General features: G+C 55.1%; 95 protein-coding genes, 2 tRNA genes, 1 pseudogene and 1 riboswitch (1 of these 99 running past the window's edge). Of the genes and pseudogenes, 42 read left to right on the top strand and 56 right to left on the bottom strand.

Annotation, left to right across the window (positions count from 1 at the left end; all coding sequences use genetic code 11):
• Nucleotides 1-254 (top strand): annotated as a pseudogene (locus tag BUE18_RS04765) (IS1634 family transposase); the annotation flags it as partial.
• Between the two features lie 193 nt (nt 255-447).
• Nucleotides 448-696: a Nif11-like leader peptide family natural product precursor gene (locus BUE18_RS04770; RefSeq protein ID WP_073473475.1), complete on the top strand. Its 249-nt coding sequence runs from the start codon at nt 448-450 to the stop codon at nt 694-696.
• A 27-nt stretch (nt 697-723) separates the two neighbouring features.
• Here the strand turns inward: BUE18_RS04770 and BUE18_RS04775 are convergent, their stop codons facing one another.
• Nucleotides 724-1,071, bottom strand: coding sequence for a winged helix-turn-helix transcriptional regulator (locus BUE18_RS04775; protein ID WP_073473477.1), 348 nt, complete (start codon nt 1,069-1,071; stop codon nt 724-726).
• Nucleotides 1,072-1,160: 89 nt separating this feature from the next.
• On the opposite strand from BUE18_RS04775, the gene BUE18_RS04780 reads away from it, so the two are divergent.
• On the top strand, nt 1,161-1,715 hold the full coding sequence (locus BUE18_RS04780) for a carboxymuconolactone decarboxylase family protein (protein WP_073473479.1): 555 nt from the start codon (nt 1,161-1,163) through the stop codon (nt 1,713-1,715).
• A 120-nt stretch (nt 1,716-1,835) separates the two neighbouring features.
• Here the strand turns inward: BUE18_RS04780 and BUE18_RS04785 are convergent, their stop codons facing one another.
• The 6 genes from BUE18_RS04785 to BUE18_RS04810 all read right to left on the bottom strand — a co-directional run bounded on the left by BUE18_RS04785 (nt 1,836) and on the right by BUE18_RS04810 (nt 7,261).
• Complete coding sequence (locus BUE18_RS04785; protein WP_073473481.1) at nt 1,836-2,000, bottom strand: YqaE/Pmp3 family membrane protein; 165 nt, start codon at nt 1,998-2,000, stop codon at nt 1,836-1,838.
• Between the two features lie 209 nt (nt 2,001-2,209).
• Nucleotides 2,210-2,923, bottom strand: a complete 714-nt coding sequence (locus tag BUE18_RS04790) for an ABC transporter ATP-binding protein (RefSeq protein ID WP_073473483.1) — start codon at nt 2,921-2,923, stop codon at nt 2,210-2,212.
• Nucleotides 2,923-3,693 carry an ABC transporter ATP-binding protein gene (locus tag BUE18_RS04795; protein ID WP_073473485.1) on the bottom strand — a complete coding sequence of 257 codons (771 nt, stop codon included), beginning with the start codon at nt 3,691-3,693 and terminating at the stop codon, nt 2,923-2,925. The genes BUE18_RS04790 and BUE18_RS04795 overlap by 1 nt, the downstream gene beginning before the upstream one ends.
• Nucleotides 3,694-3,733: 40 nt before the next feature.
• Complete coding sequence (locus BUE18_RS04800) at nt 3,734-5,038, bottom strand: branched-chain amino acid ABC transporter permease (protein WP_073473487.1); 1,305 nt, start codon at nt 5,036-5,038, stop codon at nt 3,734-3,736.
• A 15-nt stretch (nt 5,039-5,053) separates the two neighbouring features.
• Entirely contained in the window at nt 5,054-5,977 is a 924-nt protein-coding gene (locus BUE18_RS04805; protein WP_073473489.1) for a branched-chain amino acid ABC transporter permease, read from the bottom strand.
• Nucleotides 5,978-6,088: 111 nt separating this feature from the next.
• Entirely contained in the window at nt 6,089-7,261 is a 1,173-nt protein-coding gene (locus tag BUE18_RS04810; protein ID WP_073473491.1) for an ABC transporter substrate-binding protein, read from the bottom strand.
• Nucleotides 7,262-7,885: 624 nt separating this feature from the next.
• Here BUE18_RS04810 and BUE18_RS04815 point away from each other — a divergent pair.
• Nucleotides 7,886-8,515, top strand: coding sequence for a GNAT family N-acetyltransferase (locus BUE18_RS04815; protein ID WP_073473493.1), 630 nt, complete (start codon nt 7,886-7,888; stop codon nt 8,513-8,515).
• 602 nt (nt 8,516-9,117) lie between these two features.
• Here BUE18_RS04815 and BUE18_RS04825 read toward each other — a convergent pair.
• From BUE18_RS04825 to BUE18_RS04840, 4 genes are all read right to left on the bottom strand, one after another.
• On the bottom strand, nt 9,118-10,305 hold the full coding sequence (locus tag BUE18_RS04825; protein WP_073473497.1) for an anaerobic sulfatase maturase: 1,188 nt from the start codon (nt 10,303-10,305) through the stop codon (nt 9,118-9,120).
• Between the two features lie 21 nt (nt 10,306-10,326).
• Nucleotides 10,327-10,884, bottom strand: a complete 558-nt coding sequence (locus BUE18_RS04830; protein WP_073473499.1) for a hypothetical protein — start codon at nt 10,882-10,884, stop codon at nt 10,327-10,329.
• Nucleotides 10,881-12,254 (bottom strand): sulfatase-like hydrolase/transferase, encoded by a 1,374-nt coding sequence (locus BUE18_RS04835; protein WP_073473501.1) that lies wholly within the window; start codon nt 12,252-12,254, stop codon nt 10,881-10,883. Before BUE18_RS04835 ends, BUE18_RS04830 begins: the two co-directional genes overlap by 4 nt.
• 702 nt (nt 12,255-12,956) lie before the next feature.
• Nucleotides 12,957-13,754: an SDR family NAD(P)-dependent oxidoreductase gene (locus tag BUE18_RS04840; RefSeq protein ID WP_073473503.1), complete on the bottom strand. Its 798-nt coding sequence runs from the start codon at nt 13,752-13,754 to the stop codon at nt 12,957-12,959.
• Nucleotides 13,755-14,007: 253 nt separating this feature from the next.
• Here BUE18_RS04840 and BUE18_RS04845 point away from each other — a divergent pair, with 253 nt between their 5' ends.
• The 5 genes from BUE18_RS04845 (at nt 14,008) to BUE18_RS04865 (ending at nt 20,498) form a co-directional block, all read left to right on the top strand.
• Nucleotides 14,008-14,901, top strand: coding sequence for an alpha/beta fold hydrolase (locus BUE18_RS04845; protein WP_073473505.1), 894 nt, complete (start codon nt 14,008-14,010; stop codon nt 14,899-14,901).
• Nucleotides 14,902-15,075: 174 nt separating this feature from the next.
• Complete coding sequence (locus BUE18_RS04850) at nt 15,076-16,824, top strand: serine/threonine protein kinase (RefSeq protein ID WP_073473507.1); 1,749 nt, start codon at nt 15,076-15,078, stop codon at nt 16,822-16,824.
• Nucleotides 16,825-16,994: 170 nt separating this feature from the next.
• Nucleotides 16,995-17,996 carry an HDOD domain-containing protein gene (locus BUE18_RS04855; protein WP_073473509.1) on the top strand — a complete coding sequence of 334 codons (1,002 nt, stop codon included), beginning with the start codon at nt 16,995-16,997 and terminating at the stop codon, nt 17,994-17,996.
• 268 nt (nt 17,997-18,264) lie between these two features.
• Nucleotides 18,265-19,380: a glycosyltransferase family 4 protein gene (locus BUE18_RS04860; RefSeq protein ID WP_073473511.1), complete on the top strand. Its 1,116-nt coding sequence runs from the start codon at nt 18,265-18,267 to the stop codon at nt 19,378-19,380.
• Nucleotides 19,377-20,498: a glycosyltransferase gene (locus BUE18_RS04865; RefSeq protein ID WP_073473513.1), complete on the top strand. Its 1,122-nt coding sequence runs from the start codon at nt 19,377-19,379 to the stop codon at nt 20,496-20,498. Before BUE18_RS04860 ends, BUE18_RS04865 begins: the two co-directional genes overlap by 4 nt.
• A gap of 236 nt (nt 20,499-20,734) precedes the next feature.
• On the opposite strand, the gene BUE18_RS04870 is transcribed toward BUE18_RS04865, so the two are convergent.
• The 4 genes from BUE18_RS04870 to radA all read right to left on the bottom strand — a co-directional run bounded on the left by BUE18_RS04870 (nt 20,735) and on the right by radA (nt 24,216).
• Nucleotides 20,735-21,247, bottom strand: coding sequence for a hypothetical protein (locus BUE18_RS04870; protein ID WP_073473515.1), 513 nt, complete (start codon nt 21,245-21,247; stop codon nt 20,735-20,737).
• A 114-nt stretch (nt 21,248-21,361) separates the two neighbouring features.
• Nucleotides 21,362-22,105 carry a YebC/PmpR family DNA-binding transcriptional regulator gene (locus tag BUE18_RS04875; protein WP_073473517.1) on the bottom strand — a complete coding sequence of 248 codons (744 nt, stop codon included), beginning with the start codon at nt 22,103-22,105 and terminating at the stop codon, nt 21,362-21,364.
• Entirely contained in the window at nt 22,092-22,715 is a 624-nt protein-coding gene (locus BUE18_RS04880) for an RlmE family RNA methyltransferase (protein ID WP_073473519.1), read from the bottom strand. Before BUE18_RS04880 ends, BUE18_RS04875 begins: the two co-directional genes overlap by 14 nt.
• A gap of 130 nt (nt 22,716-22,845) precedes the next feature.
• Nucleotides 22,846-24,216, bottom strand: coding sequence for a DNA repair protein RadA (gene radA, locus BUE18_RS04885; RefSeq protein ID WP_073473521.1), 1,371 nt, complete (start codon nt 24,214-24,216; stop codon nt 22,846-22,848).
• Nucleotides 24,217-24,433: 217 nt separating this feature from the next.
• Here radA and BUE18_RS04890 point away from each other — a divergent pair, with 217 nt between their 5' ends.
• From BUE18_RS04890 to BUE18_RS27425, 9 genes are all read left to right on the top strand, one after another.
• Nucleotides 24,434-25,234, top strand: coding sequence for a histidinol-phosphatase (locus tag BUE18_RS04890; RefSeq protein WP_073473523.1), 801 nt, complete (start codon nt 24,434-24,436; stop codon nt 25,232-25,234).
• Nucleotides 25,235-25,314: 80 nt separating this feature from the next.
• Entirely contained in the window at nt 25,315-26,184 is an 870-nt protein-coding gene (locus BUE18_RS04895) for a lytic murein transglycosylase (RefSeq protein ID WP_083610779.1), read from the top strand.
• Nucleotides 26,181-26,420 carry a PLD nuclease N-terminal domain-containing protein gene (locus BUE18_RS04900; protein WP_073473527.1) on the top strand — a complete coding sequence of 80 codons (240 nt, stop codon included), beginning with the start codon at nt 26,181-26,183 and terminating at the stop codon, nt 26,418-26,420. Before BUE18_RS04895 ends, BUE18_RS04900 begins: the two co-directional genes overlap by 4 nt.
• 72 nt (nt 26,421-26,492) lie before the next feature.
• A tRNA-Glu gene (locus BUE18_RS04905) sits at nt 26,493-26,568 on the top strand.
• A gap of 101 nt (nt 26,569-26,669) precedes the next feature.
• Nucleotides 26,670-28,154, top strand: coding sequence for a PAS domain-containing sensor histidine kinase (locus BUE18_RS04910; protein WP_073473529.1), 1,485 nt, complete (start codon nt 26,670-26,672; stop codon nt 28,152-28,154).
• Nucleotides 28,151-28,516 carry a response regulator gene (locus BUE18_RS04915; protein WP_073473531.1) on the top strand — a complete coding sequence of 122 codons (366 nt, stop codon included), beginning with the start codon at nt 28,151-28,153 and terminating at the stop codon, nt 28,514-28,516. Before BUE18_RS04910 ends, BUE18_RS04915 begins: the two co-directional genes overlap by 4 nt.
• Nucleotides 28,517-28,556: 40 nt before the next feature.
• Nucleotides 28,557-29,918 carry a sigma-54-dependent transcriptional regulator gene (locus BUE18_RS04920; protein WP_073473532.1) on the top strand — a complete coding sequence of 454 codons (1,362 nt, stop codon included), beginning with the start codon at nt 28,557-28,559 and terminating at the stop codon, nt 29,916-29,918.
• 161 nt (nt 29,919-30,079) lie between these two features.
• Nucleotides 30,080-32,209, top strand: a complete 2,130-nt coding sequence (locus BUE18_RS04925) for a hypothetical protein (protein WP_073473534.1) — start codon at nt 30,080-30,082, stop codon at nt 32,207-32,209.
• Between the two features lie 128 nt (nt 32,210-32,337).
• The gene (locus tag BUE18_RS27425) at nt 32,338-32,556 is read left to right on the top strand and encodes a hypothetical protein (RefSeq protein WP_139264612.1); all 219 of its coding nucleotides are present in this window, start codon (nt 32,338-32,340) and stop codon (nt 32,554-32,556) included.
• Between the two features lie 35 nt (nt 32,557-32,591).
• Here the strand turns inward: BUE18_RS27425 and BUE18_RS04935 are convergent, their stop codons facing one another.
• Complete coding sequence (locus BUE18_RS04935) at nt 32,592-33,248, bottom strand: OmpW/AlkL family protein (protein ID WP_073473538.1); 657 nt, start codon at nt 33,246-33,248, stop codon at nt 32,592-32,594.
• Nucleotides 33,249-33,501: 253 nt separating this feature from the next.
• Here BUE18_RS04935 and BUE18_RS04940 point away from each other — a divergent pair, with 253 nt between their 5' ends.
• The 7 genes from BUE18_RS04940 to BUE18_RS04970 all read left to right on the top strand — a co-directional run bounded on the left by BUE18_RS04940 (nt 33,502) and on the right by BUE18_RS04970 (nt 43,095).
• Nucleotides 33,502-33,969: a phosphatidylglycerophosphatase A family protein gene (locus tag BUE18_RS04940; protein ID WP_073473540.1), complete on the top strand. Its 468-nt coding sequence runs from the start codon at nt 33,502-33,504 to the stop codon at nt 33,967-33,969.
• Between the two features lie 12 nt (nt 33,970-33,981).
• Nucleotides 33,982-34,575 carry an RNA 2',3'-cyclic phosphodiesterase gene (thpR, locus tag BUE18_RS04945; protein ID WP_139264613.1) on the top strand — a complete coding sequence of 198 codons (594 nt, stop codon included), beginning with the start codon at nt 33,982-33,984 and terminating at the stop codon, nt 34,573-34,575.
• 85 nt (nt 34,576-34,660) lie between these two features.
• Nucleotides 34,661-35,722: a recombinase RecA gene (gene recA / locus BUE18_RS04950; protein WP_073473543.1), complete on the top strand. Its 1,062-nt coding sequence runs from the start codon at nt 34,661-34,663 to the stop codon at nt 35,720-35,722.
• 134 nt (nt 35,723-35,856) lie between these two features.
• Nucleotides 35,857-38,484, top strand: a complete 2,628-nt coding sequence (alaS, locus tag BUE18_RS04955; RefSeq protein WP_073473545.1) for an alanine--tRNA ligase — start codon at nt 35,857-35,859, stop codon at nt 38,482-38,484.
• Between the two features lie 25 nt (nt 38,485-38,509).
• A complete protein-coding gene (locus BUE18_RS04960) occupies nt 38,510-39,484 on the top strand; it encodes an ArsA family ATPase (protein ID WP_073473547.1) in 975 nt (324 codons plus the stop codon).
• Nucleotides 39,484-40,629: an ArsA family ATPase gene (locus BUE18_RS04965; RefSeq protein ID WP_073473549.1), complete on the top strand. Its 1,146-nt coding sequence runs from the start codon at nt 39,484-39,486 to the stop codon at nt 40,627-40,629. The genes BUE18_RS04960 and BUE18_RS04965 overlap by 1 nt, the downstream gene beginning before the upstream one ends.
• 39 nt (nt 40,630-40,668) lie before the next feature.
• A complete protein-coding gene (locus tag BUE18_RS04970; protein WP_073473551.1) occupies nt 40,669-43,095 on the top strand; it encodes a PAS domain-containing sensor histidine kinase in 2,427 nt (808 codons plus the stop codon).
• Between the two features lie 247 nt (nt 43,096-43,342).
• Here BUE18_RS04970 and BUE18_RS04975 read toward each other — a convergent pair whose 3' ends face one another.
• Nucleotides 43,343-44,998 carry a two-component system sensor histidine kinase NtrB gene (locus BUE18_RS04975; protein ID WP_073473553.1) on the bottom strand — a complete coding sequence of 552 codons (1,656 nt, stop codon included), beginning with the start codon at nt 44,996-44,998 and terminating at the stop codon, nt 43,343-43,345.
• 225 nt (nt 44,999-45,223) lie between these two features.
• On the opposite strand from BUE18_RS04975, the gene BUE18_RS04980 reads away from it, so the two are divergent.
• Nucleotides 45,224-45,796, top strand: a complete 573-nt coding sequence (locus tag BUE18_RS04980; RefSeq protein WP_073473869.1) for a plasmid pRiA4b ORF-3 family protein — start codon at nt 45,224-45,226, stop codon at nt 45,794-45,796.
• A gap of 54 nt (nt 45,797-45,850) precedes the next feature.
• On the opposite strand, the gene BUE18_RS04985 is transcribed toward BUE18_RS04980, so the two are convergent.
• The 8 genes from BUE18_RS04985 to BUE18_RS05020 all read right to left on the bottom strand — a co-directional run bounded on the left by BUE18_RS04985 (nt 45,851) and on the right by BUE18_RS05020 (nt 57,291).
• On the bottom strand, nt 45,851-47,512 hold the full coding sequence (locus BUE18_RS04985; protein ID WP_073473555.1) for a choice-of-anchor U domain-containing protein: 1,662 nt from the start codon (nt 47,510-47,512) through the stop codon (nt 45,851-45,853).
• A gap of 74 nt (nt 47,513-47,586) precedes the next feature.
• Nucleotides 47,587-49,695, bottom strand: coding sequence for a TonB-dependent receptor (locus BUE18_RS04990; RefSeq protein WP_073473557.1), 2,109 nt, complete (start codon nt 49,693-49,695; stop codon nt 47,587-47,589).
• 127 nt (nt 49,696-49,822) lie between these two features.
• Nucleotides 49,823-50,005, bottom strand: a riboswitch (cobalamin riboswitch).
• Nucleotides 50,006-50,213: 208 nt separating this feature from the next.
• The gene (locus BUE18_RS04995) at nt 50,214-50,645 is read right to left on the bottom strand and encodes a response regulator (protein ID WP_015947695.1); all 432 of its coding nucleotides are present in this window, start codon (nt 50,643-50,645) and stop codon (nt 50,214-50,216) included.
• A gap of 30 nt (nt 50,646-50,675) precedes the next feature.
• Nucleotides 50,676-51,326 (bottom strand): sensor histidine kinase, encoded by a 651-nt coding sequence (locus BUE18_RS05000; RefSeq protein ID WP_073473559.1) that lies wholly within the window; start codon nt 51,324-51,326, stop codon nt 50,676-50,678.
• 11 nt (nt 51,327-51,337) lie between these two features.
• Nucleotides 51,338-51,712 carry a response regulator transcription factor gene (locus BUE18_RS05005; RefSeq protein WP_073473561.1) on the bottom strand — a complete coding sequence of 125 codons (375 nt, stop codon included), beginning with the start codon at nt 51,710-51,712 and terminating at the stop codon, nt 51,338-51,340.
• A 43-nt stretch (nt 51,713-51,755) separates the two neighbouring features.
• On the bottom strand, nt 51,756-53,471 hold the full coding sequence (locus tag BUE18_RS05010) for an ATP-binding protein (RefSeq protein WP_073473563.1): 1,716 nt from the start codon (nt 53,469-53,471) through the stop codon (nt 51,756-51,758).
• A gap of 54 nt (nt 53,472-53,525) precedes the next feature.
• On the bottom strand, nt 53,526-54,737 hold the full coding sequence (locus tag BUE18_RS05015; RefSeq protein WP_073473565.1) for a response regulator: 1,212 nt from the start codon (nt 54,735-54,737) through the stop codon (nt 53,526-53,528).
• Between the two features lie 13 nt (nt 54,738-54,750).
• A complete protein-coding gene (locus BUE18_RS05020) occupies nt 54,751-57,291 on the bottom strand; it encodes a SulP family inorganic anion transporter (protein WP_073473567.1) in 2,541 nt (846 codons plus the stop codon).
• Between the two features lie 286 nt (nt 57,292-57,577).
• Between BUE18_RS05020 and BUE18_RS05025 the strand changes: the two genes are divergently transcribed.
• Nucleotides 57,578-59,170 (top strand): HD domain-containing phosphohydrolase, encoded by a 1,593-nt coding sequence (locus BUE18_RS05025; protein WP_073473569.1) that lies wholly within the window; start codon nt 57,578-57,580, stop codon nt 59,168-59,170.
• A gap of 98 nt (nt 59,171-59,268) precedes the next feature.
• Here BUE18_RS05025 and BUE18_RS05030 read toward each other — a convergent pair whose 3' ends face one another.
• Nucleotides 59,269-60,516, bottom strand: a complete 1,248-nt coding sequence (locus BUE18_RS05030) for a glycosyltransferase (protein ID WP_073473571.1) — start codon at nt 60,514-60,516, stop codon at nt 59,269-59,271.
• A gap of 16 nt (nt 60,517-60,532) precedes the next feature.
• Entirely contained in the window at nt 60,533-61,984 is a 1,452-nt protein-coding gene (gene glgA, locus BUE18_RS05035) for a glycogen synthase GlgA (protein WP_073473573.1), read from the bottom strand.
• 343 nt (nt 61,985-62,327) lie between these two features.
• Between glgA and BUE18_RS05040 the strand changes: the two genes are divergently transcribed.
• The gene (locus BUE18_RS05040; protein ID WP_073473575.1) at nt 62,328-62,951 is read left to right on the top strand and encodes a cytidylate kinase-like family protein; all 624 of its coding nucleotides are present in this window, start codon (nt 62,328-62,330) and stop codon (nt 62,949-62,951) included.
• A 109-nt stretch (nt 62,952-63,060) separates the two neighbouring features.
• Here BUE18_RS05040 and BUE18_RS05045 read toward each other — a convergent pair whose 3' ends face one another.
• The 6 genes from BUE18_RS05045 to BUE18_RS05070 all read right to left on the bottom strand — a co-directional run bounded on the left by BUE18_RS05045 (nt 63,061) and on the right by BUE18_RS05070 (nt 68,748).
• Complete coding sequence (locus tag BUE18_RS05045) at nt 63,061-65,778, bottom strand: cation-transporting P-type ATPase (protein ID WP_073473577.1); 2,718 nt, start codon at nt 65,776-65,778, stop codon at nt 63,061-63,063.
• A gap of 134 nt (nt 65,779-65,912) precedes the next feature.
• The gene (locus BUE18_RS05050) at nt 65,913-66,254 is read right to left on the bottom strand and encodes a hypothetical protein (RefSeq protein WP_139264614.1); all 342 of its coding nucleotides are present in this window, start codon (nt 66,252-66,254) and stop codon (nt 65,913-65,915) included.
• Between the two features lie 6 nt (nt 66,255-66,260).
• Complete coding sequence (locus tag BUE18_RS05055; RefSeq protein ID WP_015947683.1) at nt 66,261-66,578, bottom strand: ferredoxin-thioredoxin reductase catalytic domain-containing protein; 318 nt, start codon at nt 66,576-66,578, stop codon at nt 66,261-66,263.
• On the bottom strand, nt 66,575-66,823 hold the full coding sequence (locus tag BUE18_RS05060; RefSeq protein ID WP_073473581.1) for a glutaredoxin family protein: 249 nt from the start codon (nt 66,821-66,823) through the stop codon (nt 66,575-66,577). The genes BUE18_RS05055 and BUE18_RS05060 overlap by 4 nt, the downstream gene beginning before the upstream one ends.
• An 88-nt stretch (nt 66,824-66,911) precedes the next feature.
• A complete protein-coding gene (locus BUE18_RS05065) occupies nt 66,912-68,330 on the bottom strand; it encodes a CCA tRNA nucleotidyltransferase (RefSeq protein WP_073473583.1) in 1,419 nt (472 codons plus the stop codon).
• Nucleotides 68,331-68,334: 4 nt separating this feature from the next.
• Complete coding sequence (locus tag BUE18_RS05070) at nt 68,335-68,748, bottom strand: ATP-binding protein (RefSeq protein WP_073473585.1); 414 nt, start codon at nt 68,746-68,748, stop codon at nt 68,335-68,337.
• Nucleotides 68,749-69,129: 381 nt separating this feature from the next.
• Between BUE18_RS05070 and BUE18_RS05075 the strand changes: the two genes are divergently transcribed.
• The 6 genes from BUE18_RS05075 (at nt 69,130) to BUE18_RS05100 (ending at nt 75,498) form a co-directional block, all read left to right on the top strand.
• Nucleotides 69,130-70,767, top strand: coding sequence for a uroporphyrinogen decarboxylase family protein (locus BUE18_RS05075; RefSeq protein ID WP_073473587.1), 1,638 nt, complete (start codon nt 69,130-69,132; stop codon nt 70,765-70,767).
• Nucleotides 70,768-70,858: 91 nt separating this feature from the next.
• The gene (locus BUE18_RS05080) at nt 70,859-72,076 is read left to right on the top strand and encodes an ABC transporter substrate-binding protein (RefSeq protein ID WP_073473588.1); all 1,218 of its coding nucleotides are present in this window, start codon (nt 70,859-70,861) and stop codon (nt 72,074-72,076) included.
• A gap of 132 nt (nt 72,077-72,208) precedes the next feature.
• Nucleotides 72,209-73,060, top strand: a complete 852-nt coding sequence (locus BUE18_RS05085) for a branched-chain amino acid ABC transporter permease (protein ID WP_083610784.1) — start codon at nt 72,209-72,211, stop codon at nt 73,058-73,060.
• A gap of 7 nt (nt 73,061-73,067) precedes the next feature.
• Nucleotides 73,068-74,045 (top strand): branched-chain amino acid ABC transporter permease, encoded by a 978-nt coding sequence (locus tag BUE18_RS05090; protein ID WP_073473590.1) that lies wholly within the window; start codon nt 73,068-73,070, stop codon nt 74,043-74,045.
• Complete coding sequence (locus BUE18_RS05095) at nt 74,042-74,794, top strand: ABC transporter ATP-binding protein (protein WP_073473591.1); 753 nt, start codon at nt 74,042-74,044, stop codon at nt 74,792-74,794. Before BUE18_RS05090 ends, BUE18_RS05095 begins: the two co-directional genes overlap by 4 nt.
• Entirely contained in the window at nt 74,788-75,498 is a 711-nt protein-coding gene (locus BUE18_RS05100; RefSeq protein WP_073473592.1) for an ABC transporter ATP-binding protein, read from the top strand. Before BUE18_RS05095 ends, BUE18_RS05100 begins: the two co-directional genes overlap by 7 nt.
• 280 nt (nt 75,499-75,778) lie before the next feature.
• On the opposite strand, the gene BUE18_RS05105 is transcribed toward BUE18_RS05100, so the two are convergent.
• The 14 genes from BUE18_RS05105 to BUE18_RS05170 all read right to left on the bottom strand — a co-directional run bounded on the left by BUE18_RS05105 (nt 75,779) and on the right by BUE18_RS05170 (nt 88,575).
• Nucleotides 75,779-76,450, bottom strand: coding sequence for a nucleoside 2-deoxyribosyltransferase (locus BUE18_RS05105; RefSeq protein ID WP_073473593.1), 672 nt, complete (start codon nt 76,448-76,450; stop codon nt 75,779-75,781).
• Nucleotides 76,451-76,478: 28 nt separating this feature from the next.
• Complete coding sequence (locus tag BUE18_RS05110; protein ID WP_073473594.1) at nt 76,479-77,258, bottom strand: EcsC family protein; 780 nt, start codon at nt 77,256-77,258, stop codon at nt 76,479-76,481.
• Between the two features lie 16 nt (nt 77,259-77,274).
• Nucleotides 77,275-79,143, bottom strand: a complete 1,869-nt coding sequence (locus BUE18_RS05115; protein WP_073473596.1) for a tetratricopeptide repeat protein — start codon at nt 79,141-79,143, stop codon at nt 77,275-77,277.
• A 291-nt stretch (nt 79,144-79,434) separates the two neighbouring features.
• Entirely contained in the window at nt 79,435-79,824 is a 390-nt protein-coding gene (locus BUE18_RS05120; protein ID WP_139264615.1) for a hypothetical protein, read from the bottom strand.
• A gap of 180 nt (nt 79,825-80,004) precedes the next feature.
• On the bottom strand, nt 80,005-80,646 hold the full coding sequence (locus BUE18_RS05125) for a cyclase family protein (RefSeq protein ID WP_073473600.1): 642 nt from the start codon (nt 80,644-80,646) through the stop codon (nt 80,005-80,007).
• 4 nt (nt 80,647-80,650) lie between these two features.
• A complete protein-coding gene (locus BUE18_RS05130) occupies nt 80,651-81,049 on the bottom strand; it encodes a PDZ domain-containing protein (protein ID WP_073473602.1) in 399 nt (132 codons plus the stop codon).
• Nucleotides 81,050-81,068: 19 nt separating this feature from the next.
• Nucleotides 81,069-81,716, bottom strand: coding sequence for a hypothetical protein (locus BUE18_RS05135; protein WP_073473604.1), 648 nt, complete (start codon nt 81,714-81,716; stop codon nt 81,069-81,071).
• 187 nt (nt 81,717-81,903) lie between these two features.
• Nucleotides 81,904-82,353: an SRPBCC domain-containing protein gene (locus BUE18_RS05140; RefSeq protein WP_073473606.1), complete on the bottom strand. Its 450-nt coding sequence runs from the start codon at nt 82,351-82,353 to the stop codon at nt 81,904-81,906.
• Nucleotides 82,354-82,466: 113 nt separating this feature from the next.
• Nucleotides 82,467-82,856 (bottom strand): response regulator, encoded by a 390-nt coding sequence (locus BUE18_RS05145; RefSeq protein WP_073473608.1) that lies wholly within the window; start codon nt 82,854-82,856, stop codon nt 82,467-82,469.
• Between the two features lie 54 nt (nt 82,857-82,910).
• A complete protein-coding gene (locus tag BUE18_RS05150; protein WP_073473610.1) occupies nt 82,911-84,368 on the bottom strand; it encodes a sensor histidine kinase in 1,458 nt (485 codons plus the stop codon).
• A gap of 206 nt (nt 84,369-84,574) precedes the next feature.
• Entirely contained in the window at nt 84,575-85,681 is a 1,107-nt protein-coding gene (locus BUE18_RS05155; protein WP_073473612.1) for an HD domain-containing phosphohydrolase, read from the bottom strand.
• A gap of 93 nt (nt 85,682-85,774) precedes the next feature.
• Complete coding sequence (locus BUE18_RS05160) at nt 85,775-86,317, bottom strand: nitroreductase family protein (protein ID WP_073473614.1); 543 nt, start codon at nt 86,315-86,317, stop codon at nt 85,775-85,777.
• Between the two features lie 128 nt (nt 86,318-86,445).
• Nucleotides 86,446-87,378 (bottom strand): 50S ribosomal protein L11 methyltransferase, encoded by a 933-nt coding sequence (prmA, locus tag BUE18_RS05165; protein ID WP_073473616.1) that lies wholly within the window; start codon nt 87,376-87,378, stop codon nt 86,446-86,448.
• Between the two features lie 6 nt (nt 87,379-87,384).
• The gene (locus tag BUE18_RS05170; protein WP_073473618.1) at nt 87,385-88,575 is read right to left on the bottom strand and encodes a DNA polymerase IV; all 1,191 of its coding nucleotides are present in this window, start codon (nt 88,573-88,575) and stop codon (nt 87,385-87,387) included.
• Nucleotides 88,576-88,715: 140 nt separating this feature from the next.
• Between BUE18_RS05170 and BUE18_RS05175 the strand changes: the two genes are divergently transcribed.
• The 3 genes from BUE18_RS05175 to BUE18_RS05190 all read left to right on the top strand — a co-directional run bounded on the left by BUE18_RS05175 (nt 88,716) and on the right by BUE18_RS05190 (nt 90,445).
• Nucleotides 88,716-89,267 (top strand): pyruvate kinase alpha/beta domain-containing protein, encoded by a 552-nt coding sequence (locus BUE18_RS05175; protein WP_073473620.1) that lies wholly within the window; start codon nt 88,716-88,718, stop codon nt 89,265-89,267.
• Between the two features lie 507 nt (nt 89,268-89,774).
• Nucleotides 89,775-90,236 (top strand): hypothetical protein, encoded by a 462-nt coding sequence (locus BUE18_RS05185; RefSeq protein ID WP_139264616.1) that lies wholly within the window; start codon nt 89,775-89,777, stop codon nt 90,234-90,236.
• A 135-nt stretch (nt 90,237-90,371) separates the two neighbouring features.
• Nucleotides 90,372-90,445, top strand: a tRNA-Lys gene (locus BUE18_RS05190).
• Nucleotides 90,446-90,644: 199 nt separating this feature from the next.
• Here BUE18_RS05190 and BUE18_RS05195 read toward each other — a convergent pair.
• On the bottom strand, nt 90,645-97,037 hold the full coding sequence (locus BUE18_RS05195) for an RCC1 domain-containing protein (RefSeq protein WP_073473625.1): 6,393 nt from the start codon (nt 97,035-97,037) through the stop codon (nt 90,645-90,647).
• Between the two features lie 407 nt (nt 97,038-97,444).
• Here BUE18_RS05195 and BUE18_RS05200 point away from each other — a divergent pair, with 407 nt between their 5' ends.
• Nucleotides 97,445-98,245 carry an EFR1 family ferrodoxin gene (locus BUE18_RS05200; protein WP_073473627.1) on the top strand — a complete coding sequence of 267 codons (801 nt, stop codon included), beginning with the start codon at nt 97,445-97,447 and terminating at the stop codon, nt 98,243-98,245.
• A 104-nt stretch (nt 98,246-98,349) separates the two neighbouring features.
• On the opposite strand, the gene BUE18_RS05205 is transcribed toward BUE18_RS05200, so the two are convergent.
• The gene (locus BUE18_RS05205; RefSeq protein WP_073473629.1) at nt 98,350-100,350 is read right to left on the bottom strand and encodes an oxidoreductase; all 2,001 of its coding nucleotides are present in this window, start codon (nt 100,348-100,350) and stop codon (nt 98,350-98,352) included.
• 529 nt (nt 100,351-100,879) lie between these two features.
• On the opposite strand from BUE18_RS05205, the gene BUE18_RS05210 reads away from it, so the two are divergent.
• Nucleotides 100,880-102,988 (top strand): GAF domain-containing hybrid sensor histidine kinase/response regulator, encoded by a 2,109-nt coding sequence (locus BUE18_RS05210; RefSeq protein ID WP_073473631.1) that lies wholly within the window; start codon nt 100,880-100,882, stop codon nt 102,986-102,988.
• Nucleotides 102,989-103,109: 121 nt separating this feature from the next.
• Nucleotides 103,110-103,925 carry a YkgJ family cysteine cluster protein gene (locus BUE18_RS05215; protein ID WP_073473632.1) on the top strand — a complete coding sequence of 272 codons (816 nt, stop codon included), beginning with the start codon at nt 103,110-103,112 and terminating at the stop codon, nt 103,923-103,925.
• 143 nt (nt 103,926-104,068) lie between these two features.
• On the opposite strand, the gene BUE18_RS05220 is transcribed toward BUE18_RS05215, so the two are convergent.
• The 7 genes from BUE18_RS05220 to BUE18_RS05250 all read right to left on the bottom strand — a co-directional run bounded on the left by BUE18_RS05220 (nt 104,069) and on the right by BUE18_RS05250 (nt 111,164).
• A complete protein-coding gene (locus BUE18_RS05220) occupies nt 104,069-104,536 on the bottom strand; it encodes an Lcl domain-containing protein (RefSeq protein ID WP_073473633.1) in 468 nt (155 codons plus the stop codon).
• A gap of 35 nt (nt 104,537-104,571) precedes the next feature.
• On the bottom strand, nt 104,572-105,150 hold the full coding sequence (locus BUE18_RS05225; protein ID WP_139264617.1) for a hypothetical protein: 579 nt from the start codon (nt 105,148-105,150) through the stop codon (nt 104,572-104,574).
• Between the two features lie 170 nt (nt 105,151-105,320).
• Nucleotides 105,321-105,590: an HU family DNA-binding protein gene (locus BUE18_RS05230; protein WP_073473637.1), complete on the bottom strand. Its 270-nt coding sequence runs from the start codon at nt 105,588-105,590 to the stop codon at nt 105,321-105,323.
• 403 nt (nt 105,591-105,993) lie between these two features.
• The gene (locus BUE18_RS05235) at nt 105,994-107,688 is read right to left on the bottom strand and encodes a putative ABC transporter permease subunit (RefSeq protein ID WP_073473639.1); all 1,695 of its coding nucleotides are present in this window, start codon (nt 107,686-107,688) and stop codon (nt 105,994-105,996) included.
• A 1-nt stretch (nt 107,689) separates the two neighbouring features.
• Complete coding sequence (locus tag BUE18_RS05240; protein WP_073473641.1) at nt 107,690-108,418, bottom strand: ABC transporter ATP-binding protein; 729 nt, start codon at nt 108,416-108,418, stop codon at nt 107,690-107,692.
• Complete coding sequence (locus tag BUE18_RS05245; RefSeq protein WP_073473643.1) at nt 108,415-109,881, bottom strand: transglutaminase-like domain-containing protein; 1,467 nt, start codon at nt 109,879-109,881, stop codon at nt 108,415-108,417. The genes BUE18_RS05240 and BUE18_RS05245 overlap by 4 nt, the downstream gene beginning before the upstream one ends.
• 110 nt (nt 109,882-109,991) lie before the next feature.
• Nucleotides 109,992-111,164, bottom strand: coding sequence for an MFS transporter (locus tag BUE18_RS05250; RefSeq protein WP_073473645.1), 1,173 nt, complete (start codon nt 111,162-111,164; stop codon nt 109,992-109,994).
• A 247-nt stretch (nt 111,165-111,411) separates the two neighbouring features.
• Between BUE18_RS05250 and BUE18_RS05255 the strand changes: the two genes are divergently transcribed.
• On the top strand, nt 111,412-111,924 hold the full coding sequence (locus BUE18_RS05255; RefSeq protein ID WP_073473647.1) for an NUDIX hydrolase: 513 nt from the start codon (nt 111,412-111,414) through the stop codon (nt 111,922-111,924).
• 1,172 nt (nt 111,925-113,096) lie between these two features.
• A protein-coding gene (locus BUE18_RS05265; RefSeq protein ID WP_073473651.1) for a PAS domain S-box protein crosses the window boundary here: on the top strand, nt 113,097-115,343 show its 5' portion. 876 nt of this gene lie beyond the right edge of the window; the window shows 2,247 of its 3,123 coding nt (coding positions 1-2,247); it begins with the start codon at nt 113,097-113,099; its stop codon lies off the right edge, out of view.

A 115,343-nucleotide genomic window follows, 5' to 3' on the forward strand; every position in this document is an offset into this window, starting at 1 on the left:
ACAGCAAGATCCGCTGCCATCTCCTGACCTGCCTTTTGGCGCTCACCTGCCTGCGGCTTTTGGAAATCAAGGTGAAAGGGAAGTACAGCGGCGGAACCATCATGGAAGAAATGCAGAACCTGAACTGCGTCCTCACCTGGAATAAGGGGGAAAAGTCCCCCAAGGTGCGGATTGAAGATCCCAACCCCATCCAGGAGGAGGTCCTGAAGGCCCTGGGATACGCCATCAAAGACGGTTGGGTTCTACAGATATAGCTGAAATATCGTCCATTATATCAAATCATTAGGATGCATATAGGCCATTAACTCTGAAAGTCCTGTCCAAGACGAGAGATTCATTTTAGGAGTTAATGTTACCGCTTTTGTGCAAGCCGCCAAACAAGGACTTATGTTACAATTATGCAGGAATGAAGGCGGCTTGTTTGGATAAAAAAAAGGGAGAAAAATAATGACCGTGGCAAATGCGCAAAAATTCATAAAACGGGGGCTGACAGACAGCGAACTCAGGGCCCGCTTGAACAGGGCGGCGGATCCGGGTGAGATTCAACAAATTTTGGAGGAGGAAGACCTGGGCTTCACTCCCGGCGAGTTCGATGAAGCCTATCATCATGCCCTCACAGAGTGCCAGACAAACGACGCCGCAAACCAAATCAAGGAATTCGAAGGCTGGTGGGATCTTTTGTTCCGGACATTTTAAGTTTGGGGCGCCTTACACGCCTCAAATTCACTTTGCGTCACTATTCGATGTTCTTAGCGCCCACTTTTCCGCCCAGTCATTCAATGGCGCCAGCATAACGAACAACTCCTCTCCGTCCTGGGTCAGCCGGTAGCCTTCCTCGGTCAATTCCACGGCCCCCGCCTCCCTGAGCTCCCTCAAACGTTGATTTAAAAGCGTGGGCGACAAGCCCCCGCTGGCCTCCTGCAAGCCCCGAAACCGAAAAGGGCCGTCCCTCAGCTCCCATATGATCCTCAACGCCCAACGGCGTCCCAGCAGATCCAGCAAGGCCATGATCGGACGGCCCGACTCGGAGCTGCGCACCTTTTTTCCCGGTTTTGGAAGGGATTTTGCCATAATTTTTCACTTTTTCCTGGCGCTATTAAAAACGTAGCACTATAGTGCTATTTAATTTGTAGCACCTCAACCCAAAGGAGGCAAGAAAAATGACCCAACAACGCATAGCCATGGTAAATCCGCCCTATGAACAGGAAACAAAGGAAGAGCTGGAAAAGATAATGCCCCCGGGCATAGAGCCTTTGAAGCTGTTTAAAACCCTCGCCCAAAATCCGAGGGTGTTGAAAAAGTTTCGCCGCGGGAATCTGTTGGACAGGGGCTCCCTGGAGCGCCGCGACCGGGAAATCGTGATCCTGCGCACCTGCGCCCGATGTGGATCGGAATATGAATGGGGCGTGCACACGGCCTATTTCGCCGAACGATTCGGCATTTTCCAAGAGCAGATCGCCGCTACGGTGCATGGCGACGGCCAAAGCCCATGCTGGGGGGATAAGGATCGCCTGTTAATCCGCATGGTGGACGAGTTGCACGATTCAGCCCAAATTTCCGACGGCCTTTGGGATGGGCTCGCCGCCGCCTGGAATCCTGACCAGTTGGTGGAGTTGATTGTTCTGACGGGTTTTTACCACACGGTCTCATTTGTTACGAACGGGGCGAAAGTGGAGTTGGAGGCGTTCGCCGCCCGATTTCCCGACGAGGCATGATTAAAAAAGGCCGGACAGCCCCAAAACGGACGTCCGGCCTTTCTGCTTTGTGAACGTATTGTTACGCCTAAAGAGCAGGCTTTCCGGCGAGCGCCTGAAAGAACCGTCCCGCCGGCGACCTTACTTGAAGCTAACCCACAAGGCGTGGACAATGCCCGGCACATAAAAGAAAATGCACAGGATGATGTTTATGATCAACGGCGTTCCCACGCCGCTTTTCAAAAATACAGCCACCGGGGGAAGAAGCAAGCAAAGAATGAGCATGATAATTGTGTTGTCTTTCATCGCGTAAAAAGCCTCCTCGTGCAATATTAGCATCCTAACAAGTCCCGGATAAACTTCATGTTTGAACACTGTACAAAAAGCCGCCTGCTATTGTCCATAAAAAAGCCGCCGGAAGAGAGGCTCCGGCGGCTTTGATTTGTCAAATTTATGCGGCGGGTTAACCGATTAGCTGGATTTTGGAAGCGGAAAACTTCTTAGCGCCCCGGTCCTTAACCTCCCAGGTAGGCTTTTTTGACTTCCGGGTCTTCCAGGAGCTTTTTGGAATCCCCTTCCATGACCAGAGATCCGGTTTCAAGCACATAGGCCCTGCTGGCGAACTGGAGGGCCAGGCGGGCGTTTTGCTCCACCAACAGAATGGCGGCGCCTTCCTTGTTGATCTCCTTCAAAGCCTTGAACACGTTCTGCATGAGCAGGGGCGCCAGGCCCATGGAAGGCTCGTCCAGGAGCATGATTTTCCGGCCGCTGATGAAGGCCCTGCCGATGGCCAGCATTTGCTGCTCGCCGCCGCTCAGGGTGCCGGATTTTTGCGTATAGCGCTCTTTCAGACGGGGGAAGATGTCGAACACCCGGGAGATGTCCTTTTTCACTTCCGCCGCGTCTTTGCGCGCAAAAGCGGAAAGGTGCAGGTTCTCCTTGACCGTCAGGTTGCCGAAGATGCCGCGGCCTTCCGGCACATGGGTGATGCCAAGCTGGCTGACCACCTTGTCCGGAGGGTATTTTAGCAGGTCTTTATCCATGAAGGTCATTTTGGATCCGGGCTCCACTTTCACCATCCTGGAGATAGCCCGCAGCGTGGTGCTTTTGCCTGCGCCGTTGGCTCCGATGATGCTGACGATTTCTCCTTCGTCAATATGAAAGTCCAAACCAGTCAGCGCCGGTATCCTTCCGTAAGAAACACTCAGGTTTTCTACTTTCAGCAACATCAGTATTCAATCTCCTTGCCCAGGTACGCCTCGATCACCTGGGGGTGGTTTCGGATTTCCTCGGGCTCGCCTTCCGCGATCACTTCGCCGAAAACCAAAGCCTGGATTCTTTCGCACAATTCCATGACGAACTTCAATCGGTGCTCAATCAACAGAATGGCCATTTTATATTCCCCGTGGACCAGGCGGATGATTTCCATAATCTGGTCCAGTTCCTCGGGGTTCATGCCGGCCGTGGGCTCGTCCAGCAACAGAATCTTGGGGTCCGTGGCCAGCGCCCGGGCGATTTCCATCCTGCGTTGGGCGCCGTAAGGCAAATTGCCCACAAGCTGGTCCGCAAACTGATCCAATTTCACCAGGGCCAGCAGGTCCATGGCCTTGTTGGTCATCTGGGTTTCTTCTCTTTTCCTGCGGGCGCCGCCGAAAAAAGCCCCGAACAGGCCGTAGGTTATTTTGGAGTAACACGCCATTTTAACGTGTTCCAAAACCGTCATATGGCGCCACAGGCAAAGGTTCTGAAAGGTGCGCCCGATGCCCCTGGCCGCAATCTGGTAGGGCTGAAACCCTTCGATGCTCCAGTTGTTCAGCAAAACCTGGCCTTCCGTGGGCGTCAGGATGCCGGTCATCATGTTGAACACGGTGGTCTTGCCCGCGCCGTTGGGACCGATCAACCCCCGGATGTCCCCGGGATTCATGGTGAGATTGTAATTTTTTACCGCCTGAAGCCCTCCGAATCGAATGCTCAGGTCTTTAATTTCCAATAAAGGCATAATATCCTCGCCGGTTGCTTGGCCTTTTCAATATCAAGGCTTAATTTCTCGGCCTGACCAGTTGCTTGACGTTAAACTCCTTGAATGCAATCAGCCCCGTGGGCCTGAAAATCATGACAAGGATGAGCAGCAGAGGAATAATGATCCACTTGAACAGCTCCAGGGGGCGCAAGGCCTCGCCCAGAAGGCTGATGCTCACTGCGCCCACAATGGACCCGTGCACGGAATTGAGGCCGCCGAAATAAACCATGGCCAGAATTTCGGCCAGCCTTTGGAGCCCGAAAGAAGCCGGGTTTACGTAGCGCAGGATGTGGGCGAAAAGCCCGCCCGCCGCTCCGGCCCAAAAAGCCCCGAATAAAAATCCCACCATTTTGGTGCGCCTGGTGTTGACCGTCATGGCGTCCGCAGCGGACTCATCGTCTCGGACTGCGTTCAACGCCTTGCCCAAGGTGGACCGGACGAAATTGTTAATGACCCAGATGCACAGGACCGTCCAGCCGAAGACCATGGGAAGGCTGGCGTAGTTGGGCTGACTTCCCAAGCCTCTGGGGCCGCCGACCACTTCCAGGTTTTCGATCAGGCTTTTGACGATGAACATGAAGGCCAGGGATATGATGGCCAAATAGTCGCCCCTGGTCCTGAATGACGGTATGGCTATAACCAAGGCTCCTAAAGCGGCGGCGAAGCCTCCAAGAATAATGGCCACGGGAAAAAAGTAGACGCCCATGCTGGGGGAAAGCAACGCCTCGCCGAAAAAACGGTCGTTGGTGAACAGGACCAGGGTGAACACCGAAGCTGCATAGGCCCCAAGAGCCATGAATCCGGGATGGGAGCAGGAAAACTCCCCCATGTATCCGTTGATTACATTTAGGCTTAACGTCAGCATGACAGCCACCAGCGTGAATTTGAGCGTCATCAACCGGTATGCGCTGAGGTCCGCCCACAAATGCAGCGCCAGGTACAACAAGGCCAAATGCAAAACCACGGAAAACATGGGCGAAATCTTGTAGATCATTCCTGCAAGCCCGTTGAATACCGGGGCCAGGGCCCTTCCAACAAGAAGGATCGGAATGAAATATACGCCTACAAGAAAAGCCAGGGCGCTGGGAATCAGGCTAAAGTCCTTGAGCATGATCATGCAGCCGAACAAAACGGGGATCTTGGGAAGCCCGAGCAATTCGGAAATCTGATCCCCCAAAAAACGTTCAAACAGGACCGCCGCAATTATTCCTGCAAGCCAACCCAACATAGGGACGCAGGAAAAGTAGCTCCTGAAAGCCTTAAAATAGCCTTTTCCGCCTTTGGACGGGCCGTTGCTTTGAATTTCTGGTTGCTGGTTAGTCATTGATAACACCCTGTCCTATAATCTAAGCCTTGCACTGTGGGGTTCGCCGAAAAAGCCGTGAGGCCTGAAGGTGAGAATGAGCAAAATAATGGAGTAGGCGATAAAATCGCGCATGGTGGACGGGAATATAAGGGCCACGAAGATTTCGATGAACCCTAACAAAAAGCCCGCCAGGGTGGCGCCTAAGATGGAGCCGCGCCCTCCAAGAATTGCAGCCACAAAGGCTTTCCAGCCGAACACAATGCCCATGTACGGATCAAGCACCGGATAGGCGACCCCGAACAGGCACCCGGCCGAAGCGGCCAGCCCCGAGCCGATGGCGAAGGTCAGCGCCGCAATGACATTGGCGGGCACCCCCATCAACGGAACCACAGTGTAGTCAAAAGCCATGGCCCGCATGGCCATGCCCCACTTGGTCTTTTTTACGAACTGATCCAAGGCCAGCATCAGGACGATGGAAACCAGCACGATCATGATTTTTTTGTTCGTAATAAAGACTCCGCCCACGTCATAGGTGACGGATTGGATCAGAGAGGGAAACTTGGCCCGCTGCGCGCCCATGATGGCCAGCACGCCGGTTTCCAGTATAATGCCTATCATGAGGCCGGTGATGGCGGCCGAAGCGCGGGGGGCTTCCCTTAAAGGCCGATAGCCCACGCGTTCGATGATGATCCCCACAATGGCGTTCAGCATCATGGCGCATACAATGGTCAACAACAGGACGACCCAGCCGGGAATGGCGATGGTTCCGGCGGCGGCAAGGGCGGTCAGGGCGGTGGCGACGATGAAGCTGATGTATGCTCCCACCATGAACACGTCCCCGTGGGCGAAATTAAAAAGCATTAACACGCCGTACACCATGGAGTATCCCAAGGCGATCAGCGCGTAAAAACTCCCCCATTGCAAGGCGTTTACCAGGCTTTGAAAAAAGACGGTCATAAGATTGCTTCCTGGCTTGCGTAAGAATGCGGACCCGGCGGTTAAAACCTCCGGGCCCGCATACTGTCGGTTGGCAAGGTTCCGGCCTGGAATCAGCCGGGAATGATTTTATTACGGACAAACGGACTTATAGAACTCGAATTCCCCTTTGTCGTTAATCTTGACGATGACGGCGCACTTGATGGGATCGCCGTCTTCCGTAAAGGTCATTTTACCGGTGATGCCTTCAAAATCCTTGACCTTGGCCAAGGCGTTGCGCACTGCGGTGCGGTCCTTCTCAATGTTGCCGGTCATTTTGCCCATGGATTCGATGGCCTTTTGGACGATTCCCAAAGAGTCCCAGGTCAGCGCGGCGACGTCGTCAGGCACGTAGCCGTATTTTTTCTCGTATCTGTCGATGAAAGCCTTGGTGCTGCCAGTGGCGCCGGCGGCTGCGTAGTGAGAGCTGAAGAACAGGCCGTAGCAGTCAGGGCCGCACAGGTTGACGGTTTCGGCGGACCCCCAGGAATCGCTTCCTACGATGGGCTTCTGCCAACCCAGTTCATGAGCCTGCTGCACAATCAGAGCCACTTCGTTGTAATACTGCGGGGTGAAGATGACTTCGGCGCCGGACTGAATGATCTTGGTCAACTGGGAAGAGAAGTCGGCGTCCTTGGTGGTGAAGCTCTCAAAAGCAACCACGGAGCCGGGGCCGTGGATTTTTTCCCAGGCGATTTTAAAGAACTCGGCCAGGCCTTTGGGGTAGTCGCTGGCCACGTCATACAGCACGGCGGCTTTGGCGGCCCCGAATTCTTCGGTGATGAAATTGGCGACGACAGGACCCTGGAAAGGATCGAGAAAGCAGCCGCGGAAGACGTAAGGACGGTCTTTCGTGGAGTCGGGGTTGGTGGACCAGGGCGTGATCATGGGGGTGGCCCAGTCATTAGCCACGCCGCCGGCCGGGACGGCCTGCTTGGAGGACTGGGGGCCGACAATGGCGAGCACTTCGTCCTGGGTGATCATCTTGGTGTTGGCTTTAACCGCAGACTCGGCTTTGGCCTCGTTGTCCTCGATTACCAGTTCCACCTTGTACTTCTGGCCGCCAACTTCCAGGCCGCCGGCGGCTTCCACATCTTCCAGCCACATCTGTGCTGCGTACTTGCTTCCTTCTCCCACTTTGGGGATGTCCCCGGTTATGGGCGCGTTAATGCCAATCTTGATGGTTTTGGACTTTGCCCAGGCGCAGGGCGTCAAAGCGAGCGCAATAACCAAACAGCCGATAACAAGTGATAAAGATCTTTTCATAGGGCCCCCATAAAGGCTAAAAAAGTTAGTATTTGGGAAGAATTCAATACTGGCGCGCATTCGATCCAGTCGCAACAATGCCCTAACATAAAACCTGTTTTTTTTCACCTGAAAAAAATTACTGTTAAGCCCTATCTCAGCCAAATCTTAGCATATTCCCCCGCCCCTGAGGGAAAATCACCCCATTCCGACAGTGCAACCGATATACAGCCCGCTTACCTTTTTCAACAATCGGAACCTTAATTTCATCCGGGTCCGGTGAACAAAAATTTCAGGCCCGGCCGCCGCGAGATTTTCCGGCCAGGCTATTTCCGGCGGCAAGCCCTTCCATCCGCCTTTCACTGGCCTCCGTTAGGGCAAGTTCCGCGTTCCATCCGCCTCAAAAAACAGCCGGAACCGGAAGGGACGTCAGTCTATATTATGACGCCCCGCCGGCAAATGGATGTCAAAAGCCATAAGGCCTCCCATATTTAGCTCGGATGTGGTATTTTCCGGCCAAATAGCACTTGAAAGGTTGCGCAGTGTAGATAGTCCTGCGGACGCTCAATATTGCATATACTGCAGCTTCGGAGGCGCCAGCCTCCCTCACCTACGAACATCCGTGGAAAAAATGGAGGAGGCCTCATGGAATTGGTTCTGGCTACGGAAAAGCACGTTGCATCCTATGGGGAACAGATCCTTGATCTAATCCACAGCACTGGCCAGGCGGCCTTCGGCTACCAGTTTGTCAGCCGGGCATATTTTGACCTGATTGTAGGCGCCTCTTTGGCTTCGCCCGGAACATTGTTCGGATACGACAAGATCACCCTTGCCATGGATGGAGGTCGACTGCTTGGCATGGAGGCGGGCTTTGCAGGTCCTGAATTCCATTTGCGTAAAAAGGCAATGGCGTCCATTTTTCCTGAACTGATTGAATCAGGCGCTTTACCTGAGGATGCGGTCAGCGAGATGGGAAAGCGGGGCTATCAATGCAGCTACCTCAATCCCAGCATCCCGAAAAATGTGTATTATGTTCTGACTCTCGCCGTTGACGAGCGGAACAGGGGAAAAAAGATCGGCTCCGGCCTGCTTTGCAGTGCCATGGACAAAGCCAAGGCCGCGGGCTATCGGGGCCTGCATCTGGACGTTTTTGCGGATAATCCGGCCGTGGACTTTTACAAGTACATAGGGCTTGCGTGCTTGGTTGAAACCCTGGCGCCCGCGCCCAGCCACAACGGCGTTCCCAAAGGCTTGCGCATGGCCATGGATTTTTAGAGGAATACGCAACCGGTTCACCAAAGAACGCCGCCGAAAAGGGGGAAATCGGCGGCCTGCTTTCCCTGGGATTCTCCTATTCGTCCTCCCCGAGCGCTCATGGACCGCGTAGGGGCGCTGCTTGCCGCGCCCGCGCCGTTATTCCGGAGCGCCCATGGCCGCGTAGGGGCGAGGTCTCCCAGCCCGTCAATCCCGAGAGCCCTGGCTTTTGTAGCGACAGGCCCCCGTGTCTGTCCTTGCTTTTTGCCCGTCATTCCCGAGCGTGCTTATCGGGAATCCAGAGTCTTTGCCCTTGTTTTTTGGGGAAGTCGGCAGAGTAAAGTCATCGGTGATCGCTGCGGCGCCTAAAAAACAATTGGGTGGCCCAGGCAGAGCAGTACCCTGCCTGGGTTGCAAAGCAACAGTAGGTGCAACCAGGATGGATACTCAAATCCGGTGACTACCTGCGTCCCAGAGGGGACGCTATTCAATGGATGCTCCCAAGAACTACAAGAACATGATAGAGTTACTAACTTATTAAGGGATGTCCCCAAGAATAAACGGAGGCATACTGTGTCAAGAACCTGCCGAGCATTTGTTCGAAATCAATCTATATGCAGAACTCAGGAGATTTTGGCCATACAACATTTTTTGAATTTTTTTCCGCTGCCGCAAGGGCAGGGATCGTTGCGGCCCGCTTTCGCCCGCACGTCCCGGGCGTGCTGCTTCCTGGCTTCCCGGGCCTTGGCGGCCACGTCCACGGGGTGGGACTCCAAATGGTCGAAAAGCATGGTCCACGCCTCGCAAAGCATACTGGGGCCGTCGATCCTGTGGCGCGTGCAGTCGCCCTGGCAAAGGGCGGAGTACCGGCATGCGCGGCATTTCCCGGGCCACTCCGCCTTGGCGGCTGCGAACTTTTTTCGCAGGGGCGAGTTCATGATGGCGGGCAGGTCGTCCCGGACGACATTGCCCAGCCTGTACTGTTCGTACACGTAGAAGTCGCAGGGGTAGACGTCGCCGTTATGCTCCACCACCAGGTAGGAATCGCAATGGGGAAGCCATTGGCATGAAGCCCGGACTCCGTCCAGCATATATATAAGGATATCTTCGAACAGGCGGATGGAAATGCGGCCGAATCCGTCTTGCAGCCAGAGGTCGAACAGGCGGACGTAAAACTCCCCCAGGGCTTTTCCCGAAACCGCTCTTGGCGCGGGCGCCCCGGATTCGGGGTCCGCGTCCACGCACGGGATGAACTGAAGATACTCAAAACCCTGCTTCACAAAAAAATTATACAGTTCTTCAGGCCGGTCCACGTTGCCGGGTGTCAGGAGGGTGAGGATGTTGAATTCCGCCCCATGGCGGGAAAGGGTTTGGGCGGTTTGCATCACCCTGGACAAGGTCCTGCGCCCTTGGTGGTCAATCCGGTTTTTATCGTGGATTTCCTTGGGGCCGTCCAGGCTCAGGCCTGTCAGGATGTTATTTTCCGCCAGAAATTTCGCCCATTTGTCGTCAATGAGAATTCCGTTGGTCTGGATGGAATTTTCCACAACCTGGCCGGGAGCGGCGGCCTTTTTCTGCAATCTGACTACGTTCCGGAAAAAATCCAGGCCCATGAGCGTGGGCTCCCCGCCCTGCCAGCAGAACCCGTTCATGGGATGGCCGAGGGCCAGGGTTTTTTCGATCATGGCCTGAGCGGTTTCCAGATCCATCATGGTTTGGGAGGCAGGATAGACCTCCTCAGCCCTTTTGTAAAAGCAATAGACGCAATCCAGGTTGCAGCGATAGGACGCTGGTTTGATCAACAAGTTCATGGCAGAGAAGGGTTTCCTTTTTTAAAACAACGCCCGGTATCCACTTTGGTAAATGTAGAACCAGCTCTGGCCCAAGTTCCAGAACATAACCACATACAGAAGCGCCAAGCCGGCCAGGGCGGTCAGGACCGGCCCCATCAGCCCAGGCCCGCCTTCTTTTTTTTCCTTTTTGCGGAAATAGGCTTCCCATGCGCCCATTTCGGAAATCCCGGCGAGGACGGCGGCGATGAACACGGAATTCAGGCCGTAATACAAAGATTCGCCTATGGTGAAGAATTCCGTGACGCGGTACACCTCCCAGGCGTCCCAGATCAATAGGGTCAGAAAAGAAACAAGAACCAGCAAAGGGCCGGAAGCCCCGCGTTTTCTTCCTATAGGATAGACTATGGCCGGCGCCAGGGCAAGGACTGCGAACAAGAGGACGCCCGCCACGAAGGTCACGGGCTTGTGCATGCCCGGGGCGAATTCGTACCAGGCGATATTATACATGATTTTGCAGGCCGCCATGAAGCCGCAAGCCCAGAGAAAGGCTATCCAGGCGAATTTAAAACCGTTTCCGTTTTCTTGGGCGTTGCTCATAGCCTACCCTCCTTTGCAAGAGCGGCGATCATTTGCTGGTAGCGGGAAATGTCCGCGGCGTCCAACTGGTCGTAGAGGTTATGTTTTTCCTTGGGATCGGCTTTCAGGTCGTAATACTCGGGCTTTCTGCTGCTGTCATATTCGATGTAGATGTTGTTTTGCGTCCGAATCGCCTGAATCGCCGGAACGTTGTACGGGTAGTCCTTAAAATATTCGTAGAGCCAAGCCTCCCTGCCGGGCGTCCGGCCGTTTTTCAGGATGGGCGCCAGGCTTTGGCCCTCCATGCCCGCGTGAGGCTCAATTCCAGCCAGATCGAACAAGGTGGGGGCCAGGTCGATGTTCAAAGCCATTTGGTTGGCCTTTCTGCCCGGATCGGGAACGACTCCGGGAGCGCGAATCATAAAAGGCACCCGGATGGATTCCTCGTACGCCCATCTTTTGTCAATCTTGCGGTGCTCCCCCCAAAAATAGCCGTTGTCCCCGGCGTAGACCACAATGGTATTGTCCGCCAGGCCTTTGTCGTCCAAGAGCTTAAGCAGCCGCCCCACCTGCCTGTCCACGGAGGTGACCACCCGGCAGTAATTCCGGTAATGATACTGCAAGGTTCCGGTGGTCCCGCAGAATACGGCCCCGTTGGTCATGGTTACCCAGGTGTCCGCCTCCTCGGCCAGCGGAAGCTCTTCGTCGCTGTACAGGTCTTTCAGGTCCGTGGGCGGCTTCCAGTCGTGATGGGCGGCTTTCAAGGATAGATACAGGCAAAAGGGATTGTCGCTATCCCTGTCTATGAAGTTGATGGCCCGGTCGGTCAATTCTTCGGTGATGTAACGCTTGTTGGGCATGGCGTCCTCGCCGTTGACGATGAGCGGGCAGTCCCAATACTGGCCCTGGCCGCCCCGGACCGTAAAGGTCACGAACTCGTCCACGCCCCGCAGCTTGGGCAATTCGCCCGGCATATGCCACTTGCCTAAAAAGGCGGTGTCGTAGCCCGCTTGCTTGAAGCGCTCCAAAAAGGTGACGTTGTCGTTGTTCCAGGGCGTCAGATTGTTTTGCACCCCGTGGGTGTGGGCGTACTGGCCGGTTAAAAAACTGGCCCGGCTGGGGCTGCACAACGAGGAGGTTACAAAGGAGTTGTTGAAGTAAACCCCCTGGGTCGCCAGACGGTCGAGATTGGGCGTCTGTATGAACGGATGCCCGGCGCAGCCCATGTGATCGTAACGATGGTCGTCCGTCAGGATGAATAGGACGTTGGGCTTCTTTCCGTTGGTTGGAGCGCTGAACAGGCTCCTGGGAAAGCCGCCCGCGGCCCCGGCAACGGACGCAGCCGCCATTAGCCTGAGCGCGCCGCGTCTGGAAATGTTTTTTTCCGCCATATCTCCCCTCCTTTAAGCATTGGACAAAGTGCGCAGAAATAGTGCTATGCGGTTTATCAACGGCGCTTATCGCCGGATATCAAGACTACGTGGTGAATGGAGTTGTTAAAATTAGGAAATGTCAGGCCGCAAAAATGATTGAATGGCATTTTAGCCTTTTTTCAAAAATATTGAAAGGGCGTTTGTGGAGAATCAGGAATAATTGAACATGCACCCGCGCGATTTAAATCAAAGATGGTCGCAACTCCCCCCTAAGGCTAGCCGCGGCATGCAATCGGGGTTAGCGGGATAATATGCGCGGCCGGGGAGTTTATGAATTTGCCGAGGTTTTACGGCCGGAAATTCTCATTCGAAGCCGTTTTTCTGTCGTTGCGAGGTCCCCGCGCTCCATTGCAGTGCAGCGGCCCTGCATTGACATGCGTTGGACAGGCTGTTCGCTCATGCCATGGTTTGGGGATTTTGTTAACGCATCGGTTTGCACTACCTGTGCTATCGCCCCCCGGCAGGATACTGCTATGCCGGGGCTGCCCATCCTCGGCGGCCCTTATTGCGCTGGCGCGTTTTGGAAGCAAAGAACGCTGCCACGGCTGGCCTATTCAGGATTTTCCTGCGCCCTTGACAGGCATTAATTTACAGAAAAAAGCGCCGGTCCCTTGCTGTAACGAGCCCGGCGCCTTGAAATTCCGTCTTTTGCCGGCTTGTTTAGAACTTCATGCCGGGCAGGTTGAGGGAGGCGGTGTTGCCGCCGTCCACGGCCAGGTGTTGGCCGGTCACGTAGCTGGACTCGTCGCTGGCCAGGAACAGGATGGCGAAGGCGATTTCGTGCGGGAGGCCGTAGCGTTTCATTTCGCAGCGGCTGCCCAGCTTGGCTTCCTTACCCGTATCCCGGGCGTAGTCAAAGACCATTTTGGTCATGCCGGTTTCGATGAGGCCGGGGCAGACCGCGTTGACGCGCACGTTGAACGAGCCCAGGTCGCAGGCCGCGGTTTTGGTGAAGTTGATGAGGGCGGCCTTGCTGGCGCTGTATGCATTGGAGCCTGCGCCCGCCCGGATGCCGGCCACGGAGGCGGTGTTCACGATGGATCCGCAGCCCTTTTCCTTCATGTGGGGGGCGGCGTATTTGGTCAACAGCACGGGGCCGATCAGATTGACGGCCAGGACCTTTTTCCAGTTTTCCTGATCTTCGGAGTTCATGTCCGTAAAATCGCCGGTGATGCCCGCGTTATTGCAAAGGACGTCTATCTGGCCGTAGGTTTCCAGCGCCAGGTCCACCAGGGCCTTCACCTGTTCTTCGTCGGACACGTCCGTGGTTTTGTATACCACCTTGGCGCCTTTTTCCTCAGCCTTGGCGGCGACGGCCGCAAGCGCCTCCTCCACTACGTCGGCCAGGACCAGGGATGCTCCGTGCTCGGCGAATAGCGTGGCTGTGGCGGCTCCAATTCCGCTGGCTGCTCCGGTGATAATGGCGGTTTTTCCTTGCAAACGGGGTCCGGTGCTCATGACGACTCCTCCTTGAACAAAATTTGTTTGTTATAATATCAGAATATCATCGGTTTAAGACAGGTTCAAGCTCCGGGGCGAATTTATCCGTCCCGCATCTGGGGAGCGGCCTGTAAAAACCTGGCTTTGGCCGCGCAAAATTTGCTGCAAAATCGATAACCAGGGCGCGCAGCCAAGGCTTGACGATGCCGGCTCAATGGCCTATCATACACGAATTGGCACATTCGTGAAAAATAAAAATCGGAGAAAACCCATGCCCCAAGCTCAAGTTAACGGAATTACCTTGTATTACGAAACCCACGGCGACCCGAAAAATCCGCCTCTCGTCCTGATTATGGGCCTAGCGAGCCAACTGGTCCGGTGGCCGCTGGAGTTTTGCGAGCTGCTTACGGCTCAGGGGCTGTACGTAATCCGGTTTGACAATCGCGACATTGGCCTTTCCACCCAATGCGACGAGACAGGAGCTGAGGAAATCGCCGCCATCACCAAGAAGTTTCTTTCCGGCGAGCCTGCGGAGCTGCCTTATTCCATTTCCGACATGGCCAGCGACGCGGTCGGGCTCATGGATCATCTGGGCTTGGCCAAGGCTCACATTTGCGGCCTTTCCATGGGCGGGATGATCGCCCAGGCCGCGGCCATTGAGCACCCGGGCAGGGTTTTGTCCCTGACCTCCATGCATTCGTCTCCGTCCAATCCCCAGGATCCGTCCTTGCCACGCACCACGCCTGAGGCCACGGAACGGCTGCTGGCCCAGCCCCCGGAGGAACGGGAGGGGTACATCAGGCATACGGTGGACTCTTTTCGGATTTTTGCGTCAAACAGCCCCGTCTACGACCCGGAATGCGAAGCTCAAATGGCGGCGGATCAATTTGACCGGGGCCTCCATCCGATGGGCGTCTCCCGGCAATTTCTGGCCGCCACTTTTTCCAGGGGACGCCTGGAGAAATTGCGCGGGCTTAAGGTTCCGGCCCTGGTCATCCATGGAGACGCAGACGCGCTCATCCCGCCCGAGCATGGCAAGGTTACGGCCGAAGCCATTCCCGGCGCGCGCCTGATCATGATGAAAGGCGTGGGGCACGGCATGGCCTTTCCGTCCACCTGGGAGGAAACGGCTCGGGAAATTGCAGCCCTTGTGAAGTCCGTTTAGGAAAAATCCCAAATTTGCTGGCATTCGGCCTTGGATAAATTGCAGGCGGCGGCACGATACGTGCATAAGTGAGGCGTGCACGCCGGATTGCATCCATCGATTGGCGTTCCACCCAAATTAATATTTTCGAATAATCCGGCATGCTTTTGTTTAATCCTTTAAACGGGAAGCGTCATGCCGGGTTATATCGGACAATATCAGATTCTGGAAAAAATCGGGGCCGGAGGCATGGCCACGGTGTATAAGGGTCTCCAGCCCTCCCTGGACCGCCTGGTGGCCATCAAGATACTTGCGCGCCAGCTTTCAGGCCGGGAAAGCATGATCAAGCGGTTCAACCGCGAATCCACCATCGTGGCCCGCCTGGCTCATCCCAACATCATCCACATTATAGACCGGGGAACCACGGCGGACGGCCTGTCCTATTTTGTCATGGATTTCGTCCAGGGCACGGACCTGCAAAAGGAGATCAAAAAGGGCTCGTACACCCTGACTGAGAAGATGGAGATTATGGTCCAGGTGTGCAAGGCCCTGGACTACGCGCACAAAAACGGCGTGGTGCACCGGGACATCAAACCGGCCAACATTCTTATAGATGGGCAGGGGCACGCCATGGTGGCGGATTTCGGCATCGCCCAGCTTGTGGACGAACACATGACCGGCGCGACCCTCACCCGGGAAGGCATGGTGCTCGGCACCCTGGCCTACATGTCGCCCGAGCAGTCGGCCAGCGCCAAGAATCTCACCCCGGCCAGCGACATATACTCCTTGGGCGTGGTTATGTACGAGTTGTTCACCGGAGCCCGGCCCACGGGATATTTCAAAGCCCCCATGGAGCATGATCCCAACATCCCGCGAGCCTTGGATGAAATCATCCTCCAATGCCTCTCTCCCGAGCCGGAGGACCGGGTGAAGTCCGCCGACGCCATCAAGGAAGTCCTGTTGAACGAACTCAAGGGCGCCCACCTCGGCGGCGACGCCAAGGTCCAGGCTCAGGGCATTGGGGGCGATGACGACAGCTTGGTGCTGCTGGACATCATCAAGGAGCACAAATTCGGGGCGGTGTATTTGTTCCGCCGCAAGCAGAGCGGCAAGCTCATGGTGGTAAAGAAGTACACCGCGTCCGTGGGCGGCTTGCCCGAAGCCCAGGCATTTCTCAAGCTCAAGCACAAGAACATCGTGAACGTGGCCGGCGCCTCGGGAAACAACGAAATTTACATCGCGGCCATGGAATACATCCGGGGCGGCAGCCTGGAGGAGCGCATGGCCAGGCCCTACGAATGGCGGGATGCTCTGGCCGTTGTCCGGCAAATTTGCGAAGGCCTGGCCTTTGCTTACAGCCATAAGGTCTTGCACGGGAACCTGCGGCCTTCCAACATCATGATATCCAACAAAGGGGTGGTTAAACTCACGGATTTCGGGCTGAAAGAGCATTACGGCAAGGAATCCTCCAACGAGAACTGGTACAATCCCTTTAAAGAGCCCAAGTCCCATCTGACGGATATTTATTCCACAGGCGCCATTCTGCATAAAATGATCACCGGCATTTTGCCCATCTGGCGGCAGGGGCAGTTGATCATCCCCCATTCCCTGGACTCAACTCCCAGAGAGGTGCGCGATCTGGTTAGAAGAATGCTCTCCAGGAAAGCCGAAGAAAATTTCAGGAGCGCCGGCCAGGTTATTAACGCCATAGACGGGATTCTGGCCGCCGATGAAAAAACCCGCTTGCAGGAGCAGGAGGCGGCCGCATCCAAGCCGGCCCCTTCTCCGGCGCCCAAGCGGAAAACCCAAACGAAACGGCAGATAATGAGGCTGCTTTTGTTTCTGCTTTTTGTGGAGGCCTTGATTTATTATCTGTTTTCCACGGGCCAGGCTTCACGGATCATGTCCTTTTGGATGGATCTGATCCAAAAAATTCCGATTTAGCGGCCTGAAAAACTCCCAATTGGCGCGGTATTTGCTCTATACAATGTCGACGCGCCGCTCCTAAACAAATGGAACGACCCCGCGCCATATTAGGGGCTGGAGATTGATCCTGACGTCCGTGCGTTGACGGAAGATGACAAGTTTTTGACTCTGGGAAGGAAAATGCAGAGATGAAGATAGAGTGCTCAAGTTGCCATAAAAAATATAATATTCCTGATGAGAAGCTCCCCAAGGATAAATCCATTAGCTTAAAGTGTCCGGCCTGCCAAAATCTCATAACCATCAATCCTCCGGCGCAGGCGCCGCCCATAAACACGCTGCCGGAAGGGGAAGCCCTGAAAAAGGCCATTGTCAAAGGGGTTAAGGATCTGCCGCCCATGCCCCAGGTTATCCACAAAGCCCGGAAAGTCATGGCCGACCCCAATTCCAGCTTTCAGGATTTGGCCATTGTCCTGGTGACGGACCAGGCCATCGCCGCCAAGGTGCTTAAAATCGCCAATTCGCCGTTTTACGGGCTTTCCGGCACGGTTTCCACCATTCAGCAGGCTTCAGTGGTTTTGGGGCAAAAGACTCTGAACGAAATTCTGACCATGGCTTCCGCCTCCCAGCTTTTGGACAAGCCCATGCCGGGATACGGCATGGACCCCGGCGAATTTTGGAGGCACTCCCTGCTGGTGGCCTTTGGCGCCCGCATCATTACAGGCCGCGCCAAGCCCCATTTGGCCGAGGACGCTTTCGCCGCCGGCCTGACCCATGACGCAGGCAAGATGGCCCTGGAACCCTATGTTGCGGAGCGCAAGGAAATGTTTCGGCGTTTGGCAGCCAGAGGCATGAGCTTTTTGGAGGCGGAAAAGACCATTTTGGGATTCGACCATTGCGAAATCGCCGGCGAAGTTTGCAAGTCATGGAAAATGCCGGAAAATATAACCACAGCCATCCGATTTCACCATTATCCGTCCAAGTCGGACGGCGATTTCCTGTCCTACGCCCTGCATATCGCCGACACCTTGGCTCTGAATTGCAGCCTGGATTTTTCCTTTGACGAAGTGGAAACCTCGTTCGAGGACGGCGCTTTGGAATTTCTGGATCTCACCCAGGAGGAAGCCCTGAAAATTGAGGCTCTTATGCTGGAATCCGTCCAGAAAACCACCGAAACCATTCAAGCTGAATAACCGCAATGGGGGCCGTCCAATGGGACCGGCCTCCTTTCCCGCCCTCTGCCTTTTTACATGCCCCTGGCTTTGATCTTCTGGTTGTGCTATTTTTTCCTATCCTTTACGTTAGTTGCGCCTTGCTTCAAATAATCGGGGCGAGAACGGATTTTTAGAGGGGACATGAACTTATCTCTGCAAAGCGTAAATATACTATGCATGACGATTGAGACAAGTATCGTGTCCCCCCGCATTCCTGGACAATCGGGATGAATACGGACAGGCGGCCATGAAAATCTGCTACATCGGAAATCCGAACGACGCGCATGCCTGGCGCTGGGCGAGAAACCTGGCCGCCTGGGGATATGACGTCCACTTTGTGGGCTGCGAAAAACGCGGCGTGGAAATTCCTCCGGGCGTGGCGTTTTATGACCTGGCCGGGCGCTTCAACCTGCCTAAAATCCGGTTCGCAGCCTACGGCGCGGCGTTATTCGCCTTGGTGAGAAAATTGAAGCCCGACGTGCTCCACGCCCACACGGCCTTTGGAGCGGGCTGGCCCACGCCCATGGCGCTTTGGCGGCCCACGGCTCTTTCCGTGCACGGATCGGATTTATTTTTGCTGGAGCAGACCTCCGTATTTCATCAGACGCTCACAAAAGCGGCCCTTAACCGGGCGGACAAAATCCTTTGCGTTTGCGACGAGCTAAAAAACAAGGCCCTGGAGCTTGGCGTGCCCGAGTCCAAGCTGGAGGTCATTTATCTGGGGGTGGACACGGACGCGTTCCGGCCGGATGAGCCTGACGAATCCTTTAGGCGAAAACTGGACCTGGGGGAGGGGCCGGTTTTTTACCTGTGCCGCATGTTGGAGCCTTTGTATCATCCCATGACTGCGGCCCAGGCCTTTGGCGAGGTCCATAAAAAAAATCCAAACGCGCGTCTGCTCGTCCCCTTGACTCGAGCCAGGAAAGACCTGCTGGCCGAGTTCAAGGACTGCCTGGCCGAGAGCGGAGCGCTTGAAGCCGTTCGTTTTTTGGACAACGTGGAGGACGACCGGCAAATGGCCAACCGGTATCAAATTTCCCTGGCGTCCATATCCCTGGCTGGATCGGACAGCGTGTCCCAGTCGGTCCGGGAATCCATGGCCTGTGCAACGCCCGTTATTGCGGGGGACATCCCGGCCATGCGCGCTTCGGTGAAGGACGGCCATGACAGCCTGTTGGTCCCCATGAACGATCCCGGCGCCCTGGCCGAGGCCATGCTGAGATTGGCGGAGGACAAAACCCTGCACCAAAAGTTGAGCCACAACGCCCTGACGTTCGTACAGGAGAACTGCTCCATGGAAGTGCAAAAAAAACGGCTGGAACTTTTTTATAATGAATTAGCGGCGAAAAAGGCGGCCAAATGAAGCATGCAGTCCATCTGACATCCGTAAATACGCCCTTTGACACAAGAATCTTCATGAAGGAATGCCGGTCCCTGGCTCGGGCGGGATACAAAGTGTCCCTGGTCGCCCAGGCGGAAAAGGGCGGGGTGCATGACGGCGTGACTATCGTTCCCGTCCAGCCCTGCCCAAATCGCAAAGAGCGCCTAACCCGCGTGGTCCCGGACGTTTTTAAAACCGCGCTCAGCCTGAACGCGGACCTGTATCATTTTCACAACATCGAGCTGCTGCCCGTGGGGATTCTGCTGAGAGTGTTCACCCGGGCCAAGGTGGTGTACGACGCTCACGAAAATCACCCGGACAAAGTGGCGGGCAAGGCTTATATTCCGGCGCCCATTCGCAAGCTCACGGCCAGGTCCGTGGGCGCCCTGGAGCAAATCACGGTTTTTTGCATCGACGCCATCGTCACAAGCATCGGCTCCCGTCTGGCGGCCCGCTTTCCGGCGGACAAAACCGTGATCCTGGAAAACTTCGCCCTGGAAGACATGGCCGACCTGTTCGGCAAAATTCCCCGCACCTTTGAAGGCAATACAAAAATTTTGTACACCGGAGGCCTGCGGGATCACATCGGGTCGTATCAGGTGGTGCAGGCCATGGAGCACGTTAGAACTCCCGGCGCGCACCTGACTATCATCGGCCAGGAGATCGACACCCCGGAGACCCGGGCGATAAAGCAGCTTCCCGCCTACGGAAAAAACGCCGAGTTCCTGGGCATGACGGATTTGAAAGGCGTGTACGAACACATGCACTCGGCAGCCGTGGGCTTAATGTGCCTCCAGCCCTTGTTCGGGTACGCCGACACCTCGCCCAACAAGCTCTACGAGTACATGTCCGCCGGCCTGCCCATGGTCGCCTCGGATTTTCCCTTGTGGAAAGACCTTTTGGTCAGGGATAACACCGGTCTGGCCGTGGACGCAACCGATCCCAAAGCCATTGCAAAGGCCATTGATTATCTTTTGGAAAATCCGGATGTTTGCAGAAAAATGAGCGAAAGCGGCAAACGCCTTTTCAGGGAAAAATATTCCTGGACCTCCCAGGAAGCCAAACTGCTGGATTTGTATGAACGGCTTTTGTCGGAATAAGTAGAGCCCCTCCACGGGGGTGACGAACAGCGGCGGCCCTATGAGCCTCTTTGTTTTGTTGGGTTTCGCGGCGTGATATCAGCCCTTTAATGCGTTTGATCAATACGCATTTTCTGTGAGTTCCGTATTCGTCCCCGATGCTCTACCCAACCTACGTCTCACCCTGCGCGACGTAGGTTGGGTTGAGCTTGCGAAACCCAACAAAATCAAGACTTAATGCCTCTTTGCATACTTGTTCATTCTCGCCTTAGTTTAGAAAGATCAAGCGAATAGCCGCCGTCGCCGGGAAAGTTGGTTCCAATCCCTTCGGAGAAAAGAAATCCTGTGGTCGTTTGAAAAGCATCGTCAAATTCATTCAATTTTTCGCTGACCGAAAAGATATCATAGGACAATGAATCGGCGGTTTCGTGGAACCATTCCAAAAATGGCTCCAATAATTGGGCGTCCATAAAAAAAATCCCGCCGGTATCCACATATATTGGCCCTTCGGAATTACTTTGTATGGCGGAGTAGGGGACAATATACTTACCCGGCGCAAAGTCTGGGATGGAAAAGACTGCCGGGTCATTGGCCGGATCAACGGCGGAAAGCCGGTTTGTTTTGAGCATGACAATGGTTTCTGTTTCCACTGTTATGCAGCCTTCGGCGCCTTCCTGCTTTCCGCGACGGTTTGATCGTTTTTTGAACAGAAATAGTGCAATACCCAGTACAGCGAAAATCGACGCCCCGAACATAACAAGATTTGCCATTGCTCCCTCCAGGCAGTCTATTTCAAACAAAAGGGAAAACCCGTCATCAACAGGTTTTCCCCTTTTACATCAAATATATGAAACCTGGGCGACTGATCCGCCCGGAACAGCTTTTTAGTCTTCCCCGAAGGCGTCGTCCGGGATGTCCGCGCTGGTGTAGACGTTTTGCACGTCGTCGCAGTCATCCAGGGTCTGAAGCAGACGGACCATTTGTTCGGCTTCCTTGCCGGTGACTTCCACCGTGTTCTGGGGGAGTTTGGTGACCGAGGCGTCTTCGGTTTCGATGCCGGCTGCGTCAATGGCTTCCTTGACCGCATCGTAATCATCGGGCAGGGTGATTACTTCAAATACATCGCCGGCTTCCCGCACGTCTTCTGCGCCGGCTTCCAGGGCGATTTCCATGAGGGTGTCTTCGTCCGTCACGCTTTTGTTGACGACAATGTAGCCTTTTTTATCGAACATCCAGGCCACGCAGCCGGCTTCGCCCAGGCTGCCGCCGCACTTGGAGAATATGTGGCGGATTTCCGCGGCCGCGCGGTTTTTGTTGTCGGTCAGGGATTCCACCAGAACGGCGCCGCCGCCGGGGCCGTAGCCTTCGTACTGGAATTCCTCGTAGTTCACGCCTTCCAGTTCGCCGGTGCCTTTTTTAATGGCGCGCTCCCAGTTGTCCTTGGGCATGTTTTCAGACTTGGCGGCGTTGATGGCCGTGCGAAGGCGGGGGTTTGCGTCCGGATCGCCGCCCCCCATGCGGGCGGCTATGGTGATTTCCTTGATCAGCTTGGAGAAGACCTTGCCGCGCTTGGCGTCGGCTGCGCCCTTCTTATGTTTGATGGTTGACCATTTATTATGTCCTGACATGGGATCCTCCTTTTTTGCTCCAGCCCACTACGTAGATCTCCCGGCTTTGTTTGCGGGTGCTTTCGGGCTTGAAAATTTTATGTTTGGTAAAATATTTTTTTACATCCTTTATAAACGCATCAAATCCTTCGCCCTGGAAAATCTTGCAGACAAACGAGCCTCCGGGCTTGAGGACGGTGATCGCCGTGGCCAGCGCCGATTCGCACAAGGCCGCGGACTTGAGGGCGTCCACGTTCTTGATGCCCGTGGTGTTGGGCGCCATGTCGCTCAGCACCACGTCAAAATCCCTGCCGATTTCGTCCAGGAATTCCTGGGTCAGTTCAAACGCGTCGCCCTGAATAAATTGGGCGTTCGGCTTGTCCGGTTGATCCATGGGCTTGAGATCCAGGCCGATGACCCGGCCTGAGTCGCCCACTATTTGGGAAGCGTATTTGAGCCACGACCCCGGAGCGCAGCCAAGGTCCAGGACCTTCTGGCCGGGCCGGAGGATCTTCCACCGTTTTTGCATTTCCTCCAGTTTAAACACAGAGCGGGCGGGAAAGCCGGCCTTTTGGGCTTTGTCTGTGTAATGATCCCGCCAAAGGTTTTTGCCCTTTTTCTTTGATTTCATATAAGAAAAAACTCCTTGAAAGTCAATATGCTCCGGTTTTCTACTTGGGAATTGTCACAGTTTCACCCGGCTTTCAACCAAAACCGGCTTTTTGTAAAAAATAAACCATCCAACCGGACTCTGATTGGGGCTAAAACAAGTGCTCCAAGGCCTGACTGACGGATTTTACGCCCACCACCTTCACCCCGGAGGGCGGCCGCAGGTTGCGCAGGCTGGAGGCGGGGGCCAGGCATTGCTCAAAGCCCATTTTGGCGGCTTCCTTGATGCGGGTTTCCATCTGCCCCACGCCGCGGATTTCTCCGGTCAGGCCCACCTCCCCCATGAGGACCGTATCCCGGGGCACGGGCCTGTCCAAAAAGCTGGAAGCCACGGCGCCCACCATGGCAAGGTCCACGGCCGGCTCCGTCACCCGGACTCCGCCGGCCACGTTCATGAACACGTCCTGATCCATCAAGGGCATGCCGACTTTTTTTTCCAGGACGGCCACCAAAAGCGCCACCTTGTTGGAGTCCAGGCCCAGAACGGTGCGGCGCGGGCTGGCGAAGCTGGATGTGCTGGCAAGCGCCTGGATTTCCAGCAGGATAGGGCGGGAGCCCTCCAGGCTGGCCGTGACCGCCGAACCCGAGGCGTGCTCCGGCCTTTCGGATAAAAACACGGCGCTGGGGTTGCTCACTTCCATAAGGCCGTGTTCGGCCATTTCAAAAACCCCGATTTCGTTTGTGGAGCCGAACCGGTTTTTAACGGCCCGCAACACCCGGTAAATATGATTCCGCTCCCCTTCAAAATAAAGCACCGTGTCCACCATGTGCTCCAGAAGGCGCGGCCCGGCAATGGCCCCGTCCTTGGTCACATGGCCCACAAGAAAGGTGGGGATGCCGGTTTTCTTGGCGTGCATGGCCAGTTTAAAAGTGACTTCCCGAACCTGGCTGACCGAACCCGGGGCCGAGGTCAGGTCCTGGCTGTACAAGGTCTGGACCGAGTCCAAAACCACGGCCTGGGGCTTTTCCTGATCCAACACGTCCAGAATCTGCTCCAGGACGATTTCACTGTATACAAACAGGTTGGGATTGGCCGACCCGGTGCGCTGGCTTCTCAGTTTGATCTGCCTGACGGACTCCTCGCCGGATACGTACAAAACTTTCATGCCCGCATAAGCCAGGGACTGCATGGTCTGCAGCATCAAAGTAGACTTGCCGATGCCCGGATCTCCGCCGATTAGCACCATGGACCCGGCCACAAGCCCCCCGCCCAGAACCCGGTCCAACTCCATGATGCCCGTGGCCAGGCGATCCTCCACAATCCCGTCCACGGAGTCAATGGGCACGGGCCGCGATTCCGGCCCTGACAGGTCAAAGTGGGCCTTGGCTGCCGATGATGGAGCCTTGGGCTTGCCTTCCACCATGCTGTGCCACTGGCCGCAATCCGGGCACTTGCCCATCCACTTTGGGGTGGTGTATCCACAATCCTGACAGGTGAATACTGTTTTTTGAGCTTTTTTCATGGAATAATCTCCTGGCTGAAGCGTCTCAAAGCATGCATTTGGGGTTGTTTTAACCACAACAAGGGGCTATTATTACCCCCTGAAGAAAAAATTGGGTAAAATACTCCCATTATGTGCTTGAGACCGTGCTCCGGTTCTGGTACACTTTACCGTCGTATTATTCTCCGGTCAAAAATTTTCACCGGGAGCAGTTAGGCATGGCGGTACAGAGTCCGATATGAGTTTGATTGATTATCATGTGCACACCTCCTTGTGCAACCACGCCAAAGGGGAAATGGAAGCCTATGTGCAACAAGCGGTCAAGTTGGGGCTTGCGGAGATTTGCTTTCTGGACCACCTGACCCTGAGGCCGGACGGCAGTTTTTTGTCCATGAGCCCAGGGGAGGTTCCTTTGTATCACCGGGCCGTAAAAAGGCTGGCGGCGAAATACGAAGACCGCATCCGGGTCAAGGCGGGCCTGGAAGTGGACTTTGACCTGGAAACCATGGAGCAGGCCATGGAGATCGTGGATTCCCATTCCTTTGACGCCATTGGCGGGTCGGTGCATTTTATCGGGGAATGGAACATGGTTTCCCATAAGGAACGGGATAATTGCCCTTTCCGGGAATGCGAGGACATGTTCGCCGAGTATCTGGATCATCTGGAGACCATGGCCGAGCATTCCTTTTTTGACTTTTTATGCCATCTGGACGTGGTGGGCAAGTTCGGAGACAGCCCCCAAGACCGGATGGAAGGCCGTTGGGACCAGGTGATTGCCGTAATCGCCGGCAAAGGCCTTGCGGTGGAGATCAACACCAGCGGCAAGCGCCACCCCAAAGGGGAGATTTATCCCAGCCTGTGGCTGCTGAAAAAGCTGAACCAGGCGGGAGTCCCCGTCACCCTGGGGAGCGACGCCCATTCCCCCAAGCAGGTGGGCATGGATTTTGACGAGGCCGTTTCCCTGGCCCGGGAAGCGGGATACCATAGTTTGGCGACTTTCTCCCATCGCATTCGGGGAGAAGTCAGCCTGAGCCCTTAACAGGGCTTGATTTTTAAACGGAGGGCGAACCCGGGCGGCTTGCGGCGCCGAGTTCGCCGAAATGTGTTGGGAGCGTGTTTGTGTTAAACCGGTTTGTTGGATTGTTCGCAGCCCTTATTCTGGCTTGTTTGTCCGCAGCCCCGGCAATGGCGTCCGAGCCTGCGCCGCCTCCTTTTGAAGCCTTGAAGAAAAGGTTGATCCGGGACGGCTTCACCGAGGCCCAACTGGATAAAATTTACGGCGCGGAGAACGTAAAGCTGGACTTATCCGTGGCGACGGTGTACTTCCGCCACAATGAATCCAAGCTGAATTACGACCAGTTTTTAAAGGACAAACCCATCGCCGGCGCCCGGGCTTACATGAAGGAGCACCAGGCCGACCTGGACGCGGCGGAAAAATCTTACGGCGTGGACAAGGAGGTCATCACCGCCATTCTGATGGTGGAGACCCGCCTGGGCGGATACGTGGGGACAAAGCCGGTTATCAACACCTTATCCACCCTGGCCGCTTTATCCGAGCAGGAGAAAAAGGATCAATTGTTTGACGCCGTGTCCCAAAAGAAAAAGACGACCAAGAAAAAGGTGGAGTCCTGGGCCGATAGAAAATCCTCCTGGGCTTACAAGGAGTTAAAGGCCTTTCTCAGGCATCTGGACCCGGAGGAAGCCGATCCGGCCAGGATCAAAGGCTCCTTTGCCGGCGCCATGGGGTATTCCCAGTTTATGCCCTCCAATATTTCCGTGCACGGAGCGGACGGAAGCGGAGACGGCAAGGTGGATTTGTTCACCCATTCCGACGCGATAGCCAGCATAGGGAAGTACTTGAAAAACCATGGCTGGAAGCCGGGAATGGATGCCGAGAACATGAAGAAAGTATTATTATCATACAATAATAGCACGTATTACGCCAACACGCTGTTGAGAATACGGGCGGTCCTGAAGGGGGCGTCTTGAATTTTACGATAACTGTCATAAGCCTGGGAACCGTGTTTTTAATTTTAACCTGGCTGGCCATTTTTCATATCATGGCCCGGGATTTCGGCTCTCCGGTCAGGAAGACCGTCTGGGGCCTTGTGGTGGTTGGTCTCCCTTTTTTGGGCGTGCTGTTGTACATAATTTGGGGGCGCAGGCAAGGCGTGCGGCCTTCCTTGGAAGAAATTACGGAATTGGAAGATGGCGTTCAAAAATGATTTGACAAGGCGGCTTCATTTTTGTAATAAGACCATCTTGTCCGCCACTGGCGGGCTGTCAACAAAGAGTGTGGTCCCATCGTCTAGCGGTTTAGGATATCGCCCTCTCACGGCGAAGACAGGGGTTCGATTCCCCTTGGGACTACCACTTCTTTCCTTTTCTGCATTCTTCCAAGACATTTCAAATACAATAAACAGTTCCGCCGGCCTTTTGCGTCCGCCGATGCAAGCCGGAGGATTGGGGTAGTCATGGATACATTTATGGAGATGTTCCGGCATCATCCGGACCCGGCTTTTTTGGCCGATAAATCCGGAAAGATCATCGGCTGGAACGCCCCTGCGGACGAGATGCTCGGTCTGCCTTACAGCCCGGAAAATGTGGATTTGGTCGCAAATAAAGGCGTACACAGGTTTCACCCTTCTTTGAACGAACTGTTCGCCCAATGCATTCAAAGGGGCGCGGGGTCGGAGCAATGGGTGCTGCCTCTGCCCGGAGACATGGGCAAGCCCCATATCCGTTTTATAGTGACCCCCATCCAAAAAAGCACGGGGGTTTCCGGCGCCTGGGCGGTCTGCCCCAGAAGCCATGAAGACCGGGACGGCGTGTGCTTTACGCCGGAAAACCCGGTGGTCCGCATGCTTTCGTTTTTGACCAATATGATCGAAAGCACGGTCAACGGCATTGTGGTTATGGATCCCAGGGGCAAGGTCCTCATGTTCAATAAAAGCATGGAGATCATGACAGGGTTCGCCTCGGAAGACGTGGTGGGCATTCCCGGCGGCGTGGACCTGTTTTACGGCTGGGAAACCGCCAAGCGCAACATGAAGCTCATGCGGAGCAAGCAGTACGGCCGGCCCGGCATTCTGAACATGGTGAAAACCGAACTCAAGGACAAGGACGGCAATCCCTTTCCCGTCACCTTGTCGGCGGGAATCATGTTTGAAGACGGCCACGAAACCGGCAGCGTAGGCATTTTCGGCGATTTGCGGGAAAGCGAGCGCCTTGCCAGGGAGCTGCGCTCCGCCCAGGAAAGGCTGATCCAGGCGGACAGAAACGCGGCCTTGGGCAGGCTGTCCGCCAGCGTGGCCCACGAAATCAACAATCCGCTTTCCGGCATCTTGATGTTTGCGGAAATCATGCAGCGAAGCCTGAAGGACGATCCGGTTTACAGGGACGACCTGAAGGAGATTATCGACCAGACCCTTCGCTGCAAGGCCATTGTCCGCAATTTGCTGGGATTCTCCCGGAAGTCGGATAACGGCAACGAGCCTTTTGACATCCCCGAGGCTTTTCGCCAATGCCTGGACATTGTACTGCCCCAGGCGAAATTTCAGGGCATTGAGGTGAAATGCGACTTTCAGCCCGACATGCCCAAAATGCAGGCCGACCGCGTTCAGATGCAGCAGGTGTTCACCAATTTGGTGCTAAACGCCGCGGACGCCCTGGAAGGCAAAGGCCTGATTTGCATCAAAGCGCGGCACGATTTTGAATCCGGTTATTTTTTTATGGAATTCCGGGATAACGGGCCGGGAGTGGCCCAGGGGGAGCTGGAAAAGATTTTCGAAAGCTTTTATACGACCAAACCCGTGGGATACGGCACGGGCCTCGGCCTGTCCATCACCCAGGACATTATTCACAATCATGGCGGAAGCATTGGCGTGGAAAATCATCCGGAAGGCGGAACCATATTCACCATCCGCCTGCCGGGCCCCAAAATCAAGAAAGAATCATGAGTTTGAAACAATACGTAGTTCTTGTAGTGGACGATGAGAGAGTCGTCCGGGAAGGGTGCCGCAGGATCCTGGAGGCGGAGGGCTACCGGATCCTGATTGCCAAGGATGGGGAGGAGGCCATGGAGATTGTGCAAAGCAATCACGTGGACCTTGTTCTTGCAGACCTGAAAATGCCGGGAATAGGGGGGTTGGAACTGCTCGCATGGATTAAAAGCAATTACCCGGGCCTGCCTGCCATTATCATTACAGGGCACGGCAGCCGGCAGCTTGAATCCCAATGCGAAGACGCAGGAGCATTAGGTTTGATAAGCAAACCATTTATGGCCAGGGAAGTCGTTGACGCGGTAAAAAGCGCCTTGTAACCATGCAAGAAGGCAGCACGTCTAGGAAGGACTGGGATAGATGGAGGAGCAAACCAAGCTGAAAACCGCCTTGATTGTGGACGATGAGCCCGTCGTCCGTTCAGGCATCAGTAGGATTGTCACCCATATGGGCCTCAAGCCCGATGACGCCGCAGATGGCAAGGAAGCCATCTCCAAAATGTCGGATTCCTATTTCGACATTATTTTTCTGGATGTCCGCATGCAGGGCATGGGCGGCATGGAAGTCCTGGGATGGATCAAGGATAACAACATAAGCTCCCTGGTGGTCATGATCACCGGCGTCACCGAGCCGGACATAATCATTCAGGCCATGAAAATGGGGGCCTTTGACTATCTGGCCAAACCCTTTGGCGTGGATGACATAGAAAACATCATCCAAAGGGCCGAAAAAGCCTCCGCCCCTCCGGCGCAAACCATTGGCATTCCCAAAAGCAAGGGGCTGCAGGCGGGGCCGGACAGGATCATGCTGGGCTCCAGCCCGGTCATGCAAAGCCTGTTCACCCGCATGCTTAAGGTGGCGCCCACGGACGGCACGGTGCTTATCACCGGAGAAAGCGGCACCGGCAAGGAGCTGGTCGCCCGGGCCATTCACTATCACAGCCGCCGGCGCGAAAACGAATTCGTGCCTGTGGACTGCTCCGCCCTGGTGGAAAACCTCTTGGAAAGCGAGTTGTTCGGCCACGTTAAAGGCTCGTTCACCGGCGCCCTGCAAAGCAAAAAGGGCCTGTTCGAACTGGCCAACCACGGCACCTTCTTTTTCGACGAAATCTCCAATCTGTCCATGGACATCCAGGCCAAGCTGCTAAGGGTCATCCAGGAGCGGGAATTCACCCAGGTGGGCGGGGCCGTCCGCATCAAAGTGGATTTGCGGATTATGGTGGCCTCCAACCGGGATTTGCGGGCCGCCATCGCTGAAAACAAGTTCAGGGAGGACCTGTTCTACCGCCTGCACGTCATCCCCATCCATCTGCCGCCCTTAAGGGAAAGAGGCAAGGACATCGAGGAACTGGTCAATTATTTTGTGCTTCACATGTCCCGGAAAATCGGCAGGGAAGCTCCCAGGGTCTCCCGCGAGGCCATGGACGTGCTCCTTTCCTACGCCTGGCCGGGCAATGTGCGGGAGTTGGAGAACACCATCGAGCGCACCCTGATCCTGAAGGACGACGCCGTTATCAAGCCCGAGCACCTGCCCCAGGACATCCGCCAGCAGCCGCCCGATCTCCGGTCCTTTTCCGATAAAATGGTCAGCCTCAAGGACCTGGAAAGGGATTACATCCGGTTTGTGCTGTCCCGCACCAACGGGGGCATTCAAAAGGCGGCCGGCATTCTGGGCATCAACCGCAAGACCCTGTCCATGAAAATGAAAAAATACGGATTGTAAACCAGGCAAAGCCATTGGGCGGCCCGGCGCAGCTTGCCGTCCAATGGCGCTGCAGGACCGGTGTTTTCCCCTTGTCGTATCTCTGAAAGAGGTTTAAAATATTCGTAGTTTTCTGCAGTCGAAGCAGAGTTCTTTTGCCGATTTCCCCATGAGAGGCGCCAATGCTGAAAAGAGTTCCCATTGCCGGTCTGCTGGTTTGTTGTCTTGTCCACTTATGTCTCATAACCTCTTCCCGGGCGGAGGAGACGGTCAACAGCATCCTGCCCTTTCCCACCGCCAACAGTCTTTTCGACTCCTGGACTCCCGACGGAAGCACTTTTTACTTTGTGGGCGATTCAGGAACCATCCTCAAATACGATGGGACTAACTACGAGTTCATGGACTCCCCCACGAATTCGCCTTTATTCTGCATCCATGGAACCTCGGAAACGGACATCTGGGCCGCCGGCGGAGACGATTACAACACCAACAACCTGGAAAAAGCCGTTTACCTCCACTACGACGGCTCCACCTGGTCCTCCGTCCCCGCCCCGGTTTATTCAGGATCGGCCACCTATCCGCCGGATGACATCCACGCCATCGCCCCCGACAACGTATGGGCGGCGGACGAACGCTCCGCCTATTTGTACCATTGGGACGGAAATTCCTGGAGCGTGGACTATGTCAGCGGCCTGTATTTGGGTGTCGGCCTGGACTCCATCCATGCCTTTGCGGCGGACGATATCTACGCCGTGGGATGGTACGGGCAGATCATCCATTATGACGGCGGCGCATGGACCATTCAAAAGCAAGAAGGAGAGCCGCCCTTCAATTTCAGCACGAACTTCTTGGACGACGTCTGGGGGCCGGACGCGGACAATGTGTTCGTCTGCGGCAATTACGGCCAGGTGTACAAATTGGACAAGGATGAAGAAAGGTGGATTGAGATATCCAATCCCATAACCTACACCGTGCCCGTTTCCATGCGGAATACGCAATTGACCTCAATAGCCGGAACTTCGGCCAATGATATGTATTTCACATCCGTGGGGGGCGCCGTGTATCATTGGAACGGATCGGGCTTTACGGAAATCTCTCCGTCCGAATACTGGAGGCAGAACGTCATTCGCAAGAAGGCGGACGGCTCCTATCTCATCGCAGGGGATAACGGACGCCTGGAAACCTATAGCCCTGTAACCGGCTGGCATGAGGAATCCCGGATTCCCACGGTCAAAAAGGATTTCACCAAGGTTTCCTGGGGAGAGGATTTATGGTTCGCCCCAGGGTGGATCAATTCCGGGGAAGGGGTGTTTGCCTGGAACAAAGGCTCCATGACCGAGCATCCCCTGCCTATCGGCGAAAATAAGCAGGCCCATGTCACAGGTTTGAAAGCCTTTGCAAAGGACGATGTGTGGGTGGGCCTGCAGCCCATGGACGGCAGCTACTCCTATGGCGCTTTTCATTACGATGGAGAGTCCTGGACCTCCTGGAAACCGAATAATGCCGGCGTTCCATTGGCTATGACCGATGTTCTGCATACGGAGTCCGGGGATACGTTCGCCATTTTGGGAGGGTTGGACGGCGGATTGCCAAGAAAGATCGTCAACGGGGATCAGGTCGACGTCTATAATGACCCGGACTATGACTCGTATTATTGCTTGGCCCAGGGCTCGGACGGTAAAGTCTACGCCGTGGGACAAAACGGAAAAATCATTTCTTATTCAGGCGGCGCTTGGATGGAAGAAGACTCCGGCGTGACCGCCAAACTGGTATCCGTCGCAGCAGGTGCAGGGTGCGTTTACGCCGTGGGAGAATCTTCCGCCATATACAAAGCAGACGGCGGGGCCTGGACTCCGGTGTCCGCTAAGGGGATTAACTCCTACGACACCTATAGCATGGTTTCCTACTTGGGCGCCGGCAAGTTCATTGCCAGCCTCAATACATACAGCGGCTACATAGGCGGGGACCGAGGATATTTGTATCAGTTTGAAAACGGCCAGGCCGTCCTGATCGACGGCTGGATGTCCCAAAATCTATGCGGAGTAGTCGCTACGGATTCCGGCCAATGGTATGCGTCAGGGGATGGTGCGGTAGTCCTTTCCTCAGGAGTGATCCAAAAGGGGGATATTGACATGAACGCCTCCCTGGATGTGGGGGACGCCATTATTTCCCTGCAGTTGCCCGGCATGAGCGCCGGCTCCTTTTCAAGGGCCAGTTGGGCGTTCGAGGCCACGGACCCGGACGGAGACGAAAAAGTCACCGTCAAGGACACCCTGTTTGTGCTTCAACGCATAGCAGGCGTGAGGGAATAATCGGGCGGTCTGCGCCCTTTCTATAAATACGCAAGACGCTGGGTCCCTGTTTCCGGGAGTGGGTCATTATGATTGCAAAACTGCCGCAATCATACCGCCGCATCCCTCCATGGGGATGACAGAGAGCCTTGGCCGTCGTTGTGGGCGGCCCAGGCAAGGCTTTTTTTGCCTGGGTTCGAAAGAACAAAAGGCGCGGCCGGGAAAGAATGCAGAAATTGGGTATGGTTGGCGGGCGCACGGACCTGCTCGAATTCATGCTTTTGTTTGGTTTTGGAAAGGGCGCTCGTCCGCAGAAAATTGGTGATTTCTATCAAACCAAAGGCCGATTACGGAAGTTTTTTCCATAATCGGCCTTTTAAATGTTACAGAGATTGGCCCCGGTTTAGAAATACACTTTCATGCCTGCTCCGATGGAAAAGGAGTTCAATTCCACGTCCTCTTCTCGGTCGCGTCTTCCGGGAGATCTAATGAGAAATTCCTCTTCGTACCAGGTGTATTTGCCGTCAATGTCAAAGGACAGATTGTCCGTCACATCAATTTCCACGCCCAGGTTGGCGTGAAATCCAAGTCCGTCGTCCGGGTCGATGGATGTTCCTTTGGCCAGGTTTCGGGAATAGAAATCGGACATGTCAAAGTCGTTGAAGAAGTAGCTCAGGCCCGCGCCGATGTACGGGCTGAATCCGCCCTCGGAAGGCATGTGAGCCCGAAAGGTGAGCAATAGCGGAACCTGCTCCAGTTCCCCTTGTTCGATCTTTGCTCCCGGAACGTCCAGCTCCATTTCGTATTTGGCGTAGGCCAGGGTCAGTTCCGTGGAAAAATACTGGTTGAAAAAGAAGGTCATGTTGACGCCGGGCATGGCCGCACCATCAAAGGTCTGCTCGGTGTCCACCACGTCGTCTACGTCATAGTTTAAAGTTTTTAAGAAAGAAACTTCCGCGCCGACCCCGAACTTCCAGGCGCGCCCGTCTTCGGCGTAGGCCCCTGCGCTTAAGGAAAAAAAGCAAATGGCGCAAACAGCTATTAAGAGTGTCTTCTTCAAGTTATCCTCCTGTCATTACTTATGCTTGAATTGAATGCAGCGATTGAAGAATATTAAAAACAAAAGCCCCTAAAGAGTCAAGAAATAATGCTTAACGCGCAAGCCCCGGAGCAGGGCGGGGGCCCCGAATGGATTGGGCATACGAAATCAAGTGGATAAAGCATTTGAGGGGGACGGGATCATCCATTTTGATCCAGGCCCGAAACCGGCAAAGCCCTTGACAAAAACAGGGCTAAAATATAGATAAACCCGGATGGATACAGGAAAAAAATGGCCGGTGACTCTGGCCACAGGCTTTTATGTGGGGCTTATTCCAAAAGGCCCCGGCACCTTCGGGACCTTATGGGGAATTCCCCTTGCCTGGATCATGTGGCGGGCCTGGCAATGGCAATGGCTTATAGCGGCGGTCCTGGCGGCCGCGTTTATCGCCGTTTCCGTGTCTATAGCGGATAAAGCCGCCAAAGCCATGGGCGCCAAGGATCCGGGCGCCATCGTGATTGACGAGATCGCGGGATACATGGTGACTCTGTTCGCCGCGCCGTTTTCGTTCAAGGCGGCTGTCGCGGGTTTTATCCTGTTCCGGATATTCGATATTTTCAAGCCGCCTCCGGTCAGCACATTGGACAAAAAATTGACCGGCGGGCTGGGCATTGTTGCGGACGATTTGGCGGCCGGGGTGTACGCTCATATTTTATTAAGGATTTTTCTCCATTATTTTTAATGGATTAGTTGTTTGATTAAGGCCTGTATGACCCGGAAGCTCCGTACATTCATTGCCGTGGAAATCCCCGAAGAGGTGAAGCAGGCCGTAAGCCGGGCTCAGGGAGGGTTCAAGGCTTCGGGGCTTCCTTTTCGCTGGGTCAATCCCAAAGGCATGCACCTGACCCTGAAGTTTTTAGGCGGCGTCCTGCAATCCGATATTGACGGAGTCGTGCAGGTCATGAAAGAATGCACGGCCGGGTTTGCGCCAATGACCTTGACTGCAAAAGGCTTTGGGGCGTTCCCGAATTTTTCAAAAGCCCGGGTTTTCTGGACCGGCCTGGCAGGGGATGCGGCCGGCCTGGGCAGGCTGGCCTCCTGTTTGGAGCAGGGCCTGGAGCCTTTGGGCTTTGAAGCGGAAAACAAACGGTTCAGCGCCCACATCACGCTGGGAAGGGCCAGGGGACGGATCGACCCCAAGGCTCTGCTGCAGGCCGTGGAAAAAGCCGGATCATTTGAAACCCAAAAATTTACTGTGGACCGCATCACTCTGTTTAAGAGCGACTTGCGCCCCACAGGCGCGGTGTATACGGCGCTTGCCCATGCTCCTTTTGGACGAAACGGCTAATGCCGATTAAATAGCTAAAGCGGACAGGGACGGCCCAATTCTCGACTACTGAAAATCTTATCGTTCAAAGGGACGGAGGAAAAATATGGCAATCACTGAGGACAAAACCAAAGCCCTGGATACAGCCATAAGCCAGATTGAACGCCAGTTCGGCAAAGGGTCGGTCATGAAGCTGGGCGACCAGGTCGCCATGAAAGTGCCGGTCATCCCCACGGGATCCATTGCATTGGATCTTGCGTTGGGAATCGGCGGGCTTCCCAGAGGCCGGATTGTGGAAATCTACGGCCCGGAATCTTCCGGTAAAACCACCCTGGCCCTCCATGCCGTGGCCGAGGCCCAGGCAAGGGGCGGCGTGGCCGCCTTTGTAGACGCCGAGCACGCCCTGGACGTGAGCTACGCCAAGAAACTGGGCGTCAATTGCGACGAGCTGCTGGTTTCCCAGCCCGACACGGGCGAGCAGGCCCTGGAAATCGCCGACATGCTGGTGCGCAGCGGCGCCGTGGACATCCTGGTCATCGACTCGGTGGCGGCCCTGACCCCCAAGGCGGAAATCGAAGGCGACATGGGAGACTCCCACATGGGGCTCCAGGCCCGCCTCATGAGCCAGGCTTTGCGCAAGCTCACGGCCACCATCAACAAAACCCGCACATGCCTGATTTTCATCAACCAGATCCGTATGAAAATCGGCGTGATGTTCGGCAACCCGGAAACCACGACAGGCGGCAACGCCCTTAAGTTCTATTCCTCCGTGCGCCTGGACATCCGCAGGATCGGCGCCATCAAGGAAGGAACCGAATCCGTGGGCAACCGGGCCAAGGTGCGCGTGGTCAAAAACAAGATGGCGCCTCCGTTCAGGGAAGCCGAGTTCGACGTCATGTACGGCGAGGGCATTTCCAAGACCGGCGACTTGCTGGACGCGGGCGTCAATCTGGAAATCATCGATAAAAGCGGCGCGTGGTACTCTTTTGACGGAGAACGCATCGGCCAGGGCCGGGAAAACGTAAAGCGCTTTTTCAAGGAAAACCCGGACGTCTACGACAAAGCCTTGAAAATGATCAGAAACAAACTGGGCATCGGCGACGATGCGCCCGAAGAAGCCCCGGAAGCCGCGCCGGAAGAAAATGGCGGCGGCAAAAAGAAAAAATAGCGAAATTGGTGCAGCAATAAATCTGCATTGAAATAGGAAAAACATTAACAACATGCCAGTGTGTGAGCAGCTCCGGTGCAGGCCTTGTCTAAAAAGGCGGCAAGGCCGCGGGTCTGCCGGAGGCGGGAGAAATCATGACCGGTAACGAAGTCCGCTCCGCGTTTTTGGAGTATTTCAAAAAAAATGACCACAGAGTGGTCAAAAGCTCGTCCCTGGTTCCCCAGGACGACCCCACTCTTCTTTTTACCAATGCAGGCATGGTGCAGTTCAAACGCACCTTCCTGGGCGAAGAAAAACGCGACTACACCCGGGCCGCCACATCCCAGAAATGCGTCCGGGCGGGCGGAAAGCACAACGACCTGGAAAACGTGGGCTACACGGCCCGCCATCATACCTTTTTCGAGATGCTGGGCAACTTTTCCTTTGGAGATTACTTCAAGGAACTGGCCGTTGAGCTTTCCTGGGATCTGTTGGTCAACAAGTTCGGCCTGCCCGCGGACAAGCTCTGGGTCTCCATCTACCTGGACGACGATGAGGCCGGGCTTCTCTGGCGCGATAAAATCGGCGTGCCCGAAGAACGCATCGTGCGTTTGGGCGAAAAGGACAACTTCTGGTCCATGGGCGACACCGGCCCCTGCGGTCCGTGCAGCGAAATTCATATCGACCGGGGCGAGGCCTTTGGCTGCGACAGCCCGGATTGCGCGGTGGGCTGCGATTGCGACAGGTACCTGGAAATCTGGAACCTGGTGTTCATGCAGTACAACCGGGACGAAACCGGCAAGATGACTCCCCTGCCCAGGCCGAGCATCGACACCGGCATGGGCCTGGAGCGCATCTGCTCCATCCTGCAAAACGCCGACACCAACTACGGCACCGACCTGTTCACGCCCATTTTCAACCGCATCGGCGAGCTTTCCGGCAAAAAGCTGGGCGACTCCAAAACCGACGACGTATGCATGAAGGTCATCGCCGACCACAGCCGGGCCGCCGCATTTCTCGTTGGCGACGGCATTCTGCCCTCCAACGAAGGCAGGGGCTATGTGCTCAGGCGCATCATGCGCCGGGCCATCCGCTACGGCCGCCAGTTGGGCTTTAACAAGTCCTTCCTGCACGAGACCGTGGCCGCGGTCTGCGACTCCATGGGCGGCGCCTACCCGGATTTGGTGGAAGGCCGGAGCTTTATCACCAACGTCATCGTGAACGAAGAAAGCCGTTTTTCCGAAACCCTGGATAAGGGCCTGAGCGTTCTGAACGACGCCCTGGGCGAGATGGAAGCCAAGGGCGAAAAGGAAATCAGCGGCGAAGTTATATTCAAGCTGTACGACACCTACGGATTTCCCGTGGATATCGTGGAAGACGTGGTTCGGGACAAGGGCATTGTCCTGGATCGGGACGGCTTTCAAACCCGGATGAAGGAGCAAAAGGAAAAATCCCGCTCCACCGTGGCCTTTGAAGGCGCCGGGGAGGCCTTCGCCAGTCTTTCCAGTCAGGGAATCAAATGCGAGTTCCAGGGCTACCACGGAACCTCCGGCTGCTCCAAGGTCATCCTGGTTGTCAAGGACGGCAAGGAAGTCCAGGAAGCCCAGGCCGGCGATGCGGTTTCCGTGGTTACGGAGGCCACGCCTTTTTACGGCGAGTCCGGCGGCCAGATGGGCGACCTTGGCGTGATTATGGCGGACGGCCTGGAAATGGAAGTGGCCAGGACCTTGAAAGACCCCACAGGCCTGATCATCCATGAAGGCAAGGTGGTCAAAGGCAAAATCGCCAAAGGCCAGGACGTGGACCTGAAAGTGGATGAAGCCGCCCGCCAGGCCACGGCCCGGAACCACACAGCCACCCATTTGCTGCACGCAGCCCTGCGCGAGGTGGTGGGGGATCATGTCAAGCAGGCGGGCTCGTTGGTGGGGCCGGAACGTCTGCGTTTCGACTTCACCCATTTCTCTCCGCTGACGCCCGAAGAAACCGCCAAGATCGAAACCCTGGTCAATGAGCGCATTCGCGACAACCTGGACGTCAACACCGTGGAAATGGACGCGGACCAGGCCCGGGAATCCGGCGCCATGGCCCTGTTCGAGGAAAAATACGGAGACACGGTCCGGGTGGTTTCCATGGAAGGTTTCAGCAAGGAGCTTTGCGGCGGCACCCATACCGAGCGTTCCGGCGACGTGGGATTTTTCGTGATCGCGGGAGAGACCAGCGTGGCCGCCGGCGTGCGCCGCATCGAGGCTCTGACCGGCGCGGCCGCCGTGGAATACGTGCACGGCCTGATGAGCCATTTGAACAAGGTTTCGGGCCTGTTAAAGGAAAAGCCGGAAACCCTGCCCGATAAAATCGAAAAGCTCCTGGCCCTGAACAAGCAGCAGGAAAAGGAAATCAACGCCCTGAAAGCCAAGATTGCAGCCAAGGCGTCCGAGAGCGTGGATGACGAAATCCGGGAAGTCCGCGGCGCCAAGATGATCGCCAAAAAGGTGGAAGTGGACTCTCCCGCGGCCATGCGGGACTTGGCCGACAAGTTCAGGGACAAATTGCAGTCAGGCATCGTGGTGCTAGGCAGTGAGGTTAACGGAAAGGCCTTGCTCATTGTCATGGTAACCAAGGACCTGACCAAGCAGTTCCAGGCCGGAAACATCATCAAACATGTCGCCAAGGAAGTTGGAGGGGGAGGCGGAGGCCGGCCGGATATGGCTCAGGCAGGAGGCAGCAAGCCCGAAAATCTCTCCCAGGCCATGGAAAAAGCCTATCAGATCGTAGAGGAGATGTAGCGCCCGCGATCGACCGGAGAGAATTTTGGGAATCGACCCGTTTGAAAAGCGTATACTATTCGTAACAGGCAAGGGGGGAGTCGGCAAAACCACAGTCGCTGCGGCCCTGGCTTATGCAGCCAGGGACCGGGGCATGAACGTCTGTTTGGTGGAGGTCGCTCCCTCGCCTAACATGCGCATGATCTTCGAGCGGGAGATTCCCGTTTATAAGGAAGTCGAGGTGGACCGCGACCTTACGGTCCTCAGCATCGAACCTTTCCGGGCCTTGCATGAGTACGTGGGCCTGCAACTGAAGATCGGCGGCGCCGCCCGATTGATCCTGAACAACCGGCTGCTCAATTACTTCCTCAACACCGCTCCCGGCTGGCGCGAACTCATTACCGTAGGAAAAATCTGGCACTTGTACGACATGAAGGTCAAGTGGTCCAACAGGCCGCGTTTCGACCTGATTGTGGTGGACTCCCCGGCCACTGGCCACGGCCTGAGCTTTTTAAAGGCGCCCTCCGTGTTCATGAACATCATCAAGATGGGCAGGATGCAGGGCCAGACCGACGACGTCCAGAACATGCTCACGGATCCGAAGATTTCGTTGTTGAACGTGGTCACTTTGCCCGAGGAAATGCCGGTCAACGAGTCCATAACCTTGCTGAAGACCGCCAAGGAGGAACTGGGGATTCCCACCGGGATCACCTTTGTGAACAGCGTGTATCCGCCCTTGTTCGACGAAGAATCGCAAGCCTCCTATGATGAACTGCAAAAGGACGGCAAGGCCATGGAGCGGCTGAAGGAGGTCTTTCCCGACCGGGCGAAAGGCCTTTTGACAGCTTTGGAAAGCAGGCAGGCGCGGGTGGATCAAAGCGAATTTTATAAAAACATGGTGCTGGACAAAATCGGGCCTCCCATCGTCTCCATCCCCCATCTTTTTCCCGGAAGGGTGGATAAGGAAGGCGTGCAAAAGGTGGCGGAGATCATCAATCGCAGCATAAAGGAGGGCGTCTGATGCAGCTTTCCGACCTGGTCGCCGAAAAACACATCCTGGTTTGCTGCGGCTCCGGCGGCGTGGGCAAAACCACTATCAGCGCCTCTTTGGCCCTGTCCGCCGCTATGGCCGGACGCAAGGTTCTGGTCTGCACCATCGACCCGGCCAAAAGACTGGCGGACTCCCTGGGCTTGAAAGAACTGGGCAACGAAGAAGCGCGCATACCGGACGAAGCCTTTGACAAGGCGGGCGTCAAACCCAAAGGAGAGCTTTGGGGCATGATGCTGGACTCCAAGCGCACCTTTGACGATCTCATTGAACGCATTTCGCCCAATGAGGAAACCAGCCGCAAAATTCTGGAAAACGGATTCTATCAAAACATAACCACCGCCCTGGCCGGCAGCCAGGAGTTTTCCGCCATGGAAAAACTGTATGAGCTCGCCGCCAGCGGAAAATACGATTTGATCGTCCTGGACACGCCGCCTTCGCGCCACGCCCTGGATTTTTTGGACGCGCCCAATAAAATGACGGCCTTTTTGGACGCCAAGGTCATCCAATGGGTGCTTAAACCCTATCTCACGGCCGGCAAGATGGGGTTCAAATTCGTCAACCGCACGGCCAAGGCCATGTTTTCCATTTTGGAAAAGGCCACGGGCAAGGAGACCCTCGCCGACATTGCGGATTTTTTTCTGGTGTTCGAAGGCCTGTACGACGGCTTCAAAGCCCGGGCCGCCAGGGTGCGGGAGCTGATGGAAGAGGACGGGACCGCCTTCTTACTGGTCACGTCTCCTCAATCCGGGTCTTTAAGCGAGGCGGATTTTTTTGTGGAGAGGATCGAACAGGACGGCATGGCCCTGGGCGGAGTGATTTTCAACCGCGTGCATACGCCTCCCACGGACCTGACTTCCAGGGAGGCGGCGGCCCTGGGCGAAAAAGCGGCTTCTTCGCTTAAAAAATACCAGCCGGCCGTGGAAGCCCTGGTCGCCAACCTGCGTTTGTTCATCCTGCTGGCCGAGGCGGACAAACGCGCCATAGATTCTTTTTTAACGCGCCTTCAAAAGGGCGTGGGAAGCGTCCGCGTGCCTTATTTACTGCATGACGTGCATGACATCGCCACGTTGTTGGATGTGGCCTCCTATCTTAAATTGCGGGTGTTAAGAGTGTAATTCGCCTGGAGGACGGGGGGCGATCTTGGCAGGTGACCCATGGATTTGGAACGTCATTCAGTTCTCCTTGTTGTCTTTTCTGCAATCTTGGGCGTCATAAGCATTGCAGCCTTGGACGGGTATTATCTCGCCCTCAGCCTTTTTCTGATTTGCTTAATAGCCGCCGTCTCCCTGCATCTCCGCCAAAGAATTCTTTATCATTATTGGGAAATTATTGACGCTTTAGAAAGCTTGGCCAATGGAAGCCATGAGCGCCGCCTGGACCCTGACGCGGGGCCGGGGCCTTGGACAAGGCTGGCTGGCGAGTTTAACAAGGTTTTGGACTCTTTGGCTGTCTCAAAGGAGCTGGACGCCGGACGCCTTGCCGACGCGGAATCCAAAATGCAGCAGAAGACCCGGGAGTTGCTGGGCAAAACCGCCCAACTGGAAAAAACGCTTCTTTTGCAGCAAGAGGAAATCAACCGCTATACAACTAAGATCAAAGAACTGCAGGCGAGCGAAGAGCGGTTCAGGCGCATGACTCAATCGGCGCCCATAGGCATCTTTCTAGTCAATGAGCATGGGGTGACAACCTATGTCAATCCCGCCCTTAAAAGCATTTTTGAGCTGGAAGGGGACTGGGACCTGGAAAGAAGCCAGCAAGGCGCCTTGCCCCCCCTGGAGGCCATCTCCACCGTGGAAAGCTGGCTTCAAGGCGTTTTGGAGGGGGAAGAGTATTCCCACGAAACCCAGATCTGGACCAACCGGGGCGCCATGCGCTGGATCAGCTTCGGCGCAACCCGCATTTTGGATCAGGCAGGCAATGTGCTTGGCTACGTGGGCGCCGTCGAGGATATCACCGCGCTTAAGCTGACGGAGCAGGCCCTGCGGGAAAGCGAATTGCGCTACCGGGAGGTGGTGGAAAACGCCAATGAAGGCATTGTGGTGGTCCAGAACAACTATCCCGCCTTTTGGAACAAACAGGTGAGCGAATTATACGGCTACTCCCGGGAGGAGTTCAAAGGGTGGGATTTCGACTCCCATATCCATCCGGACGACCGCCGCAAGGTGCTGCAAAAGCAGCATGAGTTGGTGGAAAGCGGAAAAAGGACTGCAGTCCAGGCCTTCCGCATCATCTCCCGGGATGGAAATGAGCGCTGGGTGGAGCAAAGCAGCATAAAAATAATTTGGGACTCGGCCCCCGCTTTGCTGTGCTTCCAGAGCGACGTTTCGGAGCGGAAAAAAGCGGAAGAGGCCTTGCAGCGCGCCCACGACGCTTTGGAGATGGAGGTCGCCGGCCGTACAAGCGAGTTGTTGGCCGCAAACTATAAGCTGACGAACGAAATTGAAGAGCGAAAACGCGGGGAAGCCGCTCTGCTGGAGCACGAAAAATTGCTGCGCGCCACCATTGAGTCCACGGCGGACGGCATACTGGTTGTGGACGAAAACGGCCGAATAACCCATTTCAACAACTTGTTTAAAAAAATATTCCGGATTCCTATTTCTTTGATGGCCGCCAGGGACAACGCAAAGATTCTGGATCATATGGCGGGCCAGATAGAAAACTCCCATAACTTTAAACAGACCGTTTATGAGACGTTTAAAACCGCCCAAACCACCCACGGCGCCCTGGTGCTTAAAGACGGCCGGGTGATCGAGGAGTACTCCAGCCCGCTTTCCAGGCATAAGCCGGACGGCGGCAGGGTGTGGAGCTTCCGGGACGTCACCGCCACCAAGGAGTTGGAAAGCCAGCTGATCCGCTCCGAAAGGCTGGCCGCAACCGGGCAGTTGGCCGCCTCGGTCGCCCATGAAATCAATTCCCCTTTGCAGGCCATCACCATGATGCTGGGCGCCATAAAACGCGAGTATGCGGATGACCGTGAGTTGTGCAGCCGGATAGATCTGTTAAAAGGGGCGTTTTTAAATATTCGGGACACGGTGAAAAACCTCCTGGACCTGAACAGACCGGGCAAGGAAAAACGCCAAAAAACCAATATCAATCGGATTATTGAGGGTTCCGTAGGCCTGGGGGCCAGCTACCTCAAGAAGAGCCGTGTGGAGGTGATCCTGGATCTGGATGAAAGCATCCCGGACATCCTGGCCTCGCCCCAGCAGATGAGCCAGGTGGTGCTCAACCTGGTGAACAATGCCGTGGAGGCCGTCTCGGCGAATGCCGATGATGCTGGGCCGGGCTTAAAAGGCTGCATTGTCGTCAAGACGCTGCGGAGGAACTCCAGCCTTGTCATGCAAGTCATGGATGACGGGCCGGGCATCGCCCCGGAAGATTTGAACAATGTGTTCGATCCGTTTTACACCAGAAAGAAAAAAATGGGCATGGGAGTGGGGCTGTCCATCTGCCTGGGCATTATTGAGGAGCACAGGGGCTCCATTTCCGTGGCGAACAATGCTGAGGGAGGCGCAATTTTTACCATTACCCTGCCTATAGAAGACCCGCAGAGTCAGAATCCGGCGCCCTATCCTTTGTAAAACAGTTAAGGGCAGGCGGGAAGGTAGATGGCAGGGTGGCCCAGGCAAGGCTTTTTTTTTGCCTGGGTCCGAAGGACAAAAGGCGCGGCCGCAAGAGAATGTAAAAATTGGGTGCGGTCGGCGGGCGTACGGATCTGCTTAAATGCATGCTTTTATCGGGTTTTGGAAAGGGCGCTCGTCCGCAGGAGTTTGGACGCGCCATGGTGCAAATCTTTAATCGTGCAGTTAACGCATCATAGGAGGCATGCTACGGGCAGGCGGGAAGGTAGATGACCACGCTTACGCCTCCTGCGTTGCGGGGTTTGACGGTAATGAAGCCGTCGTGCTTCTTGACCACGGAATAGGCGATGGAAAGGCCAAGGCCCATGCCTTTTTGCTGACCGCGGTCTTTGGTGGAGAAATAAGGGTCGAAGATTTTCTCCAGGTTTTCCGGGTGAATTCCAACGCCCTGGTCCGAAATCGCGATCTTGATGTATTGTCCCTGGGGTAGTGGAACCTCTTCCTGATCCTTTTGGAGCGTCACCGTGGCGTTCTTGGCGCTGACGAAAATCTCGCCGCCCTTTGGCATGGCCTCCTTGGCGTTGGTCAGAATGCTCATAAAAACCTGCCGCATTTGCCCTTCATCCACCATGGCGTCCCAAAGATCTTCGCTGTAGTTGCGCAGGAACTCCAGGCGGGACCCCATAAGCGCGAAGCTCATGGTATCCTGGGTGGACTCCATGATGGCGTCTTCGATGAGTTGGGTGACGGCGGTCCTTCTTCGGACGGGGGAGCCTCCCTGGGAAAACGTGATGAACTTGTTGGTCAGCCTGAAGGCCCGCACCGCAGCGTCCTTGGCCGCCAGCAGAGCCTGCTTGGAGGAGCCGTCAAGCCCTCCGCTCAACTGGGTCAGCTCCATATTCCCGATGATGACCGTAAGCAGGTTGTTAAAGTCGTGGGCAATGCCGCCGGCCAAAATTCCTGTGGCGTCCAGCTTCCGCGTCCGGACCAGTTCCTCTTCCATCTGCTTTTTATGGGTGACGTCTTCAATTCCGCAAACCACCTTTTCATTGCGCCCCAACTCATCGGTAAGAGCCGAAAAATTGACGTTTGCGTCAAGGAACCTGCCATCCTGCTTCACAAACAGGAGCTCCACCCCGGAGGTGTGTCCGCATTTTATGGTTTGGTGCAGGGCTTCCTTGAGAGCGGTTGCGCTTCCATGTTGGGTGAAATCCAAAAGGTTGCAATCCAGGACATCCTGGGGCGAATAGCCTAAATAGGGCGCAATTTTCTGGTTGCAGTCCAGGATCTTTCCTTGAGAGTCCAGCAGAACGATAAGCGTAGGCGCGTTTTCAAAGGTTTGCCTGTATTTCCGTTCGCTGTCCGCCAGGGCGGCCTCGGCCAGTTTGCGTTTTTCCTCCGCTTCCATTTCCTTGGTTACTTCCGTAAGACCGCCTATGGAAATGCACATGAAATCGTCCGGGTAGCATTCTATAACCGCCTGATCTTTAAGCCAAACAGTGCTTCCGCCCGGAGGCGCGACCTTAAAGACCGATTCGGTCTGCCCGGTCAGTTTTCCTTCCTCCCGAATCCTGTTTCGAGCCCCCAAAAGCTCCAGGCGGCTGATGGTTTGGTTGTTGAACGTGGAGCTGTATAGCCTCCGGTCAATGATGCTTTCCGGGAAAACTTTGGATAACTCATGGGGCTTGCAGGACATGATATCGCAAAAACGGGGGGAGGCGAATTCATACCATACCTTGCCGTCAGACTCGCTCCAGGCCGCGATATAAGGGATCATCAGGGCGCCAATGGATTCCAGAGACTGAAAGACTTGTATGCAGGCGGCGACGCGTTCTTTTAATGCGCGAGATGCGTCCATATTCAGGATGCGGCCTATATATGCGGCATCCAGCGGCTTATCCATGTTTGGGTGCTTCCGTGAAACTGCACTAAGGGGTTTGTTTAATCGAATTCATATAGATGATCGTTAAACCAGAAAATACTCTACTGCACGGGGTGTAGTCAAACGATTCTTTTCGGGTTTTCTTATCTGGCCGAATTCTTGCAACATAATGCGTGAGCGCAAAGTCCTCCACCGATTGGGAGGATGACCAATAGCGATTATTTGAACCGTTTGGAGTTTTTTCGGATGCCTTCTGCCAACAAAGTCACTGAACTGCGCCGCGTCTATGATTTGAAAATCACTCTCATGGGGGCGGATCCCCCTATTTGGCGGCGGTTGCAGGTTACCAGCGACACCACTTTAAACAAATTGCATCAGATTGTTTTATCCATCATGGGCTGGTCCGGAACCCACCAGCATCGTTTTTCCATTGGAGGCAAAATTTACGGCATTCCGGCCCCGGATAATGACGCCGGCATGATTGGAGAGCAGGACGTGCGTTTATCTCACGTCGCCGCCAGACCCGGCAAGCGTTTTGTCTATGAATACGACCCGGGAGACAACTGGCGCCTGGAGGTGCTGGTGGAGGAAATCAGCGCCCTGGAGCATGAAACCCGCTATCCTCTGTGCACGGCCGGCGAGCGGGCCAATCCTCCCGAAAACATTGGCGGGATATTCAGGTATTTCGACCTATTGGAAGCGCTTCGGGACGAAAGGCATCCCGCCCATGAGGTTATGGTGCAATGGGTCGGCAGGGATTTTGATCCCGGTTTTTTCAACCTGGAGGCCGCCAACGCCCGTTTGGCGCGAATCGCCTGAAAAATAAAGGCCGGCCTCGAAAAAAGGCCGGCCTTACGCATTGGCGCTTTGGGCTTAGAACTTGAGAGACCGGATAAAGCATCCGGAATCGTCGTCATCGCCTCCGGTGGACTTGGGATCTTCCGGAGCAGTCATGGCGTATCCGCCCGGGTCCACAATGGTCCCGTTGGCGGCCCCGTCCGTATCTCCAATTCCTCCGTCCGTCAAAGTCAGGATAATGGTGTTGTCGTCCACGATGGTGATTCTATCCGTGGGGAATGCATAAAAGTCGCCTGCAGCGTCAAGTTTGTAATAGACGGCGTCGGACTGCCTGGGCGTGGGGAAGGTGATGGTTACATCCACGTCCGACCCGGCTGCAACTCCTTCTACGGTCACGCCGATCAAGCCGTCCACAAAGGGCAGGGAGGGGGCGTTGCCTGCATTGGGAAAGTCGGTTTTTTCATGCGCCGTCATATCCGCAATGGTTCCAATGCTGCTGGACGCGCTTAAGCTTCCTGTTCCGGTGGCTGCGTTGATTTGGTTGCTGCCTTCCCAGATGGTGGGCGGACAGAAGGCAATGCTGCCGGGGTTCAGGTTGGTGTCCACCTGGTCCTCCACGGAATCGTCGGCGGGGTCAATAATGAATACGGTGTGATCCGTCCCGCCCGAAGAGAGCCAAACCAGTCCGTTTTCATCCATGGCGGCGCCGGTTTCGTTTCCGGCCAGGGACTTCCCTTCCAGCCCTGTCACCACGTCGCCCACTGCTCCGGTGGTGGGGTTGAAGGCCTGAAACACATTGTCCCCCCAGCCTTTGTATCCCACAAAATAGCCTTTTTCCGGACTTATAACGGCCAGGCCGGAAAAGGCGCCGTAAGGATGGCTGCCGTCCGGGCCGTCGGGACCGTCGTCGATAAGTTTGGTTACGGTGTAGGCGTCAGGGGCCAGAGCGAAAATTCCCCCTGCATACAGCATGGGGCTGTCGGCGCTGGAGCCGGGGTACTTTCCGGTAGCGGCGATGTAGATAGTGTCGTTTTCGGGCAGGTATTGAATTACCTGGGGATTGGCGCCATTCAGGACAATGCCATTGGGCGTCAAAGGGTCGCCGTTGGTGTCGATTTCCTGGTCTGTGGCCGTGTCGATTACGGCGACGTAGGAGGCGCTGTAGGGATCCCAACCGCTGTTGCGATCCAATTGTTGCAGGAGCAAAAACAGCTTGCCGTCCACAATCACGCCGGCGTGCATTTCGGGAATGCCGTCGCCGTCATCATAGGCGGAGAGGTCGATTTCTCCCGTTTTAGCGCCGGTCTGGGGATTGATGATCCAGCATTTGTCCGTTTCATACATGGGCATGTAGGCTTTTCCCGCGTTCAGGAAAATCATGTCGTGGGGGTTGCCGCTGGCAAGCCCGCCGGGCAGAACCGAAACCTGGTAGATGGGATCCTCAGGGGCGTCAACAGCGAACTTGGTCAGGCTGTCCGTGTAGTATCGGCCGATAAGATAAAAATACTGCCCGTAAGAGCGTATGATCCAATCGCTGGTGTCGGTGGGAAACAAGTCCACGTCCGCGTCTCTGGCGCCCAGTGCCGGATTGACGTCAATGACGGCGTGAGCAGCGCTGTCCCAGGTGGAAGCCGTGGTCTGGACCACCGCCTGTTGGCCGGCGGCATAGGCCTGTCCAGCGGCCAATAGCATTAAAACAAAGAACAAACCATGAAACTTGGATAAAAATTTTTCCATAATACCCTTCCCCTCATATTTGGTAGGCCTATGGGGCCTGTTAGCGTCACCGCTCCTCATGCCGATATACAAAATCAACCCTCAAACTTTATGGTCAGGTAATAGGCCCTGCCGGGCAAGGGATAGCCGTTATAATCCTCATAACGCTTGTCCCTTAAGTTTTTGCCTTGCAGTTCAATGGAAAATCCCTTGAACAGGTATGCCGCGCCGGCGTTCAGTTCCTTTTTTTCAGGCGCTTCCAATAAGTTGGCGGCGTCGTAAAAATTACCCGCCTCGTAAAAGTATTCGCTGTAGATTTTAAGACCCTTGTAATGGAATTCCACTTTGCCTGAAGTCGCCCATTCGTAACGCCCGGGCAGCTTTTTATTGTTGAAGGTGGAAATCTCGCTGGTGTTGACCGCGTCCTGCCACGTGGCGCTGCCCGAAACCGTGAACAGGTTCAGGAAATCGGCGGCGGCTTGGCTTTCCACTCCCGTGATTTCGGATTCGGAAATGTTGACGGATTTACCTACTCCCCGGGAGTCGTAAATGCGGGTGATGAGGTCATCCACGTCGTTTTTAAAGTAGGCGCCGGAAAGATACACGCGATTGATGAGCGTCCAGCCCGTCAGGTAATTCACTTCCAACCCCACGTCAAAATTGGTTCCCCGTTCCGCCTCCAACTCTTCGTTTCCGATGAAAAACCCCCTGTCGCCGAACAATTCGAAAAACGAAGGCTCGCGCACATACTGGGCGGCGTTGGCCTTGAGGCTGATCCACTCCCAGGGCTTGACCTTAAGGCCGCATTGGGGCATCCAGTATTCGTCCTGGCGTGCGCTTTTTTCCAGTTGGGAGCCCCAAACGGTGGTTCCCGACTCCAGTTCGTCATCCAGCCAGGCGTAGCGCACGGCGGGGGTTAGAATAACCCGTTGCGAGAGCAGCATCAGGGTGTCCTGGAGAGTGGCCACTATGTAGTCCCGGTTGCTGTCACGAGGGTCATCCGCCTGCAACAAATCCTCGGGGCTGTAGTCTTCGTGCTGATATTCCATTTTGGCGGCCAGAATGTTGTATTCGGAGATCCATTCCGCATACAGATCGCCGGTCCAGCGCTGGGTGTTGTATTTGTTCAACTGCTTGCCGAGCCCCACGGATCCTTCCAGGTCGTCGTATTTTTCCTCCTTGTCGCTGTAGCTGATGCTTGCGGCCGTGTTGAGCGCCAAAGGCGTGACATTGTCCAAGCCCATGCGAAGGGTGGTGATGTTCCGGGAGGTGGCGAGGTTGGTGGAGGCCGTCTCCAGGTTGATCCAGTTGGGCAGGTTCTGGTCCTTGAAGAAGTACTGGTTCACCAGGTCGAATCGGAGATTGCGATTGGCGTCCCAGCCGGCCTTGGCCAGAACGTTGTATTGGTAGAACTCGGCGTTGCGCCTTTTTTGAATCTGGTCATCCACTTTGTTCCAGCCTGTTCCCATGTCGTTTTTGAATTCAAAATCGTTGGCGCTTCCCAAATAGTCTGCAGACAGCAGGACGTCGGCTTTCCCTGGCTTGTGGTTGATGAATCCAAAGGCCTTTTTGGTGTCGAAGGAGCCGTAGCCGAGCCCTACGTTGTATTTGGTCCCTTTTTGGGCGCGGAGCGTCTTGATGTTGATTACGCCGCCGATTCCGGCCTTGCCGAAGCCGGCGGGGCTCACTCCCCTATACACATTGATGGAGGAAACGTCGGCAAGGCTGATATTGGAAAGGTCCACGCCTCCGCCTGAGGCGTCGTTCAGCAGAATGCCGTCCAGGTAGATCATCACCTGGTCGCTGGAAGATCCCCTGAGAGAGACTGTGGAAAAGCTGCCCAGCCCGCCCGACTGTTTGACCTGGATTCCGGCCTCCTTTTTCAGGACTTGAGCCAGGTTTTCCATTTTTCCTATAAACTGCTCCCTGGGTATCACGGTGAAAAAAGACGGCGAGTTTTCCTGGTCAACGTCTCCGGTCCGGAAGTCATCCGGCAGCCTTTGCGCGGTAACTACCAAGTCGTTCAGCACGTAGCCGGCTTCCATTTCCTGTGTTTGCGCGGTCTTTTGCTCTCCCGGCGCCTCTTCGCTCTGGGCCCAAATCAAAGGGGAAATGCTCATGAAAACAGTAAAAACGATGAAAAAAGTGAGGCGAACAACCCTTTCGGTTCTTCTTTGAATGGTGATATTTCCAAACAACTTCATGGTTTAATCTCCTGAAAATAAAAAACCCCAACCACTAAAACATGGTTGGGGGACTGCACCCGTCTTCTTCATCACCCGTGGGGAAGCCATGGCGTTATCGAGGCGCCGTCGATCTCTCGTCGAACAATGCACTTCCCGGCGTTAGGCAGGTTTTCTGACTTTCGGATCGTTCTAATGGCCGCGCCTTCCCATTTCGTTTGAAACAGTGGCTGATGCGGCGTTCGTCCCCGATTACAGCGGCGGGACCGCGCCGGATTTACACCGGCTTCCCATTTGGAGCCTTGAAGGCACCTAACGCACTAGTGCAATCCTATAAAATACCGCCTCAAGGGGTGTCAAGCAGATTCGGCTTAAGTCAGCATAGAACTGAAAAACAATAAAATATCCCGGACAGGACTTGCATCAAAAGGTGCGGCGGATAAAAGGCGAGAATCCGCTGTCAACAGCGCGGTTGGAAGGAGGGGATTAAAAACGCCCCGCGTTGCAAGGCAGTGGGCGGGGCGTTTTTATTAAGCGGTTTACCAGCCTTTGGTGAAAACGATTTCGCGGATTTTGTCTTCGTTCTTTTTTTCCACCAAAAGCATTTTTTTCGCCTGGGCTTCCTTGATTTTTTCCATGAGGGATTGGATTTCGGCGGGCTTTTCCAGGAAATCCATGGCGCCCAGTTTCACCGCTTCAATGCCCTTTTCCAGGGAGGCGTGGCCGGTCATCAGGATAACCTGAAGCTCGGGATTGGCGGCCAGCATTTTTTTCAAGGTTTCAATTCCGTCCATTCCGGGCATGACCAAGTCCAGGATGACGGCGTCGTAGGATCCCAGGCTGGGGTTGGCCAGGGCTGCGGTCCCGCTTTCCGCGGTTTCCACCTCAAGCCCTTTGGAGGTGATTCTCTCGGAGAGGATGTCCAAAAAATCCTCGTTATCATCCACTAACAGCACTTTACCTTGGCTCATTGAATTTGCTCCTTATTATGAAATCTTTATCTATGCCGCCATCAGGGCGGGAATGATCAACTCCATGGAGTAGGTATTCCCGGGGACGAGGATTTCCGCTCCCATGCCTTGCAGGGCGCACTGGACAGTCGCCTGGCAAGTGGGAGGAAGTTCCGGATCATCCTCGCCAGCATCAAATCCTAACATGGCGCCTCCTTCATGAGGTTGGACATGGATGTTCAACTCTCTTCCTTTCCCCAAGCAGTCCAAAAAAATCTGCATGCAGGTGATCACTGCAGAGACCAGCCTGAAAGGGTCGGTTTCCACTTGAACGGGATCAGACGGAACATGGGCGTGAAGAAGGATCCCCCGCATCTGAAACAACCTGTCTATCAATACGATTATAAAACGGATCTCTTCTCCGATGTCCACTGTTTTTTTGCACAGATCCACCGTATGAGCGAACCGGTTCATGCGTTTGACAATGACGTCAGCCTTTTCAACCTGTTTGACAATCCGGTCCGCCAGGCTTTTCATACGGGCCGGATCCAGGGTGCGGCCGTGCTCTGCAGCCATCAGGAGGTCGCCTTGCAGGCCGGCGATTTCTTTAATAATCGCCAGGGAATTCTTGATTTCATGGGAGATGTTAGCTGTTACTTTGCCGAACAGGACTGCGCTCTCCCTATCCGAGTTATCAGGCATCCTAACCATCCTTATTCAGACAATGTACATGCGGCTTGAGCCGCCGCATCGATTTTTTCCATCAGCAAACTGATTTTGACCGGCTTCATCAGGTAGCAATTGGCGCCAGCCGCTTCGCTGGCGGTTTTTTGCTCTTCGGAGCCGTAGCCGGTCAGGAAGACGAAACCCGTGTCCGGGCTAATTTCCTTGACGAGCTTCATGACTTCTATGCCGTCCATGCCGGGCATTCTCAGGTCGACGACCATCACGTCGTAATGGCATTCCTGGGCCTTTTCAACGGCGGACTTGCCGCAGGTGACGTAATCCGCATTGACCCCGCGCATGTTCAGGCGTTCAGCCATGGCTGAAACCAGTTCCACTTCGTCATCCACCAGTAAAATACGCATGATTTTCTCCTGTCAGACAGGTGAATCCTTTGTCTCCCGACAATCAGGCAGGCCTTTTCACAGGCAGGGTTACAACAAAGGTGGTTCCTATTCCTTCCTGACTGTCTACCTCTATGGAACCTTTCAGTTTTTTGATGATGCCATAGGTTATGGACAAACCCAGTCCGGTTCCCTTTCTTCCTTTGGTGGAAAAAAAAGGCTCGAAAATTAATTTCATGTGCTCTGGAGGCATGCCGCAACCATTGTCTTCAATCCGAACCGCCACTTGGTCGCCCCCGACGGAGTTGATATGGATTTCAATTTTCCCTCCATCCTCAACGGCTGCAAATGCGTTGTTCAAAATATTCAAAAAGACCTGTTGAAGCTGGCCGCGGTCGCTTTCGATGGCTGGCAGGTTCTCCTCCACCTCCAGCTTGACCTCGATCTCCCGGTAGTGGGACTCTTTTTCCAAAAAGCCCAAGACGTTCTTGACCAGGTTGTCCAGGTAAATGGTTTCAAAATTGACGTCTATATGCCTGGCAAAGCCCAAAAGCCGGTGGGTGATGGTGCTGCATCGGTCCACGGATCCCAGGATGGATTGCACGATTTCGTGGGCCTTTTCCTTTTTGGGGAAATCCGGCGTCAGGTGGATTAAATCCTCCAAAAGCCCGGCCTTTTCGTTGATGATGGCCAGGGGATTGTTGATTTCATGGGCCACCCCCGCGGCCAGCCGTCCCAAAGAAGCCAGTTTGTTGGTGTACTCCACCTTGTGGAGGACGGCCTCACGCCGCCTGTCCGCCTCATACACCGCGGAAACCAGATAGGTGCACACCCCTAAAATCACCACAATCACCACCAGGGTGCTGATGACGAAAAAACCGATCAACTTGCCCCGCAAGGCCAGCCACCCGGCCAGAAGCCCTTGGGTCTGGTGCACATAAACGAACATGAAGGGCGAATCGTCTATCTGGCGGCTGCCCATGATGATGGCGCGGCCTTCGGGATCATCCAGCTCCCTCACCGTGGTGTGGAACGACTCCATGTTGGTCGTCCACTCCGCCCTTTGAAGCACGGACCCATAGAAACGGGAAGGCGTTTGCAGCACGCCCTCCCCATTGACCATGAAGGTGTCCGAACCCGGACCGATGTTCAAGGGTCTGGCCAGGTCGTTAAACACCTGGGTGTCAATGGTCGCCCGGACTATGTAATAATCCCCGTCTTCCGTATCGTGCTTGATGGCGATGACGAAATGAGGGTAGCCCCGGAACCCCATAAAGACGTCCGAAATGTGCACGCCGCGAATCATGACCTCATGAAACCACGACTGGCGGGAGTAATTCTTCCCCTGCAGATCCAACGGGCCGGCGTAAGATACCTGGATGCCCCGCGAGTTGATGAGGCCGATGTCGATAAAGCCGCCAAACACCTGCTTTAAGCGGTACAAAAGCCGCGTCAACTCCCTGCCGTCGGAAAGCTCCTCCAGGGTCCTTTCCCGCACGACAAAGTCCAGGGCGCTCCGCCGCTCCTCCAAAAAAAAGGAAATGGTGCGGGCTGTATTGGACACCAGCCGGTCGGCGGGCGCGATGTTCTCGCTTTTCAGAACCTCTTGATATTGATAGGCGTTTATGACGGTGGTGATGATCAGGGGAAACAGGCAGACGCTGGTCATGACGATGACGCATTGCCACCACATGCGCCGGTAGTTGATAAAACTGCCGTGCGCCGGGTCTATCTCGAACTGCCTCCAGAATTTGGGCGTTATTCGCAGATTAAAAGGCATGAAAAATATCCCAGTCGGCCATAAACGGCGGTGCGGCCGCCCGATTTGGCCGGCTTAATTCCTGATTTGGGCCTTCTTGTACGCCTCACGCATTTTTTCCGAAAGCACCTCGATATCCACGGGCTTTTCCAGATAAGCGAAGGCCCCCAGGTCCATGCACAGGTTTTTGTCTTTCTCGCTGCCGTGGCCCGTGAGGATGATCACCTCAATGCCCGGATGGCTCTGCTTGACTTTACGAAGCACTTCCATGCCGTCCATGCCGGGCATGTTCAGGTCCAGGACCATGACTTCGGGCTCGTCCTCCTGGATGAAGTCCAAAGCCTGCTGCCCGTCGTAAACCACGGCGGAGCCCACATCGCGCATCAAGAGCCGGTCAGACAGGGTTTGAACGAATTCCTGCTCGTCGTCCACCAGCAGGACCTTGGACGGGGCCTCAAAATCGTGCTTCCGGTAAATATCCGCCTTGTAAAAATCAGGTCCGACCTTGGTTTCCACGGAATTGACTCCTGATAAGTTGGAAGCAATGCTTTTCAGTTCATCCTCCAACTTGTTAAGCATGAGGGAATGCTTGTTGATGGTCAATATTACGTTCTTATCCTTAACCTCAACGCCCACGCTGTGGCCTTCCTTGACCAGGGCGGTTTCCACATGAGCGGCGAGAACAAAGTCGTTCAGCGCCGCCAGGGATTCCTTGGTCGGCAACAGGACGTTTTTCTTGGCGTTTTTGACTATCAATTCAGCCGCTTCATCCACGGAGCTTTTGTCCATGGGCAAAAAGATGTCGTACTGGTCCGGAATCCAAGGCGCGGCGCCGGTGATTTTTTCACACCATTTGGTCAGGGCTTCCTCGTCCTTGTGCACCAATTTTTGGGCCTGGGCCTCTGAAACGCCTTCCTTTTGAACCGCATTCTTAATGCGAAAGGAAGCCTCGCCCAGAATTCCCACGGTCAAAACATGCGATATGTGGGAAGGAATGAGCTTGGCGGATTTACCGTAGACGACCACCCCCTGCTCCCGAATCAACCCGGCGACCACGGCCTTCAAAAAGGCCATGATCCTTTCCTGCTCATGGGTAAAGGCATTGAACACGGAAACCTTGCCATTCATAGTCCGGATGAAGCGGGAAGCCGGCACGCCGAACTGTGAAGCGGCTTGCTCAATAACCTCTTTGTCGCTGACAAAGGAATACTTCAGATTTTCGGCCGTTTTACGGGCCACGTCCTCAGCCTGGCAATAAGCGCCGGCGAAGATGCTGATCGTGGACATGGTTATTTCTCCATCACTGGTTAGCTGTTTTTCTCCGGTTCACCTTTTCGTAGGCCGATTTCATGGCTTTGGTGAGCTCATCTATGTCAATGGGCTTTTCCAGGTAGGCGAAGGCGCCCAGCTTCATGCACCGCTCCTGATCTTCCTGGGAGCCGTGTCCGGTCAGAATAATCACCTCAACGTAGGGATGGCTTTCCTTGACCTCCTGCAGCACCTGGTATCCGTCCACTTCCGGCATATTGAGATCCAACACCATGACATCCGGGATTTCCCGATTTACTTGATCCAAGGCCTGTTGACCGTCATAAGCCACATTAGCCCCGAAGTCACGCATTTTCAAACGATCCCGCAGATTTTCCACAAACTCCCGCTCGTCATCCACCAGCAGGACCCGGGACAGGCTCTTGAGCTCTTCTTCGTTCAGGGCGCTGCCCCTGCCCAGTTTCACCACCGTGGTCAGGGGGCAGTCCTTCTCGTCCGAGCCCCTGTGGGCGCGGGCGTGAATGGCTTCCAAAGCCTGCACCTGGAGCGGATAGAAGTTTTCCGGGCCGATGTGCTCGTACAGGTGGGTCCTGGTGAGGGAGGCTTTGACGCTGTCCTTCATGCCCGAGAAGGACACTTCCACGCCGCCGCTGCGCAACCGGCTCACCAGCAGGGACAGGGCTTCCTCGCCTGAGGCGTCGATTTCGTTGATGCCGTTGGCCACAATCAGGATTTCCCGCAATTCCGGCATGCTGTTCCTGCGCTCCGTCACCTGGTCTTCCAGGTAGCTGGCGTTGGCGAAGAACAGGGGGCCGTCAAAGCGGATCACGGCGATGTGCTTGCACTCCTTCAAGCCGAAATGGGCCGCATCCTGCAGGCTTTGGTCCGGGTGCAGGGCCAGGGTGGCCACTTTGGGCCGCATGCTCTTGTACAGGAACACGCCGATGGACAGCACCACGCCCACCATGATGCCCTTATCCAGATGCGGTGCAAAAGCCAGGGTGGCCACAAAGGAGATGACGGAGATGATGCCGTCGTATGGCTGGGCTTTCCAGGCGTGCACAAAGCCGTGCACGTTGACCAGGCCGATAACCGCCATCATGATGACTGCCGCCAGAACCGCCTGGGGGAGAAAATACAGCAGCGGCGTGAAAAACAGCAGGGTGATGACAACGGCCAGGGACGTAATGACCGAGGACAGCCCTGTCGCGGCCCCGGCCTGCAAGTTGACCGCCGACCGCGAGAACGATCCGGAAACCGGATAGCTCCTCCCGAACGCGCCTAAAATATTGCCCAAGCCCTGGCCGATAAGCTCCTGGTTGGGATCCAGGCGCTGGCCCGTCTTGGCGGCCATGGCCTTGGCGATGGAGATGGCCTCCATAAAGCCCAACAAAGAGATGATGATGGCGTAAGGCAAGAATTTAAGGAAAGTGCTGACGCTTAACTGGGGAATGCCTATTTGGGGAAGCCCCTTGGGAATGGTCCCCACAATGTCGCCGCCGCCGGCCACCGTAATGCTTTCCACGTTCAAAGGCTTGTTGCCCACCTTGACCCGCCAGATGTTGCCGTCGCCTTGCTGCTCCCCTGTTTTGGGGAGAAAAGCCACGGAACCGTTTTCACGGGTTACGTATGCCAGATGCATGTCCCGGATGGCTTTCCGGGCTTCTGCAATGGCGATTTTACTTTCTTCGATTTCCAGGTTCAGCAGGGAGTTTTCGTGTTCAAGCACAAGATACTCCCTGGAATGAACTCCATACTCATGCTTGACTTCAGCCAGCTTGGAGCCCAACTCCGTGCGCGCCTCGCCCAGCTTGACATTCTCTTCCAGGCCGTGGTTGAAGGCTATGACCTGTTCCTGAATTTCCAGAGGCAGTTGGTTTATGGTCGCTTTATAATCGTTGTTGAATCCTGTTGCAAAGGAAAGCACCGTCGTGAATGCAACAGCTACCAGCACGTTGGGGATTTTCGGGTTCCATTTTCGGAGCCCGTACATAATGCCGAAGGCCAGGGCCCCCATAAACAGCGTGTACCAGTGTATGTATGATGTGGCCGCCACGATCACCCGGATGATTGTCTCGTAATGGTGCTCCGCCTTGTCCACATAAACGCCGAACAGCTTGGATAGCTGGGATGTGGCGATGATGATGGCCGCGGCGTTGGTGAAACCGTTGACCACCGGATGCGACAGAAAATTGACTACCAGCCCCAATCGCAGCGCGCCCAGTAGAAACTGGAAGATGCCCACAATCAGAGCGAGCACGATCGCGTACTCGATATACTGCACGCTCCCCGCCGTGGCGAAAGACTCCAAAGTCGCCGCCGTCATCAGCGAAACCACAGCCACAGGGCCCGTGGCCAACTGCAAACTGGAGCCGAACATGGCAGCCACCATAGGAGGTAGAAAGGCCGCGTACAATCCATAGTAAGGCGGCAGACCCGCCAATTGGGCGTACGCCATGGATTGCGGAATGAGAACCAACGCCACCGTAATACCGGAAATGGCATCCGCCCTGAACTTGGACGCGTCATAGTTCTTGAACCAACTCAAGAAGGGTAGAAAATTGATACGCATGAAAGACTGCCCCCGCCATAATTAGGTTTGTTGCGGTCCATACAGACCTAACTGGTTAATATTATGTAGGTTATTTCCTCAGTTAAGGGCGTGAAAAGCGCCCGCCCCCGAGCTTGGGATTCTTTTCACAAGCGTATATATATGTTGGACCAAGTTTAAAAGTCAAGCGCCAATTCCATAGGCGGCAAGGCCTCCAAAGCAAGAGGCATGAACATGGAACCCTTTTTGCATATTGTTTTTTGAAGAAAATTGAGCGCCGCAGAAAATAGACAACCCTGGGGAAGTTATGAACATTCTTTTTGTCGATGATGAACAGCCCATTCTCGATATGGTGCGGGAGTATTTCTCCAGCAAGGATCACGAGGTTTTTCTTGCCCACAACGGCAAGGAAGCCTTGGAGATCATCAAAAGCCGGAAGATAGAATGCTGTTTTACCGATCTCAACATGCCGGGCATGACCGGCATGGAACTGGCTCATGAAATCCAGAAGCATGACAACACCATCCCGGTTATCGTTATGACGGGATATCCCAGCTTGGACGCAGCCATTAGCACCCTGAAAAGCGGGGTGGTGGATTTTCTCATTAAACCCATTCAGTTGCGTCAGATGGAAATTGTTATGCAAACGGTCATGAAACGCAGCGCCATGGTTCAGGAAAACGTCATGTTGAAAAAGGAGATCAAAGGAAAGGCGGAACTGGAGAGGATTCACCGGGAGCTTAAGGAAAAAGCCCAAGATTTGAAGATGTTGAATGAAATTATTGAAACTCTGGAATCAGCGGGCTCGGTCAAGGAGATCTTTGAAAAGACCATCTCTCTGGCCCTGTTGATATCGGAATTCGATGCAGCTTATCTCTTCTTGACCATAGGCGCTGACCAGAAGCCCGCCTGCGCATTAAAACGAGGCAACCCGAACAATATGACAGGCCCGGGCCGGGTGGCGAAATTGCAGGACGCGCAGGAGGAGTTGATCTCCTGGCTGGAAAAAACCTCTTTTGACTCTCTGCCCGCGGCTCTATCCGGCGTCAAGGCGAATGCCCATGAAATGGGTTTGGTCAGGTCCATTGCGGCGGCCCCTATCTCCTTGAGCAACCGCCCTTTCGGCGTGCTTGTCGCGGTGAGTTTTTCCCATGACAACACCCTTCCGGCAGAGGTTATATCGCGGCTGGTTTTTGCGGCCGAGAAAGCCGGAATGTCTGTGGAGAACCTGGGGCTTTACGAAAACATATACGAAAACCTCTTTTCCACCTTGTTCGCCTTTGTGGAAACCCTGGAAGCCAGGGACGCATACACCCGCATGCACTCCCTGCGGGTCACCGCCATTGCGGAATTGCTGGCTAAGGAGCTGGGGCTTCCTGAGGAGGCGCGGGCGGTTCTTCAAGTCGCTGGAAACCTTCATGATATCGGAAAAATAGGGATATCAGACAGCATTCTCCTTAAGCCCGGAAAACTGGACAAGGACGAGTTTGAGGAAATCAAAAGGCATCCGGATATCGGGGCCAACATCATCGGATACATGGGGTTGTGGGACCTGGAAAAGGAGATTGTCCGCAATCACCACGAAAAATTTGACGGCAGCGGATACCCCAATGGACTGGCAGGGGAGGATATTCCCTTTTTGGCGCGTATCCTGGCGGTGGCAGACGTTTTTGACGCCGTGACCACCAACAGGGCCTACCGCAGGCGTTTGCCCGAGGACGTTTGCCTGAACATCATCCGTGAAGGCTCGGGAAACCACTTTGACCCCAAGGTGGTGGATGCATTTTTTTCGTTGTATAACAAAGGCGTTATCCAGAACAGGGTTGAGGAGCTGCAGCCAAAGTCAACCGACCAGATCCCCTTGTTCCCGGCCGAGAAAACCAAGGAGAGGTCTCCATAATCCCTCCCTGCCGCTCCTTCATGAGGCGCCGCGACTTTGGTTTTGGCATACCCCGAAAAATCGAATTGATGCTGCATTTTTAATGGCAGACTTATTTGCTACCCGTTTTTGGGCTTGGCGTCCCAAACTTCCAGCAAATACCCTTTCTCCTCCTCAAACATGGCGGCCTGCTCCTCCACCACCTGTTCGGCCTGACTGGAGTTCATTTTTTTGGTCTGATTGATAAATGAGGCCACTCGGCCCAGGTATAAGGGCGTGACCAATCCCACAAGCTGATCCCGGTTGGCGTCCCAATGGTGGAAAGCCGCAGCGGTTTCGTACAAAACCCGGACCCAGGTTTTGACCGGCATACGGAATTTGGTGGGGGACATGGTGGAGCATTTTTTCAGTTCTTCATAGCATTCGGGGCAGAATATTTCCTGATACAGGCTTTTGAATCTCCGAAATCCCATGCGGTATTCCTGGACAAGCCTTTTCAGGTTCACTGCGATGGGTTCGGGCTCCAAAAACTCTTCCAGGCCGAAAACAGGCACGGTCCTGCTTCCCTGGATGGACTTCCATTCGTCTTCGTATTCCTCCATGAGGCGGAACAGGGTGTAGATCACCTGTTTGAACATGGGGCCCAAGGATTCGGAAGGGTCCTTGGCGTCGTGCACCTTGACTCCCAGATTGGCCTGGCAGATCTTGAAGTTGTTGGTGACGGCGTTGGTGGTCATCCAGATGTCGATGCCGTACCGGGCCACGTCGGATGCCCACACGTCCTGGTCCATGTAATAGTTCGCCAGGGCGCCGGAAAAGGCGAAATCCCCTCCGATGGGCTGGCGAATCCGGAGTCCGTACAAGGCGCGGGTGAGGTTGTAGACGATATTGTTGGTGATGGTTCCGTCATATTTATAGCGGGAATAGATGGGGCAGACGTATTGATAGTCTTTTTCCAGGACCGGCTCCAGGAGGTATTTCACCCAGTCGCTGGTGATGGAGCGCAGGTCCGAATCCACCACCATGCATGTTCTGACCTGAAGCCGCGAGGCAGCCTCGAATATGGAGCGGAAGGCCGATCCCTTGCCTCCGGGGCCGCGATATATGGAGACGATTTTCTCCTGCCAGGGCTTGATTTCAAATTCTTTGGCCGACTCCCGCGTATCGTCGGTGGATCCGCCGTCCGCAATCATGATAACCGATTTCTGCTCCTTGTAATGCTTAAAAAGGCCGTGGCTAACCATCTGGATGACGTGGGCGATGGTTTCCTGGTTGTTGTAGCAGGGTATGCCCACCAGGATGTCGGCTTTTTCGATTTCCTCCACCCTCTTGGAGGTATAGGCTCGCAATCCGGTATTGTAACGCATGATCGGCCTCCTTTGGCTATAATCTTCTTGCTCTTACAGCCCTTTCAAAGATGGAATAATACTGTTCCGCCGCCATGTCCCAAGTAAACACGCCGGCGCTGGCCATGGCTTTCGCCGTCAGGGCGCTCCACGCTTTTCTGTTTTTGTAGTATCTGCCCGCCCTATCCATGGCGTTGGCGAAGGCGCCGGGCGAAAATGCGTCAAAGGTGAACCCGTTGCCCTTGCCAGCAAAGGCTTTAATGTCCCGGACCGTGTCAGCCAACCCGCCGGTGGCTCTGGCCACGGGGATGGTTCCGTACTGCAGGGCGTACATCTGCGTCAGGCCGCACGGCTCGTAAAGGGACGGCACGCACAGCATGTCCGTCCCGGCTATAATCCGGTGCGCCAGGGGCTCATTAAAGGCTTCTTCAAACCTGAACCGGCCGGGATAGGCCCGGGCCAGCCTGCGCAGGTCCCGGGCGTAGGATTCCTCGCCGTTGCCCAACAGGATGAATCCCATGCCGCTTTCCACGATTTCGGGCAAGGCGCCGATAACCAGTTCAATCCCCTTTTGGCTGAACAGCCGGGTGACCATGCCCGCCACCGGGGCTTTCATGAGCTGCGGGTCCATGCCCATTTCGTTTAGGAGGGCTTTTTTGCACTCTCCTTTACCCGCCATATCCGTTTTGCTGTAATTGCATGGAATGTGCTTGTCCGTTTCCGGGCTCCAGACCTGAAAATCCACGCCGTTCAGGATTCCGGCAAGGTCCTGGCTGCGCTTTCGCATGAGCCCGTCCAGGCCGGCGCCTTGCTCGGTGGTCTGGATTTCACGGGAATAGGTGGGGCTGACCGTCACCAGCTTGTTGGCGTAGGCGATTCCCGCCTTGAGCAGGCTCAACTGCCCGTAAAACTCCATGCCTTCATAGGTCAGGTAAGTATTGGAAAGCCCCAGCATGGAAGCGTCTTCGGGGGGGACGTATCCCAGATACCCTATGTTGTGAATCACGAAAACGCTGGCTGTTTGCGGCATGTGGCCCTGGTCCATAAGCGCGGGAATCAGGCCGGTCTGCCAGTCGTTGGCCAGGATGACGTCCGGGATGTACCGGGTCGCGCTGCACAGGGCCGGAATGCTCTTTGAAAAGAATATGTAGCGCTTATGGTTGTCCATAAACAGGCCGGCATTGTCTCCGTACACGCCATGCCGTCCAAACAGGGATTCGTTGCAGACCATGTAGGCCTCCACGCCCGGCGCCGGCTCTACCTTGCGAAGGCCGGCCGTCATGTTGAAATATCCCATGGAGACCCGAACGTTTTCCGTAATCAGTTCGGCGCCGGGGCAGTTCTCCAGCACATGCCCGTATCCGGGAATGGCGACCTTCACTTCACATCCCAGAGCGTCCAAAGCCGGGGCAAGGCCAGCCACCGCGTCTCCCAGGCCGCCTTCCTTTGCTATGGGGCTTAGTTCGGATGAAACAATAAGCACTTTCATTTAAAAAACATTTCCGTTTAAGGGGTTTATGGATTAATCAGGGGACATTGTAGCGTCCGGCGGCATTTATGGTCAAGATTCGCATTTTGCATGGGCGAAAGCCGCCCGCCCGGATGACTTTTCAGCCGCCGCCTTCCAGGGGAACGCTCGCGGCTTCCATTTTTCAAAGTGCGCAAAGACGCCGCCATGCGGCCTTTTGTTGTTTTCTCATTATACCGGGCTGCCATCGCATCCGTTTGTTGACATGGAATGCTATTGCACTTAAGTTTAGTCACTAACACTTATTATTTGCACGTGCAGTCTTTTTTTATCTCTTTTTGGAAATTATGGTTGGGAGGGCATTATGGCAGTGATCACAATAAGCAAGGAATACGGAACCCACAGCAATGAACTCGCCAAAAAACTGGCGGAAAAACTGGGGTATGACCAAGTGGGAAAGGGCTTGCTGGCGGACATTGCCAGGGAGTTGAATATTTCGGAAAACGAGGCTGAGGTGTTCAGCAAGGCCTCCAGTTCCCGCGTGCTCCGGTTCGTCGATAAATATACCTGCTCCATCGTGCAAAAAGTGGTGGACCGCGAACACGGCTGCCTGGACGATGACAATTATTACAACGTCACCAAAAAACTGGTGGAAGACCTATACAACGAAGGCAATGTGGTCATCCTAGGATGGGGCGGGCAATGCATCCTTAAAGGCAGGGACAATGTTTTGCACGTGCGCCTGACCAAAGACATGGGCCTTAAGGTCCGGGAAGTCATGGAAAAGCAAAAGCTGGATGAAGATGCAGCGAGAAAATACGTGGAAAATGAAGAAAACGACCTGAAAGCCTACATCAAGCAGTATTACAAAGAAGACTGGAACGATGCGCGTTTGTACGATCTGGTTATCGATATGGGCAAGAACACGGTTGATCAGGCGGTTCAGGCCATTTGCGACAGCGTGAAGGGCAAGGGGTATATGGACTAAGATGCAAACGGCCGTGCAACCTGATCGTTGCACGGCCGGTAAATGAACTGCACGGGATGTGCTTTTTTTGTTCGGATTAAACGGTCTTCCAGCCCTCGCCGGCGATTTTTCAGCCTTCCGCCTTGCGCCGCCGGACCCATTTCTCCGTTTCAACCACCAGATAGATCAACAGGCTGTTGGCGAACACCATCCCCCACTCGGCCCAGCCCATAGGCGCGCTTTGAAAGATGCTGTTCATGAACGGAGCGTAGGTGAAGAGCAATTGCAGCGCGGTCATGATCCCGACCCCCGCCCAGAGAAACATGTTGCTAAAGAGCCCCAGAGTCCAAACCGGCCGGGTAATGGATCGGCAGTTGAACAGGTAGAACATCTCTCCAAATACAAAAACATTGACAGCCAGGGTGCGGGCCAGGCTTTCGTCCCCTCCCATCAAAGCGACTTCCAGCTTGAACAACCCAAAGGCGCCCAAAACAAGCAGCAGGCTGACCAGCACGATGCGCTCGATCAAGGTGCGGGTAAGGATCGGTTCGGACGGATCCCGGGGCATCCGCTGCATGATGCCTTCCTCTTTGGGCTCGAAGGCCAGCATCAGCCCCAGCAAAAGCGCCGTGGTCATGTTGATCCACAGGATTTGCAGGGGCAGAATCGGCAGCGCGGTTCCAAGCAGTATCGCGGTCAAAATGACCAATCCTTCGCCCCCGTTGGTGGGCAGGGTCCAGGTTATGAATTTGACCAGGTTGTCAAAAACCCCCCGGCCTTCCTCCACGGCGGCCTTGATGGTGGCGAAATTGTCATCGGTCAGGATCATGTCGGAGGATTCCTTGGAAACCTCCGTCCCCGTGATTCCCATGGCCACCCCGATGTTAGCCTGGCGCAACGCCGGAGCATCGTTTACGCCGTCTCCGGTCATGGCCACAACGTTGTCCCTTTTCTGCAGGGCTTCCACCAGCCTGAGCTTCTGCTCCGGAGACACCCGGGCGAAAACCGCCGTGCTGTCGGCCTGCTCCACTAACTCCTGGTCGTCCAGAGCGGCGATATCCTTGCCGGTCAGCACCTCCCGGGTATGGTAGGAGCAGGTTTCTCCGCACAAACCCATCTGCCGGGCAATGGCCGCTGCCGTGCCCGCGTGATCGCCGGTAATCATCTTGACGCGAATGCCGGCGGCCTGGCAGGCTTCCACGGCGTCCATGGCCTCGGGGCGGGGCGGGTCGATCATGCCCTGAAGGCCCATGAACTCCAAACCCTGCTCCAGGTCGGCATGCGTGATTTCCGTGGTGTCAGGCGGTACTTCCTTGCGGGCGAAAGCCAGTACGCGCAAACCTTTTTCCGCCATGGATTCCACCCATTGGGTAATGGCTCCGGCCTTGGGGACGTCCGGCTCCCCGTCGGGGCCGTAAATCACGCTGCACTCCACACAGATGCTTTCTATGGAGCCTTTGACATATATGATGCGGGGTTTGCCCTCGCCCTGATCGTGAAGCGAGGCCATGTACTGCCTTTCCGATTCAAACGGGATCGTGTCCAGCCGGGGGATGTCAGAGGTCAACTGCTGCACGTTGTATCCGGCTTTCATGGCGGAGGTCAGCAGGGCGCCCTCCGTGGGGTCGCCTTCCACCCGCCATCCGCCTTCGGCCTTTTTTACCGTCGAATCATTGCAAAGGACGCCGGCTTTGAGCAATTCCTGCAACGAAAGGTTGGCCTCGAGGTCGAAGTTCCCCTCTTCATCCCGGATTTCCCCCTCGGGGGAGTATCCCACCCCGGTCAGGCTGTAGCGAACCCCCCCGGCCACGATATCCTGGACGGTCATTTGATTTTGCGTCAGGGTTCCGGTTTTATCCGAGCAGATGACCATGGTGGACCCCAGGGTCTCCACGGCGGGCAGTTTCCTGATAATGGCATTCCGTTTGGCCATGCGGGACACCCCGATGGCCAGCGTAATGGTGATGGCCGCCGGCAGCCCTTCCGGGATGGCGCCCACGGCCAAAGCCACGGAGGCCATGAACATTTCCACCAGGTCCTGGCCCCTGATAAAGCCGATAATGAAGGTAGCTACGGCCATGGCAAGGATGGCATACAGGAGAATATTGGAAAAATGGTGGATTTTTTGGGTCAATGGGGTTTCCAGTATGTCAGCCGAGGCAATCAACTCATTGATGCGCCCGATTTCCGTCCGATCCCCGGTGGAGACCACCACGCCCTGTCCGGCCCCATAGGTGACCAGGGTGGAGGAAAAGGCCATGTTGTGGCGGTCGCCTATGACCATGTCCTCGTCCAAAACCGTTTCGGCCTTTTGCACGGGCACGCTTTCTCCGGTCAAAGCGCTTTCATCCACCTGCAGTTCGCGCGATTTGATCAGGCGCATGTCCGCGGGCGCCTTGTCCCCTGATTGCAGCAGAACAATGTCTCCGGGAACCAGCTTGCTGGAATTGACCCTTTGCCTTTCTCCGTCGCGGAGCACCGTGGCTTCGCTGACCATGGCTTTGGCCAGGGCTTCGATGGCCTTTAACGCCTTGGATTCCTGCACAAACCCTATGATGGCGTTTACCAGGACCACGCCGAAAATAACAATGGAGTCCACATACTCCTGAAGCAACAGGGTTATGACTGTGGCCGCGAGCAGGATGATGACCAGCGGCTGTTTAAACTGCAATAAAAAACGAATCAACGGCCCCTGCCCCTTTTTTTGGGTCAGTTCGTTGGGGCCAAAAGCCTCTAACCGACGAGCCGCCTCCTGGCTCGATAAACCCTTTGCAGGGTCGGATTCCAAAACATTCAGCACTTCCTCTGACTTGAGGCTATGCCATACTTTTTCCGGCAGGCTATCCATATTTATCTCCATTCGCGTAATTGATCATAGAAGCGTGTAGGTCGTTGGATGCATCCGTCCTTTACCTTGGTTCAAAGCAATGACTAACCCTTAATTTTTTTGTGAAATAATTATGGGGTATCCGTGCAGTCAAGTCAATATTTAGCGGCGCCGGCTGTCACGTTTCCGCAGGCGCCAAAGCCCGTTCCATGAGCGATGAAACCCGTTGTTTGGATAAAGAAAACAGCTTTTTTTCTAAGGAAACAGATTGGAGAATAAGCAAAAAGCGCTTGCCAACTGAGCCCCGCAAACGCAAAGGCTGCAGCAGGTCCTGACGGCAGGCGCACTTTTTGATCTGCGTTTGAAGCGCCCAATTTAAAAGCCCCTCCCGGTTTACCGCGTCTTGTGTGAGGCAAACTGTTTGGGGCATTAAATGAAGCATTCGGCGCATTATGAATACTTAACGCCGCCTTTTCAACGCCAAGGGCGAATGGCAATGGCGCCTACAGCCCCCGGCGTTCCGGGACGTAGGCTTCCTCAATTTCACCCTCGTTCCATTCCTTGGACACGTATAAATTGCAATAACAGCTGCCAAACTCTTGCACATCCGGCTCCCTGTACTTGCAAGGACAAATGATGTCCTTGTCCGCGTCCTTGTCGTTGGCGGCCAGCCTGCAGGGGCAGCACATGTATCCGTAGCGCTCCTTGTTCTCCAGCAAGCCTTCCAGGAGCTCCATCACCAGGGCTTTGTCCTTGTTAAAGAAATACCCCTTGGGCTCCTGCAGCTTTCTCAATTTTTCGTAGAGCTCTTCCGCGTTCATTGATCCAGGGCCTCTCTGATTTCTTTTTCCTTGAATCCCACGATGACGGTGTCGCCGATGACCAGGGTGGGAAAGGAAAGCCTGGGATTGCACTTCTTGACCTCTGCGATGGTTTCCTCCCTCTCTTTGCCTTCCAGGAGGTCCACGTCGGTGCTTTTGTATTCCACGTCGCATTCTTTCAGCAGCGCTTTCGTCCGTTTGCAGTGACCGCAAGTGCTTAACGTATAGAGCATGATGTCTGCCATAAATACCTCCTAAATTAAAGGGTTCTGAAATAATATAGGGATTTCAGCCCGCCTTGTCAAAAAACCGGTGAAAGTCCTGAAAAAAGGTTCATTTAATTTGTTTATGGACGTTTTTCGCCAGGGCCAGCGCCTGCTCTTTGGTCTTAACCTGGCCTGCATCCTGGGCCGCGGTGACGGCTTTCAGAACCTTGCCTATCCCGGGGCCTTTGGGGAGGCCGATCTCCAAAAGATCGTTTCCGTTGAGGAGCAAAGGCCGGGCCAGGGCGCCCTTGGCTTCGGCGAAATACTCACGAACCATTTCCATGAGATGCTTTTCGCGCCGGCTGCGATCCGTTTCGGTGCACATTTTTCCCTGTTTGGAAATATTGTCGGCCATGGCCAGGACCGCGCAGGCCACGGAGAAATCCCCCAGCTTCCGGTACCAGGCCATGCGGGTCTTGTGTTTTACAACGGGCTGGGCCAGTTGCTCCACATGGCGATGTTCGGAAACCAGGAGGCACACAAAATCCAGGTCCTTGTTGGTCAGGCGCAGCCTGCCGAGGGCTGTCCGGGCCAGGGCCTCGCCTTTTTTTGCATGTCCGAAAAAGGTGGTGCGGCCTTTGGCTTCGTCGTATCGCCCAGTACAGGGCTTGCCGATGTCGTGGAGCAGGGCCGAGAGTTTTAGCATGGGGACGGCGCGGCCGGCCTCCAGGCATTCCCGCACTTGGGGCGCATACTCCCCAAACAAGGCGTCCAGACTGCCCAGAATGCCCTCCAGGGCCTCGTAAACGTCCAGACTGTGCTCCCAAACGTTGTGGTGGTGAAACCCGTCCTGCTGGCAGGCCTCCATGGGGGCTATGTCCGGAAAGATGGGCAAAAGAACCCCGGCCTTCCACATTTTGCGAACCACGGAATAGCTGCTCTCCGCCTCAAAAGCGGTAATCAGTTCATGGGTGATCCGTTCGGCTGCGATTCTCTCCAGTTGAGGGGCGAGCTCCCTGCAATCCGCCAGGGTTTTTCCCTCTATCTCAAAACCCAGTTGCGAGGCGAACCGGAAGGCCCGTAAAATGCGTAAGGGATCGTCCTCCAGGTTTTTGCGTCCTAAAGAACGAATGATTTGCTTCCTGAGGTCTTCCAGGCCGTTGAAGGGGTCCAGGATCGCCCCCATGGGATCTTGGGGAAACCCGTTTCCCAGGTCCAGGGCCATGGCGTTGATGGTGAAATCGCGGTCGGCAAGGTCGGAATGGATGTCTGGCCCGCGAAATCGGACCACGTCCAGAAAGTCGGCAGGATCGTTTCTGTTTACAACCCGGAAGCAAGGCGCCTTGGGATCCTTTTCCATGGGGACAAAGGCCGCGTTGTTTGCTCTCGCCAGCTTTTTAGCCAGTTCCCTGGCGTTGGGGCATGCCAGGTCAATGTCTTTCATGGGACGCCCCAGGACAAAGTCACGAACCGAGCCCCCCACTAAATAAAGGGGGGCTCCAGCCCCCCCTGATTTAAACCAGCTTGTCAGTTTTTGTTTCAGCATGCCTTTACAGGTCTATGCAGACTTCCAGGATGTTTTTTTCGTCTTCCCGCCTGTATTGCATGGCGTTCATCATGTTGCGAACAAAGTGGATGCCCAGGCCTTCCTCCATCAACTCGTCTGCGTCCGCGGAGTGGCTGGCCCAGGGCAGGGATAGCGGATTAAACGGCGCCCCGTCGTCTTCCAGGACAATGCTGACTTCATCCTCGTCCAGTCCAATGGAGACGTCAATCTCATGCGTGCCTTCGTCCTCATAACCGTGCGTGATGACGTTGGTGAGCATCTCTTCCAGGATGAGGTCCACCCCGTACACGATTTTCGGATCCAGATTGAGCGGTTCCAGGAATTCGTTGGCGGCCTTCGAGATTTTGGCCAACTCGCCTAAATCATTTTTGATTCTACAGTTGAACTTTTCAGACACTTGAGCCTCCTCGCAGTCACGGGGATATTCATTAACAGATGCTTTTTGTATACACGTTTTCCCATCTCATTTCCACCCTAAAGGCGACCCCGAAAATTTGAGGCCCGGGTTTTGTATTTCCGGCAGGTTGCGTCCCCACGCCGGCTGTAGAAGGCCCAGGCGGAGGCGGTCCAACCGCGGCGTTCGCTGGTTGGTAATTATATAGAATTTTTCAATTTTTAGGATGTATTCTATCGATGAAATCAGTTTGACTTATGGCGGGAATGGCAATAATCCCACTAGTCCAATAGACGGGTCTTTAAAAACATGCCGCGTTTTATAGCCTGCAGGGATAGACCCGCATTCAAACGGCAGGCGCCACACACACTGATTGATTAGTTCATGGCTCGTTTATCTATAAATGGAGAGGCTGGTTTTCCCCGCCGTCTTGTTTATCCTATCAACGCCCTTCCTTCCGTTCAGACCATCGAAGCAGGAATTCACGAAATCTTGTGGGATGCAGACCTTAAATTCGAGGCGCTGAGACGATATTACCAAAACCTGGACGCCGACGTCCTGTTTTATTTCAGCGACATCGTCATTCAAGCGGAGGCCATGGGGGCTGAAATTGCTTTTTCCAACGGGGGAATGCCGGCGGTGAAGTCTCCGGCCGGGTCCATTGAAGTTCCCAAACCGGGCCATGCCGCCCGGATGCAGATAAACGCCCGGGTTGTGTCCCGGATGCAGCAGGAGTTTCCCGGCAAGTATATAGCGGCGCCAGTATTCGGGCCGTTCACCGTAGCCGGCCAGGTCGTGGGCGAGGAAGCCCTGCTTCGGATGCTTGTTGACGACCGGGGCGCGGTCATGGATCTTTTGGAAAAGGCGCTGGAAGTGGCCGGGAATTATACGCAATTCCTGGTGGACGCGGGCGCCAATGTGGTTTCCGTTGCAGATCCTTTATCCGCCCTGATACCGCCGGATCAATTCTGGGAGTTCGCAGGGGATTTTCTGCAACGGCTTTTTGATCCTTTCAACGCCCTTCCAACCATTCTTCACATATGCGGAGACACCGCCCAGGTTGTGGACCAGATGGTCAAGACCGGAGTCGGCGGCGTCAGCTTTGACAATTGCATGGATCTCATGGCCTTTGAGGACCAGATTCCGGATGACGTTTCCATTATTGGAAACATCGACCCGGTAAGCATCGTGGAAAGGGGCTCTTTGGAGGACATTGCCTCCGAAACCGCGGATCTTGTTTCCATGATGGCTCTGAAGAGGAATTTCGTCTTGAGCACGGGCTGCGCCGTGCCTTTTTCCGCCCCTCTTGAAAATGTGCGCTGTTTTGTGGAAACGGGCAGGCGCCGTTTCGCCGAGCTTGAACCCGCCGTTCCCCAATTATCGGAGATCAGCGCCCATGTTTTTTCCGCCAAGGCCGAGGAGGCCGTAAAAGGAGTGCAATCCGCCCTTGAACGGGGCGTAGATCCTTTGGTCATCGTCACCAGCGGCCTCACAAGAGCTGTTCGCAAGGGGAGCGCCCTATACGAGGCCAAAAAGTGCTTTTTGCCTTCCCTCTTGCTGATGGTCGACGCCTTTTACGAGGGCTTCCGCCTTTTGGAGGACAGGCTGCACAACCGGGGCGCTGGAAAAACGGATGTCATCCTTGGCACGGTCAAAGGGGATATTCATGAAATCGGCAAGAATCTGGTTCGCATCTTTTTTGAAATATACGGCTATCAGGTGGTTGATCTGGGCGTGGATGTGAGCGCCGAGGCGTTTTTAGAATCTTACGGCGAGCATCACCCTAAGTTGATCGGCCTTTCTGCGTTCACAACAAAGTCCAAAGAGGAAATGGGCAAAATTATAAACGCATTGCGTCAAAAGGGAAAAATCGACGCTCAAGTGATTGTGGGAGGCGCCGCCTTAAATGAAAGCGCGGCCCAATCGCTGGGAGCGGACGGTTTCGCCCCGGACGCAGTCAGGGCGGTGGGGCTTGCAAAAGGGCTGCTTCGCCAGGCAAAGAGCGGGCCGCAGCCGTCTTAAAGGCCTGAAATGCCGTTTAAGGGAGCGTAACCAAGCAATTGCAGGGGGCGCCATATCTTGTTTTTATTGATTCATGAAGAGGAGGCTTAAAATGATAAGAAGGTTGGTTTTAATTGCTTTGATTTGCATCTTGATTCCTTGTGCGGCCATGGCCGAAGGGGCGAAATTCGGGATTGTTCTGCCCCTTTCAGGACCTTACGCCGCCATGGCGCAGGACATGAAGAACGGGGCCATGCTGGCCACCGACCAAGTCAATCAGGCCGGGGGCGTTTTGGGCGGACAGGCCGAGTTGATCGTCAAGGATTCGCAGCTTAAGGCGGACATCGCCCTTCGCCGGGTCAAGGAAATGGTGGAGGAGGAGCATCTCACCGTCATCGGCGGAAACCTGTCCGGCGCCATCTCCCTGGTCATCAATGAATACGCTTGTAAAAACAACCTGCTGTATATGTCTTATTGCTACAACAGCCTGCCTGTGGGCAAGGAGTTTTGCGGCAAAGGCTTCACCTCCGCAGTGATTCCCTATCAGAATCCCGACGCCCTGGCGACGTATGCGTTCAAGAACCTGGGTAAAACCTGGATGTCCTTGTCCGCCGACTATCGCGGCTTCCACGACATGATGGCCAGTTGGATGTACAACAGCGACCAGCTTGGCGGGGAGTTCAAGGGCAATATCTATCATCCGCTGGGAACGCGGGACTTTTCCACCTACATCCCCCGCATATTGGCGGAAAGCCCGGACATTCTGGTCCTGAACAACTACGGGGCCGATCAGATAGCCGCCATCAAACAGTTTTCCCAGTTGGGCCTGACCAAAAAGATGAAAATCGTCATCAGCAAGACCCATTTGCACATCGCCAAAGAATGCGGCAAGGCCTATGACGCAAACATTTACGGAGGGGCAACCTATTACTGGAACATGAAGGCTGCAGGCGAGGAAAACAAGAAATTCGTCGAGGCTTTTACGGCCAAATTCGGCGCGCCTCCTTCCGGGGACGCCGAGGCCGCCTATGTGGGAACCAAAGCCGTCTGGCAGGCCATTGCCAAAAACGGCGCTGCGGATAACGTGGATGCGCTAATCGACGCGCTGACCAGCATGACCGTGCAAACGCCCAAGGGGAGTGAACAGTTCCGGGCTTGCGACCATGCGCGCCAGCAATCCATTCTCGTGTTAAGGGGCCGCGGCGATCAATCCAAGGACTGGGACGTTTTTGAAGTTGTGCAGGAAGTCCCCTGGGAGGAAACCCTGCAATCCTGCGAAAACAACAAAAACAATCTGCCTTACGGAAATGTTCCCATCCCCACCAAGTAGCGGCGGCAAGGGGTTTTTCCATAAAAGAAGCAATTATAATCATGGAAAGGCGGCTTTGCCGAAAGAGCCGCCTTTCCTTTTAGCATTGATTGCGAGGCGCATATTCTGGATATCGACCTGAACCTCATCATCATGCACATCCTGTTGGGCTTGGCCCTGGGCGCCATCTACATTTTGCTGGCGGCCGGGTTGACCATCGTCTACGGGCTTCTGGACGTTGTAAACTTCGCCCACGGCGTTTTTTATATGCTGGGCGCCTACGCCGTATTTTTGGTCATATCCCTGACAGGCAGCTTCTGGATAGGCCTGGCCAGTGCGGCGATCATCACCGGGTTGATCGGAGCCCTGGCCGAAGTGTTTTTATTGCGCCCCTTGTACGAAAAACATCAACTATACCCCTTGTTGTTAACCTTTGGATTTTCAGTCGCCGTCCCGGACCTGATGAAGGTCATATTCGGTTTGATCGGAAAGACCGTGGATTATCCCGAGGCGCTGAGCGGATTCATCCTGCTGGGAACCATTCCCTTTCCCAAATATCGCCTGTTCATCATCGTCCTCACGGCCGTGGTCATGACAAGCCTATGGCTCTTCCTGAAAAAAAGCGACCTGGGAATGGTCATGAGGGCGGCTACCTTGAACAGCAGGATGGTCGAGGCCCTGGGGATTGACGTGGCCCGAATCTGGACCGTGGGGTTCAGCATCGGCGTCGGCCTGGCTGCATTGGGAGGCGCCGTAGCGGCGCCCATGGTTTCCGCCAGCCCGGATATGGGCGTGGAAATTACCGTGGAAAGCTTTGTCGTGGTGGTGCTGGGAGGCTTGGGCAGCCTGGCGGGCGCCGTAACGGGCGGACTGATTATTGGTCAGGTGGTCAGCTTTGTTTCGCTGTTCGCCGGTCAATACTCCAAGGTGGCTATTTTTATCGTCATGTTTATTGTGCTCCTGGTCAGGCCGCGGGGGCTTTTCGGAGAAGCCGGGAGGCACTGAGCGGATTATGGAAGAAAAGCTGGAAAATCCATATAGCCTGAAAATCGTGTGGGCGATCCTGCTGGTTCTGGCGCCCATGCCTTTGGTTTTATCCACGCCCCTGGCTACGGAAATTCTCATTTACGCAATTTTCGCCATGGGCTTCAACCTCGCCCTGGGCCATACCGGCATCCTTTCCTTTGGGCACGCCGCGTATTTCGGCCTGGGTTGCTATGTCACCGGAATGGCTTTGCGGTATCTTGAGTTGGGCGTGTTCCCCGCCCTTTTACTGGGAACGCTCGCGGCGGGCTTGGCTGCTCTGGCGCTGGCCGCCCTGGCGGTGAAAAGGCAGGGCGTCTACTTTGCCATGATTTCCCTGGCTTTTTCCCAAATGCTGTACTTTCTGGCCCTTTCGCCCCTTAAAGGCCTGACAGGCGGCGAGGACGGCCTCAAGTTTATCCCTAAGCTGGCCATTGAATTTCCTGCGCCGCTGGACTTGAGCAAGCCTTTGTCCGCCTATTTTTTCACCCTGTTTTTCTTCGCATTGGCTATATTCGCCATGCGCCAGGTTTTAAATTCGCCCATGGGACGGCTGCTGCCGGCCATTCGGGAAAACGAAGCCCGAGTCAAGTCTTTAGGCTTTCCTTCACACGCCTTAAAAATCATGTCCATGGCGATTTCCGGCCTTTTTTGCGGCCTTGCCGGGGGGCTTTTGACCGTGTACCTGGGGTATGTTCCATTATCCACCCTGCATTGGTTCACCTCCGGCTCGATTATGATGATGACCATTTTGGGCGGCATGCAAAGTTTTTCCGGGCCTATCGTGGGAGTCCTCGTCTTTCTATGCCTCCAGGATGTAACCGGCAATTTTACGGAGCGTTGGGAGCTGTTTTCGGGAACCCTCTTCATGGCGCTGATTCTGCTCTTCCCCCAGGGCGTTGCGGGGACCATCAGACAGCGGGTGCGGCGCCGCATGGCGCCGGCGATCCCGGAGCAGCAAACATGATTATCAAAGCGGAAAAACTGACCAAGAAATTCGGCGGGCTCGTGGCCGTGGATCAGGTGGATTTTACGTTGGCCGCCGGAGAATTCAAGTCCATCATCGGCCCGAACGGGGCCGGTAAAACCACCCTGTTCAACCTGATAGCAGGGGCAGAGCCCGTGGACGGGGGACGAATATTATTTCAAGGCGATGAAATCACTAACCTTCCCCAGGAGCGCATTGCGCGGATGGGCGTCGTCAAAACCTGTCAGACATCCCAATTTTTTCCCTCCTTATCGGTAATGCAGAATTTAAGCGTAGCCGCCCAGCCTCCCAGTTCATGGCGTTCTCTTTGGCGCGGAAAAGGGCTTGCCCAAAAAACGCTCAGGCAGGCAAAAGCCGTACTAAAGCAGGTCGGCCTTGAAAGCGCCGCCGACTGTCCGGCGGAAGCCCTATCCCACGGGGAAAGGCGCTATTTGGACTTAGGGCTGGCTCTGGCGGCCAATCCCAAGGTTTTGCTCCTGGATGAGCCGACCGCCGGCATGAGTCCGGCGGAAACCCGCCAGGCCGCAAGGCTTATAAAGCATCTTGCCCAGGAATTCAGCCTATCCGTAATCCTGGTGGAGCACGACATGGGGGTGGTCATGGAAGTTTCGGACCGGGTGCTGGTGATGAACGAAGGGCGGATTTTTGCGGAAGGGGCGCCGCAGGAAATAAGGCGAAATCCCGACGTGCAAAGGATCTACCTTGGAAAGGGGAGGGCGGCGTGCTGACAGTCGACACGGTTCAGGTCTGCTACGGAAAAAGCCCGGCTGTGCAGGATGTCTCGCTGCGCGTGGCGCCGGGGGAAACCGTGCTGCTTCTGGGCAGAAACGGCGCCGGCAAAAGCACCTTGCTGAAAAGCATCATGGGCGTGGAGCCTCCCTGTTCCGGCCGCATAATCTTCCAAGATCGTCCGATTACAGGCTCGTCCCCCTGCAAAATCGCCCGGCAGGGCATATGCTACATCCCCGAGGACAGGCAGGTTTTCAGCAATCTTTTGGTCCTGGAAAATCTGGAAATGGGCATGCTGGCCCATAAGAATAGGCTGGATCGCCGTGAGAGTCTTGAACGGGTTTTCAGCTACTTTCCCCGGCTTAAAGAAAGATTAGGGCAACAAGCCGGCAGCCTTTCGGGCGGCGAACAGCAGATGCTTGCCATAGCCCGCGGCCTGGTGTCCAAGCCCCAATTGATGCTGGTGGATGAGCCTACGGAAGGATTGATGCCGATTCTGGTGGATGAAGTGGCAGGCATTTTGCGCCGGTTAAGGGAGGAAGGCGTGGCCATTTTGTTGGTGGAGCAGAATTACCCCATGGCCATGAGCCTGGGGGAAGATCTGAGCGTGTATTTTATGGAAAAAGGAAGAATTCTGAAACACGGCAATATTAAAGAGTTCCTAGCAGGCTTTGACGATCCGGACCATTGGATGAAGATGTAACATCCCGGCGACGCCCGTCATAGATGGGCGCCCCAGGCAGAGCAGTACCGTGCCTGGGCGCGTCAGCGCAGTAGGTGCGACCTATGTGGTTGGTTAACGTCTATAAACTCAGGCGGACGAACGACCCATCCAAATCCAAACAAAAAGCATGAATTCAACCCACGCCGTTCGCCCGCCGGACTTGCCTAATTTCTTCAAGCACTTCGGCCGCACCTTTTGGCCTTCGGCCCCAGGCATTGCATGCCCGGGCCACCCAAAAACAAGAAGCGCAATCTTGAGATCACGCAAAGCCTGGCGCTTGCTTGCTCATGGCGGCGATTTGGTCCAGAAGATCCAGGCGTTTTTCATCGTCCGCCTCAAAGAAGTTGACCACGCCCAAGAATTTCCAGATCTTTTTTCCGAAGGAAAGCACCTTTTTCATGTGCGGAGGCACGTTGTCGTTATAAGGATTGGGCCCCATGGATTCCAGGCTGGCGGCCACCTTCTCAAGTTCCGCGGGGATTCGCTCCATGCGCCCCACGGTGGAAAAGGTGTAGGTCAGGCCCGTGAGCATGGAATTGTCGCTGCCGTTGAATTTGGTGCGGTAGTCCTTTTTGTAGATGACCAGGGGCTTTTGCACGGCGAAAGCTATGCCGGTTTCCACCACGCCGCCTTCGTCCGGGGTTCTGCCGTTCATGTTAAAAACCAGGTAATCGCAGCCTTCAATGATTTGATACACGTCCACGGAGAATATGGCCCGGTTTACGAATTGATTGATGCGCCGGAACATCTTGTTGGTCACCCTGGGGTCGTTGGCCAGGCCCATGACGTATTTTTCCAAGCCGTCCCGTTGGGGCAGGAAGGTGTCATATCCCGCTTTTTCCAAAACGTCCGCAATCGCTTTCATCCCCCACTGCTCTTCGGGGCAGAACAAAGGCCCGGAGCAGTACACCCTCTTTTTTGAATGCTTCATGCTAACCTTTCTGAATTTTTAATCGTTGCTATAATTGCTCGTAAAGGCGCTTAATCTCCTCTTTGCCGTGCGTTCTTTCCAGGCGCCTGACCGTGAAATGCCCCTTGGCCATACATTGGAAATGATTCATGAATAACGTGTTAACAAGGCTTCCGCCCGCGGCGCCTATGATGGGAATGGCCGAGGCGGCGGCTTTTTCGGAGACGACTATGCCGAACCGGGAAGCTATGGTAGAAATAAGACGCACCAAGGCCGGAGCGGTCCCGTCAACAGCGCCCTTTCTGGCAAGGTATTCCACCGCTTCCCCCACGGTCCGGGACAAAGCCGTCCGTACGGCGTAATATCCGGTTTCACCAGCGTCGTCGCCTTCGCTGCGGCCTCCCAGGGCGAACACCTCCAGTCCGGCCGCCAGGGTGGAGGGGGACCTTATATTCTCGCCGTTTTCCCGGGCGATATCCAGGATGGATCGAAACATGATGACCGTGGAAATCGGCAGTTCCACGGACAGGGCGGCCAGGCCGAATGCGCCGCCGGCGGCGCCGGAAGCGGCTGCAGCCGCTTTATGAAAAAAATTGGAGGCCTTGGGCTGTGAATCTTGATTCATGGTCATGACCGCGGCGCCCACGGCTTTTTCCAAAGCTGTCTTGGTTGCGATTTTCACCGCGCTCCCCATTTTTTTCGGCAGCATGTCAAAGCCCTGCTCGATGGGAGCGCCAAGGGCGTTGGACAACTTGACCGCCAATCCGGGATTTTCCAGCAGGCGTTTGGCTTCCTTAAGCTCTTTCAGTTCCTTTTCGTTAAGGCCCATAAGGCCGCCTTCCTTCCTATCGCTGATTGTTTCGGGCTCTGTCCAAAAGCAGGGAGAAACGCTCAACCTGCCTTTGATAATAAGGGGCGCTCAGGTCGTAGTAACGGGCTTTTTGCGCAAATTGCAGGGCGCCCTTCAGGTCCCCTGCAGCATAAAGGCATTCCGCCACGGTGTCCAGGACGGAGGGCTTTTCCGGGGCCAGGGCGTAGGCGACTTCCGCGTATTTTATGGCCATGGCCGGACTAATGAACTTTTGGTCTTTGGCGGTGGAAAGAATTCTGGCGAACAAATCCAGGGCGTCCACATATTGGGGCATTTTTTCCAAGGCGTCCTGCAGGATTTTGATGGCCTCCACATACCGCTCCTGGCGATAAAGCGTTTTCGCGTCTTGAAACTGGGCGCGCAAGGCGCGGTATTCCGCGGTTTTTTCGATATAAGACTTGGGGGGGCTGCTGTATTTGCCGTAGGCGTTATCCTGGCATTCCAAGGCTTTGTCCAGATCTCCGTTTTCATAATAGGCGGCGCTGGCGGCGTCCCACACATAAGGGTAGCAAGGCCGGAATTTAAGGACTTTTTCCGCAAGCTCCAAACTTTTTTTGGGGTCCTTCACTGCGGAGTCCTTGGCATTGGCGTACAAATAGGTCAGGGCGGCCAATGCCTTGGGATAGTCGGGCAATACCTCCAGGGCGGCGTTGAACTCCTTTTCCGCCTCGGAGAACTTGTCATTGCGATAGGCTTCCCAGCCCGCTTCCACGTGCTTTTCGTATTCCATGTCGTAGGCGAACATGGGACTGTAGGAAACTCCCACCCGGGATCCGCTTTTCATGCCCATGAGACGCACTTCCGTCCCGGCTTCGGTTTTTTCGTAGAGCAGGGAAAAACTCCGGTTTTCCACCCTATGGGCTTTCATGTTAAGGTCCCGCACCCGCACGTAGTCCCGGGCGAAGGTGAATCCCTTGGGCCAATACGCCTTTTCCAGCCATTCGTCATCAGCGGTGACAATGCGGAAGTCTTCCTGGGAGTTGAAATAGACCTTGCAGCTTTTGTCGATGAATATTCCGGTATGCAGCACTTCGTCCGGCGCCAGGTCGAAATGCTTGCGGGTGACGATGTAGAGCTTGCTCCTTTCGTCATTGGCCCGCCGGATTCTATCCCGTCTGGCGAAGAAGTCGGGCGTCTGTTCAATATAGGGGAACTCCAGCAGATATCCGCTTTGGGGCAATTGCTCTTGAATTTCCCGGCCCCGGGATTGCTCGGTAAAGGTGTAATCCAGGGCCGTGATCACGTATTTGGACGCCGGGATGGTTATGTCCGGCGAAATCCTGGCTGCTATAAGATCATCCTCTTTATATAAAATATCACCATCCTTAATATTCCCCCCTTCAAAATGGTAGTTGTCCGCCGTGCTCTCCCCCATGAGGGCCGCCACTTCCTCCGAAGAGCCCATGGTGATGAAGCCCGCATACCAGCCTTCGGGCCGCCGGTTGATCCGGTATGAAGCCCGGCCTCTGAAGCTGTATTCGGAAAAATAAAAGATGGAGGCGAAAAACCACCGGTGGCCCCCGGCGCCCGGAAAGTAAATGACCAGGACGTCGTCCTTTTCCATTTTGGCGGATATGGGCGCCTTTGCATCCAGTTCGGAAAGATGGCAGACCGCCATGCGCGAGTTGGTGAACGTGATGGGGTACCAGGTGCGGGAGTACTGAATCCGGGTCTGCTCCAGCGGGATGTATTTTCCATCCCTGAAGATATACATGCCGTATTCATCGGGTTTGCTTTTCAGCTCAAAAGCGGCGGCGCCGGCTAAAGCAGGGGATAGAATGCAAAAAAGAACGCATAGGAGAAACATATTCAGCGGGATGGATTTTGAACGTGAATGAGGCATACAGCCGACCTCCGTTTAGCAGGCGGAAAAAGCTGCCATTTTAAAAACTCCGCTTTTTAAAACGGCCTTTTCATAAAAGAAGGAACATGAATCGACATAAAGAGGACAATAGACTCGTCCGCCGGACCCGCCGCCCTCATCAGCGAGCCGTCTTTCATATTCCAATTGAAGTGGCGTCCTACATGCTCATGGGATGCGCCGGAAATAACGGCATGCACTCCCGTTTATCCCCGCGTCCCAGATAAGGCATGATAATATAGAATGGCCCTGGTTTGCAAGGCGCCAGGGATTTTAAACCAAGATACAGTCATTCCAGTAATTTGCTTTTTCATTTTTTGCGCTTTTAACCTCCATTTCGCTGCAGTTCCACAACGACGCTGGATCCCCGTTTCCGGAAATGACGGATGGCGGCGATGGTAGGGTGGCCCAGGCAGGCTTTTTTGCCTGGGTTTGAAGAACAAAAGGCGCGGCCATATAAGAATGCAGAAATTGGGCACGGTTGGCGGGCGCACGGATCTGCTTGCATTCATGCTTTTGTTTGGCTTTGGAAAAGGCGTTCGTCTGCGGGAGATTGATGGCTTCTATCACCTCAAAGGCCGCTCCTACTGCGCTGACGCGCCCAGGCAGGATGCTGCTCTGCCTGGGGCGCCCATTATCATCGGTTGCGGCATTGATCGTCATCCCGGCAAGGACGATCCGCTTTTCAGGATCTTTCGCAAACCGGAAACCCGCGTCCTTTCAGGCTTACCATGGAATATGATAACTTGTTTGAACGCAACTCAGTATTGTGGGGGGCTCGCTTCTAACAAGCCGCAAAAACAGCTTATTGAAGAGAGGATGCGCCAACCTGCGCAAAGACGTTTACAAGCCTACGATAGCCGCAGCCCTGACGGGCGAGCCGTCTCCGCGCTCTATGGCAAGCGGGAAGCAGCAAAAGATAAAATCCCCGGCCGGCAATTTTCCCAGATTGGCCAGGTTTTCAATAATCAGCACCTTTTGTCCCAGCAGAATGTTGTGCACAGGCAAATCCTCGGAATCCACGGCGTCTATGGAAAGGGCGTCCACGCCCACGCCTTTGATAGGCGCCTGAATCAGCCACTCGGCGGCCTCAGGCGTTAAGACGGGAAATCCGGAAAAATACTTTTCCCCGCCCCAAAAGGCGTCCCAGCCCGTGTATAGGAGAATAAAATCCATGGGCCTGCTCATGCACCCCGTCTGCTTTAGAAAATCCAGACTGACAGGCTTTGAACCGAGGGGCCGGCAGTCCACAACCTCTCCCTGGCCGCAAAAGGCCTCCAAAGGCAGGGCGTCTATGGTGTTGCCATGGGATAAAAGATGAGCGGGAGCGTCCACATGCGTGCCCGTGTGAGAGGACAGGGTCAAAAGCCGCTCCACACAGCCTTCCTTTTTCAAGCTGGCGGCGATCCGGATTTCCGGGCTGGGATCGCCGGGAAAAACCGGCATTTCCGGGGTGATGGGGCGTGACAGGTCAATGACTTGCATAGAATCAATTCCCGGAGACGGACACCCTGGTCATGGTGAAAATCAGTTTTTCCTCCATGGAAGCCCTTTTGATCGTCAAGGTGACGGATTCTCCCACTGGCCCGCGCATTTTTTCCTGGATCAGCTTGTCAAACTCCATGCCTTCGGTGGGCTCGTTATTGATATGGGTGATGACGTCCCCTTTTTCCACGCCCACCCGCTTGGCGGGCATGCCTTCCAGCACGTCCAGAACGACCAGGGGGCCTCTGTGATTGAATACGTTGGGGTCGAACAATTGGCCCACATTAAGGCCCATTCCCCCGAACTTCTGGTCCTGGGAGCAGCCGGTTACGGCCGGGAGCCCCAATAGGACGATAAGCGCCAACACCGTAAAGAACGGTATATAGAAAGCCTTTGTTCTCATATGCTTTCCTTTCCGGTCATCATGATGTCCCTTCCTCTTGCCAGGACCATTGCTTGGAGATGAACAGGATGTATCGATATTCCTCCATGGAGCCTTTTTCCCGCTCCCCGTCCATCAATGCCTTGATTTCCTCGTTGATGCGGTCCCTTTCCGGCTCCATGTCCATTTCATCCTCCACAATCACCTGGGCGGAGTATATGTTTGCGGACACGCTGAAGCCGGGGAATTTCAGCCTTTTTTGTTTTTTTTCGTCTTGTGCGGACGGTTTTTCAAAGCCGAGGCGGTTAAGGGCTTTTTCCAGCTTGGCGAAAGCCCACGGCCTGGCGCCAGTCAGGTCCACCGTCAAAATCAGGAAAAAGGAGGTCTCCTCGTCGGTTTCTTCCCCGGCAGACGCCCCGTGCTGGAATTCCTCTTCCGAAGCGGCATGCTTTTTTTGCTGGTTTTTCAGCCATTTGGTAAAGTATTCCTGCTTGCGAGCCTCGTAAGCCAGGATGCTTTTCAGAGTTTCGTAGTTCTTATCCGAATACTCAACATCCTGCACGTTTGCTTTGTGGAAAGTTTGGGCGATAAGCTCGCTCTGGGGCGCCGGGATTTTTCCCAGCTCCCTTTTAATGCGCTCAAAGTCTTCCAGATTTTTTCTGAGATGCCCGTTTTCCATGGAGTTCATTTAAAACTGATCCCGAGGATAGAAAAAAATGGAAAGTTCACGCAACCGGGAGCATTTATCAAACCAACCCTTAAAAACCGTCAGCCCAAATTTTGTTAAGGGGCGGCAGTTTGATACCGGTTGCAGCCTGTATTCGTCATGATGCAATAATACCTTTCCATCCCTTGGAGGGCAAGAAAAACAACGGTTAAATGCCGGCCCCTTCCTTTTCAGCCTTGACCTTTAAGGCTTTGTTCATCATTTCAAACCCCGTTTTTGTGCGCTCCATGACGGTTTTGGGTATAAAAGGCGAGAGCAGGCCGGAAAACTCCTGTCTGTGCACATGCAAGACGCCCCCGCCGGGCTGCGGATGGATTTCAAAAATATGCTCTCCGTCGGCCAGGCCGGGAAACAAAACGCCGCCTTTCCAGGCAAATATTTTTTGAGGGGTGCAGCGGGTGACCTTGGGGTGAAAGGTCAAAATGCGTTTTGTTCCAGGCATCCTGGGACGGCAGGTCAACCTGGCGCCAAAGGCGGGGCGCCCTGCAGACTCCAGAATAAACGGATTCCATTGCCCATACCCGTCTAAATCCGTGAGGATGGACCACACAAGCCCGGCGGAAGCGTTAATAACAATTTCCGTATGGATTTTTCGCATGACGGCCCCTCCTTAATACAGTCGGAAGATCAGGCCAGGGGGAGCTTTAGAGGGCGTCGGCTTTGGGTGAAAATGCTACGTAATCAACAGCGCTTAAAAAGGATCATGCAGCCTTAAAGCTGAAGATTTTCTCTGGCGGTCAAATACAGGCAAACCTTGTCCAGCAGTTTGCGCACGTCAAAGGGCTTGGGTAAAAATCCGTCAAACCCGGCATCCATCATTCTTTCTTCATCTTCATTGGAGACGAATCCGGTCAACGCAATGATGGGAATAGCCCCTGTTTTGGCGTCCGATTTTAAGATTTTCGTCGCTTCCATGCCGTCCAGAAGCGGCAGGCCCAAATCCATGAGGATGAGGTCCGGCAGGTCCGCCTGGGCCATTTCCAGGCCCTGTTTGCCGTTGGCGGCCACGGACACGGAGCAATAACAAACCTTTTCCAAAAGATCATGAAGAAGGACTCTATTTGTCTCGGAATCCTCTACGACCAACACTTGTTTTTCCATACTTTTCCATCCCCCGGTCAACCTGCGGATTAAGGCGAATCCTGCAAATTGCTTCTATCCGGCGGCAGACTGCGCTTCTTCCTTGCTCGCCCATGGGCAAATGCCTATGGGAAGCGTGAACACAAAGCAGCTCCCTTGATGTCTGCCTTCACTTTCCACCCAAATTCTACCCCCATGCAACTCTACCAAACGCTTCGCCAGGGGAAGACCCAAGCCCGTACCCGGCGTCTTGCCGGAAAGGCCTGCACTGACCTGGTAAAAATCGTCAAATACCCGCTTCTTGTCGTCTCCTTCGATGCCGATTCCCGAATCCCGCACAAACACTTCAATCCATCCCGGATTATCGTCCTGATCCTGGGAACCCCCCCCGTCCGCAGGATCATGGATCACCCTGGCGCCCACGCAGATGGCGCCGTTGTCCGGGGTGAATTTTGCGGCATTGGATAACAGATTGAAAAGGATCTGTTTTAATTTGGTGTGGTCTGCCAGTATGGCCATTTCCTTGATTTCGTCCGAGACGTCCACGGTGATGTCTATTCCGTGTTTGAAGGCCTTTTCCCGGATGAGATGCAAACTGCTTTCCAGGATAAAGGAAATCAGCAGAGGCTCCACCTCCAGCTTCATTTCCCCGGACTCCACCCTGGAAAGGTCCAGGATGTCGTTGATCAAATCCAAAAGGTGCTTGCCCGACTCCAAAATATCGTTGACGTACTGCTTTTGCTTGGTATTGAGACCGCCGAAATACTCTTCCTGCAATACCTGGGAAAAGCCCAAAATGGCGTTTAAGGGCGTACGCAACTCGTGGCTCACGCTGGAAAGAAAATCGCTTTTGGCCCGCTTGGCGTGCTCCAGGGCCAGGCGAAGCCGATGCACGCGTTGGCTTTGCTCCTCCTCCCTTTCCTGCAGCTTTTTATATTGATGAGTCATCTTGGCCACCGCCTGGGCGCTGAATACGGCGTCAGCCAACTTTTCACAATCCTTTTCCAGGGACTCAATAACCTCACGGGGGATGGACGCGCCTTTTTCCGTTCGCAAGTGTAAGACGCCCAACGCGCCGAATTCCCTGGCTACTAGCGGAATGGAAAGATCTCCGTGATCGGAAATCCCGCCCTGGGCGTTAAGATGGTCCGAATCGTCCAGGCCAAAGGCATAGGCGCCGGGCTTGCCGGTTTGAAAAGCCAGGCCGCACAAACACGTCCCCACTTTCACCTGGTCGCCGCAGGGGGGAGGATTGTCATCCATCCCGGTTCGCGCGGCCAGATTTAAAACCTGCTCTTTGGCGTCCAGCAAAAACAAGCTCCCGCCGCGAGTGGCGATCGAAGCGTATTTTTTCAGGACGCCGTCCAACCCTTCCCGGACAATGGAGTCCACATCCGTTATCCGCAGGATCTCGCAGGTATGCTGAAGCCCAAGATTCCTGGCTAACTGCCCGGCGGCCCTTCCTTTTCCCGCCCTGGAAAGCCCGCCGGCATGGCCGGAATTGTTGGCTGTTTTTTCAGGATCTGTTTCCATTACACCCGTACGAAAAGAGGATTGCCCGCCATGTATACATCAGGCAGGGTTGCCGAAATCTTCAGGCCGCCGGGAAAATCCGCGTCGGCAGGCGGCTCGGATCGATATCTGTGAAATGAATCACTCTTATATTAACACAGTTCTGAAAATAATCTGTGAAATGCGTTACCGTCACAATATGACCTATTTCACAATAGCCAAAAAAACTAGGTGTAAGGCAGCTCGGCCATCTCCACCAGCTTGCTCGGGCTCGTGTCCGGATGCTTGCGTTTGATGGACAGAATTTCCTCTTTGGCGGAAAAGAATGCGTCCACAACCACTGGATCGAACCGCAGGCTTCTGCCTTCGGCGATAATGGCGAAGGAGTCCTCTACGGATATGGGCTCCTTATAGGGCCTCCGCGAAGTCAGGGCGTCAAAGACGTCCGCCACGGCGCTGATTCTGCCCACAAGGGGGATCTGTCTTTCGCACAACCCGTTGGGATAGCCGGCGCCGTCCCATCTTTCATGGTGCGTCATGGCAATGACCTCGGCCAGCTTGATAAATCCCACGTCCGAACCCTGAAGGATTTGGGCGCCGATAACCGTATGGCGCTTCATGATCTCCCATTCTTCAGGCTCCAAACGCCGGGGCTTTAAAAGAATCCGGTCCGGAATGCCGATTTTTCCAATGTCGTGCATGGGGGCTGCGTACAGGATGGATTCCAGGATTTTCTGCCCCAGGCCGATTTCCCTGGCAATGGCCACGCTGTACTGGCTCATGCGCTGAATGTGGTCGCCGGTGTGCTCGTCCTTGTATTCAGCAGCCCGGCTGAGGCGGTGAATGGTGTCCAGGGAGGCGTCCTTGACCCTTTCATAGGCCAGTTCCAACTCCCTGGTCCGCTTGGCGATCTCGGTTTCCAGGTCCCTTTGGTACGACCGCATATGGTCGTTATAGGCCTTGATTTTCAGGGAATTGGCGACCCGGGCCTTTAGTTCCAGCTTGTCCACGGGCTTGGTGAGAAAATCGTCTGCGCCCGCGTCCAGGGCTTTTACCCGGTCGTCCACCTCTTTGAGGGCGGTGACCATGATGATGGGGATGATGCGGGTGTCTTCGTTGGCTTTGAGGCGGCGAGCCACCTCAAAGCCGTTGACGCCGGGCATCATAATATCCAATAAGACCACGTCGGGAGGCGTTTCCCGAACAATATCCAACGCTTCTTCACCGCTGTGCGCTTTGAAAAACTCATAGCCCATAGGCAAAAGCATGGCTTCCATGAGACGGAGGTTTCTTTCCTCGTCGTCGACGGCCAATACCCTGGGTTTTATCGGCATGCTCTATTCTCCCTTGGCTTCAACCTATGCTCGGACAGTTCCGGACGGCAAAAACGCATACCCGCAGAGCCTTGTAACTCCGTCATTTACATTCTAAAAGGAGTCCTGATGGACGAATTCGCTTATTTCCTTGCGCTTGGGAGCGCCCGAATCCTTGGCGATATGCCCCATGGGAACCATGGCCACCAGCTCCATGCCGTCGGGCAGATTCACGATCTTGCCCGCAGCGTCCTGGTCGAACAGACCCACAACCACCGTGCCCAGGCCAAGGCTTCTGGCCGTCAGGCAAAGGCTTTGGGTTGCAATGCCCAGATCAAACAGCATCCAGTCTCCGAACTTGGTCGTGACCTGATCCTTGTAAAAACCGGAGGAGTTTTTCTTGCCGCAAACCACCAGAACGAGGGGCGCTTCCACCATGGCCTTGGATGCAGGATTGCCCTTGCCCAAGGTGGCCGCCAGCTTTTCCTTGATCTCAGGCTTCTTGACCACCACAATTTCCCAAACCTGCGTGTTGGCCCAGGAAGGAGACCATTGCACAGACTCCAGCACCTGCTGCAGCATGGATTCATCCACTTCCTTGTCCAGATACCGACGTACGCTTCTTCTTTCCTTGATGAGCTTCAGCATTTCCGACATAATACACCCCCGTAATCACAAACCTCAAAAGCGGTTTTAAGGATTGCGCAGTCTGAGTTGAGGGCCGGAACAACAGCTGTATTTGGTTCCGACTCCTATTATCAATAAAAATGGAGATGGGCGATTTGTCAAGGCATCCGTGCCGCAATGCCGACCCAACCGCCCGTCTCTTGTACCCTTTCAACGGAAAAACGGCAAGCGTCCAGTGCTTCCAGCACCAGATCCTTTTTCTCCGCCATGATTCCCGAAGCAATAAAAATGGAGCCCGGCGCCATAATCTGGGGAAGTCCGGGAATAAGCATCACGTTGGCTTCCGCCGTGATGTTGGCCGCAACCATGTCAAAGGCGCCTTCCACAATTCCCGCCAGAAGATCCCCCAGCCACAACCCGAAATCACTGTCCGGAACCCGGTTGCATGTTAGGTTCTTGGCGGCCGCCTCCAGGGCGTCCATGTCGTTGTCGCAGCCATAAACCTTGCGGGCGCCCAGCTTATACGCCCCTATCATGAGAATGCCTGATCCCGTACCCACGTCCAGAAACCGTTCCGGCGCCTTTTTAAGGCATTCCGTTTCGATCATTTCCAGGCACACGGCCGTGGTCGGATGGGTCCCCGTGCCAAAGGCCATGCCCGGATCCAACTCGATGAGCATGCGCTTTTCCGGGTTTTCGTAGTCCTCCCAACTGGGCTTGATGACCAGGGACTTGCCGATTTCAATGGGGTGAAAATGGGCCTTCCACGCTGTCTCCCAGGGCTGGTCGTCCTGCTCCGAAAAGCTGACGGAGAAATCCGTCAGGACCGATCCCTTGAGATCTTCCAGAGCCCCGGTCAAATCCGCCTTGCGCCCTTCGAACAAATCGTCCAAGGGCAAAAAGGCCGTGACGCTGTGCTCCTTGCTGTCCGGAATGCTGGATCCCGAGCCGTCCTGGACCATGCCGGTTTCGCCGGGCGTCGTCATTTCCAAGCCTTCCGCGCCGTGCTCCATGACCAGATAGGAGACCATTTCCTGGGCCAGTTCCGGCTCAGCGGCTTCAAATACGATTTTTATTTCCATCCATTGCATAGAATATTACCTGCGATTGTGTTTGGCGACGCCGGTAACCAGGGCCGCCGGCTCCACGGTCCCGGAGCCGAACCGGTCCCATATGCCGTCCAGGGCCTGGTTCAGCTTCTTTTTTCTCTCCGATGCCGTGGGATCGTCAAATAAGCCGGGCTGCCAGGCCTGGCCGGGCGTTACCAACTGGGACAGGGTCACGCCCAGTAGGCGGACCGGTTTGCTGCCGACCAGGGTCTTTTGTAGCAGTTTTTTGGCGTGTGTGTAAATCTCTCCGGGATCGTCCGTGGGAGATTCCAGGGTGACGGACCGGGTGATCTGGACAAAGTCAGCGTATTTTACCTTGATGTTAACAGTCCGGCCTGTGGCTTCTTCCTTGCGCATGCGCCTTGCCACCCTTTCGGAAAGGAACAGCATCCACTTATAGGCCTCTTCCAGAGTGTAGACGTTATGGTCAAAGGTGATCTCCCGTCCGATGGATTTGGCGGCGCCCGGCGGCTCCACGGGGCGGTCGTCCATACCCCGGGCGAAGGCGTAAACCAGCTCCCCGTTTTTGCCGAAATTGGCGGAAAGCATTGCTTTGGTCAGTTTTCTGACGTCGTGGATCGTCTTCACGCCCAGGCTGCGCAATTTGTCTCGGGAAGCCGGACCCACGCCCCACAGCCTTGAGATGGGCAGGGGATCCAAAAATTCCTGGGTCTTATCCGCGGGCACGACCAGCAGGCCGTTGGGCTTGCACAGATCCGAGGCGATCTTGGCGACCAGCTTGTTCTTGGCGACCCCGGCGGAAGCCGTAATGCCCAGGGACGATTCTATCTGCTTGCGGATATTGGCGGCGATTTCCTCCCCGGACCCGAAAAGCCGTTTGGAGGAGGTGACGTCCATGAACGCCTCATCCAGGGAGATGGGCTCCACAAGCGGCGTGTATTGGTGGAAGATTTCAAAAACCTTGCGGGAAATCTCCTGGTAGCGGGCCCTCCTCACAGGCAGGAAAACCCCGCGCGGACAGAGCTTCCTGGCCGTGACAATGGGCATGGCCGACCGCACGCCAAGGGCCCTGGCCTCGTAGGAGGCGGAGCACACCACGCCGCGATTGCTCGCCCCTCCCACAATCACGCATTGGCCCCTTAAATCCGGGTTATCCAAGAGCTCCACGGAGGCGTAAAACGCGTCCATGTCTACGTGGATAATCAGGTTTTCCGTCATGAAGGTCTCTCCAGCCTTGAATTCTCCCAACAATATTAATCTTTTGGAAGGCAAGGTCAATTGCTTTGACAAAAAGGGGGTTTTAAAATAGTCCTTGAAAAGATGTTGCACCCCAAAGTCAATGCAAGGAGGTTTATATCATGTATTTCAACGCACCTGGAAAAGAAAACACAAAAGCGACTCTGGAAGCAGCTTATAAACGCGCTCAGGAATTGGGCGTCAACGAAATCGTCCTGGCCTCCAGCAAGGGCGACACCGCCTACGCAGCCCTGGAAATCTGCAAGGGCATGAAGATCACGGCGGTCACCTACCACTGCGGGTTCACCACCCCCTTTGTGTCCGTGATGAAAGAGGAAATCAAGCAGGACCTGGAAAGCAAAGGCGTCCGGGTGATTTCCGCAACCCACGCCCTGTCCGGCGTGGAGCGCTCCCTCATGAACAAATACAACGGCGGCCTGTGCCCTGTGCTGATCATGGCCGACACCCTCAAGCTCTTCGGCCAGGGCCCCAAGGTGGCTGTGGAAGTCAGCATCATGGCCGCCGACGGCGGCGCGCTCACGGGCGCGGACATCATTGCCGTGGGCGGCTCGGGGCGCGGCGCGGATTCGGCTTTGGTGATCAAGCCCGCCGGCCAGTCCCATGTCTTTGATATGAAAATCCGCGAGATCATCTGCAAACCCAGGGAATTCTAATAGGGCGATTTGTAGTTGCGAGGTCTCCTCGGTTGTTGTAATTGCGGGGGGTCCCCGCTCGTAATCGCGAGGTTTCCGCGCCGGCAATCAACCGCATGCCATTTGTAGCGGCAGGCCCCCGTGCCTGCCCAAGGCGCGCTCTGCGCGTCTTGAAAAAGCGCCGAAAGATCTCCTTGCCCCGTAGCCGCTGGGCTTGCCCTGCCAGTAGTCGCTGGGTTTGCCCTGCCAGTAGTCGCTGGGCTTGCCCTGCCAGTAGCCGCTGGGCTTGCCCTGCCAGTAGCCGCTGGGCTTGCCCTGCCAGTAGCCGCTGGGCTTGCCCTGCCAGTAGCCGCTGGGCCTGCCCTGCCAGTAGTCGCGAGGTTTCCTATCCTGTAGTTGCAGGGTCTCCTCGCATTGTGCGCGGTCTCCGCGCCGGCAATCCACCAAATTCAATTTGCAGGGGCGGGGCTTGCTACGCCTGTCATAACGCCAATGTTATTCCGGCTGAAGGATCGAAAATGGAAATGCATGCTGTTCCGTTCCGGAATTCGAACTTATCCGTATGCCAGCGGTTGCCTGAACTGCGGGCTGGTTTTCTGCCCGTCCGATCCCAAGGCCATGAGCGGCTACTTTCAACGATGCCCCATAGCCGGGCGCCCGGACCAGCAGGCGGGTGATTATGATCCGATAGAAAAATGCCATATTTGCGGAGGCGACAAGGTTGAGCCCGGCCTCTTGAAAGGCAGAAGCAACCATCTTAAAAATGGAGCTTTTTTATACGGCCGCTACTTCAGCCCCGGCCATTTGAAGGAAAAAATGACCTTTCCAACAGGTGTGGAGACGGTTGGCGCCATATTGGTCTGCCGGGACTGCGGAACGATTTTCCTGGAAGTGCATCCATTTAAGCTGGTTGCGTTCATAAAAACGAAATGCGAGCCGGATTACGCGGCGTCTGTTTTAAAAGAATCGCCGCCTCCGCCCCTGAAATGATGGGGGCCAAGTTGTTATTAGCCGCTTATGCTGATCTAACGGAAAATGCACTTTTTTGAAAAAGACGATTGACAAACCCGGCTAAGGCTGGTACTCACCACCTTCGCACGGGGGAGGTCAAACCCGGCGCAACAAGGGCCGTTAGCTCAACTAGGCAGAGCAGCTGACTCTTAATCAGAAGGTTGAAGGTTCGATTCCTTCACGGCCCACTTTAAAAAAATAATAGGTTACGTCATTTGCGGCGTAACTTTTTTTTTGTTCGGTAAGCTCCCGGCAAGCGTCGGGCATAAAAAAGGCGTTGGAATTGCTTCCAACGCCTTTTTTGCCGTTTCATGGCGGGCTTTTATCAAGGACCGAGCCGAAGGCAAGGGCGCGCCCGCCTGTCTACTTCCAGGGGGGCGCCCCTCCTTAAAGCCCTGCTGCTTTTTGCAATGCAAAGCAAGCCTCTTCCGTTCCGATCCGGTTGTCGTTATTGACGTCCGCGTCGGCGAATACAGGCTCCCCAGGCACATTGCCGCTTGCTATCTGAAGGGCGATCACTGCGTCCGCCATATCCACGGAGTTATTGTGGTCAATATCCCCGGGCGCGGCGGCCGCGTTCCTTCTGGTGAATTGCGAGATATTCAGGACGGCGACATGGGCCTCGGTCCCAAAGCCGCACAGCGCAAACACCAGATCGCCGGACATCTCAATTTCGCCGATGCGGCTGTCCGAGACCTCGTCGATGTCGGCCAGCCATTCAGGAGCGGCGGGATCGCCCATGTCCAGAATGTTGACGTTGTTGTCTATCAGGACGGAAGCCAGCGGGGTTTCCATGGCAAGTCCTTCGACGAATCCCGGGAAGCCCCCCACGACTTGCGGCGCGGCTGGCGTTGATACGTCAAATGCCTTGAGAACGCCGTCGGCTCCGTCCCGCACTCCCAGATACAGCAAATTTCCGGATACGTCCATGGAAGGAGGCCAAATAAGCTCCACGACCACTTCTCCGATTTTTAGGGGTGCTGCGGGATTGGAAACGTCGATGATATGCACGGCGCTGCCCCACAGGGTTGTGTAAACGCGGCCGCCGGAGACGATAACGCTCCCCAGGCCTCCCACCCCCTCGTTGTCGTAGGTCCCCTTATACACCGGGGCGGCGGGATCGGAAATGTCCACCACCTGCAGATTGCCGGGGCTGTCGGCAAAGGCCAGAACGGACTCCCCTATGTCAAACCCCTGAATCCACCCCTCGCCGCTGGCGTATGTTCCCGCGCCTTGAGGGTTGTGCGGGTCGCTCACGTCGATAAAATGAAAAACTCCGTCCCCGTTGGCTACGCAGGCCAGATCCCCGTTTACGGAGATGCCGTAAATCGACTGAAAATCCCCATCGTAAGATCCGGCGGGAACCGGGTTTTCAGGGTCCGCCGTATTAAAGACCATCAAAGCGCCTTCAATGCCGTCGATCAGGTAGAGATAATCTTCCGAGACCGCCATGGCTTCGATCCCGCCGTCCAGGGAAATCCGGGACTCAACCATCAGGTATTCCTTGAGGTTGGACAGACCGTCTTTGTCTGCGTCCAATAGGGCGTCGTCAACGGCGGGATCGAATCCCGAATCCCTTTCCCACTTGTCGGGCATGCCGTCGCCGTCGGAATCCTGGCTGTCCGGGCGCGTGCCAATGCGGAACTCCAGAAAATCGTTAAGCCCGTCGTTGTCATAATCTCCCTCGCCGTCCCGCGGCGTTCCGCCGAAATACAGGATTTCCCAACTGTCGTCCATCCAGTCTCCGTCCGCGTCCGATTCCGTGGGGCCAAGCGCCAGGACCGGCGCCGGTTCGTATTCGGCTGTCTTGGTTCCGGTCCCAAGTTGGCCGCATTGATTGGTTCCCCATGCCCACAGGGATCCGTCGGATTTTTGGGCGATGCAGAAATTCGCCCCGGCGTCCACGGCGATCCAGTCCTTGGCCTCGCCCACGGGGACGGGAATGTTTTCAGGGGCGTATTGTATGCCTGAGGGCTGGAAATGGGATAAGGAGCCCCAGGACCACAGGGAGTTGTCTCCGCCGATGGCCGCCGTTGAGGCGCTGCCGCAGGATGCGGCCAGCCAGATGTCGTAGGGGGCGATCTGGGTTGCAGACCATCTTTTCAGGGAGGTTTCTCCGTCGCCGATTTGGCCGCTGTAATTATCCCCCCACAGGTACAGGGCTCCGCCGGGGGTCAAGGACGCATTGGTGGTATTTCCGGCGTCAATGAACTGGTGTCCGTAAGTTAGCGCTTTCCATTCATACTCCGTGCCTTGGGAAGGGGTCAGGGCCTCCTGGGCTGTTGTCGTTCCCAACTGTCCGTAATAGTTGTTCCCCCAGGTCCAGACGGATCCGTCCGTCTTTAAGGCCGCTCCATGGGTGGACCCTGAAGCGGCCCACAGCCAGTCGTTGTCCGTCCCGACCTGCACCGGGGCCGCTTGGTTTTCCTTGGACCCTATGCCCAGTTGCCCGCCGTTGTTCAACCCCCATGCCCAAAGGGTTCCGTCCGTCTTGACCGCCAGGACATGGTTAGAGCCCGCTCCAATGGAAGCCCAGTCCGCACTGGCGCCCACCCGGACTGGGGCCTGCCTGTTTTCCGCATCGCCAACCCCCAATTGTCCGTAATAGTTTTGCCCCCACGCCCACAACGAGCCGTCGGTCTTTATCGCCATACTGAAATAATTGCCGGCGGCGACAACGTGCCAATCAGAATCCTCGCCGATTCGGACGGGTTTGGCCCGGTTCTCCGTGGACCCGTCTCCCAACTGGCCTGCGCTGTTTGCGCCCCATGCCCAAAGGCCTCCGTCAGGTGTAATGGCCAGGGCGTGCTCGGCGCCGGCGGCGAAAGACGCGGAGGGGGATTTCGTCTGCAGAGCCCCGGAAGTGCAGCTGGTTACTCCCGGGCCTCTGGAGCGCCAAAGCGTATGCTTGATAATGGAGGCGGCGCCGCTGGTGTGAACAAGCGACCACAGGGAATGATCGTGGGTGAAAATTTGCCCCCTGACTTTGCTTGGCGCCTTCACGGACCGCCACGTAACCCCGTCCTCCGAAGTCCAGGCCTCAAACGACTTATACGGGTCAACGTGGCTGGTTCCGCCTAAAAGCCACAAACGGCCGTCCAGGGACGCCAGCCCGGCGCCGTACCGGGCGTCCCACGCGGGGGCGTCGGTCTCCAGGGTCCAGTTGGCGCCGTCGGGGGAGCTCCATACGTCCCGGTAGGTCGTCCAGCCGGATTGAGAATCATAAAGGTCGCCGCCCATAATCCAGAGCTTGTCCTCGAAAACCGCTGCGCTCATGCCAGTGGGGTATCTTAACGGCCAGGGCGCCGAAGCCATGGCCTGGGTCCAGGAAATTCCGTCAGAGGAGGACCACACGTCATTTTTGGCTTCGTATGCTCCGGTTTGTTCGTTATAAACATAGCCGCCCACCAGCCACAATTTGCCGCCCATGGATAAAAGGCGGCCGTTCCTGCGCTGTCCGAAAGGCGCATTATCCGTAGCGCGGGACCAGTACAGGCCGTTGTCCGAAACCCACACATCCGCATGCCGGGCCGTCACTAACCCGGGGTTTTCAGGGTCTTCGGTCCATCCTCCGGCCAGCCACAAACGGTCGTTATGGACTGCAAGGGAAAAGGCGGTTCTGGGCGCCCAGAGAGGCTGGCTGGCTTCCCGGGTCCATTGCAGGCCGTTTTTGGACGTCCAGGCTTCGTGCACGGCCTTAACGGCGCCGGAGACTTCTTCGGTTTCGTATCTGGCCAGCGCCACAATGCGGTTGCGGAAGGAAATGGCGTGGGTGAAATAGTACCAGTCATCCGTCTCGGCGGCGTCGCCGAGATCATCCGCCATTTTCTCCCAGTCCACCCCAAGCTGCATGGGTGGAGGGGAAGGCGATTCCGGAGGCGCGTCCTGAGGGTAATCCGCCGGATCGGCCGGGTCCGTCCCCGCCTCAACTTCTTCCAGGTCCGTAAAACCGTCATCGTCCGTGTCCGCAGACAGGGGGCTGCTTCCTACGGCCTGTTCCTGGGCGTTGGTAAGTCCGTCTCCGTCATTGTCCCCGGCGCCGTCGAAATCCTGGTCCGGGTCCAGGCCGTAAAAGGTTTCCCAGTCGTCCCCGCAGCCGTCTCCGTCCGTATCCTCCGTCACATAGACGGTTACGGTTAAGGTGTATTCGCCGGCCACGGAAAAGGTTACTGTCTGGGTTCCCGTCTGGTTGTACGGCCCCGGGTGAAAGGAGGCCAGCCCCTGCGCGTCGCTGCTGCGGACAACCTCGCCCTGGAGGATGGCTTGGTCGTAATCCTGGGAGATGGGCGCGCCTGCAACAGGGGCGCCTTCCGAATCCGTCACCCGGACCACCAGGGGCGTTGCTATGGTCCGGCCCACGGGAATGGTGTAGCTGGAAGGGGACACGCGTTGAATGACAAGCTCTCCGTAGCCGCCCGCGAGCTTGGCCGCAATCCAATCTGCGGCGTTTGGTATGCCCTGGCGGATCTGGTCGAGAGTCAGGTATCCAAAAGGCTCCAGATAGGGGCGGCTATGGTATTTTAAAAAACGCACGGACGTGAATTCATCCACCAGAGGTTGATTTTCCGGCAGAATCACAAAACTCTCGCCTGCATTGAACCCATGGCCCACGTTGTACAGCGGCGGGCGCAGTTCGTGATGGGCGAAGGTCAGGTTGTCGGTGACGGACCAGATTTCCTCCGTCAACTGGGCGAATCGCCTCCATGCCGTCTGGCCCAGGGATTGGATGTAATCCACATGGGGAGCGATTTGCGTTTCTACATCCGGCGGGTTGGAGTGGTAATACACGGTGTCCACGTGCTGCCACATATAATTGTCCAGGATTTCCAGAGAGTCGAAAAGGTATCCGTAATCCCCCGCTCCTAAAAACACGTCATCATCCCCGAACTTGTAATCGAGCATTTCCTGCGCCGCCGCCTGTTTGCCTGCAATGGCGTCGTTAAAGGCAAGCATCCGGTTGATGGAAAAGGCCAGGGCGTCCGCTTGATTGCCTATTTCCGTGGCCTGGTCGCCGGCCTCGTCCGCCTCAAAAGCAAATTGCTCCACTTCCCGCTCAAAATATTGGATAATGGCTTCGGTCTCCAGAATGGATATGCCGTCCTCGGCCAGGTACACCCGGGCGGACAATCCCGTCACATCAGCATCCGAGACCGTGAATTTTTCGTCAAATTCCACCGTGGGAACCGTGTCCGCATGATTCTCCATGAATTGCCGGTATGCATCGGCCTTGCCTTGAAGCACGGACAAATTCCAGGCCAGGGATTCGATCTCGCTTTGCGCGGAGGCCGCAGCGCCCGCAAAGCGGTTGGCCTCGCTGCGAATGGCGTTGAGGTTTTCCAGCATGATGTTCTGGCTCTGGCGCGGCAGCACAAACACTTGATAGGGTTGGCGGGGGTCCGTAGTGGACAGCAGGTCTTCCCATTCCCGGTAGCTCATGCTGGCCCGGGCGGCCTGGGACGCTTTTGAATAGGTTGCCACAAGGCTGGAAAGGCGTGAAGGATAATCAATGACCACCTCGTGCCAGTCCGCGGCCAGGGCGCCGGTTTGCGAGGGCGCCACGGCCGGACCGGTTGCAGCGGCCAGCGCCGTTTGGTATTCGGTCTTCCATGCTCTGGGGTCAGTCCAGGTCAACTTCAGTTCCTCTGGAATGGGGTCATGACTGGAGCAGTCCGACAGAGCTACAGGCGATCCATAGGATATGGCCATGTAGTCCGTCAGGATGGATATCAATTCCTGACGCCACTCCTCCCCCAAAACGTTCAACTGTTGGATATTGTTTTCCCGAGGGGTTGTCAGGCTTTCTTCCCAGGCGTCATACCAGTCATTGAAATCATTCCAGGCCTGGGTGTCGTCCGCGGTGGGCGTCAATGCATTATAAGCGGCCTGGGCCTCGGCGTATAATTCGCTGATGATTGTCTCGCCGCTCTCCCAGGGAAGCTCGGCTCCGTCCAGGCCGTCTTCAACCACGGCAAGCTCTATACTGTATGGCGAACCGTCAAAGGTCGCCTGCTGCGCGGGGGGGAGAGGCATGGACAGGCCGCGCTGGATGCTGTCCAGCGCCATGGGCATGGCCGCCTCGATGCGCTCCACCTCCGGGACCAGAACATTGATTCCCTGGCGTATGGTGCGCAATTCGCGAAAGAGCTTCACGACATTGTTCTTCAAGGTGATCAACCGGTTCAGGAGTTGACCGGAAGCCTCCAGCCTGGTGAAATTCACCTGGATGTTGGCCGCGTCCTCCTCCACCTGGGCCTGAAGGTCAATCAGGTTCTTTGGCGCCATTAAAGGGTTGTCCTTGACGGTGTCTACAATGCCCTTGCTCAGGTTGACCATGCCGGTGAGAATGGAAAACAACGTCTGGAGTTTTTTCAGCCCAAGTTGTAGCCTGGCTTCGTCAATTTCTCCCAATAACTGCTTGTATTGAGCCCTGCTGTCATCCATCCTGTCCTGGTAGTAGGAAACTTTAAGCTCGTCGGGAAGGGGATTCAGGCTGATGGGCGTGTATGTTGGATTGGACTTGCGTTCGTCCCAAATATAATAGGCCCAGCTTGAGGCCCTTTCCAGGTTGCGGGCGGTGGCCGCCAATTGCTCCTTGGCCTGGACGTAGCTTCCGGACTGCACTGCAGACGTCGCTTGAGCCATGAGGTTATTGATATTGTCTACGCTTCCATCAATCCCGGTCCAATTGTCAGCGGATAGGGGCGAGGTCCAGAACAAAAGGATAAGCATCGCCAAGGATGTAAAAGACCTCTGGCCAATCTTTAAAACTCCAAATTTCATAAAACCACCTTTCCGGATCATGCCTAAAGTGCTAAAATGAAGCTATATATCATTGTACTGGCAAAAAGCCTGTCAAAGGCGCAGCCTTGGCGCCGACGGGAACACCGCCTAAGAAAATTTCCGGCTCAATGTTTGGAATGAATATGGTTGATGAAAAACAGCGCTCTTCAATACCCTCATTTTATACAAAGGTCAAACAAAATGGCCGCGGGCCGCACCGCTCCCACGCAGTGAGCGCGCAAACCTCGGGACGCGCCAATCTTAGGGCTTAACCTGGCTTTTGGGCGCGTGCGTAATCACGCACCCTGCGCGTACCGCCTGTTCCAAAAAATTTGCCATGGCGCTTTTCTTCACGATTTGATAACAGCATAAAAATAACCCCCACTATCCAGCAAGGAGGAGTGACCATGGATATTCAATCAGTGAAAGTCGCATACTTTTCCCCCACGGGAACCTCTAAAACAGTCGCCCAAGCGGTCGCCCAGGGCATTGGCCTGAATAATGTGCAGCAAATCGACATCACGCAGCCCGGCGCCAGGAAGCAGCCCTTGAAGGTCGCCTCCAACGACTTGCTGGTGGCCGCCGTGCCCGTCTACGCAGGCAGGGTTCCGGGCCTTTTAATGGGGTGGCTGCAGTCCATTGAGGCGGATAACACTCCCTGCGTGTGCTTGGCCGTATACGGCAACCGGGAGTTTGACGACGCCTTGCTGGAACTGAAGGAAACCCTGGAAAAGCAAGGTTGCAAAGCAGTGGCGGGCGCCGGTTATATCGGGGAGCATTCCTTTTCGGCGGAAGACACGCCCATTGCGGTTTCCCGCCCTGATGAGAACGACCTGAAGCACGCCCGGGCCTTTGGCGCTAAAATCAAGGAAAAGCTGGATTCCCTGGCTTCCGCGGATCAGATTCCCGCCCTGGAAGTTCCGGGAAACCATCCCTACAAAGAGATGGGCGGAGGAATATCCGCCGATTTTATCGAGGTAAGCGAAGCCTGCACCCAATGCGGCATCTGTGAGGATCTTTGCCCGACCAACGCCATTGACTACGAAAACGACGTTATGGTGGACGTGGACTCTTGCATCCGCTGCTGCGCCTGCATCAAGGGCTGCCCGGAAAACGCCCGGAGCATGAAAGCCAGCAAGGTCAAGGAAATCGCCAAGTGGCTCTCCGACAACTGTAAGGAGCCCAAGCAGCCGGTGAACTTCCTTTAATAAGCCCCAACCAAGACGATCAAACAAGAACCCCCTCGCCGCTTTTCGGCGAAGGGGTTCTTTGATGAACGACATTGAATTCAATTAATGATGGCGGCCTGACGTCACACCTCCGCTCCCGCTAAAAATCCCTGGTGGATGGCTTCCATGGCCCGGCCGATGGCCTTGGCGTCGCCCACCACCTTAAAAGGAACGCCTTTTTCCTCCAGCCAGGCGCCGAGCGGATTATGGCATTGCGACCCGGCAGCCAGCACAATGGTGTCGGCGGAGATGTCCTTTTTTCCGTCCGGGGTTTGCACCTTAAGCCCGTTTTCCGTGACAGCCAGGGCTTTTGTCCGGGTGCGTAGCTGAATGCCTGCGGTCTTCACGTCCTCCATCATGGCCCACCGGGTGGACTTGCCGAAGTCTCTGCCCACGGCGTCCTCCATCTCCAGGACGATGACCTGCTTGGTTCCCTTGGTAGCCAGATCGTAGAGGTCTTCCACCGGTTCGGCCTGATGCACCAGCAGGAACTTGAGCACTTCCGGCGACAAGGTTCCTTTTTCCGCCAGGAAGAGGGCGGTTTCGATTCCCACGGCGCCGCCGCCTACAATGACCACCCGGCGGCCGGTGCGGGCCTTGCCGGCCAGGACGTCCCAGGCCTGAACCACGTCCGCCTCTTCAATGCCTTCGATGGGCAGGAGCATGGGCGTCGCCCCGGACGCTATGATGACTTCATCGGGCGCTTCCTGCTCGATCAAGGGCTGATCTACGGTTGTTTCCAGGTAAATGCTCGCTCCATGGATTTCCGCCTGCCGGGCGAGGTCTGCAGCCAGTTCGATGAACTCCTCCCGTCCTGGAGGCGCGCCGGCCAAAAGAAGCTGTCCGCCCAGCACGCCGGATTGTTCGTACAGAGAAACCTTGTGGCCCCGGCGCGCGGCTGCGGCCGCCGCCGAAAGTCCGGCCGGGCCTCCCCCGACAACCATGATCTTCTTAGGCGCCGCCGCAGGCTGCAGGCAGCGGGATTCTTCGTAGCCCGCCTGGGGGTTGCACAGGCATTCCACAGGGGCCAGGGCCGCCACGTGGTCGAAACATCCCTGGGCGCAGGCGATGCAGTGGACGATATCCCCGTCTTTTCCCGTGCGGGCCTTCTCCGGCAGATAGGGATCGGCGATGAGGGCGCGGCCCATGGCGACCATGTCGCACATGCTGTCGGAAAGCATGTTCCGGGCGGTCTCCGGATCGTTAATGCGGTGGCTGGCGATCACGGGCACGTCCACGGATTCCTTGATGCCCCGGGAAAGGTAGGCGAAGGCGCCCCTGGGCACTTCCGCCAGAATTTGGGGCACCCTGGCTTCGTGCCAGCCCACGTTGACGCAAAGCCCGTCCACGCCTTGTTCCACCAACCGGCGGGCGAAAAGGATCAATTGGTCGCGGCGCAGCCCTCCGGGCATGAACTCGTTGCCGTTGATGCGGAACATCAGGGGATAGTCCGGTCCCACGGCGGCTTTGACGGCCCGGGCCACTTCCAGGCCGAAGCGCATGCGGTTTTCAAAGGCGCCGCCGTACTCGTCGGAGCGCTGGTTCGTGACTTTGGAGAGAAACTCGCTGATCAAATAGCCTGTGCCTGCCAGGATTTCCACGCCGTTGTAACCGGCCTCCACGCCGCGCAACGCCGCCGAGGCAAAGTCCTTGACCGTCTGCTTAATCTCGCCGAACTCCAGTTCCCGGGGCGTTTCCCTGGTCAGGCGGGAGGGCGCGGCCGAGGGCGCCACGGGCTGTTTGCCGCCCAAAAGCATGGAGTGGTTGTACCTGCCTGCATGATTAAGCTGCAGGATGGCCCTGGCGCCGTTCTCGCGGATGGCGCCGGAAAGTCTTTTCAGGCCCGGAATGAAGTCGTCGGAGTGGGCGCCCAGGCAGCCGGGGTTCCCCGCCAGTTCATTGACCGTGGAATACCCCACGGCGATCATGCCGGCGCCGCCTTTGGCCCTTTCGGCGTAAAAGGCGATCATCCGGTCCTGGGGGATGAAATCCGTCGCCATATTCAAGTGCATGGCCGGAAGGTAAATCCTGTTTTTCACGTCCATGCCGTTAATGGTAATTGGTTCAAACAAAGGGTCTTTCATGTCGCCTCCTGGGTCAGGTGCTCAAAAGGTTGTAGAAAGCGGGGGGAATGCTTGCATAGGATTTATTATAGGGCGCCTTCCGTGTCAATCTTTAGCTGGCGTTCAAGAAGTTGAGATTTTGGGCCGGCCGTGGTAAATAATCCCCACGGCTTTGCGCCGGGCCAAGGCGGGTTTCTGCTCGGGGATTCAAGGCCGTAAACAGCGTTTATCCGGGGGCTTCGGAAGTAAGTCCAAACATTTATGTAACAAACAATTGCTTGCAAGGAATTGGTTTTTGGGCTACGCTGAAATCCAAACCGTCCCTGTGGACGCGGGTCTTCCAAGACCGCCGGAATATGTTGCTTCCTGCGGCGCCTACAGACGCCCGGTTAACCAAAGTATTAATAGTGTTCTTGTATGGGTTTTCATCCGCCCGCAATACACCCGGCTTTTTTCGGGATAACGATGTTCATCCCGCATAACGGCCAAAGGCTCCTCCTCGTGTATGGGAGCCTGGCTCATTGCCAGACTTTGCAGGATATTGAGCTCTATGCCTTCTTCCCTTCATAAACGGCGCTCTCCAAAAAAGAATGAAGTCCAAAACACGCTTTCGCTGGTGCAAAGTTTGGTTTTTGGCGTGCCGTTTTTGTGCATGTTGTATCTGCAATACAGGGGAATCATCCAGGTGACCACCTGGATGGTGCTTGTCATGGCGTTCAGCCTTTTGCTGATTCTCGCCGGGTTCATGATTTTAAGCCGATTTTTCGCCAGAGTTTCCGAATTTTCCGCCATGGTTAAAAAGGCCGCCGAGGGGCAGACCACGGTCTTCGCCTACCAGGATTCGGCGGGGGAGTTGCGGGAAGTCGCCGGCGCCTTTAATGAAGTGCTGAAAAAAATGGAATCGGCCAATACAGAGTTGTCCCGGAAAGTTCAAGGCCTTTCCGTCATGAAGGAATTGCTGAACTCTGTGGATCAATGCGACAGCATGGAAAGCCTCATGAATCTCCTGCTTGAAAAATCCATGCGCCTTTCCGGAGCGGAAATCGGCTCGGTTTTTTCCTACGATCCCCACACAAAAAACCTCGTCCTCGTGCGGTATCATGGGCCGGGCGCGCCGCCTCCCCCGGATTTTCCCGTGGATGAAACCTCGCCCGTGCTTAGCCAGGTTCTTAAAACCAAGAAGAATCTGGTGGTTCGGGATATCGAGGAAGATCCCCGGGTGGAAAAGTCCAACAATCCCAAGTACGGCCCGCCGTCGTTCATCAGCATGCCGGTTTTCGCCGGCAAGTACTTCACGGGAGTGCTGAATCTGGCCGGGAAATCCGACAATCAGCCCTTTGATGAGGAAGATGAGCAATTGTTGAGCCTGGTGGTGGGCGAGATGGGCTTCGCCTTGCAAAACACCCTGCTCCAGAAACTCTACGACGCCCAGGTGCGTGAATCAGACCGGCACAAGAACCTGTATCAGGAGGAGTTGGATATCCGAAAAAGGCTGGAGTCGGAGCGGAACCAATTGTCCAGCCAGATGGTCCATGCGCAGAAAATGCAGGCCATTGGCACCCTGGCCGGGGGGATTGCCCATGATTTCAACAATTTGCTTATGGCGATCCAGGGCAACGTCTCCCTGATGCTGCTCACCTCCTCGCCCCATGAAGACAACTATGAGCGGTTGAAAAGCATTGAAAAGCAAGTTTCCAGCGGGTCCAAGCTCACCGGGCAGTTGCTGGGATTCGCCCGAAAAGGCCGCCTGGAATGGAAGCCCATCCAGTTGAACCGGATCGTCCGGGAATCCTGTGAAACCTTCGCCAGGACCAGGAAGGACGTCTCCGTCACCCTGAATCTGGCGGCCGACCTGTTTCCCGTGAGAGCGGATCAGGCGCAGATGGAGCAGGTTTTGTGGAACCTGTTCATCAATGCCTCGGACGCCATGCCTGAGGGCGGAGGCCTTTCCCTGACTACCTGCAACGTGACCCATGAGGATATTGTGGGCATGAAAAAAGCGGTCAAGGCGGGCAAATACGTGCATTTGCGCCTTACGGACACGGGAACCGGCATCCCTCCCAAGATCATGGACCGGATTTTCGAGCCCTTTTTCACCACCAAGGAAATCGGCAAGGGCACCGGGCTGGGGCTGGCCTCGGTCTACGGCGTGGTCAAGGGGCACGGCGGCTACGTCAACGCCGCTTCCGAGCTGGGATCCGGCACTACGTTTCGGGTGTATCTGCCGGCCTCCGACGCCGAAGCCCCGGCGGCGGCGCCTCCGACTCGCGATCCCATTCCCGGAACCGGCTCCATATTGCTGGTGGACGACGAAGAGTCCGTCCTCAAGGTGGGCGAAGAAATGCTTTCCAGCCTGGGGTACAAGGTCTACTCCGCAAGCTCGGGCATGCAGGCGGTGGACATGCTCAAGTCCGGCCTGGACGACATTGACGTGCTTATACTGGACCTGGTTATGCCCGGCTTGAGCGGGGTGGCCACCTATGATTTGATCAAGGAAGTCAACCCCGGCGTCAAGGTGCTTCTATCCAGCGGCTTCGACCAAAAGGACTCCTCCACGGACCTGTTGAAGCGGGGGTGTATGGGCTTTATTCAAAAGCCTTTTTCCATCAATTTTCTGTCGGAAGTGATCCACAACATCATGAAAACGGAAAAAGCCTGATCTTCCCTAATTTTTTCCCCTGTTGACAAAGTTTTAAAACCCATTAGAATGGCCGCCAAACGCCCAGGCCTGCCCACGGGTCCGGAAAGGGCGTTTATTGTTATGTGCGAAAGGAATTAACATGAGCCAAGATACCCCAAAAGCCCAACTGGAGCCTTTGCAGCTTACCATAAACAGCCGGTTTCAATTCCGTTGCGGACCGGATCTGGAATGCTTTACCAAGTGCTGCAGAGGCATTGATATTGTCCTGACCCCTTATGACATTATCCGCATGAAAAAACGCCTGGACCTGGATTCCGAGCAGTTTCTGGCCATCTACACACGGCCCGAACTCCTGGAAAAAACCGACCTGCCGGTGCCGGTGCTTAGAATGCTGGAAGACGAAGAAGGCCAGGAAGACAACCCGCCTTGTCCCTTTGTCCGCGAAGAAGGCTGCATCATCTACGAAGACCGTCCGGCTGCATGCCGGTACTACCCCTTGGGGCACGCCACCATGCGGCCCAAGGAAGGAGACGCAACCGAGGATTTCTTTTTTTTCGTCAAGGAGCCCCATTGCAAGGGCTTTGAGGTGGATAAGGAATGGACGGTCAAAGAATGGCGTAAAGACCAGGGCGTGGAGGAGCACGATGCGATCAACGAAGGCTGGAACGAGCTGGTAGTCCGCAAAAGGTCGTTTCCGCCCAACATCAAGATCACCGAGCCCGCCAAAAAGATGTTTTACATGGCCTGCTACAACCTGGACCAATTCCGCAGGTTTGTGTTTGAAAGCACCTTCCTCACCCTCCATTCCCTGGATGAGAAAACCATAGAGGCCATCAAAACCGATGACGTGGCCCTGCTTAAGGTGGGGACCGAATGGCTGAAGGGCGCCCTGTTTTCCCAGGGCTCCATGAAAGTCAGCGACGACCAGGCCCAAAAGCGCATCTTCAACAAATAAACCGGGCCGTCTGATCAAATTTTAAAACCCAAAGGCCGATTCGCTTTTAAGCGACTCGGCCTTTTTGCGCTGGGACGCGTCAAGGTCTATCCTCTACGCGGGCGCGGCAAGCGTCGCCCAATACAGGCGGAAGACTGGAAATCTTATTGATTGCGTTGCGGCCGTTTGAGCGTGCGGACGGCTATGGCCCGTTTTAGGGGGCTTCTGTGCCGGGCGGACCAGGAGGCCTGGCCTGTGTCATAGGAGAAGCACCAGGCGGACTTTTCGCCCTTATGTTCGGATGCCCAGACCGTGTATTCGGTGATTTGGATCAGAGGGCTGATGTTGTGATCGCCTACGCCTTCTTCATAAAGCGTTTCCAGCTCCTTGACGGTGGGCATGCGCCACCCGCCGTTGAATTGGGCCGCGTAGCGCGCCCAGCGCTTGGCGTCGTGCCAGTTGGCGTCGATGTCCGGAGCCGGCCACCACTCCAGGCCGGTTTTGGAGTCCAGGACGACCCTGCTTTCGTACAGGGTGAATCTGGGATCATCTTTTGCAACATCGCTTTGGGCTGAAGCCAAAGCCACGCTTGCTGCTAAGAAAATGATCGTGAGAAGCGCAAACGGCCTCATGGGTCTGATTCTCCTGCCGGATCGGGCGGAAGGGGTTAAACTCCTGCGACAAAGGCGTGAACCGTCACCACGGCCAGGACAACGTAAATAATCGCGATCATGATCCGCAGTCCGTCTTTGTCCTCAGGGTCGACGACATTCCTCCATAAGCCCTGATTCCACTCTCCTGCGTACTTCCATGCCTTAGGGGCCAGGGCGATCAAGGCCAGATCTCCCAGCCTGGCGCCGATAAACACGGCCTTGTTCAGAATAAGCATGCCGTTAAACTCGCCGGAAGCGCCCATCAGCGCCGCGGACTTGAACAGCCCTTCTCCTTCAACGGCCCCGGAAATGAGAAAGAGAAGATCAAAGGCGCCAAGGAGGGCGAGCCCGGTAATGGCCCACCGCTTGAGATTCCACGCTCCGCTGGCCATGATCAGGTACGGCAAAGACAAGATCAGGCACTTCCACAACATGGCGGGCTGGGGGCTTGCCGGCTCCAGGAAAAACCATACGCTGGATTTAAGCAAGGCGATCCAGCCGAGCGCCCAGACAAACCAGGGGAAGTCTTCATAGGAGCGCCACGCGGGCGCGAATTTAAAAGGCGGAAAATTTTTCTGGGTAGTGCCTGCCATGTTCATAACCTTATGTGTTGTTCAAGTGCAAATGTATCCATGGGAGTTAAATACCCCGTGGGCGCCGCGAAGTCAACGCCCCGAAACAGGTTTTGGCAGGGAAAGTTAAGACCGGTTATGGGAGATGGAGCCCCAAGGGGAGGCCAAAACCGGCCTCCCCTGAAACGGGCTTAGTTGACTGCGTCTTTCAGAGCTTTGCCGGGATTGAACTTGGGCACGTTGCGTGCGGGAATGTCCAAGGCCTCGCCGGTCCTGGGGTTGCGGCCTTTGCGGGCCTGCCTTTTGTCCACTTTAAAAGTTCCGAAGCCGACCAAAGTCACGGCGTCGTCCTTTTTCAGGGCGTCCGAAATGGTGGCGAATACGCAATCCACGGCGGCTTGGGCGTCTTTTTTGGTTCCTAAAATCTTGGCTACTTCTTCGATCAGGTCTGCTTTGTTCATGTAATGCTCCTTTCGTGCTGGTGTGTTATGGGGCCAAAAAAAACTACATTTTTGTTTTCGAAATTCGTGTATATGCCCGTCCTGCGCCCCTTGACGGCGTTTTCACCTTGGGACGCGCTTCTCCACAATACCGTGTAATGCCCTTGACTTGGCAGTCAGGGCGTACCTGGGTTGATCCCCCAAAATCAATTTGTGACAGTGGAAGGGCGTTCCGCCCCTGCTGCGCATAGAACCAAGTAAGGTCGACGCCTGTGTTCAGGCATCCCAACCTGCAGCGTAATACGGCTTACATCCGGTGAAAAGTAAGTTGCTTAATCCAGGGGCCGCATTTATCAGACCCAACCGGGTTTTGCAACATAAAAATTCAGAAATAACAATAGTGACGGGCTTTCCCCGTATTTTACTAACGCGCTGCCAGCTTTTTTCCGCCGTATCGCATGGGGAGAACTATAGTCACTGCACAAAGAACCAGGACAAGGCCGAAAGAGATCGCCGTCCAGGTCCAGGCGGCGTCCGAAACAGCCTTTCCGCGCAACCCGGCGTAGACCACGGAATACACCGGTCCGGACTCCAAAATAACCACCAGCCCCGTGAATAAGGCGCTGAGAATCATGAATAAAAGCCCTCCGTAGCTGGTGACCGTCTGGGCCGGGTTCTCCGATTGAAAATCAGGATAAGCCGCGCCAAGCCCCACGGCCAGCGAGACGATGCCCGGCGCCATGAACAGCAAGGTTAACGATGACATCCACATCATGAAGGGCGTGACTTGCAGCAAAATATTCGTGGCTATAATCAGGATCTGGGACATAATCGTCAAAGGAACCACATAAACGGCGAATTTGATCCAAAGCACCGTCTTAAGGGAGACCGGGCCGCTTTGCAGTATCCAAAAGGCGCTTTTTTCCTGAGACACGGCGGGAAAGGCGAAGCGGGCCGCAATGGACGTGAGTACAAAAGCCGCCAAGGCCATGTTGAGAAACGAAAAAAGGTTTTGCAGGTACACTGTTTTAATGGGCGCCTTTTCCAGCGGCAGCACCTTAAAATTGTACAGGTAGATGGCCACCAGCGCAGCGACCAGGAAGATTTGGGACCACTGGGTGGAGTCCCGCATGAAAATTTTGATTTCTTTGGCCATAATCGCCCGTTTGGGGCCTTTTATAAAGCCAAACAGCCTCCGGCCCTGGTAATGCCTCCTTTCCGGCTCGATTTGTTTGCCTGTGCGGGTGATCTGGGCTTTTGTGACCCCCCTGAAATAGACCAGCCCGGAAAAAAGAAAGGCGATAAATACAAGACCGCCCGCAGCGCTGTACGCGGTGGCGTTATGAAACAGGGCCTCGCCGTAATTCCCGTGAATCACGGAGGTCATGGAGTCGAAAGCCCACGTGGACGGAAGCCAGTCCGCCGCGGGCGTGCGCAGGCTGGCTATATACTCGGACACGGAAAACGCCGCGTCAGGGTCCACCAGCCGCTCCGGCCGGAGCATGCGTACAAGAAAATACAGGCCCACAAAAAGCCCCATTCCCACAAATATCAGCATGCCCCTCAGCCGGTTGGCAGGCAGGGCCACAACCACAGCCATTACGGCCAGGGTGGAGATTATGGACGCGGACACGCAAAAGGGAATCAGGACCAGGAGCATATTCAGGTAAAACAGGGCGCCCTGTTGATAGACGATTCCATACGAAAAAAAGGCCGGCGTGGCGTAAACCAGCACCATCCAGGACGAGTCGAACGCGGCTTCCATCCAACGCGCCAGGAAGATCTGCCTATGATCCACGGGATAGCTGAAGACCAGATGCAGGTCCCGGCTGAGATAGAGCTTGGACAGGGACGCTATGACGGAGCTGAATAAAAGCAGGGCGAAAAAGGTGAGAAAGACCATGGACAGCAGCTTTTCCGCCAAAATGTCCCCGAATTCCTCAACCCCCTGGAAATAGGTGAGAACCTCAAAAAATATCCAAAAAATCCCTATCCAGAACGCCAGCCCGAATAACGCGAACAACAAAGCCCTATACTGGCTGCTTTTGCCGTCCTCAAAATCGTTATACCGTTTCAGGCCGATTATCCGGGGCCGAATCAAGGTAGCGGTCTTGAACATGTCAGGAGGCCTCCTCGGTCAGGCGCAGGAAGACCGCCTCCAGGTCCTCCCTGTCCACCTTGGCTTGCTCCACCAAATCCTTGGTCGTGCCCGTGGCTATCACCTTGCCTTTGTGGATCACCCCCACGCGGTGGCAAATGTCCTGGGCCACCTCCAGGGTATGGGTGGAGACGAAAACCGTCATGCCTTCCCTTGCAAGCCGCTTGATCATATCCTTGACCAGGCGGATGGCTCGGGGGTCCAGCCCCACCATGGGTTCGTCCACAATCAGCACTTTGGGGTCGTGAATCAGGGCCGCGCTCATGATCAGGCGCTGGCGCATGCCGTGGGAGTAGGAGTCAATCAGTTCCCCGGCCCAGTCCCAAAGCGAAAAGGTTCTGAGGATGTTTTCGGCCTTGTCGAAAAAGCCGTTGTTGCTCATGCCGTATAGGTCGGCCGTAAAACGCAAAAACTCCATGCCCGTCAATTTACCGTACAGATAAGGCCGGTCAGGGATGAAGCCGATGCTCTGCTTGCCTTTTTCAGGCTCCTTGAGCATGTCGACTCCGTTGATTACAACGCTTCCCGAGGTGGGAGCAATCAAGCCGCCCATCATGCGGATGGTCGTGGTCTTGCCGGCGCCGTTGGGGCCGATGAATCCGAAAACCTCGCCTTCCTCGACTTTCAAACTCAGATTATCGACGGCCATGATCCTGCCGTATCTTTTCGTCAGGCCGGAAAGTTCAATCATTTTTTCTGCTCCAATACTTCAATCGTCAGACGGCCGATCAAGCCGGCCACTTCCAACTGCACGTCATATCCGCCCTGGGCGAACTGCAAATGGGCAGCGTCCACCGGGAACTGCCCCACCGTGGCGTCTCCCGTAATCCATTGTCCGTCTACATAAAAGGAGTTCCATGCGTGGTATCCGAACACGCCGTCCACGTAGTACAGGCCCATGTTCACCTGGGCGGGAACGCCCACTGCCCGGGCCAGGGCGGCCATTAACATGGCGTGCTCGCCGCAATCCCCCTTGCGGGTGCGCAGGGTTTCCAGAGCCTGGGGCATGCTCAATACAGGCGTCTTTTCCAGTTCCTCGTATCCCCACTGGATGATCTTCCTGATTATCTCCTGGGGCGGGTCATTCTCATTCACAATCGTATGAGCCAGTTCAACGATTTCGGGATGGTCCGACTGGATAAAAGAGTCCGAGCCCAAAAAGGCCGGGTCGCCCGTGTACGGAACCTCCAAACCGGGATCAGGCAGCGGCTCCACCTTGACGGTTAAAACGCCGTCTTTAAACGTCTGCCTGCCCTGATTCAGTTTCTCTGCAAAATGATCGGCGCCTGTCACTCTCACCTTGAGCATCTTCAGCTTCCGGGGCGACATCAAAGGCGTGTCCACGGGAACGGCCGCCAGGGCGAAAAGGTCGTCGCCTTTTTCAAAACTTGTCTCTTCCATGGCCAGGTCTCTGGTGGTTTTCTCCAGCCGGAGGCCCATCAAGCCCTCTTGCGCCAGCATCTCTCCGTCTTCCGATATCCAGGTGGCCTGGGTCTGGCCTATAAAGGTCATCTCCAGCTTTTTCGCGGGAACGGTCTCTCCCAGGATTGTTATGGAATCCGGGCCGATCATTTTAATTTTTACCTTGTAATTGGTCATGGTGGCCGGGTCGAATATGGGATACGCGGCCGTTTCGCCGGGCTTTAATTCCCGCAAGGCGGAAAGGCGCATCAGGCCGGCGTCAATCAGGGGAGGGCTTTCCATAGGGAATTCCATGGCTTGCTTGGATTCCCCTGCTCCGGTTTCCACTTTCAGGACGTCCCCGTCCATCCAGGCCTTGGCGTCAAAAGACCCTAAGTCGGATTTCATCCTAAAGCCCATGGACCGCAACGTCATATCCGGATTCAAGTGGGCGCCGGAGGTCAACATGGTTTTCTGGACGGTCCCCATGGCGTTGAGCTCCATATAAGCGGTCTCCTTGGCAAGCCATCCGTCATCGGTTTTAATAAAGGACGAATCCACATACCCGATCTTCTTGCCGTTCTGCAGGATGTTCATAAAGTTTCGAGACTCATCCCGAAACCCCCGTTCCACGTCCAGGAAGTTTTCAGGAACCTCGACCTCTTTGTCAAAATAGCCCACTCGAACGGAAAAAAGCACCGCAAAAATCAGTATGAAAGCCAATCCGGCGACCCACGTCCAACGATTTTTCATTTTACCTCACAGGGTTAGGAAAACATTTAAGGCCGGAGCCTATTTACGGAATATAGGGGGCATTCCATGGCTGTCAAGCTGCTATCATAATCATAACAAACGATTATCCGTCAGGGCGAGGCTTTTCGCCCCGAAGGCGCCCCGCCGTACGCTGCAAACAGGATCGCTCCCAGCAAGGCCATGGCGCCGCTGGCGGCGAAAGCCATGCCCCCGCCAAGGCGCTCGAACAAATATCCGCTCAGGAACAAGCCGGCCATCATGCCCAGGCCGTAAGTCATGGAATTGTTGACCGCCTGCCCGGCCGTCCTGGCCTGGGGCGGAATAAGCTGCTCGATGTAGACGATGCTGGCAATATGAAAGCTGCCGTAGGTGAAAGCGTGTAGAATCTGCACCATGCAAAGGGCGATGGGGGATAAGGTCCAGGCGGTCAGGCCCCAGCGCAGGGCCGCAATGCACAGGGAGAAAAACAAAAGCCTCCGGGGATGAAATCGTCCCAGGATGCGGTCCGAGTTGATCATGACTCCCATTTCAGCGGCGGAAGCCAGGGCCCAGGCAAAGCCTATGAAGGTGGAGGAATAGCCCGCCTTTTCCAGGTGGATGGAAAAGAAGCCGTAATAGGTTCCGTGGCTGGCGAGCATCAGGAAGGCGCAAACCTGGAAAATCACCACCGGCCTGGAAAAAAAATAGCCCAGGGCGTTTATCCGTTCCTGGGGGGCGGAGGGAGCGGGAGCGCCGGGCATGCGGGTGCTGATCAGGGCCTGCACAGCGGCGCCGGCCAGGATCAAACCCAAAATGACGGAAACGCCGAAAGCCTCCACCACCTTGCCCATGACAAGCGCCATTCCGACAAAAGCGATGGTGCCCCAAACCCTCACGCGGCCGTACTGATTTCTTTTCGGCCCCAGGATTTCCATGGAAAAGGCTTCGATGAACGAAATAATCGGCGCGTAAAACAGGGAGTAAACAACGGTTATAGCCAGCACAGGCAGGAATTCCGTACTTAAGTAATACAAGGAAAACAGGGCGGCGCTGCACGCGTTGCACAGGACGAAAATGGCCTTTCTTTTGCCGCTTCTGTCCGCCAGCACCCCCCATAAAAGGGGCATGACCACCACCGCGGCCGAGCGAATCCCCGCAATCACGCCTATCCGGATGCCGTCAAAGCCCAGGTGGTCCAGGTAGAGATTGAAATAGGGCAGCACAATCCCGAAGACTCCAAAATACAAAAAATAATGGAGCGAAAGGATGGTCTTGGGCTTAATAAGGTTGTCTTTGCCTGGCATATACGCTGCTTAAAGATTTGCCGCGGCTTTTCTCCGCCGGCGTTTTTCGAATTTCAGCCCGGAATATAACACGGAACAGCCCTTTGGTCACCCATAGTAACGATCTTCAAACAAGTCCATGGTATTTCCAGCCGAAAAAAACCGCCGTTCGTGTTGAAGGGCTGCTTTGTTTGGTGCGGCGGACGGTTTTGTGCTATACATAAACGCGCTTCAGTTCTAACACAGCCTCACAAAAGGATCTCCCCTTATGTTGTACGACTTCTGCCCGAAATGCGGCAAACGCCTGGAAGAATCCATCGCCGACGGAATCCGGCGTAAAATCTGCCATGCCTGCGGTTACATCCAATACAGAAACCCCACGGTGGGCGTGGCCGTCATCGTCATGGAAAAGGGCCGGCTCCTGCTGGTCAAACGAAAAGGCTCCTACGAGGGAATGTGGTGCATCCCCTGCGGCCACCTGGAATGGGACGAAGACGTCCGCGAAGGCGCCCGCCGGGAGATTCTTGAGGAAACCGGGCTGGAAGTCCGCATAGGGCCTGTGTTCGACGCGTTGTCCAATTTTCACGATCGCCGCCGGCACACCGTGGGCGTGTGGTTTTGGGGCAAAAAAATCGGAGGGCGGCTCGCCCCTGGATCCGACGCCCTGGACGCCCGCTTTTTTTCCCTGGACGAATTGCCCCACAACCTGGCCTTTCCCACGGATCAGGCAGTCTGTGAGCGCCTGCAGAGGGGAGGGGAGGCGCCCCACGGATATGAATAGGCGCCGGCGTTAATTCTTGCTCTTGATGATGTATTTATAGCGGTTTATTTTAAAAATTGAGGCGCTTTCCCGGGAAGTGGGGTTGGGTGTTCTGCCTCCACGTCAATACAAGGATCTCCTGGTGATATCCGAAGTGCACCGGCAGCAGCAGTGAATGTGCGGCAACAAGGCCAAGCGCGTGGACGACCGCATCGTAAGCATAAGCCAGCCCCATGTGCAGGGGCAAGGCCGGGAAGGACACGGAGTTTGGGCTAAACTGTCCTTGAGCCTGTTTTTTAGAGCAGGCATGGAAGGCGACGGGCTCATTGGAACAAGAAGGGGAGGCTATGGGACAGAAAAACCCATATGCCTCCCGAGCCAGGAATTGTACTCGCGCCTTGCCTTTTTAGAATTTTATTTTTTTCAGGAAACCCTGGGTAGAGCCTGCGAAACCCAACATATTTCGCCGTGAAGCGGCATCCTTATTTTTTCGCCGTCATTCCCGAGTGTAGTTATCGGGAACCCAGCGTTGGCCTTTAGAACAACAATGACTTTGGGTTCCCACATGCGCGAGGAGGACGGACTTAATCGGCCGGAATGCCGCATTTGGCCTGCCCTTCTTCCTGCCTGTATTTGGATGCTGCTTGCTGCGCCGGTTTTTTGAGGCGCCTTACACCTTGCTGTGGAATGCTTCCCTTTTTCAGGCCCCTTTCAGAGGGCTTGCCCGACCTGTCAAATCATTCTTTTTTTGCCATCATCCCCGAGACCACTCATGGAGTTAGTCGATTGATCAAAGGCGTTCCTAAGGCACATTGGGCTTGGGGGATGGGCCTGTCAAAAAAAGCAAAATGTCTTTTATGAAAAGATAAAAAAGTGAAAAATTATTGCAGTAAATATCAAACGAAAATATATCATAATTTTAATGTAAAAAATAGGATTCCAAAAATATACGTCACGGTATTTTCGATATTTTGAAAATCTCCAGATAGATTGAACTGGGGTCAATTTTTCTGGGAATCAGTAAAAAAATTAAATAGTTTGACTGATTCGATTGTGGTGGATTATGTTTTGGCGGGGGGCCATATTAAGTAATACTAACCATTCAAAGCAATGTTGGAAAGTTGAAAAGATCGTCCCAAAAATGTCAGTACTGATGAACATGAGCAATACCTTCCGGCGCTGGAGATATCATTATGTGTGATAACCCCTCATATGAAGCACTAAAAAGCAAAGTCGCCGAACTTGAGCAGCAAAACCGTGAATTGCGATCCAAGGCCGCAAGATTGCAAACATTATTCGACGCCAGTTCGGATGCCATTTTTCTGACTGCGCCTCATGGGCAGGTCCTCCATGCCAATCCGGCGGCCTGTGAACTCTTCCAGATGACGGAGCGGGAACTGATCTCTGGAGGCCGAGCATTAATGTATGCTGACGGTGACGCACAATTAGCGCAAGCCGTTGCAGAAAGAGAGACTACCGGCAAATTCCGAGGGATTCTGACCCACCGGAAAAAGGATGGCAGTCTTTTTCCCGCGGAAGTTGCTTCTGTCATTTTTAAAGACCAGAACGGGGATCAGCGAGCTTGTACGATCATAAGGGACATGACAAAATGGCATGAGCAACGCAAGGACCTTCAACGTGCCATAGAGAAGTATAAAACCCTCTTCCACGCCTTTCCCCTGGGCATCACGGTATCGAATGAACAGGGCCGCATCATTGAGACAAACGCCATTGCAGAGCAAGTGCTGGGCTTAGGTAAGGATGAGCATGAAGGGCGAAACCTGGATAGTCAGGAATGGCGGATTATTCGTCCCGACGGGTCCGACATGCCTCCTAATGAATGGGCGAGTATCATTGCTCTAAATGAGAACCAGACGGTTAGGAATTGCGAAATGGGGATCGTCAAATCCGACAACACCGTCACCTGGCTTAATGTCACTGCAGCCCCGCTGCCTATTGAAGGCCATGGGGTGGTGGTCACATATAATGACATTACCGAACGTAAAAACGCGGAGGCCGCCCTTAAATGCAGCGAAGAAAGGTACCGCTTTTTAGCTGAAAATGCCGAAGATGTCATTTTTACTTTGGATATGGATTTGAATTACACCTATATAAGCCCGTCGGTGAGAATTCTCCGGGGATATGAACCATCCGAGGTGATTGGACAGACCATTGATCAAGTATTAACTCCCAAATCATTGCCGATAGCGACACAAGTCCTTTCGGAAGAATTGGAACAAAAAAAACAAACAGATTCAAATTTCAGGGTTACCAAAAATATTGAACTGGAGATGATTCGTAAGGACGGCTCCACGGTCTGGACTGAGGTAAAAGCGACTCTGCTTCGTGATGAGAAGGGCAATCCGTCGGGGATTCTCGGTGTCACAAGGGATATTTCCGCCCGCAAAAAAGCGGAAGATGCCTTACGGCTTAGTGAAGAGCGTTATCGCATGCTGTTCGAGCATTCTCCTTTGGGTGTTTTTCAAACCGATGAAAATGGAATTATTGTATCGGGTAACGATAATTTTGTAAAAATAATTGGTTCATCACGAGACAAGTTGGTGGGGCTGGATATGTTCACCCTGCCGGACAAAAAAATGGTTGGGGAAATGCAAAAAGCCTTACAAGGAGATCTTGGTTTTTATGAAGATGTTTATCGCTCTGTGACGGCTCACAAGGAAACTCCCGTAAAGGTGCATTATGCACCCATATCTTTAACCAGTGGGAAGATTGTGGGTTGTGTCGGCATTATCGAAGATATTACTGGGCAGAAAGAATATGAGAATAAGTTACTTGTCAAAGAAAACATTATCCGGTGTTCTTCTATCGCTATCGCCACCTGCAACCTTGAAGGGATGATGACTTACGCCAACCCTGTTTTTTATAAATGGTGGGATTTTAAAAGCCCTGATGAATGTATCGGGCAACATTTCACAAAGTTTTGGATATTGGGGGAGAAATACGAAGATGTTATGAAGGCCCTGGAAGTTGAGAATATTTGGACCGGAGAAATCAAAGCCAAAAGAAAAGATGGTTCTCTTTTTGATGTTCAGGTTTCGGCTTCCACAGTTTTTGACGACAAGGGAAATCCGGTCGCCATGACCTCCTCGACCATCGACATTACCGACCAAAAACAGGCTGAAGAAGAGCGTAAGAGACTACAGGCCCAACTGATTCAATCTCAGAAGATTGAGTCCACAGGACGATTAGCAGGCGGGGTGGCGCACCATTTCAACAATATGCTGGGTGTAATATTGGGCCATGCGGAAATGGCTTTGGACGGGATGGCCCCGGATAATCCGCTTCATTTTAACGTATTGGAGATTTTTAACGCTGCTCAGCGTTCCGCGGATATCACACGACAATTGCTAACTTTCGCACGCAAACAGATCATTACACCTAAAGCAATCAATCTGAATACAAAGGTTGAAGAAATGCTC

This window comes from Desulfatibacillum alkenivorans DSM 16219, assembly GCF_900142135.1.
In the GTDB taxonomy this organism is placed as follows: domain Bacteria; phylum Desulfobacterota; class Desulfobacteria; order Desulfobacterales; family Desulfatibacillaceae; genus Desulfatibacillum; species Desulfatibacillum alkenivorans.

What these genes read in the sequence shown, in the direction of transcription:
- BUE18_RS04860 (WP_073473511.1), top strand. Translation starts at nt 18,265, where the DNA reads ATGAAAATCTGCTACATCGGAAATCCGAACGACGCGCATGCCTGGCGC.
- BUE18_RS04840 (WP_073473503.1), bottom strand. Translation starts at nt 13,754, where the DNA reads ATGAGCACCGGACCCCGTTTGCAAGGAAAAACCGCCATTATCACCGGA.
- BUE18_RS05250 (WP_073473645.1), bottom strand. Translation starts at nt 111,164, where the DNA reads ATGCCAGGCAAAGACAACCTTATTAAGCCCAAGACCATCCTTTCGCTC.
- BUE18_RS04850 (WP_073473507.1), top strand. Translation starts at nt 15,076, where the DNA reads ATGCCGGGTTATATCGGACAATATCAGATTCTGGAAAAAATCGGGGCC.
- BUE18_RS05230 (WP_073473637.1), bottom strand. Translation starts at nt 105,590, where the DNA reads ATGAACAAAGCAGACCTGATCGAAGAAGTAGCCAAGATTTTAGGAACC.
- BUE18_RS05245 (WP_073473643.1), bottom strand. Translation starts at nt 109,881, where the DNA reads ATGAAAAATCGTTGGACGTGGGTCGCCGGATTGGCTTTCATACTGATT.
- BUE18_RS05210 (WP_073473631.1), top strand. Translation starts at nt 100,880, where the DNA reads ATGCCTTCTTCCCTTCATAAACGGCGCTCTCCAAAAAAGAATGAAGTC.
- BUE18_RS04975 (WP_073473553.1), bottom strand. Translation starts at nt 44,998, where the DNA reads ATGGATAAGCCGCTGGATGCCGCATATATAGGCCGCATCCTGAATATG.
- BUE18_RS05060 (WP_073473581.1), bottom strand. Translation starts at nt 66,823, where the DNA reads ATGGCAGACATCATGCTCTATACGTTAAGCACTTGCGGTCACTGCAAA.
- BUE18_RS04920 (WP_073473532.1), top strand. Translation starts at nt 28,557, where the DNA reads ATGGAGGAGCAAACCAAGCTGAAAACCGCCTTGATTGTGGACGATGAG.
- BUE18_RS05115 (WP_073473596.1), bottom strand. Translation starts at nt 79,143, where the DNA reads ATGCCTCATTCACGTTCAAAATCCATCCCGCTGAATATGTTTCTCCTA.
- BUE18_RS05065 (WP_073473583.1), bottom strand. Translation starts at nt 68,330, where the DNA reads ATGCTGAAACAAAAACTGACAAGCTGGTTTAAATCAGGGGGGGCTGGA.
- BUE18_RS04980 (WP_073473869.1), top strand. Translation starts at nt 45,224, where the DNA reads ATGCCTTCTGCCAACAAAGTCACTGAACTGCGCCGCGTCTATGATTTG.
- BUE18_RS05225 (WP_139264617.1), bottom strand. Translation starts at nt 105,150, where the DNA reads ATGGCAGGCACTACCCAGAAAAATTTTCCGCCTTTTAAATTCGCGCCC.
- BUE18_RS05080 (WP_073473588.1), top strand. Translation starts at nt 70,859, where the DNA reads ATGATAAGAAGGTTGGTTTTAATTGCTTTGATTTGCATCTTGATTCCT.
- BUE18_RS05185 (WP_139264616.1), top strand. Translation starts at nt 89,775, where the DNA reads ATGCTGTTCCGTTCCGGAATTCGAACTTATCCGTATGCCAGCGGTTGC.
- BUE18_RS04890 (WP_073473523.1), top strand. Translation starts at nt 24,434, where the DNA reads ATGAGTTTGATTGATTATCATGTGCACACCTCCTTGTGCAACCACGCC.
- BUE18_RS04835 (WP_073473501.1), bottom strand. Translation starts at nt 12,254, where the DNA reads ATGGCGGAAAAAAACATTTCCAGACGCGGCGCGCTCAGGCTAATGGCG.
- BUE18_RS05135 (WP_073473604.1), bottom strand. Translation starts at nt 81,716, where the DNA reads ATGAACTCCATGGAAAACGGGCATCTCAGAAAAAATCTGGAAGACTTT.
- BUE18_RS05205 (WP_073473629.1), bottom strand. Translation starts at nt 100,350, where the DNA reads ATGAAAGACCCTTTGTTTGAACCAATTACCATTAACGGCATGGACGTG.
- BUE18_RS05170 (WP_073473618.1), bottom strand. Translation starts at nt 88,575, where the DNA reads ATGACGGAAAACCTGATTATCCACGTAGACATGGACGCGTTTTACGCC.
- BUE18_RS04965 (WP_073473549.1), top strand. Translation starts at nt 39,484, where the DNA reads ATGCAGCTTTCCGACCTGGTCGCCGAAAAACACATCCTGGTTTGCTGC.
- BUE18_RS05120 (WP_139264615.1), bottom strand. Translation starts at nt 79,824, where the DNA reads ATGACGATCAATGCCGCAACCGATGATAATGGGCGCCCCAGGCAGAGC.
- BUE18_RS04795 (WP_073473485.1), bottom strand. Translation starts at nt 3,693, where the DNA reads ATGCCTTTATTGGAAATTAAAGACCTGAGCATTCGATTCGGAGGGCTT.
- BUE18_RS05150 (WP_073473610.1), bottom strand. Translation starts at nt 84,368, where the DNA reads ATGGAAACAGATCCTGAAAAAACAGCCAACAATTCCGGCCATGCCGGC.
- BUE18_RS04910 (WP_073473529.1), top strand. Translation starts at nt 26,670, where the DNA reads ATGGATACATTTATGGAGATGTTCCGGCATCATCCGGACCCGGCTTTT.
- radA (WP_073473521.1), bottom strand. Translation starts at nt 24,216, where the DNA reads ATGAAAAAAGCTCAAAAAACAGTATTCACCTGTCAGGATTGTGGATAC.
- BUE18_RS04925 (WP_073473534.1), top strand. Translation starts at nt 30,080, where the DNA reads ATGCTGAAAAGAGTTCCCATTGCCGGTCTGCTGGTTTGTTGTCTTGTC.
- BUE18_RS05095 (WP_073473591.1), top strand. Translation starts at nt 74,042, where the DNA reads ATGATTATCAAAGCGGAAAAACTGACCAAGAAATTCGGCGGGCTCGTG.
- BUE18_RS05145 (WP_073473608.1), bottom strand. Translation starts at nt 82,856, where the DNA reads ATGGAAAAACAAGTGTTGGTCGTAGAGGATTCCGAGACAAATAGAGTC.
- BUE18_RS04825 (WP_073473497.1), bottom strand. Translation starts at nt 10,305, where the DNA reads ATGAACTTGTTGATCAAACCAGCGTCCTATCGCTGCAACCTGGATTGC.
- BUE18_RS05000 (WP_073473559.1), bottom strand. Translation starts at nt 51,326, where the DNA reads ATGCCTGATAACTCGGATAGGGAGAGCGCAGTCCTGTTCGGCAAAGTA.
- BUE18_RS05110 (WP_073473594.1), bottom strand. Translation starts at nt 77,258, where the DNA reads ATGGGCCTTAACGAAAAGGAACTGAAAGAGCTTAAGGAAGCCAAACGC.
- BUE18_RS04970 (WP_073473551.1), top strand. Translation starts at nt 40,669, where the DNA reads ATGGATTTGGAACGTCATTCAGTTCTCCTTGTTGTCTTTTCTGCAATC.
- BUE18_RS05160 (WP_073473614.1), bottom strand. Translation starts at nt 86,317, where the DNA reads ATGTCGGAAATGCTGAAGCTCATCAAGGAAAGAAGAAGCGTACGTCGG.
- glgA (WP_073473573.1), bottom strand. Translation starts at nt 61,984, where the DNA reads ATGAAAGTGCTTATTGTTTCATCCGAACTAAGCCCCATAGCAAAGGAA.
- BUE18_RS05105 (WP_073473593.1), bottom strand. Translation starts at nt 76,450, where the DNA reads ATGAAGCATTCAAAAAAGAGGGTGTACTGCTCCGGGCCTTTGTTCTGC.
- BUE18_RS05015 (WP_073473565.1), bottom strand. Translation starts at nt 54,737, where the DNA reads ATGTCCACGATCAGCATCTTCGCCGGCGCTTATTGCCAGGCTGAGGAC.
- BUE18_RS04915 (WP_073473531.1), top strand. Translation starts at nt 28,151, where the DNA reads ATGAGTTTGAAACAATACGTAGTTCTTGTAGTGGACGATGAGAGAGTC.
- BUE18_RS04830 (WP_073473499.1), bottom strand. Translation starts at nt 10,884, where the DNA reads ATGAGCAACGCCCAAGAAAACGGAAACGGTTTTAAATTCGCCTGGATA.
- BUE18_RS04855 (WP_073473509.1), top strand. Translation starts at nt 16,995, where the DNA reads ATGAAGATAGAGTGCTCAAGTTGCCATAAAAAATATAATATTCCTGAT.
- BUE18_RS05030 (WP_073473571.1), bottom strand. Translation starts at nt 60,516, where the DNA reads ATGCGTTACAATACCGGATTGCGAGCCTATACCTCCAAGAGGGTGGAG.
- BUE18_RS04870 (WP_073473515.1), bottom strand. Translation starts at nt 21,247, where the DNA reads ATGGCAAATCTTGTTATGTTCGGGGCGTCGATTTTCGCTGTACTGGGT.
- BUE18_RS04800 (WP_073473487.1), bottom strand. Translation starts at nt 5,038, where the DNA reads ATGACTAACCAGCAACCAGAAATTCAAAGCAACGGCCCGTCCAAAGGC.
- BUE18_RS04805 (WP_073473489.1), bottom strand. Translation starts at nt 5,977, where the DNA reads ATGACCGTCTTTTTTCAAAGCCTGGTAAACGCCTTGCAATGGGGGAGT.
- BUE18_RS04845 (WP_073473505.1), top strand. Translation starts at nt 14,008, where the DNA reads ATGCCCCAAGCTCAAGTTAACGGAATTACCTTGTATTACGAAACCCAC.
- BUE18_RS05040 (WP_073473575.1), top strand. Translation starts at nt 62,328, where the DNA reads ATGGCAGTGATCACAATAAGCAAGGAATACGGAACCCACAGCAATGAA.
- alaS (WP_073473545.1), top strand. Translation starts at nt 35,857, where the DNA reads ATGACCGGTAACGAAGTCCGCTCCGCGTTTTTGGAGTATTTCAAAAAA.
- BUE18_RS05045 (WP_073473577.1), bottom strand. Translation starts at nt 65,778, where the DNA reads ATGGATAGCCTGCCGGAAAAAGTATGGCATAGCCTCAAGTCAGAGGAA.
- BUE18_RS05075 (WP_073473587.1), top strand. Translation starts at nt 69,130, where the DNA reads ATGGCTCGTTTATCTATAAATGGAGAGGCTGGTTTTCCCCGCCGTCTT.
- BUE18_RS05025 (WP_073473569.1), top strand. Translation starts at nt 57,578, where the DNA reads ATGAACATTCTTTTTGTCGATGATGAACAGCCCATTCTCGATATGGTG.
- BUE18_RS05085 (WP_083610784.1), top strand. Translation starts at nt 72,209, where the DNA reads ATGCACATCCTGTTGGGCTTGGCCCTGGGCGCCATCTACATTTTGCTG.
- BUE18_RS04785 (WP_073473481.1), bottom strand. Translation starts at nt 2,000, where the DNA reads ATGAAAGACAACACAATTATCATGCTCATTCTTTGCTTGCTTCTTCCC.
- BUE18_RS05020 (WP_073473567.1), bottom strand. Translation starts at nt 57,291, where the DNA reads ATGCGTATCAATTTTCTACCCTTCTTGAGTTGGTTCAAGAACTATGAC.
- BUE18_RS05200 (WP_073473627.1), top strand. Translation starts at nt 97,445, where the DNA reads ATGGATATTCAATCAGTGAAAGTCGCATACTTTTCCCCCACGGGAACC.
- BUE18_RS05130 (WP_073473602.1), bottom strand. Translation starts at nt 81,049, where the DNA reads ATGAGAACAAAGGCTTTCTATATACCGTTCTTTACGGTGTTGGCGCTT.
- BUE18_RS04770 (WP_073473475.1), top strand. Translation starts at nt 448, where the DNA reads ATGACCGTGGCAAATGCGCAAAAATTCATAAAACGGGGGCTGACAGAC.
- BUE18_RS04995 (WP_015947695.1), bottom strand. Translation starts at nt 50,645, where the DNA reads ATGAGCCAAGGTAAAGTGCTGTTAGTGGATGATAACGAGGATTTTTTG.
- BUE18_RS05125 (WP_073473600.1), bottom strand. Translation starts at nt 80,646, where the DNA reads ATGCAAGTCATTGACCTGTCACGCCCCATCACCCCGGAAATGCCGGTT.
- BUE18_RS05155 (WP_073473612.1), bottom strand. Translation starts at nt 85,681, where the DNA reads ATGCCGATAAAACCCAGGGTATTGGCCGTCGACGACGAGGAAAGAAAC.
- BUE18_RS05175 (WP_073473620.1), top strand. Translation starts at nt 88,716, where the DNA reads ATGTATTTCAACGCACCTGGAAAAGAAAACACAAAAGCGACTCTGGAA.
- BUE18_RS05055 (WP_015947683.1), bottom strand. Translation starts at nt 66,578, where the DNA reads ATGAACGCGGAAGAGCTCTACGAAAAATTGAGAAAGCTGCAGGAGCCC.
- BUE18_RS04815 (WP_073473493.1), top strand. Translation starts at nt 7,886, where the DNA reads ATGGAATTGGTTCTGGCTACGGAAAAGCACGTTGCATCCTATGGGGAA.
- BUE18_RS04875 (WP_073473517.1), bottom strand. Translation starts at nt 22,105, where the DNA reads ATGTCAGGACATAATAAATGGTCAACCATCAAACATAAGAAGGGCGCA.
- BUE18_RS05220 (WP_073473633.1), bottom strand. Translation starts at nt 104,536, where the DNA reads ATGAGGCCGTTTGCGCTTCTCACGATCATTTTCTTAGCAGCAAGCGTG.
- BUE18_RS05215 (WP_073473632.1), top strand. Translation starts at nt 103,110, where the DNA reads ATGAGCCAAGATACCCCAAAAGCCCAACTGGAGCCTTTGCAGCTTACC.
- BUE18_RS04780 (WP_073473479.1), top strand. Translation starts at nt 1,161, where the DNA reads ATGACCCAACAACGCATAGCCATGGTAAATCCGCCCTATGAACAGGAA.
- BUE18_RS04810 (WP_073473491.1), bottom strand. Translation starts at nt 7,261, where the DNA reads ATGAAAAGATCTTTATCACTTGTTATCGGCTGTTTGGTTATTGCGCTC.
- BUE18_RS04775 (WP_073473477.1), bottom strand. Translation starts at nt 1,071, where the DNA reads ATGGCAAAATCCCTTCCAAAACCGGGAAAAAAGGTGCGCAGCTCCGAG.
- BUE18_RS05255 (WP_073473647.1), top strand. Translation starts at nt 111,412, where the DNA reads ATGTTGTACGACTTCTGCCCGAAATGCGGCAAACGCCTGGAAGAATCC.
- BUE18_RS05195 (WP_073473625.1), bottom strand. Translation starts at nt 97,037, where the DNA reads ATGAAATTTGGAGTTTTAAAGATTGGCCAGAGGTCTTTTACATCCTTG.
- BUE18_RS05010 (WP_073473563.1), bottom strand. Translation starts at nt 53,471, where the DNA reads ATGCCTTTTAATCTGCGAATAACGCCCAAATTCTGGAGGCAGTTCGAG.
- BUE18_RS04865 (WP_073473513.1), top strand. Translation starts at nt 19,377, where the DNA reads ATGAAGCATGCAGTCCATCTGACATCCGTAAATACGCCCTTTGACACA.
- BUE18_RS05005 (WP_073473561.1), bottom strand. Translation starts at nt 51,712, where the DNA reads ATGCGTATTTTACTGGTGGATGACGAAGTGGAACTGGTTTCAGCCATG.
- BUE18_RS04985 (WP_073473555.1), bottom strand. Translation starts at nt 47,512, where the DNA reads ATGGAAAAATTTTTATCCAAGTTTCATGGTTTGTTCTTTGTTTTAATG.
- BUE18_RS04990 (WP_073473557.1), bottom strand. Translation starts at nt 49,695, where the DNA reads ATGAAGTTGTTTGGAAATATCACCATTCAAAGAAGAACCGAAAGGGTT.
- BUE18_RS04940 (WP_073473540.1), top strand. Translation starts at nt 33,502, where the DNA reads ATGGATACAGGAAAAAAATGGCCGGTGACTCTGGCCACAGGCTTTTAT.
- BUE18_RS05090 (WP_073473590.1), top strand. Translation starts at nt 73,068, where the DNA reads ATGGAAGAAAAGCTGGAAAATCCATATAGCCTGAAAATCGTGTGGGCG.
- prmA (WP_073473616.1), bottom strand. Translation starts at nt 87,378, where the DNA reads ATGCAATGGATGGAAATAAAAATCGTATTTGAAGCCGCTGAGCCGGAA.
- BUE18_RS05240 (WP_073473641.1), bottom strand. Translation starts at nt 108,418, where the DNA reads ATGATTGAACTTTCCGGCCTGACGAAAAGATACGGCAGGATCATGGCC.
- BUE18_RS04790 (WP_073473483.1), bottom strand. Translation starts at nt 2,923, where the DNA reads ATGTTGCTGAAAGTAGAAAACCTGAGTGTTTCTTACGGAAGGATACCG.
- recA (WP_073473543.1), top strand. Translation starts at nt 34,661, where the DNA reads ATGGCAATCACTGAGGACAAAACCAAAGCCCTGGATACAGCCATAAGC.
- BUE18_RS05140 (WP_073473606.1), bottom strand. Translation starts at nt 82,353, where the DNA reads ATGCGAAAAATCCATACGGAAATTGTTATTAACGCTTCCGCCGGGCTT.
- BUE18_RS05235 (WP_073473639.1), bottom strand. Translation starts at nt 107,688, where the DNA reads ATGTTCAAGACCGCTACCTTGATTCGGCCCCGGATAATCGGCCTGAAA.
- BUE18_RS04880 (WP_073473519.1), bottom strand. Translation starts at nt 22,715, where the DNA reads ATGAAATCAAAGAAAAAGGGCAAAAACCTTTGGCGGGATCATTACACA.